This is a genomic window from Curtobacterium pusillum, from assembly GCF_007673235.1.
Lineage (GTDB): Bacteria > Actinomycetota > Actinomycetes > Actinomycetales > Microbacteriaceae > Curtobacterium > Curtobacterium pusillum_C.
On sequence record NZ_VDZH01000001.1, the window covers coordinates 592,649 to 705,882 of the forward strand.

Below are 113,234 nucleotides of genomic sequence, written 5' to 3' on the forward strand. Positions count from 1 at the left end.
CAGCACGAACGCGAGGCCAGCGGCACGGGTGTCGAGCACGAGACCCGTGCGCGCGGAGGAGAGTTCGACCACGGCGGCGTCGGTCTCGCTGACCACGAAGCCCGGTCCGACGGCGTCGACGAGCGGGTGCGCGAGGGTGACGTCGTCCACGCCGGAACCCTACCGGGCGCGGTCCCGTCCGACTCGGAACGACGGCTCCGATGTCGTACGACGTCGGAGTCGTCGTCCCGAGTCCGCCGCGCCCGCCCGCACGCCTGCACCCACGAACGACGACGGGCCCCGCGCCTGCTGTGTGCGCGGGGCCCGTCGGACGGGTGGTGTCAGGTGCTACCGGACGGAGACCGGGGTCTCGTCGCGGTCTTCGTAGAGGACGTAGCCCTCTTCACCGTGGACCGCGGTGTCGATGCCGGCGACCTCGTCCTCGGTCTTGACGCGGAAGCCCATCGTCTTCTCGATGATCCATCCGATGAGGAAGGCGAGGATGAACGAGTACGCACCGACCGCACCGGCCGCAGCTGCCTGCTTGCCGAGCTGGGCGAACGAGCCCGAGTAGATCAGGCCGGTGTCGTTGGCGAAGAAGCCCAGGTAGAGCGTGCCGACGATGCCGCCGACCAGGTGCACACCGACGACGTCGAGCGAGTCGTCGAAGCCGAGGCGGTACTTCCAGTCGATCGCGAAGCAGCAGATGATGCCGGCGACGAAGCCAAGCAAGATGCCCCAGCCCGGGGTGAGCGCGGCGCAGGCCGGCGTGATGGCGACGAGGCCCGTGACGGCACCGGACGCGGCACCGATCGAGGTGGCCTTGCCGTCCTTGAGCTTCTCGACGAGCAGCCAACCGAGGATGGCGGCGGCCGGGGCGGCGAGCGTGTTCACCCAGGCGATCGAGGCGATGCCGTCAGCAGCGCCCTCGGACCCGGCGTTGAAGCCGAACCAGCCGAACCACAGGATCGCAGCACCGAGGAGGACGAAGGGCGGGTTGTGCGGCTTGTGCGCACCCTTGGCGAAGCCGACGCGCTTGCCGAGGACGATCGCCAGGGCGAGACCCGCAGCACCGGCGTTGATGTGCACCGCGGTGCCACCGGCGAAGTCGATGACGCCCCAGGTCGCTGCCCAGCCCGAGGTGAGGTTGAAGACCCACGAGGCGACCGGGAAGTAGACGACCGTGACCCACACGCCGGCGAAGACCATCCACGCGCCGAACTTGGCACGGTCGGCGATCGCGCCGGAGATCAGGGCGACCGTGATGATGGCGAAGGTGGCCTGGAAGCCGACGAACGCCATCGAGGGGTACGCCGCGTTGATCGTGGAGGCCTTGGCCTCCTCGAACGCCTGGCCGAGTCCGATCTGGTTCCAGTCGATGCTGAAGAAGCCGACGACACCGGAGACCGCCGTGCCGTCACCGTGGTTGGCGAAGGCGATCGCGTAGCCGTAGAGCACCCAGAGGACGCTCACCAGGGCGATCGCCCCGAAGGACATCATCATCATGCTGATGACGGACTTGGCCTTCACCAGACCGCCGTAGAAGAAGGCCAGGCCGGGTGTCATGAACAACACCAGCGCCGCCATGACCAACACGAATGTCGTGTTGCCCTGATCAAGCATCTGTTCACCTCTCGATTGCACCAGCGGCTCTTGGTCCGCGTCGGGTGTCACCGAGTCTGGCGAGGTGAGGTTTCACGAGGACGCACGAAGTGTTTCGCGGGTGTAACGCGACGGCGCGCTGTGTAAACGTCGTGTTTCGTCGCCCGGGCAGTCCCCTAGACGCGGGCCACGAGTCCGTCAAGCAGCCCGGGTCAGCGCGACGACACGGCTCGCGGCACGCAGGTACTTCTTGCGGTACCCGCCGTTCAGCATCGTGTCGGGGTACACCTGGTCGAGCGGGGTCCCCGACGCGACGATCCGGACCTGCGCGTCGTACAGCCGGTCGACGAGCGCCACCCAGCGCAGGGCGTCGGTCTGGTCGGTGAACGCCTGGACGTCGGTGAGTCCCACGGCGTCCAGGTCCTCGACCATGGCGACGTACTTCGACGGGTGCACGGAAGCGAGGTGTCCGACCACGGCCCGGAAGTCGTCGAGCGTGACCGTGCCGGCTGGCAGGGCCCCCTCGACGTCGGCGACGACCCCGGCGGACTCGTCGACGGCGCGGCGGCGGTAGTCGAGGCCGTCGATGCGCATCGTGTCGAACCGGTCGGACATCGCCTGGATCTCGCGCAGGAAGTCCTGCGCGGCGAACCGGCCCTCACCGAGCGCGCCCGGCGGGGTGTTCGACGTCGCCGCGAAGCGGGTGCCGGTCTCGGTGAGCTCCTTGATGAGCCGCGTCATCACCATCGTGTCGCCCGGATCGTCGAGCTCGAACTCGTCGATGCAGACGAGCGACGTCCCGCGCAGCAGGTCGACCGTGCCCTGGAACCCGAGCGCCCCGACGAGCGCCGTGTACTCGATGAAGGTGCCGAACGTCTTGCGCCCCGTGGCGGCGTGGTAGGCGGCGGCGAGCAGGTGGGTCTTGCCGACGCCGAACCCGCCGTCGAGGTAGACGCCGGACTTCGCAGGCGTGTCGGACACAGCCGCGCGACGCCGCCCGAACAGGCCCCGGCGGGGCTGGTCCGCGGGGCCTGCAGCGACGAAGGCCTCCACCGCGTCCCGCACCGACGCCTGCGACGGGTAGTCCGCGTCCGGTCGGTACGAGGCGAAGGAGGCGTCCGCGAACTGGGGCGGCGGGACGAGCGAGGCAGCCATCTGCTGCGGGGTCACCTGCGGGTCACGGTCGACGAGGTGTTCAGGCGCTGTGCTCACGGAGATCGGAAGGCCCTTTCGGGAAGCATGTCGTGGGGCGTCACGTTGCGTCAGGGGCACGGTACGTCCGCGTACCGTTGCCCACAGGCACCGACGACCGATCCTAGTCCGGTGCCGGATGACCACCTGGAGGTAGCCCACCATGACCGCACCGGTCGACACGTCCGAGAAGTTCACTGCCTACGCGCACCCGGAGCGACTCGTCTCCACCGAGTGGCTGCAGGAACAGCTCGACGCCCGCACCCCCGACCTCGTCGTCGTCGAGTCCGACGAGGACGTCCTGCTCTACGAGACGGGCCACATCCCCGGCGCGGTCAAGATCGACTGGCACACGGACCTCAACGACCCGGTGCTCCGCGACTACATCGACGGTGAGGCCTTCGCCGCACTCCTCGGCAGCAAGGGCATCGGCCGCGAGACCACCGTCGTCATCTACGGCGACAAGAACAACTGGTGGGCCGCCTACGCCCTCTGGGTCTTCTCCCTCTTCGGGCACGAGGACGTCCGCCTGCTCGACGGCGGCCGTGCCAAGTGGATCGCCGAGGACCGCGCGCTCACGACGGACGCCACCGTCGTCACCCCCGCCGAGTACCCCGTCGTCGACCGGGTCGACACCGAGATCCGCGCGTACAAGGACGACGTCCTGGCGCACCTCGGCAAGCCCCTCATCGACGTCCGCAGCGCACCCGAGTACTCCGGCGAGCGGACCACCGCGCCGGACTACCCGGAAGAGGGCGCCCTCCGCGCCGGCCACGTCCCGACCGCCGTGAACATCCCGTGGGCCACCGCAGCCGCACCGGACGGCACCTTCAAGGCCCGCGAGGAGCTCGACGCGATCTACCGCGACGGCGCCGGCATCGGCGACGCGGACGAGGTCATCGCCTACTGCCGCATCGGCGAGCGGTCGAGCCACACCTGGTTCGTCCTGCAGCACCTGCTCGGGTACGACAACGTCCGCAACTACGACGGCTCCTGGACCGAGTGGGGCAGCGCCGTCCGCGTCCCGATCGCCGTCGGCAACGAACCGGGTACGATCACCGACCGATGACCGACGCACTCCCCCAGTCCCTCGCCGAGATCCGCGACGACTTCCTCGAGCTCTCCCAGCAGGACCGCCTGCAGCTGCTCCTCGAGTTCTCGAACGAGCTCCCGGCGCTGCCCGAGCGCCTGCAGGGCCACGAGGACGAACTCGAACGCGTCGAGGAGTGCCAGTCGCCCGTCTTCATCACGGTCACCGTGGGCGAGGACGGCGACGCTCCCGGGATCGTCCGGATGCACGCCACGGCACCGCGCGAGGCACCGACCACGCGCGGCTTCGCGTCGATCCTGGCGCAGGGGCTCTCCGGCCTGACGGTCGAGCAGGTACTCGCCGTCCCGGCGGACTACCCGCTGACGATCGGGCTGAGCGAGGCGGTCAGCCCGCTGCGGATCCGCGGGATGGTCGGGATGCTGGGTCGGGTGCAGCGGCAGGTCAAGACGCAGGCCGCGGTCGCGTAGACCCCACCGGCAGGCAGCCGAGGCCGACCCGGAATCGCGCCCCTCGGCGAACATCGCGCCCGTGTGTGATCGGGCGCGATATTCGCATCGGGGCGCGACCTTGCGGGCCGTTCCACCGACCGACGGGAGGCGCGGTGCCAGCTGGCACCGCGCCTCCCGTCCGTCCTGCAGTCGCGTCTACCGCGCGCTGGCCGCTCCGTCCCGCTGGACCACCTCGGTCAGCCACGCGAGGATGCGGGCATCGAACCAGTCGGCGTCGTGGTTCCAGAGCTTGGTGTGCCGGGCGGTCGTCTGGATCTCCAGCCGGACGAGGTCCGGTCGGGCCTCGGCCAGGGCGTGCGACGCGGAGGACGGGACGAAGCCGTCGTCGTCGCTGTGCATGAGCAGGATGGGGACGTGCAGCTCGTCGGCGCGCGCGACCATGTCGAGCTCACGCAGGTCGACGGGCTGGTGCAGACCCGTGAGCCGGTGCAGGACCGGCGTGCGGAGGAGCCGCTGGGCGACCTTGCGGACCGGCCGCGGCAGGCGGAGCAGCTGGCTCTGGGACTTGAGGACGGCGTGCCAGTCGACGACGGGCGACTCGAGCACGATGCCGTCGACGAGTCCGGCGAACCGTGAGCGGACGAGGGTCTGCAGCACGACCGCGCCGCCCATCGACCAGCCCATGAGCACGACACTCGACGCACCCTGGCCGGAGACCCAGCGGAGGACGGCGTCGATGTCCTCCCACTCGGTGCTGCCCAGGCCGTAGCGGCCGTCGACGCTCCGCGGGGCGACGCCGTCGTTCCGCCAGCTCGCCAGCACCACGGAGTACCCCGCTGCCCGGAAGACCGGCACCGCGCGGATCGTCTCGGCGCGGGTCACGCCGCGGCCGTGCACGAGGACGGCCCATGGCGCTTCGGGGTCGTCGGCACGGATCACCCACGCGGGTGCGGGGCCGTTCGGGGTGGAGACGTCGACGTCCTCGACCGGGACGTCGAGCTCACCGGGGGTCAGGTAGAACCAGCCGCCCCAGCGACCCCGCCGCGCCGCCGTGGGGTCCCCGGCGTCGATCGCGATGATGCGCCGAGTGACGGTCGTGTCGGTCGTGCCGAGGACCTCGCCGACGCGCATGTGCCCGGTGCCCCCGCCGAACCACAGGCTGTAGCGGCCCTGCAGCTCGGTGTCGGCGGTGCGCTCGAGCGTCACGGTCTTCCGAACGGGGTCGACGGCGTGGATCGGGACGCGCTCGGTGCGCTTGCGGTCGGGGGTGACCACCGCCCGGGCCACCGCCGCGACGAAGCCGCCGATCACCGCGGTGGTGACGGCTGCCGCTGCGATGCCCGCTCCCAGTGCGACGAACCCGGCCGATCGTGCGGTCTCCTGGACGACGTCCTCGGCGGGTCGCGCGGATCGGGACATGGTCCGGAGCCTAGTCTGCATTCGTGTCCGAAACCCGAGAGCCCGACGCGTTCGCGCGGCTCCGTGCGTTCGTGGAGTCGGGTGGCACCCGCGCCGAGACGACGATCACCGAGATCCCCTCGCCCTCGCGCATCGCGCCCTTCTCGATCGCCCTCGCGGCGGACGTCTCGGGCGCTGCGCACGGCATCGACTCCGACCTCGGCACGGGCCGGTTCATCGCCCTGCACGACCGGGACGAACCCGAGGGCTGGGGCGGCGCGTTCCGCATCGTGACGTTCGCGCAGGCACCGCTGGAACCCGAGATCGGCGTCGACGAGTTCGTCGCCGACGTGACGTGGAGCTGGCTCGTGGACGCCCTGGCGGCGCACGGAGCCACCTACGACCACGCCTCGGGCACGGCGACCAAGATCATCTCGCGCGGCTACGGCGACCTCGCGGCGCAGGGCGACGGGGCGCAGCTCGAGCTGCGTGCCTCGTGGACCCCGCGCGGGGAAGACCTCACCGCACACGTCGAGGCCTGGGAGGAGATCGTGGCGATGCTCGCCGGTCTGCCGCCTGCGTCGGACGGCGTGACCCTGTTGGCTCCGAGGAGGCTCGCCCGTGACTGACCCTGCTACTCCGGCCGATCCGGCTGCGTCGGCGGCGGCGTCGCCGGCGTTCGAGGCATCGCACGAGGCGGTCAACGTCATCGCGACCCGCGAGGAGTACCTGGAGGCCGTCGCCGCGATCGCCGCCGGACACGGACCCGTCGCCCTCGACGCCGAGCGCGCCAGCGGGTACCGCTACTCGCAGCGGGCGTACCTCATCCAGGTGTTCCGCCGCGGCGCCGGTGCGTTCCTGTTCGACCCGATCCCGATCGGCGACTTCTCCGAGCTGCAGGACGCGATCGTCGACGAGGAGTGGCTGTTCCACGCGGCCTCGCAGGACCTCCCGTGCCTCCAGGAAGTCGGTCTCGTCCCCACCCGCATCTTCGACACCGAGCTCGGCGCACGGATCGCCGGGTTCCCGCGCGTCGGCCTCGGGGCGGTCGTCGAGCAGCTGCTCGGCATCACGCTCGCGAAGGCGCACTCCGCCGCGGACTGGTCGACCCGCCCGCTCCCCCAGTCCTGGCTCGTGTACGCCTCGCTCGACGTCGAGCTGCTCCCCGACCTCCGCGACGCACTCGCGGCGAAGCTCGACGAGGCCGGCAAGTCCCGGATCGCCGAGGAGGAGTTCGCGGCCGTGCTGACCCGGGCACCGAAGCCCCCGAAGGCCGAGCCGTGGCGCCGGCTGTCCGGGATGCACGCGCTGCGCGGGACCCGTGCGCTGGCGATCGCCCGGTCGCTCTGGACCGCGCGCGACGCGTACGCCCGCGAGACCGACATCGCGCCCGGCCGCACCATCCCGGACTCGGCGATCGTCGCGGCCGCCGCGGCCAACCCGGCGTCGAAGGGCGAGCTGAGCGGTGTGAAGGCCTTCACCGGGCGCGCCAGCCGCGCCGAGCTCGACCGCTGGTGGGCCGCCGTCGAGGACGGCCGCACGACCGAGGACCTGCCGAAGCTCCGCGGCACGGGCGAGGCCACGCTGCCGCCGCCCCGCGCTTGGGCGGACCGCAACCCGGCCGCCGACCGCCGGTACAAGGCCGCACGCGCGGCGGTCGTCACGCGCGCCGAAGAGCTCGACCTGCCCGTCGAGAACCTGCTCACCCCGGAGACGCTCCGCGTGGTGTCGTGGGAGCCGCCTCAGCCGATCGCCACCGAGACCGTCGGGGCCGCACTCGCCTCGCACGACGCCCGCCCGTGGCAGGTCGAGGAGACCGCGTCGATCATCGCGCACGCCTTTGTCGCTGCTGCACAGGCGCCTGCTGCCGAGAGCAACACGGAGTCGTAGGAACGCCCCAACCGGCATGCGTCCGCACAGGCTCGGGGCATAGCGTCGACCCTGCATGCCGGGTACGTCCCGGCCGGTCGGGGCGGAACGTGCCCCGACCTGATCGATGAGGATCTGGAGGCCCAGATTGCCAAAGGCAGCAGACGTCGTCTTCGTTGACGGCGTTCGGACACCGTTCGGACGAGCCGGGGAGAAGGGGGTGTTCTGGAAGACCCGCGCGGACGACCTCGCGGTGCACGCGATGCGCGGACTCCTCGACCGGAACGCCTCGCTGGACGGGGCCGCGGTCGACGACGTCGCCGTGGCGGCCACCACGCAGCAGGGCGACCAGGGACTCACCCTCGGCCGGACCGTCGGGATGCTCGCGGGCCTCCCGAAGACGGTCCCCGGATACGCCATCGACCGGATGTGCGCCGGTGCCATGACGAGCGTCACGACGCTCGCCGGAGCGATCGCCTTCGGCGCGGCGGACGTCGCGATCGCCGGTGGGGTCGAGCACATGGGCCGCCACCCGATGGGCTTCAACTCGGACCCGAACCCCCGCTTCATCGCGGAGCGCATGGTCAACGGCGACGCACTCGTGATGGGCAAGACCGCGGAGCGGCTGCACGACCGCTTCCCCGCGATCACCAAGGACCGCACGGACGCCTACGCGGTCCAGTCCCAGCAGCGCTACGCCGCCGCCTGGGCCGCCGGCAAGCTCCAGCCGGACCTCGTGCCGGTCGAGGTCAACACGGGCGAGGGCTGGGACATCGTCTCCAGTGACGAGCCGCCCCGGCCCGGCACCACCCTGGAGGCACTGGCCGCCCTGAAGACGCCGTTCCGGTCCCACGGACGGATCACCGCCGGCAACGCGGCCGGCCTGAACGACGGCGCCACGATGAGCCTGCTCGCGTCGGCCGACGCGGCGAAGCAGCACGGCCTGCCGACGAAGATGCGCATGGTCTCGTTCGCGTTCGCGGGCGTCGACCCCGAGGTGATGGGCATCGGCCCGGTCCCCGCGACCGACAAGGCCCTCGCCAAGGCCGGCCTGACGATCGACGACATCGGGCTGTTCGAGATCAACGAGGCGTTCGCCGTGCAGGTGCTCGCCTTCCTCGACAACTACGGCATCGACCAGGACTCCACGAACGTGAACGCCTGGGGTGGCGCGATCGCCGTCGGGCACCCGCTCGCCTCGAGCGGTGTCCGCCTGATGACCCAGCTCGCGGCGCAGTTCGCCGAGCGCCCGGACGTCCGCTACGGCATCACCACGATGTGCATCGGGCTCGGCCAGGGCGGCACCGTCATCTGGGAGAACCCGAACTTCAGCAAGTCCGCGGCACGGAAGGCGGCCTGAGCATGACCATCGTCGACAACGACCGGCTCCTCGCCCTCAGCGAGGACGAGGTCGTCACCCACTCGTACCTCAAGCACGTCGCGCTCCCCTCGGGTGGCACGCTCGCGCTCATCACGCTCGACAACGGCAAGGACTACAAGCGGCCGAACACCCTCGGGCCGCGCACCCTGCACGAGCTCTCCGGGGTGCTCGACACCCTCAAGACCGAGGCGTCCGCGGGCACGGTCCAGGCGGTCGCGATCACCGGCAAGGAGTACTGCTTCGCCGCCGGGGCCGACCTGTCCCAGGCGGCCGCCGTGCCGTCGCGGGAAGCCGCGCACGACCTCGCCGCCCTCGGGCACGCCACGCTGCGGAAGCTCTCCGACCTGGGCGTCCCGTCGTTCGCGTTCATCAACGGCATCGCCCTCGGCGGCGGCCTGGAGATCGGACTGCACTGCACGTACCGCGTGTTCTCGTCGGCGGCGCAGGGCATCGGTCTGCCCGAGGTCTTCCTCGGCATCATCCCCGGCTGGGGCGGCGCCACGCTGCTCCCCCGCCTGATCGGTCCGGAGAAGGCGCTCCGTGTCATCGTCGAGAACCCGCTCAAGAACAACCGCCTGATGGACGGGCCCGCCGCAGTCGAGCTCGGCATCGGCGACGCGCTCATCCCGTCGGTCACGTTCCTGCCCTCCGCGGTGGCGTGGGTCGACGGCGTGGTCTCCGGTCGGACGAAGGTCGTCCGGAAGAACGAGCCCGGCATGATCGAGAAGGCCGCGTGGGGCACAGTCGTCAAGGTCGCCCGCGGCCAGGTGGCGTCGAAGATCGGCACCGTCCCGAAGTCGCCGTTCCGCGCGCTCGACCTCGTCGCGTCGGCGAAGTCCGGGTCGCTGGACGAGCGGTTCGCCGACGAGGACGACGCCCTCGCCGACCTCATCTCCGGCGACCAGTTCGCCGCGTCGATGTACGCGTTCGACCTCGTCCAGAAGCGCGCGAAGCGTCCCGTCGGTGCACCGGAGGGCGTCGAGCCGAAGAAGATCACGAAGGTCGGCGTGCTCGGCGCCGGACTCATGGCGTCGCAGTTCGCGCTGCTCTTCGCCCGCCGCCTCGGCGTCCCGGTCGTCATCACGGACGTCGACCAGAGCCGCGTCGACGCCGGCGTGGACCGGATCCGCGGCGAGGTCGACAAGCTGCTCGACAAGGGCCGGGTCTCCCCCGACGACGCGAACCGCATCAAGGCGCTCGTGTCCGGCTCGGTCTCCTACGACGCGTTCGCGGACGCCGACTGGGTGATCGAGGCCGTGTTCGAGGAGATGGGCGTCAAGCAGGACGTCTTCCGGAAGATCGAGCAGGTCATCGCCCCGGACGCGATCCTCGCGACGAACACGTCGTCGCTGTCGGTCGACGAGATGGCGTCCGTGCTGACCAACCCGGAGCGCCTCGTCGGGTTCCACTTCTTCAACCCGGTCGCGGTCATGCCGCTGCTCGAGGTGGTGCGGGCGTCGAAGACCTCGGACGAGGCCCTCGTCACGGCACTCGCCGTCGCGAAGACCCTCAAGAAGACCGCGATCATCACCGCCGACCAGCCGGGCTTCGTCGTCAACCGGGTGCTCGCGCGGGTCCTCGGCGAGGCGATGCGCGGCGTCGAGGAGGGCACCTCGTTCGACGTCGTCGCGCAGGGAGCGGCACCGCTCGGGCTCCCGATGTCGCCGTTCGAGCTGCTCGAACTCGTCGGGCTGCCGGTCGGTGCGCACGTGCTCGACTCGCACCACGCTGCCTGGCCGGAGCGCTTCTACCCTGGCGACGGCCTGAAGAAGATCGCCGAGTTCGGGCACATCCTCACCCGCGACAAGAAGGGCAATGCGACCGGGTACGACCCGGCTGCCGTGAAGCTCGTCGCACCGGCGAAGAAGGACGCAGCGCCCGTGGACGCGGCGACGATGCAGCAGCGGTTCGAGGACGCCCTCGCGGATGAGGTGCACCGGATGCTCGAGGACCACGTCGTCGAACACGTCGAGGAGATCGACCTCGGTCTGATCCTCGGCGCGGGCTACCCGTTCCAGGCCGGTGGCATCAGCCCGTACCTCGACCGCAGCGGGGCCTCGGAGCGTGTCTTCGGCGGCTCGTTCCACGAACCGCTGATCGTCGGCCCCGCCTCCCGCTGACGGAGCGCGGCGCTCGCGATCGCGCCCGCAGACGAACATCGCGCCCCGTCACGACGGGGCGCGATGTTCGTGACGGGGCGCAATGTCTGCCGAGCCGCCGACGGCCGTGCCCCACCGTCGAGTCGCTCACAGCCTGGGTCAGCCGCCGACGCAGTCGTTGCTGCCGCTGAAGCACGGCGGCACGGAGGAGCGCGGAGCCGGCGGCGCGGGCGGCTCGTTGTCGGACGACGCGAAGTACCCCGCACTGTGCGTCACGACGAGCACGTACGTCGCACCGCTCGCCCGGACGGCTTCGTCGCGTCGTTCCTCGCCGAGACCCGGTGAGGAGTGCACCACCGCATCGTCGGCCGGCCACAGCCCGAGCGAGGCGTCCCAGCCGGCCACCCGGACGACGGCGAAGTGGTCTTGCCCGAGCTCGTTGCCCAGCGCGACCGACTGCCGTCGGCCGGTGTCGACCAGGTACGGCATCGAGCCGTCGGGCTGGATCGTCCGCGCCACGAGGTCCTCGTCCGTCAGCCCCGCCGCACGGAGGGCCGGGCCCGCGACGCGCACGGCATCGGCGGGCGTCGTCGCACCGTCGATCGTGTAGACCGCCCCCGCATCCACCCGGCACGACGTGCCCTCGGCGGGCTGGAAGAAGCCGGCGCTGGTCGCGCTCCCGCACGAGTCGGTCCAGGTGGCGTCCACGCGGCGGAGGGCGTCGGTACCCTCCCAGTCGATCACCCGGTGCATCGTCTGCCGAGCTCCGACCCTCGCCGCGGCACCGAGCCGCGGCTCGACCCGGTCGTCGTTCAGCGCCGAGCAGCCCGACGTCAGTGCCACCACGGCGAACAGGAGTCCCGCCGCTGTCGTTCCGATCCGCCATCGCATGCGGCGATCATGGCAGACGATCCCGAGGGACATGCCCCGAGCGGCATGGACCCGTCAGCCGTCGACGGACGAACGCGACCGCGCCGGCTTCGCCTGGGGCAGTTTCGTCCCGACGACCTGGTCGATCACGTCCCGGGCGATCGCCTGCGCGGTCAGTCCCACGTCGGTCAGGATCTGGGAGCGGGAGGCGTGGTCGATGAACTCGTCCGGGAGCCCCAGCTCGTTCACACCGGTGTCGACGCCCGCTGCGCGGAGGTCCTGCCGCAGCCGGGTCCCGACGCCGCCGACCCGCACGCCGTCCTCGATCGTGATGACGAGGCGGTGCGTCCGGGACAGATCGACGAGCGACTCCGGGATCGGCACCACCCACCGTGGGTCGACGACCGTGACGCCGATGCCCTGCGCCTCGAGCAGTGCTGCGGCTTCGAGGGCGACCGGGACCATCGAGCCGACCGCGACCAGCAGGACGTCCTCTTCGGCTCCGGAGTCGGGCGCGTGCAACACGTCGACGCCGTCGTCCAGGCGCCGGAGCGCGGGGATGTCCGGTCCGACCTGCCCCTTCGACCACCGGAGCACCGTCGGGGCGTCGTCGACGGCGACTGCCTCGCGGAACTCCTCGCGCAGTGTCGGGGCGTCGCGGGGTGCGGCGATCCGGATGCCCGGCACGACCTGCAGCAGCGCGAGGTCCCACATGCCGTGGTGCGACGGCCCGTCCGGACCGGTGATGCCGGCGCGGTCGAGTACGAACGTGACGCCCGCCCGGTGCAGCGCGACGTCCATCAGGACCTGGTCGAACGCGCGGTTGAGGAACGTGGCGTAGAGGGCGACCACGGGGTGCAGTCCCCCGTACGCGAGCCCGGCCGCGGTCGTCACGGCGTGCTGCTCCGCGATGCCCACGTCGATCACTCGCGACGGGTGCTGCTCCTGGAACAGGTGCAGCCCGGTCGGGCGGAGCATGGCTGCGGTGATCGCGACGATCCGCTCGTCCGACCCGCCGACCGCCGCGAGCTCTGACGCGAACACGGACGTCCACGAGGGCCCCGACGACACGTCGAGCGACTCACCCGTCTCCGGGTCGATGTGCCCGACCGCGTGGAACTGGTCCGCCTGGTCGCGGAGCGCCGGTTCGAAGCCGTGCCCCTTCTCGGTGATGGCGTGCACGATCGTCGGCGCGCCGTACTCCTTTGCCTGACGGAGGGCGGCCTCCATCGCACGCTGGTCGTGCCCGTTGACCGGGCCGATGTACTTGATGTCGAGGTTCGAGTACAGCGCCTCGTTGTTCGTGAACCGCGACAGGAACCCGTGCAGGCCGCCGCGCATCCCCCGGTAGAGCGCGCGACCGGGCGCGCCGAAACGAGCAGCCGCCGCCTGGGACTTCTCGAACAACGCTCGGTACTCACGACGGGTCCGGACCGAGCTGAGGAACCGTGCCATGCCACCGATCGTCGGGGCGTACGAGCGACCGTTGTCGTTGACGACGATCACGAGCCGCCGGTCGTTGCCGTCGGAGATGTTGTTGAGCGCCTCCCACGTCATGCCGCCGGTCAGGGCGCCGTCACCGACGACCGCGACCACCGTCCGGTCCGCCTGCCCCGTCTGCACGAAGGCCCGCGAGATCCCGTCGGCCCAGGACAACGACGACGACGCGTGCGAGGACTCGACGATGTCGTGCTCGGACTCGCTCCGCTGCGGGTAGCCCGCCAGACCGCCCCGCTCCCGGAGCCGCGAGAAGTCCTGCCGCCCGGTCACGAGCTTGTGCACGTACGACTGGTGCCCGGTGTCGAAGACGAACGGGTCGTGCGGCGATTCGAAGACCCGGTGCATCGCGAGCGTCAGCTCGACGACGCCGAGGTTCGGACCGAGGTGCCCGCCGGTCTTCGCGACCTCGGCGACGAGGAAGCGGCGGATCTCGGCGGCGAGGTCCGTCATCTGCGCGTCCGACAGACGCTTCAGGTCGCGCGGCGACTTGATGCTGCTCAGCAGGCTCACGGGCGCTCCTTTCGTGGTGCTGACCACTCACTCTATGCGCGTGACCCGACAACGGACGGGAGGCGCGGTGCCAGCTGGCACCGCGCCTCCCGTCCGTCTCGTGGTCGCGTCAGACGAGCGACCGCAGCACGTACTGCAGGATCCCGCCGTTGCGGTAGTAGTCCGCCTCACCGGGGGTGTCGATGCGGACGACCGCGTCGAACTCGATCGTCTGCTTGCCCGCCGGCGAGTGCTCGCTCGGCTCGGCCGTGACGTGCACGGTCTTCGGGGTACGACCCTCGTTGAGCTCGGTCAGGCCGGAGATCGAGACGACCTCGGTGCCGTCGAGCCCGAGGGACTCGATCGACTCCCCGACCGGGAACTGCAGCGGGACGACGCCCATGCCGATGAGGTTCGAGCGGTGGATGCGCTCGAAGCTCTCGGTGATGACCGCCTTCACGCCGAGGAGGTTCGTGCCCTTCGCAGCCCAGTCACGCGACGAACCGGAGCCGTACTCCTTGCCGCCGAAGATGACGAGCGGGATGCCCTGCTCCTGGTAGTGCTGCGACGCGTCGTAGATGAACGACTGCGCACCGTCCGGCGTCGTGAAGTCACGGGTGTAGCCACCCTCCACGCCGTCGAGGAGCTGGTTGCGGAGGCGGATGTTCGCGAACGTGCCGCGGATCATGACCTCGTGGTTGCCGCGACGCGATCCGTAGGAGTTGAAGTCCTTGCGGTCGACGCCGTGCTCCGCGAGGTACTGGCCCGCCGGGCTGTCCGCCTTGATCGAACCGGCCGGCGAGATGTGGTCGGTGGTGACCGAGTCGCCGAGCTTCGCGAGCACCCGGGCGCCGGAGATGTCCGACACCGCGTCGGGCTGCATCGTCATGCCCTCGAAGTACGGGGGCTTCCGGACGTACGTCGACTCGGTGTCCCACTCGAACGTGTCGCCCGTGGGGGTCGGCAGGTTCTTCCAGCGGTCGTCACCCTCGAACACGGAGCCGTACTCGTGGGTGAACATCTCGGTGTCGATGGAGGCGTCGATGACCTGCTGGACCTCGACCGCGTCGGGCCAGATGTCCTGCAGGAAGACGTCGTTGCCGTCCTGGTCCTGCCCGAGCGCGTCCTTGTCGAAGTCGAAGTGCATCGACCCGGCGAGGGCGTACGCGATGACCAGCGGCGGCGACGCCAGGTAGTTCATCTTCACGTCGGGGTTGATGCGGCCCTCGAAGTTGCGGTTGCCGGAGAGCACCGCGGTGACGGCGAGGTCGTTGTCCTGCACGGCCTGCGAGATCTCCTCGGGCAACGGGCCCGAGTTGCCGATGCAGGTGGTGCAGCCGTAGCCGACCGTGTAGAAGCCGAGCTGCTCGAGGTAGGTCGTCAGACCGGCCTTCTCGTAGTAGTCGGTGACGACCTTCGAGCCGGGCGCGAGGGTGGTCTTGACCCACGGCTTGGCGGTGAGGCCCTTCTTCGCGGCGTTCCGGGCGAGGATGCCGGCAGCCATCATGACCGAGGGGTTCGACGTGTTCGTGCACGACGTGATCGCGGCGATCGCGACGGCGCCGTGGTCGATCGTGAACGGGTCGGCCCCGTCCATGGCGACCTTCGTCGGCTGGGAGGCGGTCGACGGGGCGCTGGACACGTACACGTGCTCGTGCAGGTGCGTGTCCTCGTTGGTGGAGCCCGCGGCGATCGGGTCGGATGCCGGGAAGGTCTCCTCCACCGCGTCGTCGAGGTCCGTCTGCTCGCTCGGCGTCGTGTAGTTGTTGAGGTCGACCTCGAACTGGTCCTTGGCCTTCGACAGCTCGATGCGGTCCTGGGGACGCTTCGGGCCGGAGATCGACGGGACGACCGTGGAGAGGTCGAGCTCCATGTACTCGGAGTAGTTCGGCTCGACCGACGGGTCGTGCCAGAGGCCCTGGGTCTTGGCGTACGCCTCGACCAGTGCGATCTGCGCGTCGTCGCGGCCGGTCAGGCGGAGGTAGTCGAGCGTGACGTCGTCGACCGGGAACATCGCCGCGGTGGAGCCGAACTCCGGCGACATGTTGCCGATGGTGGCGCGGTTCGCGAGCGGGACCTCGCCGACGCCCTCGCCGTAGAACTCGACGAACTTGCCGACGACGCCGTGCTTGCGGAGCTCCTGCGTGATGGTGAGCACCACGTCGGTCGCGGTCACGCCGGCCGGGATCGACCCGGACAGCTTGAAGCCGACGACCTTCGGGATGAGCATCGACACCGGCTGACCGAGCATCGCCGCTTCGGCCTCGATGCCGCCGACGCCCCAGCCGAGGACGCCGAGACCGTTCACCATCGTGGTGTGGGAGTCGGTGCCGACGAGGGTGTCCGGGTAGGCGTAGGTCTCGCCGTCGAAGTCGCGCGTGTAGGTGACCTTCGCCAGGTACTCGATGTTGACCTGGTGAACGATGCCGGTGCCCGGCGGGACGACCTTGAAGTCCTCGAACGCGGTCTGGCCCCAGCGGAGGAACTGGTAGCGCTCCCCGTTCCGCTCGTACTCGAGGTCGGTGTTGCGCTGGAGGGCGTCCTCGCGACCGAAGAGGTCCGCGATGACGGAGTGGTCGATGACCATCTCGGCCGGCGACAGCGGGTTGATCTTGTTCGGGTCGCCGCCGATGTCGGCCATCGCCTCGCGCATGGTGGCGAGGTCGACGATGCACGGCACGCCCGTGAAGTCCTGCATGACGACGCGCGCCGGCGAGAACTGGATCTCGGTGTCCGGCTCGGCGTCGGGCTGCCACGACCCGAGGGCGCGGATCTGCCCCTCGGTGACGTTCTTGCCGTCCTCGGTGCGGAGGAGGTTCTCGAGCAGCACCTTCAGGCTGTACGGGAGCTTCTCGTGCCCGGGCACCGTGTCGATCCGGTGGATCGCGTAGTCGACACCCCCAACCGACAGTGTGTCCTTCGAGCCGAAGCTGTTGACTGCAGCCACTGTGCCGCCTCCCTGTTGATCGGTGTGCCCCCATCCAAGCGGGGCGCGGGGCGTCCCACCAGCAAGGCAAACCTAAACCCGTCAGCCCTGGGAGGACCGACGAGAAGTGTCTCGATGTCGAGACAACTCTACACCGTGGCGGTGTCGCCCTCACGCTTGAACACCGTGCGGACGAGCAACCAGGTCACCCAGAGCAGTGCCGCGTAGAGCGGGACGCCGGTGATGAGCTTGATGCCGGCGAGCAGTTCCACCTGGGCGGTCAGGTAGAGCGGGACCTCGATGACGAGCCGGATCGCGAAGAGCCCGACCCACAGCCAGGTCGCCACCGTGAGCACGCGGCGCTTGGCGGGGTCGGCACGCCAGTCCTGGTGACTGCCGTCCTCGTTCGGCGGCAGCAGGAACCCGACGACCAGTCCGATCAGCGGCTGCCGGATCGCGAGCGTCACGAGGAGCCCGACGAGCCAGACCGCGTTGATGATGATCCCGGGGATGAAGTTGCTCTCGGCGCGTCCGGTGATGAGCGCGAGGCCCGCCGAGATCGCCACGCCGAGGATCCCGGCGACGGACATCACGAGCGACTGCCGCTGCAGCAGCCGGAGCACGACGAACACCACGCCGATCGCGACCGGGATCAGGACGCTCGGGACGAGCTCCTTCGTGATCGCGTAGACGACGAGGAACGCGAGCCCCGGCAGCACCGACTCGGCGAGCCCGCGGACGCCGCCGATCGCGGCGACGAGCGCGTGCCCGGAGGGCGCCTCGCCCGGGGCGACCTTGCCGAGCCCCGTGTTCGCGACGGCCGCGCGGAACTGCTCGTTGAAGGAGGGCAGCGCGTCCGACGCGCGTTCGTCGGGACGGGAGGTGTCGTCGTTGTCCGGCACCGTGCCTCCAGGCAGGTCGTGGGTCAGATGGCCGACTGGGTCGACTTCGGCATGTGCAGCGGGATGAGGTCGCGCGGCGGCATCGGCGTGTTCCCGCGGACCACGACGACGCTGCGGAACAGGTCCTCGATCTCGGCGGCGTCGTCCGGGGACTCGGCGGCCTTGCCGGCGATCACGCCGCGCAGGAACCAGCGCGGGCCGTCGACGCCGATGAAGCGTGCCGGGCGGGCGCCGTCGGTCACGCCGGTGCCGTCCGAGACGACGGGGACCTGCGCGCGGAGCTCGGGGCCGAACGGGCCGTCGACCTCGGTCACGACACCGCCCTGACGCTCGATCTGCTCGGCGATCTGCGCACGGATCTCGTGCCAGAGCCCGGTGGAGCGCGGGGCCGCGAACGGCTGCACCTGCAGCGTCGACTCGTCGTAGTCGAGCCCGACCGCGACGACGCGCTGCGAGCCCTCCTCGACCTCGAGCCGGAGGTGCAGGCCCTCGCGGGGCAGGACCTTCACGCCACCGAGGTCGACGTACGGGCGGACCAGGTTCGCCTCGGTCTCGTCGTGCGGCCCGCTGTCGGCGCGGTCGTCAGGAGCGGACTTGTCGGTCGGCGCGACGGCGTCCACCTCGTCGAGGTCCGCGTCGGCGTCGGTCGCGATGTCGACCTCGGGAGTCGTGTCCGCGATCTCGACCTCGTCGGCGACGGCCTCGGCCACCTCGACCTCGTCACGCTTGCGTCGACCGAACTTCATGCGCGCGTTCCTTCCTGAGCGTTGTCGGCGGTGCCGCTGACGGCATCGCTCCGGACACCGTAGCCCGACGACCCGAAGCCACCCTGGCCGCGGACGCTGTCGGGGAGCTCCTCGACGCGGGTGAACGACACGCGCGGGACCGGCATCACGATCATCTGGGCGATGCGGTCGCCGACGTGCACCTCGTGCGCCGCGGACTGGTCGGTGTTGAGCAGTGCGACCTTGATCTCGCCCCGGTACCCGGCGTCCACCGTGCCGGGCGCGTTCACGATCGTGATGCCGTGCTTCGCGGCCAGGCCACTGCGCGGGACGACGAAGGCGGCGTACCCGTCGGGCAGCGCGATGCGGAGTCCGGTGCCCACGAGGCGTCGCTCGCCGGGCTGCAGCACGAAGGCCTCGGTCGAGACGAGGTCGGCACCGGCGTCACCGGGGTGGGCGTATCCGGGAGCGTTCTCCCCGGTCCAGAGCACGTCGACTGGTTCGGTCACGTGTCGAGGGTAGTGCAGACCGTGACCGTTCCGTGACCTGGCCGGAGTCGTGGTCGAATGGTGTCGTGACCCTGTACCGCGAACGACTGTGGGCTCCGCCCGTCCTCTACCTGGCGACGGCGCTCGTCATCCCCGCCAGCCTCCTCGTGTTCCTGCCGATCAGCGTGCTCGCCGGCGTGCTGGTCGCGATCGGCATGGAGCTCGGCGTGCTCGTCCTGCTCTGGGCGCTCGCCCCGACGATCGAGGTCACGGACACCGAGTTCCGCGCCGGCAAGGCCCATCTGCCCCGGTCGCTCGTCGGATCGGCCGAGGCGTTCGAGGGTGCCGAGGCCACCACCCAGCGCGGCCCGAAGCTCGACGCTCGCGCGTGGACGCTCTTCCGCGGGTACGTGCGCGGGGTCGTGCGCGTCGAGGTCGCGGACGCCGCGGACCCGACGCCGTACTGGCTGGTCAGCGTCCGCGACCCGGCAGCGGTGGTCGCCGCGCTGCGTTCCTGAGTCCGGGTCGCGTCGGTCCCGTGGTTGCGGGTCCGGCCTGGAGGCACGGCGCGCCCCCGCCCCACCCGTTCCGTCCCACGCCGCGGCGCCGGCACGGCGAACGGCCCGCCACCTCCGAGGAGGTGACGGGCCGTTCGTGTTCGTACGTTCCCGTCGGTACTGCCCCTAGAGCGCCGCGCACTCCGCGCAGACCGGGCCGAGCTTCGACTCGTGGTCGAGCTGCGAGCGGTGCTTCACCAGGAAGCACTCGACGCAGGTGAACTCGTCGACCTGGGGCGGGAGCACGACGACGTCGAGGTCGACGTCGCTGAGGTCCTGTCCGGCGAGCTCGAAGCTGCCGGGGTTGTCGGAATCATCGTCGACGACCCCCGACATCTTGTCGGGAACGCGCTCCTTGAGGGCCTCGATCGACTCCGAGTCGGAGTTGTCGTCGGTCTTCCGGGGGGCGTCGTAATCGGTGGCCATGCCCATCCATTTCTCGTATCGAGAGGTCGTCGCCGGTGATCGGCGGCGACAGTTTGCACCACGTCTCGCCAGAGCGCAAACCGAAGTCTCCGGCGGGTCGTTCTGGCGCTGCAACCCGTCGTCGTGCACAGCTATTCCCGGCGTCCGGAAACGCGTCGCGGCAGTCCGCGGCACGCCCGTGCGCCTCCGCGTGAACGGGTGTCCACGGCTGCATACTCCTGGGGTACGACGCACGACCGTACGCGACGCTCGGAAGGCGGAACCATGCAAGACGTGAGAGTCATCGGAGTGGAGTCCGGGGCACTCCTGCTCGCGACCGACGGCGGCACCGAGTTCCGGCTGCCCGTGACCTCGTCGCTGCCGGGCCAGGTCCGGCAGGCGAACCCCGAGGCCGGTCCGCAGAAGCGCGTGTCCCCGAAGGACGTCCAGGCCCGCATCCGTGGTGGTGCCGACGCCGCCGAGGTCGCCGCGGCGCTCGACGTCGACGTCGAGTACGTCCGTCGCTTCGAGGGCCCCGTGCTCGCCGAGCGTGCGTTCATCCTCGACGCCGCACACCGCGTCGCCGTGACCCCGGTCGACGACGAGGCCCCCGACACCTTCGGCGAGGCGATCACCGCCAAGCTCGAGGCCGGCGAGGCCACGGCGGTCAGCTGGGCCTCGTGGAAGCACGTCGAGAGCGGCTGGCAGGTGCGCGTGCACTACACCGCGGCCGAGGTCGAGCACGACGCCCAGTGGCGCTTCGACCCGAAGACGTCGACCCTCACGCCGGACAACGGCGATGCGCACCGCCTGTCCCACACCGACGACGAGGGCATCGCACCGCGCCTCCGCGCGGTCGAGACCGACCACCACGACACCGACGGCACGCGCTTCGACTCCGGCGCGTTCCGCGTCGACGAGCCGGACGAGGACGTCACCAACCCCGACGTGCAGGAGCGCCCGCTCCGTGCACCGCTCCCCCGCATCGGTGCAGCCGTCGAGGAGCGCGCCCCGGGCAACGAGACCGCCGACCTGCTCGAGGCGCTGCGCCGTCGACGCGGGGAACGCGAGTCCGCGGCCTTCGGCGACCAGCAGGACGCACCGCGCGGGACCTCGATCAGCGTCGTCGACATCCCGCTCCAGGGCTTCGAGGACGACTCCTCAGCTGCCGAGCCGCAGGATGCCCGGCCCGCTTCCGCCCCGGAACCCGAGAACGGCCGTCCGGAGCGCAAGAAGCGCAACCGCCGGTCGATGCCCAGCTGGGACGAGATCGTCTTCGGCACGCGACCGGACGAAGACCCGGCCTGATCCGTGGGGCCCCGGTGGGCTACTGCGCGAACGCTCCGGCGAGCCGCAGTGGCACCATCGTCTCCCCGTCGGTCATGGCACCGTGCTGGCCGATCATCCGCTTCGGCACCTCCCCGTCGCGCAGGCCACGGTCGTCGTTGAACGCCCAGGACCCACGGGCCACGACGATGACGTCGCCGATCCGCTCGACGACCGCGTCCGACACGGTGCCGAACCACCCCGCCGCGATCGCCTCGTCACGGCTGGCGACGTACGCCTTCTTGCCGTATCGCGCACGGAAGGCGCCGACGAGTGACCGGACGTCGGTGCCCGGTGCCACGGTCAACTGCCGGCAGCGCGGGTCCCCGGCGACCCCGATCACGTCCGTGAGCAGGAGCGGGTCGATCGCGATGTTCGCGTGGTCGGGGACGTCCAGCACGCCGTGGTCCGCCGTCACGACGATCCCGACGTCGCTCGCGGCCGAACGGTCGAGCCGTGCGAGTTCGCCGTCGAGGAGTTCCAGGGCGCCGGTCCAACGATCGGACTGCCACCCGTTCTTGTGCCCGATCGAGTCGAGTTCCGGCACGTAGAGGTACACGAGGGACCGACCCGACGCCGTCTCGGCGAGGGCAGCGTCGACGCGCTGCGGGATCGAGTCCGCCGGGACGTACCGGGCGCCGCCGAGCACGTTCGCCGTCATCCCGGACGAGCGGTAGCGGGCCGGACCGACCACCACGGGGTCGACACCGAGCGTGGGCGCCTCGGAGAACAGGGTCCGGGCGAGGAACCAGTCGGCCGGCACCTCGCTGTCCCAGCCGCTCAGCAGGTTCATCACCTGACCGGTGTCCGGGTTCCAGCCGCTGTACCCGACCACGCCGTGCTCGCCGGGCGGGCGGCCTGTGGTGAGGGTGCTGAGCGCCGCTGCCGTCGTCGTGGGGAAGCCGCTGCGCAGCTTCCTCTTGCTGGCGGCAAGCCAGCGCGCGTGCCCCGCGCGCGCGGCCAGCGCGCCGGCCCCCAGGCCGTCGACCAGCACGACGATCGCGGAACGGGCGGGACGGAGGGTGATCCGCGCCTCCAGTCCGGTGGTGCGCAACCACGCGTCGTCCGCAGCGCCGAGCGCGACGAGGCAACTCGGGAAGACGTCGGCGAGGTTGGCGGTGGCGTCGGGGGCCGTCGGTACGCTTGTTCCCATCTCCCCCAGTCTCGCAGAAGGGTGCCATGGCACGCACGGAAGCAGTCGGCCTGCCCGACGGTGAACGCATCGAGGACGTCGACGTCTCCGAGGAGATGCAGGGCTCCTTCCTCGAGTACGCGTACTCCGTCATCTACTCACGGGCACTCCCCGACGCACGCGACGGCCTGAAGCCCGTCCAGCGGCGCATCCTCTACCAGATGTCCGAGATGGGCCTGCGGCCCGACCGCGGGCACGTGAAGAGCGCCCGCGTCACCGGTGAGGTGATGGGCAAGCTGCACCCGCACGGCGACGGCGCGATCTACGACGCGCTGGTGCGGATGGCGCAGCCGTTCACGATGCGGGTGCCGCTGGTCGACGGGCACGGCAACTTCGGTTCCCTCGACGACGGCCCGGCAGCCGCCCGGTACACCGAGGCCCGACTTGCCGAGCCGTCGATGGCCATGACGGAGGGCCTCGGCGAGGACGTCGTCGACTTCGTCCCGAACTACGACAACCAGATCATGCAGCCCGGCGTGCTGCCCGCGGCGTTCCCGAACCTGCTCGTCAACGGCGCCTCGGGCATCGCAGTGGGCATGGCGACGAACATGGCGCCGCACAACCTCGGCGAGGTCGTCGAGGCCGCCAAGCACCTGCTCATGAACCCGCAGGCGTCGCTCGAGGAACTCATGGAGTTCGTGCCCGGGCCGGACCTGCCCTCCGGCGGCACGATCGTCGGACTCTCCGGCGTACGGGACGCCTACGCCAGCGGTCGCGGCTCGTTCCGCACCCGGGCGAAGGTCTCGGTCGAGAACCTCACCCCGCGCAAGGCCGGTCTCGTCGTCACGGAGCTGCCGTACCTGGTCGGCCCCGAGCGTGTGATCGAGAAGATCAAGGACGGCGTCCAGTCGAAGAAGCTCGTCGGCATCTCCGACGTGAACGACCTCACCGACCGCAACCACGGGCTCCGGCTCGTCATCGGCATCAAGAGCGGCTTCAACCCGGCTGCCGTGCTCGAGCAGCTGTACAAGCACACCCCGCTCGAGGACGGCTTCGGCATCAACAACGTCGCCCTCGTCGGCGGATCGCCCCGCACGCTCGGGCTGCGCGAGCTCCTCGACGTGTACGTGCAGCACCGGCTGTCCGTCGTCACCCGGCGGTCGCAGTACCGCCTCGCGCGCAAGAAGGAGCGGCTGCACCTCGTCGAGGGGCTGCTCATCGCGATCCTCGACATCGACGAGGTCATCGAGGTCATCCGGTCGTCGGACGACTCCGAGGCCGCGCGCTCCCGCCTGCAGACGGTGTTCGACCTGTCCGAGGTGCAGGCCGAGTACATCCTCGAGCTCCGTCTCCGGCGCCTGACGAAGTTCTCACGGCTCGAACTCGAGGGCGAGCGCGACCAGCTGCTCACCGAGATCGCAGCGCTCGAAGAACTCCTGGCGTCCGACGAGCGCCTCCGTGCCCAGGTCGCCCTCGAGCTCACCGAGGTCTCGGACAGGTTCGCGACCCCGCGCCGCACCCTCCTCACCGAGGCGGACGCCCCCGTCAAGGGCGGTCGGAAGGCAGCCGTCGACCCGGAGTCGCTGCAGATCGCCGACGCTCCGTGCCGCGTCCTGCTCTCGACGACCGGTCGGCTGGTCCGTGTCGACATCCCGTCGTCGGACCTGGGCATCGTCCGGGTGCCGAAGCGGTCCAAGCACGACGCCCTGCGCTCCTCGGTCGTGTCGACCGTGCGTGGGCAGGTCGGTGCCCTCACGTCGACCGGTCGCGTGCTGCGGTTCTCCCCCGTCGACGTCCCGGCCGTCCCGCCGGCATCGGTGCGACTCGACGCCGGAGTACGGGTGACCGAGTACCTCGGCACCCCCAAGACCGAGACCGTCGTCGCGCTGGTCGACCTGTCGCCGAACGCTCCCGACTCGCTGGCCATCGGCACCGCGCAGGGTGTCGTCAAGCGCGTCACGACCGGTGCGTGGCCCGACAAGGACGAGATGGTCGCGATCGGGCTCAAGCCGGGCGACGCGGTCGTCGGTGCTGCGCAGGCTCCGGAGTCGGACGACCTCGTGTTCATCACCTCGAACGCGCAGCTGCTCCGGTTCGGTGCCGCCGCCGTCCGTCCCCAGGGACTGCCCGCCGGCGGTGTCGCCGGCGTCGCCCTGGCATCGGGTGCGTCCGTCATCTGGTTCGGGTCCGTCCCCCATTCCGACGACGCCGTGGTCGCCACCGTGTCGACGTCGTCCTCGGCACTGCCCGGCACGGACTCCGGCCGCGCGAAGGTCTCCGCGTTCTCGGAGTTCCCCGCGAAGGGCCGTGCCACCCAGGGTGTCCGGGCGCACGCCTTCCTGAAGGGCGAGGACGGCCTCACCGTGGCGTGGGCGGGCGTCGCTCCCCCGCACGCGGTGGGGACCGACGGTGCTGCCCGGACACTGCCGGACTGGCTGTCGAAGCGGGACGGGTCGGGAGCGCCGCTCGACGCGCTGATCGGCACGATCGGCGGGAGTGCGGCGGCCCTCGACGGCACCGCGGGCGAGGCGTAGGCGGCCAGCCGCGCCGCGCCGCGCCGCGCCGCGCGGGACGACTATTCGCGCTGAGCGACACTTCACGGGGCTCGCTCCGCGAGAACTGTCGCTCAGCGCGAGTCTCGCGCTGGCCAGCCGCACGCGGCGGCGCCGGGGCCCGGGCCCGGGCCGGCCCTCCGCGAAAGCGACAGACTGCCGCCGAACCTCGGCGGGACACTGTCGCTTCGGCGGGTCGGACGGCGACCCCTGGCGTAACGGTGTCGCTTTCGCGGACACGTCGCGGCGTCGGGCGGGCCGAGACTCACGCTGAGCGACACTTCTCGCGCCGATCAGCACGAGATCGGTCGCGCAGCGCGAGTCTCACGCCGGGCCGCGCCTACGCGTCGATGCGGTCGCGGTCGAGGCCCTCGCCGGCGAGGATGAACTCCTTACGCGGAGCCACGTCGTTGCCCATGAGCAGCTCGAAGACCTTCGCAGCTCCCTCGGCGTCCGTGATGTTCACCCGGCGAAGGGTCCGGTGCGTGCGGTCCATCGTGGTCTCCGCCAGCTGGTCGGCGTCCATCTCACCGAGGCCCTTGTACCGCTGGATCGGCTCCTGGTACTTCTTGCCCTGCTTCTCGAGCTTCTTCAGGACCGCCTGCAGCTCCTGCTCGGAGTACGTGTACAGCGTGTCGTTGGCCTTGCCGCGGTTCACCACGACGACCCGGTGCAGCGGCGGCACGGCGGCGAACACCCGCCCCTGTTCGATCATCGGCCGCATGTACCGGAAGAACAGCGTGAGCAGGAGCGTCCGGATGTGGGCGCCGTCGACGTCGGCGTCGGACATGATGATGACCTTGCCGTAGCGCGCCTGGTCGATCTCGAACGTGCGGCCGGAGCCGGCGCCGATCACCTGGATGATCGAGGCGCACTCGGCGTTCGAGAGCATGTCCGAGACGGAGGCCTTCTGCACGTTGAGGATCTTGCCCCGGATCGGCAGGAGCGCCTGGTACTCGCTGTTCCGCGCGAGCTTGGCGGTGCCGAGCGCCGAGTCGCCCTCGACGATGAACAGCTCGGTGCCCTCGGTGTCCTGCGAGCGGCAGTCAGCGAGCTTCGTCGGCAGCGAGGAGTTCTCGAGCGCGTTCTTCCGGCGCTGGGTCTCCTTGTGCGCCCGGGCCGAGATGCGGGTCTTCATCTCGGCGACGACCTTCTCGAGCAGTGTCGCGGCCTGGGCCTTCTCGGTGCGCTGCGTCGAGGTGAGGATCTCGGTCAGCCGCTTCGACACCACCTGGTCGACGATCTTGCGGACGGCCGGCGTACCGAGGACCTCCTTCGTCTGGCCCTCGAACTGCGGCTCGGGCAGACGGACGGTCAGCACGGCGGTCATGCCGGCGAGCACGTCGTCCTTCTCGAGCTTGTCCTGCCCGACCTTGAGCTTGCGGGCGTTCGCCTCGACCTGGGCACGCACGGCCTTGACCACGCCGGACTCGAAGCCCGCCTGGTGCGTCCCGCCCTTCGGCGTCGCGATGATGTTCACGAAGCTGCGGAACACCGTCTCGTACCCGCTGCCCCACCGGAGCGCCAGGTCGACCTCGCACTCGCGGGACACCGAAGTGGACACCATGTGTCCCTTGTCGTCGAGCATCGGCACGGTCTCGGTGAACGTCCCCGTGCCCTGGACGCGCCAGACGTCGGTCACGGCGGAGTCGACGGCGAGGTGCTCGACGAACTCGCCGATCCCGCCCTCGTACCGGAAGCGCTCGACGACGGGGCCGGTCTCGACCGTGGTGCCCGTGGCTTCCGCACGCGCGGCCGCTGCCTCGATCGAGGCGGGCCGGGAGTCGGTGATCGTGATGCCGAGTCCGGGGACGAGGAACGCCGTCTGGCGCGCGCGACTCACGAGGTCGCTCGTGCTGAACTTCGCGTCGGCCGTGAAGATCTGCCGGTCGGCCCAGTAGCGGATTCGCGAACCCGTGACGCCCTTCTTCACCTTGCCGACGACACGGAGCTCGCTCCCGGAGGTGAACGGCGAGAACGGGGCGTCCGGACCCACGCCCTTGGAGTCGTCGAAGGTGCCGGGCTCCCCGCGGTGGAACGACATCGCGTACGTCTTGCCGCCGCGGTCGACCTCGACGTCGAGGCGCTCCGACAGCGCGTTCACGACCGATGCACCGACGCCGTGCAGACCACCGGACGCGGCGTACGACCCGGAGCCGAACTTGCCGCCGGCGTGCAGCTTCGTGAACACGACCTCGACCCCGGTCAGGCCGGTCTTCGGCTCGACGTCGACGGGGATGCCACGGGCGGTGTCGCGGACCTCGACCGAGCCGTCCTCGTGCAGCACGACACCGATCTCGTCACCGTGTCCGGCGAGGGCTTCGTCGACGGAGTTGTCGATGATCTCCCACAGGCAGTGCATGAGACCGCGGGAGTCCGTCGACCCGATGTACATGCCCGGGCGCTTCCGGACCGCCTCGAGCCCTTCGAGGACGGAGAGATGGCGTGCGGAGTAGTCGGAGCTCACCTTCCGATGCTAGCGACGCGCACCGACACTGCCGTGCGGACACTCGGACTGGGGACAGTCGATCCGCGCTGAGCGAAACGGACCATCACAATGCGCCACTCTCAGGCATCACGTGTTGAAATAGGTGGACCAACCCGCACCACCTGCGATCCGTGAGGAGCACAGCAATGACCCAGACCGTGCAGGACCTCTCCATCGACGAAGTCAGCAGCCACCAGCTCACCGCTGCCGACCGTTGCGACAGCTGCGGCGCGCAGGCGTACATCCGAGCGACCATGGCCAGCGGCGAGCTGTTCTTCTGCGCCCACCACGGCGCCGAGTTCAAGGACAAGCTCGCGGCGACCGCCATCGAGTGGCACGACGAGAGCAGCCGACTCTACGAGTCGAAGTAGACGACCGAATCGTCACCCCAGAACAGACGGGAGGCGCGGTGCCAGCTGGCACCGCGCCTCCCGTCTTCTGTCTGGTCGTGTTCTCGGGCGTCGCCTCAGGCGATCCGCTTGAACGCCTTGTCGACGTAGCGGTCGACGGTGGCGCGCGCTTCGCGCGCGTACCGGTCGATCGTCTCCGTGCGTTCCGGGTCCGGCGCGTAGTCGCGGCCGAGCCGCGCGGTCGCGGCGGCGAGGACGCCATCGGTCAGCTGCGGGTTGAGCGGCAGGATCGGGCCCTGCGTGTGCGTTCCGAACGAGTTCCCGACGAGCGCGCCCTCGACGGGAGCGCCCGCCTGGTTGCCGCCGCCGGACACGACGTCGGCGAACGGCTGGACACCGGCGCCGAGTTCGATCGTCGTGGCGTGGTCCTCGAAGCCCGCGAGTCGCGTGGGCGCACCCGGGAGCAGGGGGTACTTCGTGTCGAGCACGAAGTAGTTCACCCGACGCTCGGCACCACGGACGGCCCGGGCGTCGAACACCCCGAAGCCCTGGACGACGGCGCCGTCGGTGGGGACGACCTCGTTCGTGGCGAGGTCGAAACCACCGCCGACCGCGACGACCGGCACACCGTCGCTCGCGAAGGAACGGAGCGGACCACCGATGCGGGCGACGTCGGCACCGAGCGAGCGCATCGCGCTGAGCGGACCGTTGCCGATGACCACGACGTCCGCCGCGGTGGGCAGGGCGTCGCCGGGGGCGTACTCGAGCACCTCGGTGTCGATGTCCGCCGCAGCGGCACGACGCACCAGGGCCGCGACGTTCCCCCGGTCGCCCGAGACGCCCATCTGCCGGGGGTAGACTTGCAGGATGGTCAGCCGTTCGGCCGTCATGCGGTCTTCTCCATGTCCGGGTGGCCGAGGGCCTTGCGGGCGATCATCATGATCTCGTAGTTGACGATGAAGTTCTTCGTCCCGGTCGAGGTCGCTCCGAGCCCCTGCATGAGGGCGATGGCTGCCTCGACGTCGGGCTCGACGCGGCCGATGCGGACACCGGCGTGCTCGAGCGCGATCGCGATCTGCCAGGCCTTGTCACCGGAGACGACGTCCACGTGGTCGAGCTTCGAGAAGTCGATGTCGTAGATCCAGGAGATGTCCGGCGTGCCCTCGTCGATCGCCATGAGCACCTGTTCGGGGTGGTCCGGCAACGCGTCGAGGTTGAGCTGGAGGCTCGCGGCGTTCTTGAACATCGTGAACTCGGCGGACTCCCCCGCGATGGGCAGCCGCTCACCGCGGCCGTACGCCGGCTTCATCGTGCCGAAGGCCTTCGTCACGGCGTCGGCACGGAACTGCGCACCGAGCGCGGCACTCGCGGTCGCGGTGGCCGCCGCCGCGTCGACCGCGTAGTGCAGGCCGCGGGCGGGCAGCCGGACCGGGATGTCGGCGCCGTCGAAGCGGATGGTCGCACCGTCACCGGTGTTCACGACGACCTCGGCGTCGGCGACGTTCGGCACGGCGTCCTGCCGGTCGAAGTCGTCGGCGTTCTGCAGGCCGTTCGGCGCTGCGGCCACGACCTCGGCGCTCGCACCGAAGCGCAGCACCCGCTGGCCGTCCGTGCCGACGTACGCGTCCAGGAACTGGTCGTCACGGTTGGTGATGACGTTCGCCGTGGACAGCGCCGCGGTGTCGAGCATCATCGTCGCGACGCGCTCGGTCTCGAAGAACCGGTAGAGCTGGTCGACCTGCACGTTGAGCATCGTCACCGTGGACGGCGACAGGATGCCGGCGAGCTCGACCGCGAAGGCCTCGTCGACCTCGAGGATGCCGATGTCGGCCTTGAGGCGACCGGTCAGCGACACCTCGGACAGGAGCGCCGACGCGATGCCCTGCGGCAGGTTCGCGCCGGACGGGTTCGTGAAGACACGGAGCCCGTGCGCCCGGACGATGTCCGAGATCATGTGCGTCGTCGTCGACTTGCCGTTCGAGCCGAGCACGAAGACGACGCCGTTCGGGAACTGTTGCGTCACGTGCTGGAGGAAGTCCGGCACCAGCTTGAGCACGATGTACCCGGGGTAGGCGGACCCCCCGCCCCGCGCTCTGGCGAGGGCACGGAGGATCCGCCCGATGAGGATCGGGATGAAGAACCGCATCGGCCTACTCGAGGTAGTCGCGCAGCGACTGCGACCGCGACGGGTGGCGGAGCTTCGCCATCGTCTTGGACTCGATCTGACGGATGCGCTCACGCGTCACGCCGAACGTGTCACCGATCTGGTCGAGGGTCTTCGGCTGGCCGTCACCGAGGCCGAAGCGCATGCGGATCACGCCCGCCTCGCGCTCGGACAGGGAGTCGAGCAGGCTCTCGAGCTGCTTCTGCAGCATCGTGAACCCGACGGCGTCGGCCGGGACGACCGCTTCGGTGTCCTCGATCAGGTCGCCGAACTCCGAGTCGCCGTCCTCACCCAGCGGGGTGTGGAGCGAGATGGGCTCGCGACCGTACTTCTGGACCTCGACGACCTTCTCCGGGGTCATGTCGAGCTCGCGGGCGAGCTCTTCCGGAGTGGGTTCGCGACCGAGGTCCTGCAGCATCTGGCGCTGGACACGGGCCAGCTTGTTGATGACCTCGACCATGTGGACCGGGATGCGGATCGTGCGGGCCTGGTCGGCCATGGCACGGGTGATCGCCTGACGGATCCACCAGGTGGCGTACGTCGAGAACTTGAAGCCCTTGGTGTAGTCGAACTTCTCGACCGCACGGATCAGGCCCAGGTTGCCCTCCTGGATGAGGTCCAGGAACTGCATGCCCCGGCCGGTGTAGCGCTTCGCGAGCGACACGACCAGGCGGAGGTTCGCGCCGAGCAGGTGCGACTTGGCACGCTGACCGTCACGGGCGACCCAGCGGAGCTCGCGCTCCTCGGGCTTCGACAGGCCGGTCGAGTGCTGCAGCTTGTCCTCGGCGAACAGGCCGGCCTCGATGCGCATCGCGAGCTCGACCTCCTGCTCGGCGTTGAGCAGCGCTACCTTGCCGATCTGCTTCAGGTAGTCCTTGACGGGGTCGGCCGTGGCACCCGTGATGGTCGTCGAGTAGACCGGGGCCTCGTCGTCGTCGGACTGGGAGATGACCAGCGCGCCGGCGGCGACCGCTGCGGCGGCGTCCGGCTTGGTGTCCTTCTCGTCGGTCTCGGTGTCGTCGGAGGCGTCGACGTCGGCCTCGGCGGCCGGGGTCTCCTCGTCGAGGTCCTCGTCGTCGGCCTTCTTCTTCGCCTTCGGGGCCGCCTTCTTCGGGGCGGCCTTCTTGGCGGTGGTCTTGGTGGCGCGCTTCTTCGGCGCAGCCGTCCCCTCGGCCTCCGCAGCGCTCTCCGCTGCGGTGTCCTCGGGCTCGGTGTCCTTCGTGGGATCGATCGTCGTGCTCCGGGCAGCCATGCGATCACCTCTCTCGTCGTGCCACGTTCGTGGGGTCGTGGCCTCCCTCGCCGCCCAGGGCCTGCGCCGTGGTCTCACACGTCGTCAGGTCCTACCGTTCCGGGCAGCACTAGGACCCATGTCAAGTCCCCCGGTTTCTGCGGCGCACTGGAGTGCTCCGAGACACAGGAGGCCCGAACGGGTCCGCGTTCATTATTGCACGCTCCGCTTCCGCAGGCGCGCAACGAGTGCAACCCAGAGCGGCCCCACCCGTATTCCGTCCTGCGCGTGGAGTTCCCGGCGTGTCCGCCGTCGGGCGTGCAGGAGCATCACGACACCGATCCCGACCACCACGTACTGCACGGTGAGGGCCAGCCGGAAGTTCGTCCAGGCGAACACGGTCTCCCCCGACGCCCGCGAGGCGACGTCCAGGATCGTGCCGATGAGGAACATCATCACGAACGCCGCCAGGAACCCGCCGACGTTCACCACGCCGTTCGCCGACCCGAGCGACCCGACGGGGTTGAACGAGCGGGCGAAGTCGAACCCGATGAGCGAGCCGGGGCCGCCGATGCCCATCACGACGACGAGCACGACGAGCAGCCAGGTCGGTGGGTGGCCGGGCCACAGCAGGATCGCGGTCCACACCACGGCGAGGGCGACGACGATGCCGAGCACCAGGTTCGAGCGGCGCAGCGGGAACCGGGCGCACAGCACGCCCAGGACAGGCCCGACGACGAAGCCGGTGACGACGATCACCGTGAGGAAGCCGGCGGCCTCGGACGGGGAGTACCCGAGCCCGCGCAGCATCGGCACGCCCCACAGCAGCGAGAACACCGTGCCGGACGACTGCGTCACGTAGTGCGACCAGAAGCCGAGCTGCGTGCCCGGACGGCGGAGCGCGTGGCCGAACGTGTGGAACGCACCGCGCCAGGAGTGCGGGAGCGGCAACGGGATCGTGTCCGTCCGCACGTGCACCGGGCCGTTCTTCACGAAGACGAACGCGAGCACCAGGCCGACGGCGCTGGCCGCCGCGGCGACACCGAACGCCGGTGACCACCCCGCGGTGTGCAGCAGCACGGCGAACGGGAAGGCGGACAGGATCTGCCCGACCTGCCCGAGGTTGCCCGTCCACTGCGAGATCTGCGGCAGGATCGGCCCACTGAACCACATCGGCACGAGACGGATCACCGAGATGAACGTCATCGCGTCGCCGGCACCGACGAGGACGCGCCCCGCGATCGCCGGACCGATGGTCGGTGACACGGCGACGACGGCCTGCCCGACCACCAGCAGCGCGGCGCCGAGCAGCACCAACCGCCGCGGCCCGACCCGGTCGAGCGCGATGCCGACCGGGATCTGCAACCCCGCGTAGACGGCGATCTGCACCACCGCGAGCGTCGAGAGCACCGCGGCCGAGACTGCGAAGCGGTCCTGCGCGTCGACCCCGGAGACGCCGAGCGAGGACCGCTGCACGACGGCCAGCACGTACGCGAGCACCGCGACGCCCCAGACGAGGAAGGCGCGGCGGGAGTTCACCGAACCAGGCTACCGGGGCGGCCCCGCCGCCAGGACGGGCTGTGGAGAACGTGACGGGCGGGCACGACGTGAGTCGCGCCTCCAGGCTCAGTCGGCTGCCGGGTCGCCGTCCGGGCGGCGACCGGCCAGGAAGCGTTCGAGTTCGGCCGCGATCGCGTCCGCCGTCGGGACCTGACCGTCGACGCCGGTGAGCGGCGAGGCGATCGGGTTGCCCTCCATGTACGTGTCGTGACGTTCCTCGAGCACGCTCACGAGTCGTTGGAGCTCCTCGTTGCCGGAGACCTGCTCGTCGACGCGGGTCCGGAACTCACGGCCTTCCTCGCGCAGTTCGTCGGAGGGGAAGATCAGGCCCGTGGCGGCGGAGATTCCGGACAGGGCGGCGACCGCGGCGTCCGGGAACTCGGTGTCGGAGAGGTAGTGCGGGACGAGGAGCACGAGCCCGGTGACCTGGGCACCGGTCTCGGAGAGTCGGTGCTCGACGAGGTGCAGCACGTTCGCCGGCGCCTGGGTCTCCGGCTTCCACACGCTCATCTGCTCGACGAGGTCCGCCCGGGTCCCCGAGACGGTCAGGCTGATCGGGCGCGTGTGCGGCACGGGCATCGGGATCGCCTGCACCCAGGTGGTGTCGACGACCTGCAGCTCGGCGGCGAGGTCGGTCACGGCCCGGACGAAGCGGTTCCACTGGAAGTCCGGCTCGTACCCGGAGAGGAACAGGAACGGCTGGCCGATCTCGTCACGCACGAGGTGCAGCCGCAGCCTCGGGGGCTCGACGGCCGCGATGTGGTCGTGTTCGAAGGTGATCACCGGGCGCCGGGCGCGCCAGTCGAGCAGCACGTCCGGGTCGAACTCCGCGACGAGCTCGGTCTCGAGGCCCTCGAGCACGGCGGTCGTCACCTGGGCCACGGCGGAACCGGCATCGGCGAATCCGGTGAGGCCGGCGACCAGGTGCAGCCCCGCGGGCACGGCCGGCGCGTCCTCAGCGAAGGTGTAGAGCTCCTCGGGGTGGTTCACCGTCCCCATGCTAGGCGGGGCTCCGTGCTCCCCCGTGCGCAGCGGCCACGCCGACAGCGAACACCTGCTGGATAGGGTGGTCGCATGGTCCGACCGACGCTCTCCACCACGACTTCCAGCCCCGCCACCGTCACCGCCGACGTCCTCGTCGTCGGTGTCCGACCCGGAACGGACGGCGGCCCCGCGACCCTGGCTCCGAGCGCCGCCGGCCCCGTGGACGCGCTGACGGACCTCGACCTCGCCTCGATCGGTGCGACCGGCGCCAAGGACCAGCTCGTGCGTCTACCGGGTACCGGTGTGACCGCGACCGGCATCGCCCTCGTCGGGCTCGGCAGTGCCACCGGCCCTGCGGCGATCCGCGCCGCTGCGGGCAGCGCCGTGCGCCAGCTGCCCACCGTCGCGTCGATCACGCTCGCACTGCCGACCGACTCCGCAGAACTCGTCGACGCCGCGCTCGAGGGCGCCGCCCTGGGTGCGTACTCGTTCACCCGCCACAAGGGAGCCGGCACCACCGGCCCGACGCGCGGTGACCAGGAGATCACGGTCGTCGCCGCCTCGGACGCCGACGACGCCACCGTCCGCCCCGCGATCGTCGCCGACGCTGCGACGCTCGTGCGCGACCTCGTGAACACCGCGGCCGGCGACCTCGGGCCCGCGGACGTGGCCGACGTCGCACTCGCCCAGGCCGAGGGACTGCCGCTCACCGTCGAGGTCCTCGACGAGACCGCGCTCGAGGAGCAGGGCTTCGGCGGCATCCTCGGCGTGGGACGCGGCTCGGAGCGCCCGCCGCGGCTCGTGGTCGTCCGGTACGCGCCGGAGTCCGCCACGAAGCACCTCGCCCTGGTCGGCAAGGGCATCACGTTCGACTCGGGCGGCCTCTCGCTCAAGCCGGCGGGCTCGATGCTCGGCATGAAGACCGACATGACCGGCGCCGCCACCGTGCTCGCCGCGACCGTGGCCGCCGCCCGCCTCGGACTCGACGTCCGCGTGACCGCGTGGCTGTGCCTCGCGGAGAACATGCCCTCCGGTTCGGCGACCCGCCCCGGCGACGTCCTCACCCTGAAGAACGGCAAGACCGTCGAGGTCACGAACACCGACGCCGAGGGCCGCCTGGTGCTCGGCGACGGCATGGCCGCCGCGTCGCTCGAGCAGCCCGACGCCATCGTCGACGTCGCCACGCTGACCGGTGCGCAGGTCGTCGCGCTCGGCGACCGCACGACCGGCCTGATGGGCAGCGACGACCTCGTCGCGCAGGTCCGGGCCGTCGCCGCGTCGGTAGCCGAGCCGATCTGGCCGATGCCGCTGCCCGAGGAGCTCGACGCCCGGCTCGCCAGCGAGATCGCCGACATGGTGAACGCCACGGTGGGCAACCCGGCCGGGGGCATGCTCCTCGCGGGCAAGTTCCTCGAGCGCTTCGTGGGCGAGGGGATCCCGTGGGCGCACCTCGACATCGCCGGGCCGTCCGAGAACAAGGGCGGCGGGTACGGCTGGCTCGGCAAGGGTGCGACGGGCGTCATGGTCCGCACGCTCATCTCGCTCGCAGAAGAGCTCCAGGCCAAGTAGTAGGTTTGACTCCGGCGGGGCAGCGCGCTCGACGTGCCCCCGCCGGAACCAACGGGACGGGACCGGAACCATGCGGTCCGACCGTCGGACGCCGCCGCCGCGGTGTCCAGTGGGGTCCGATCGGCCCCGACACGCACGAGGGAGTTGCACCAGGTGACGGAACAGACTTACGACGTCGTGGTCCTCGGTGGCGGCAGTGGTGGCTACGCCGCTGCGCTCCGGGCCGCCGAGCTCGGGATGAGCGTCGCGCTCATCGAGGGAGACAAGCTCGGGGGGACGTGTCTGCACCGCGGCTGCATCCCGACGAAGGCGCTGCTGCACGCGGCCGAGGTCGCCGACGCGACCCGTGACGCCGAGAAGTACGGCGTCGTCGCCGAGTTCGCCGGCGTCGAGGTCCCGAAGGTCATCGAGTACCAGCAGGGCGTCATCAACTCGAAGTACAAGGGCCTCCAGGGCCTCATCAAGGCGCGCGGGATCACCGTCGTCGAGGGCTGGGGCAAGCTCACCTCGCAGAACACCGTGCAGGTCGGCGACCAGACCGTGACCGGCAAGAACATCGTCCTCGCGACGGGTTCCTACTCGAAGTCGCTGCCGGGGCTCGAGATCGGTGGTCGCGTGATCACCTCCGAGACCGCCCTGCGCATGGACTACGTGCCGAACAAGGTCGTCATCCTCGGTGGCGGCGTCATCGGCGTCGAGTTCGCCAGCGTCTGGAAGTCCTTCGGTGCCGAGGTGACGATCGTCGAGGCGCTCCCCCACCTCGTCCCCGCCGAGGACGAGTCCATGTCGAAGCAGCTCGAGCGTGCGTTCCGCAAGCGCGGCATCGAGTTCTCGCTCGGTGTGCGCTTCCAGGGCGTCGAACAGCACGAGAACGGCGTCGTCGTGACGCTGGAGGACGGCAAGACCTTCGACGGTGACGTGCTGCTCGTCGCCGTCGGCCGTGGCCCCGTCACGCAGAACGTCGGCTACGACGAGGTCGGCGTGACGATGGACCGCGGGTTCGTCACCACGAACGAGCGCCTCGCCACGAACATCCCGAACGTGTACGCCGTCGGCGACATCGTCCCGGGCCTGCAGCTTGCGCACCGCGGCTTCCAGCAGGGCATCTTCGTCGCCGAGGAGATCGCCGGGCTCAACCCGGTCATCATCGAGGACAAGAACATCCCGAAGATCACGTACTCCGACCCCGAGGTCGCCTCCGTCGGACTCTCGCAGTCCAAGGCCGAGGAGCAGTACGGCGCCGACAAGGTCGACTCGTACGAGTACAACCTCGCCGGCAACGGCAAGAGCCACATCATCGGCACCTCCGGTTCGGTCAAGGTCGTCCGCGTCGTCGACGGCCCCGTCGTCGGCGTCAGCATGATCGGCGCCCGGGTCGGCGAGCTCATCGGCGAAGCCCAGCTCGCCGTGAACTGGGAGGCGTACCCGGAGGACGTCGCTCCGCTCATCCACGCGCACCCGACGCAGAACGAGGCCCTCGGCGAGGCGTTCCTGCACCTCGCGGGCAAGCCGCTGCACGCCCTGTGAACACCATGACCACCACCACGAACCACCCCTGCGAAGAGGAGTCCACCCGATGAGCGAATCCGTCAACCTCCCGGCGCTCGGCGAGAGCGTCACCGAGGGCACGGTGACCCGATGGCTGAAGAACGTCGGTGACCGGGTCGAGGTCGACGAGCCGCTGCTCGAGGTCTCGACCGACAAGGTCGACACCGAGATCCCGTCGCCGATCGCCGGCGTCGTGGAGGAGATCCTCGTGCAGGAGGACGAGACCGTCGAGGTCGGCACCGCCCTCGTCAAGATCGGCGACGGCTCCGGCTCGTCCGACGGCGGGTCCTCGGCCTCCGAGTCGAACGAGGCAGCGGCCGAGGCCGAGGAGCCCGAGGCCGCTCCGAGCACCGAGCAGGAGTCCGAGACCCCCGCTCCGCAGCCGACCGAGCCCGAGCCGGCCCCCGCCGGCGAGACGCAGCCCGCTGCGCCGCAGGCCCCGGCAGCCCCGCCGGCCGCCGCCCCGGTCCCCCAGGCCGCTCCGGTCCCGCCGCCCCCCGCCGCTCCGCCGGCAGCCGTCCCGGCCCCGGCTGCTGCTCCCGCGGCCTCCGCCCCGACCACGACCGCCGCCGTGCCGAACCCGACGCAGGACGCCTCGGCCTCCGGCTACGTCACGCCGCTCGTGCGCAAGCTCGCGAACGAGCAGGGCGTCGACCTGTCGACCGTCACCGGTTCCGGTGTCGGCGGACGCATCCGCAAGGAGGACGTCCTCGCGGCCGCCGCGAAGGCACCCGCCGCAGGTGGTTCGGCTCCGGCCGCAGCACCGTCGGGTCCGTTCGTCGCCGAGGTCTCCCCGCTCCGTGGCACCCGCGAGAAGATGACCCGCCTCCGCAAGGTCGTCGCCGAGCGCGCCGTGCAGTCGATGACCTCGACCGCGCAGCTCACCAGCGTCGTCGAGGTGGACGTCACGAAGGTCGCCCAGTTCCGCGACGCGAACAAGGCCGAGTTCCTCGAGAAGACCGGTTCGAAGCTCTCCTTCATGCCGTTCTTCGCCCTGGCGGCGTCCGAGGCGCTCAAGGCCCACCCGAAGATCAACTCGACCGTGGAGGGCGAGGAGATCGTCTACCCGGAGACCGAGAACGTCTCCATCGCGGTGGACACCGAGCGCGGCCTGCTCACCCCGGTGATCAAGGACGCGGCGTCGCTCAACCTGGCGCAGTTCTCGCAGTCGATCGCGGACCTCGCCGAGCGCACCCGCAACAACCAGCTGAAGCCGGACGAGCTCGCGGGCGGCACCTTCACGCTGACCAACACTGGTTCGCGTGGCGCGCTGTTCGACACCCCCGTGGTGTTCCTGCCGCAGTCGGCGATCCTCGGCACGGGCATCGTCACGAAGCGCCCGGCGGTCGTCAAGGTCGACGGACAGGAGGCGATCGCGATCCGTTCGTTCGTCTACCTCGCGCTGTCGTACGACCACCGGATCATCGACGGCGCCGACGCGTCGCGCTACCTCGTCGCGGTGAAGAACCGTCTGGAGGACGGGAACTTCGGCCCGAACCTCGGGTACTGATCCCAGCACCACCGCACGACCAGCACGACGGAGCGGCCCCGATCCCCAGCGGATCGGGGCCGCTCCCGTTCACGATCACCATCATCCGAGCGTGAACACTGCCGCGGTGGTGACGCCTGCTGCCACGACTGCGCCGACCAGCGCGCGTCGGAACGGGAGTCGTCGGTCGCTGCCGAACGGCACACCGTGTTCGACGAACCGGCGCGCCACGGCGACGAAGCCGTCGGCCGGCTCGGTGGCGTCCGGCGGAACGCCCACGATCAGCTCGTGCGCCGCCGGTTCCCACCGGACCGGACGTGGCGCCGCGGCCGCGCGCACGTGCGACAGCGCCGCCCGGACCGCCTCGGCACCGCCGTCGAGCGCCTCGGCGATCGCGTCGTCGACGAGTGGGCGGACCGGATCGCGGGGGTCTGCACGCTCCCACACCACCCTGGCCGCCAGGAGCAGGACACGGGCGCCGTCCTCGTCCGCGCCACGGACGCCGTCCGTCCCGGGCGGTCGGTCGCACAGCACGACTGCACCGGCGTCGTCCACCAGCACGTCGTCGAGTCCGGCCGTCCCGATGCGCACCGAGCCCGAGCGCTCGGCCGCCGCGAGTTCGAGGAGCGGCACCGTCAACGTCACCGCGACGCCGGTCGTCGGCGTGCCGAGTGTGTCGAGTGCGGTCGCGAGCGGTGTCCCGATCGGACGCTGGACGTCCACGGCGAGGCGCCCGCCGGGCAACCTCCCGATCGCGGTGACGGGGGCGAGGTGACGGCCGACCGCCGTCGCGCGGTCCGCGGCCCAGGCGAGCAGCGGCTGGTCGTCGGCGTCGGACGCGACCCAGCGGACGTGATCGGTGACAATCTGCATGCCGGACAGCCTCACGGGCGGGTGGGTCGTGCCTCCAGGCCGGGCCGCGGTCTGTGGAGAACCCTGTTCGCCCACAGCCGGAGCATCGACGGTCCGGAGATGTCGACAGAAGCCGTATCCTGGGTGCATGGCACGCAGCAGTTCTCAAGGTACGACGGCGAAGGAGCCGGGTCGTCTCAAGCAGATGTACCAGGTCTTCACCATGACCCGTCGGGCGGACCCGAGCTCCGTCTGGTGGTTCGCCCTGGCCTTCGTGGTCCCGGTGGTGTTGGGCGTGCTACTCGCGCTGCTGCTCCCCGGCCAGAACTGGCTCGCGGTCATCCTCTGGATCGTCGCCGGTGTGCTGCTCGGCGTCCTGCTCTTCCTGATCGTCCTCGGGCGACTGGCCGAGCGAGCCGCGTACTCCCAGATCGAGGGCCAGCCCGGTGCCGTCGGTGCCGTGCTGTCGAACTCGCTCCGCCGGCAGTGGCGTTCGAGCGAGATGCCCGTGGCGGTGCACGGACGCTCGCAGGCCGCGGTCTACCGGGCCGTCGGTCGGCCGGGTGTCGTGCTCATCACCGAGGGCCAGCGCGGCAACCTCAACCGTCAGGTCGACGAAGAACGTCGCAAGGTCCAGCGCATCGTGCCGAACGTCTCCGTGCACGTGGTCCACGTCGCCTCGGGCAAGGACGGCGACGGTGACGACGCGGTCACGCTGCACAAGCTCCCCCGCGCCATGAACAAGTTCAAGAAGTCGCTCAACCGCAACGAGGTGCTGGCGGTCGCGAACCGCCTCGACTCGCTGACGCAGAGCCCCGCAGCCGCGATCCCGAAGGGCATGGACCCGATGCGTGCCCGCGCCGGCCGTCCGCGCTGACGCACTCCCGCCGCGACGACGAACGCCCCCGACCGTGCCAGGTCGGGGGCGTTCTCGCGTGCGAGGGGGTGTTGGGTGTGCGAGGTTGGCGGGGCGGCCGTGTGCGAGGTTCCGACGAGTGTGGGAGCCGCGTGGGCTCGCACCATGCCGGGAACCTCGCACACTGCGCCTCGCGTGGCGCAGCGTGGCAGCCCGCGGCGCCCAGCGCCAGCGCGCCCCAGCGCCAGCGCGCCGCAGCGCCAGCCCGCCCGGCGCCCCGCGCTCAGCGGCGGACGAGCACCGTCCCGGCGATCCGGTCGTGCGCCCCGCGGCTGTCGCGGTCGATGATCAGCGCCGGCACGATCAGGCACAGCAGGACCGTCCGGACCACCGGGCGCCAGACGCCGACGTAGCCGCCGCGCATCGGCACGACCCGGAGCCCGACGCAGATGTGGCCGAACGACCCGGACAGCAGGCAGATGAACAGGACCTGGAGCGCCGCGAAGATCGCGATCTGGATCCACGAGTGCGCGATGTCACCGGAGCCGTTCACCGGCGACCACACCCCTGTGACGTAGGCGACCAGGTCGGCCAGGGCCCCGTCGATGAGCAGCGCGACGATCCGCCGGCCGATGCGACCGACGCTGCGCGGGCCCTCCTCGGGGAGTCCGAGGTCCTTGCCCGGCCAGCCGTCCGGGTGTGCAGAGGACGCGGGGGGCGGAGTGGTGCTGCGGGCCATGCCCCAAGCGTAGGCGACCGCGACGGGGCCGACACCGACCGCAGCCCCGACGGCACCGTCCCCAGCCCCGCCGGCGCCACCAGCAGATACCGACTCGCCCACCACCCCCGACGTAACACGGACGAAACAATCCAGTCATGTCCGGGAAACTCGGTGTCAATAGCCTCTTCGGAGGGTGCACCCGCGGCACCTCCACATCACCCAAACCCCCAGGAGATCGACACACATGTTCAGCGATTCCTCCGAGGTCCTGGCCTTCATCAAGGACACGGACGTCAAGTTCCTCGACATCCGCTTCACCGACCTGCCCGGCGTGCAGCAGCACTTCAACATCCCGGCATCCACGGTCGACGAGGACTTCTTCTCGGTCGGTCAGCTCTTCGACGGCTCCTCGATCCGCGGTTTCGCGTCGATCCACGAGTCCGACATGCAGCTCATCCCTGACGTGACCACCGCGTACATCGACCAGTTCCGCGCCGAGCGCACGCTGATCATGATCTTCGACATCTACAACCCGCGGAACGGCGAGATCTACGGCCGTGACCCGCGCCAGGTCGCCAAGAAGGCGGAGAAGTACCTCGCGTCGACGGGCATCGCGGACACCGCGTTCTTCGCCCCCGAGGCCGAGTTCTACATCTTCGACGACGTCCGCTACTCGGTCACCCAGAACCAGTCGTTCTACTCGGTCGACTCCGAAGAGGGCGCCTGGAACACCGGCCGTGAAGAAGAGGGCGGCAACCTCGCCAACAAGACCCCGTACAAGGGCGGCTACTTCCCCGTGTCGCCGGTCGACAAGACGGCCGACCTCCGCGACGACATCACCCTCAAGCTGATCGAGGCAGGCTTCGAGCTCGAGCGCTCGCACCACGAGGTGGGCACCGGCGGCCAGCAGGAGATCAATTACAAGTTCGACACGATGGTCCACGCCGCGGACGACATCCTGAAGTTCAAGTACATCGTCAAGAACACGGCGGACCAGTGGGGCAAGGTCGCCACGTTCATGCCGAAGCCCCTCTTCGGTGACAACGGCTCGGGCATGCACACCCACCAGTCGCTCTGGTCGGACGGCAAGCCGCTGTTCTACGACGAGAACGGCTACGGCGGCCTCTCGGACCTCGCACGCTGGTACATCGGTGGCATCCTGAAGCACGCCTCGGCACTGCTCGCCTTCACGAACCCGTCGATCAACTCGTACCACCGCCTGGTGAAGGGCTTCGAGGCGCCGGTCAACCTGGTCTACTCGGCCGGTAACCGCTCGGCCGCGATCCGCATCCCGATCACCGGCACGAACCCGAAGGCCAAGCGCATCGAGTTCCGCGCGCCGGACGCCTCGGGCAACCCGTACCTCGCCTTCGCGGCGCAGCTCATGGCGGGCCTCGACGGCATCCAGAACCGCATCGAGCCGCACGAGCCGGTCGACAAGGACCTCTACGAGCTCCCCCCGGAGGAGGCCAAGGGCATCCCCCAGGTCCCCGGCTCGCTCGACGAGGCCCTCGACGCGCTCGAGGCGGACCACGAGTTCCTCACGAAGGGCAACGTCTTCACCGAGGACCTCATCCAGACCTGGATCGACTACAAGCGCGAGAACGAGATCCTCCCGCTGGCCCAGCGCCCGCACCCGTTCGAGTACGAGCTCTACTTCGGCGTCTGATCCTCGCTGAGCGCACGAAGGCCCCGCACCGGTTCCCGGTGCGGGGCCTTCCGCGTTCCGCGCGTGTCGGCCGGCGGTCGTGCAGTGGAGGTGACCGCCTGGAGGCGCGGTGCCGGTCCGTCGGGCCGGCACCGCGCCTCCAGGCGGTCACCTCGTGACGTTCCTGCCCATCGCACGCGCCGTGGGAAGCCGAATCGCGCGTGGGAGGCAAGAAGGAACTGCCTCCTACGCGCGGTTCCGCTCACCATGCGCGAAACGACCCCCTCCGCGCGGAACGACCCCAGGAGGACACGAGCAAGAGGCGTCCGCGCGCGCGAAAGCGGGGCCCGTGCCGCCCCGGCACGGACCCCGCTCGTTGGCGGAGACGTCTAGCGCGCTGTCGCCAGCACGTCGTTCGTCCCCGCGGCGACGCTCACGGGTGCACCCGTGGCCGGAGTGGGCCGTCCCAGGGAACGGACGGTCCAACCCGCCTTGACCCAGTCGGTGACCGGGAGGCAGTTGCGGGCGTCGATCACGAACCGACGACCGACGATGGCGGCGAGTTCGACGGGCGAGGCCTCGACGATGTCGTCCCACTCGGTGAGGACGAGCACGACGTCGGCGTCCTCGATCGCGTCGACCATCGACGAGGCGTACGAGAGCGTCGGGAACGAGCGTCGGGCGGTCTCCATCGCCTCCGGGTCCCACAGGGTGACCTGGGCGCCGCGCAGGTGCAGCGCGGCGGCGACGTTGAGCGCCGGCGAGTCGCGGACGTCGTCGGTGAGGGGCTTGAACGCCGCCCCGATCACCGCGACGCGACGGTTGAGCACGGAACCGTCGAGCGCGTCGATCGTCATGTCGATCACGCGTTCGCGCTGCCCCATGTTGATCTCGTCGACCTGCTGCATGAGTCCGACCACGCGGCCGGCTCCGAGCTCGTTCGCACGGTGCATGAGCGCTCGGATGTCCTTCGGCAGGCAGCCACCGCCGAAGCCGAGGCCCGCGTTGAGGAACTTCCGGCCGATGCGGGCGTCGTGTCCGAGGGCGTCCGCCAGGGTCGACACGTCGGCGCCGGTGATCGCGCACATCTCCGAGATCGCGTTGATGAACGAGATCTTCGTGGCGAGGAACGCGTTGGCGCTGACCTTGACGAGCTCCGCCGTGGCGAGGTCGGTCGTGATGACCGGGGTGCCCTCGGCGATGGGTGCGGCGTAGACCTCGCGGATCACGGCGTCGGCGGCCGGGGACGCACCGCCCCAGACCAGGCGGTCCGGGTGCAGCGTGTCGTCGACGGCCTTGCCCTCGCGGAGGAACTCCGGGTTCCAGATCAGCTCCGCGTCGATGCCGGCCGGCGCGAACTCGCGGACGATGCCACGCAGACGCGCAGCGGTGCCGACCGGGACCGTCGACTTGCCGACGATGACGCCGGGGTGCGTGAGGTTCTCGGCGACGCCTCGTGTGGCGTTCTCGACGTAGGACAGGTTCGCGGCGTGCGAGCCGGCCCGCTGCGGGGTGCCGACGCAGACGAAGTGGACGTCGGCGGCGGCCACGGCCTCGGCGATCGAGGCGGTGAAGCGGAGCTTGCCGCTCGCGACGTGCTTCGTGATGAGCTCCGGCAGACCGGGCTCGTAGAACGGGACCTCGCCGGCGGCGAGGGCGGCGAGCTTCGACGGGTCGACGTCCACGCCGATCGTCTCGAAACCCATCTCGGCCATCGCGGCCGCGTGGGTGGCACCGAGGTAGCCGGTGCCGATGACGCTGATGACGGGTGCGGGACGGGTGTCGGCCGCTGCGGTCGACTTCTTGGACGCGGTCATGGCGTGACCTCCTGCAGGTCGTAGTCGATGTCGTTGCGCTTGATGCCCTTCGCGAAGGTCGCGAGGCTGTCGGCGCGGGAGTTGAGTCGCCAGTCGTTCGTGGTGCGGGCACCGTCGACGATCGTGGTGGCCACTTCGCTGAAGTACGCGAAGCCGATGATGTCCTTGTTCGCGGGGTCGGCGAGGGCGTCGAACAGCGAGGTGATCCACTGGGACTTCTGGCCGTTCGAGGCGGTGCCGCCGGTCTCGGTGGCGCCGATCTCGTTGAGGACGATGTGCTTGCCGGGTGCGATCTGACGGATCTGTGCGAGCGTCGCGCCGAACGTGTTCTGGAACGTCGGCTGCTCGACGGCCTTGCGGTAGTAGCCGCTCATGCCGACCCAGTCGACGTACTGGGCACCCGGGTAGTAGTTCTCCATGTAGGCGAGGGTCTGGTACTTCGGGTTGCCGAGGTTGTCGATGCGCGTCGGCGACCAGTTCCAGATCGCGTACTGGTTGGCACCGTTGTCCTGGAAGACCTTCCAGACGTGCTGCCAGACCTTCTTGTACGAACCGGGATCGTTCTTCTGCGCACTCGACTCGGACCAGCTGTACCACTGGCCGTTCATCTCGTGGTCGAAGCGGATCACGAGCGGCATCCCGTTCGCCTTCACCGCCTGCGCGTACTTGGTGAGGTAGGCGTCGAACTTGCCGGAGAGGATGTCCTGGTTGGTGTACCCGGGCACGTACGGCTCGTCGTTGCCGGTGGCCGCGGGCACGGACTCCCACGTCATCATCGGCAGGCGACCGTTCGCCCAGGAGCGCTGCACGGCGCTGGCGTTGAAGTCCTGGTCGAAGCCCTGGAAGTACCCGACCATGTTCGTCGCGGTGCCGACCGCCTGCTGCACCTGGTCGTACTCGGACCAGCTGAAGGGCGACTGCGCCGTGTAGAGGCCGTACCAGCGGGACTGCTGGCCGAGGATCTGCGCCTTGGTCGGGGTGCTGATCGGCGTGGTGGTGGGGTCCTTCGACGGGCCGGTGTTCGGCTTCGTGACGGAACCCCCGGACCCACCGGAACCGCCGGAGCTGCTGGAGCCACCGGATCCACCCGAGCCGCCGGAGCCGGCCGCGTTGACGGAGGTACCGGACCCGCCGGAGGAGGACGCGCCTCCAGTCCCGCTCTTCGCTGCGCCGAGCTCGGACTGCAGCGACGCGAGCTGCGCCTTGAGCTGCGTGATCTGGTCGGCACGCGACCCGGCCTGCGCGCTGCTGGAGTCGAGCTTGCCCTCGAGCGCCCAGATCTTCTCCTGCGCGGCGTCGAGCTTCGTCTGGAGCTCGGCGGCGGAGACCTTCTTCTTCGGCGGGGTGACCCCGAGCGCCTGGTGGACCGCGGTCGACACGGAGCCGGCCGGGGACACCCAGACGTTCCAGGTGATCAGCCCGAGGACGATGACGATGGCGGTGGTGCCGATGGCGGTGAGCCGAGCGTGCTTGCTGGACTGGGCCCACCACGTACTTGAGGATCGGATGAGGTCAGACAATGAGGAAGGCCTCCAGGGCGAAGACCGCGATGCCGATGCAGTACGGGATCGCGGCGTACGGGTTGTACCGGCGGACGCGTGCGGGAGCCTGCTTCGCGGGTGCCGGAGCGACGGAGGCCTGCGCGGCGGACCGGCGCGTGGCGAGCACCGTCGCGGTGGAGTTGGTGGTGGCGTCGGGGCCGAACAGTTCGTCGAACGCGCGGTCCGCGGCGCGCTGGTCCGCGGCGGCCGTGGGGTCAGCAGCGAAGGCGGCGACGGCCGGGTCCGTGGGGACGGCGTCGATCGGGCTGACCGGAGCCCGCGTCCCGACGGCCGTCGGCTGCACGGCGTCGGCGGGGTCCTCTTCCATCGGCCCGCCGGCGTAGGCACCGGCGCGGGTCCCCCAGCCGGACGCGTGCGCCAGGCGGAAGAAGCCGATGAGGCGGATCGGCATGAGGAAGAACGTCGACACGATGATGAACATCGGCAGGCGGAAGAAGTCGCTCGGCTTCTCGGCGAGGTGCCGGATCTGTCGGATCGCCATGCTGAGGACGGACGAGACCACCATGAGTCCGGCGACGTAGATGAACCCGGTGGAGAACCCGTACTGGTGCAGGATCCCCTCGTACAGGTTCGAACCCTGGCCGGTGAGGCCGCGGTAGATCCAGCCGGCGATCACGCCGAAGAGCATGAACGGCAGGATGATGTCGGTCAGGAAGAACAGCGCGAGGATCGGCGCGTGGCCGAGCATCCACGGGAGCATCCGCAGCGTGTTGTACTGCGAGCCACGGGCCCAGCGGAGCTGCTGCTTGAACAGCTTCTTCACCTGGAGCGGGGCGTCCGTGTAGACCAGCGACGTGTACTGGTAAACGGTGCGGTACCCCTCCTTGAGCGTGAGGTTCGTCAGCGTCCGGTCGTCGGACACCTCGAGGAACACGCCCATGAACTTCTCGTGCATGAAGCGGTCCATGACACGCACGAGGATGTCGCGGCGGAAGGCGATCGTGCGTCCGGGCAGGCAGCCGATCTGGCCGAGGACGCTCTGCGCGGGCATCGAGTACAGCGCGCGGGAGTTCTCCAGCCAGTCCGCCCAGCGGGTGATCCAGCTGCGCTCGGGCTCCAGGATGCGCTGACGGGTGGTCACGCCACCGACCGAGGCGTCGGCGAACGGCTTGAGCAGTTCGTCGAGCGTGCCGGGGGTCCAGACCGTGTCCGAGTCGACGAGCACGGTGATGTCGCCGGTGGACATCTCGGTGCCGACCTTGACGGCGTTGCGCTTGCCCGGGATGGGCGTGTGGGTCCAGCGGACGAGTGGGGCGAACTCGTCGCAGACCGCTTCGAGGGCCTCGTTCCGGGCGCCGTTGATGACGACGATGATCTCGCCGGGACGCTGCTCGACCATGCGGCCGATGACGTCGCGGAAGAGGTCGAGCGGTTCGTCCACGACGGGGACGACGACGCTCGTGGTGCCGGTGTAGGTACCGGTGTAGGGGCGGTAGCGGGCGGAGAGGACGACCTTGAGCAACCAGAGCAACCAGATCACCGCGGAGTACACGGCGAAGAGGTAGAACTCGGGGTGCCCGTCGACCATCTGCCTGATCTGCAGAATGAAGGTGAACATCGATCCCTGCTTCAACGTTCGAGGTGGGTGATTCCGCGCCATCGGGAAATCGGGGTCGGTTCGGGTGACCCCATTGATGCAGAAAGCGGACCGGCCTCGCAACGCGGCCCCCGTCCGGGGGCGTTACGGGGACGTTACGGGGTACGTCGCGGTCCCCCTCGCGTCGTGGCGATCGTGTCCGCACTGCTGCTGACAGCACTCCGGCGGACGCGTTTCACCCTGCCACTCACCCTGCGCGGGTCGAGCAGCGGCCTGGAGGCGCGGATCACCTCTGCAGGAAAGCCCTGTTCCGGGCCTGGTCGCCGGGCGCGGCGCACCTGCGCGGCGGGGCAGCTGCGCCGACGGCGCGATCCGTCGATCACGGCGCGGTAACGGCGCGCGGCGTCGCCGGCATCGGGGTACACGCCATCACGAACGGGGGACGGCTCGTGTTACGTCGAATTCACTTCCGAGGACCTGTCGACAAGCCACGAAACACGTCGGTCCGGGCGTGTCGCGCACGCGACAGGTGTCGGGTGCGGCCGGGAGAACGCGTCGTGGAGCCCACCCGTCAGGCGCCGTAGAACTCGCGCTCGAACACCTGCCGCGCACGCCGCGTGACGCCGAGGTAGTCGTCCTCGAGCTGCGACGCCGACCCGGGCGGGTACTCCATCAGGCGCGCCACGCCCTCGAGCTGGATGCGGTCCACGGGCAGCACGTCGGTGGTCTTCCCCGACCAGAGCACGAGCGCGCTCCGGGTCCGGGAGGCGAACCGCCACGCGGCACCCAGGCGTTCGGCGTCCTCGGCCCCGATGAACCCGGCCTCGGTCGCGGCGTCCAGGGCCTCGAGCGTCGACGTGGTCCGGAGCCCCGGCACGCTCAGCGCGTGCTGCAGCTGCAGGAGCTGGACGAACCACTCGACGTCGCTCAGCGAGCCCCGGCCGAGCTTGAGGTGCCGCGCGGGATCGGCACCACGCGGGAGTCGTTCGGACTCGACGCGGGCCTTGATGCGCCGGACCTCACGGACCTCCTGGTCGTCGATGTGGTCCGGGTACCGGGTGCGGTCGGCGAGGTGCTCGAAGTCGCGCAGGAGCTGCTGGTCCCCCACGGCGCCGCGGGCCCGGAGGAGCGCCTGCGCCTCCCAGGTCAGCGACCAGCGGGCGTAGTACGCGCCGTACGAGTCGAGGGTGCGGACCACGGGGCCGTTCTTGCCCTCGGGGCGCAGGTCGATGTCGAGGTCGAACGGGTGGATCGCGTCGTCGGTCAGCCGGGCGAGTTCGCGGACGATGGTCTGGGCCGCGCGCGACGCCTGCTCGGAGGGGATTTCCGCCGGGGCCCGGTACACGTAGAGGACGTCGGCGTCGGATCCGAAGCCGAGTTCCCGGCCGCCGTACCGTCCCATCGCGATGACGCCGAACTCCAGGCCGGCCGGGGCGTCCCGGCGGGCCAGGGTCAGCGCACCGGCGAGGGTCGACTCGGTCACGTCGCTCAGCGCGGGGCCGAGGGCGTCCACGTCGAGCTGCCCGAGCACGGCGGCCATGCCGAGGCGCAGGGTCTCCCGTCGTCGGGCGGACCGGACGAGTGCCGCGGCACCGTCGACGTCGTCACCGTGCCGTGCGGTGGTGGCCGTGACCTCGGCGAGGAGCGACTCGATCGGTCGTGGGCGCAGCAGGGTGTCCGGTTCGTCGAGCCACGCCACGGCCTCGGGGAACCGCTCGAGCAGCCCGGACAGGAACGCCGACTCGGACAGCACGGTCGTGAGCGAGTGCGCGGCACCCGAGGAGTCCCGGAGCATGCGGAGGAACCAGCTCGACTCCCCCAGGGTGTCGCTGAGCCGGCGGAAGGCCAGGAGTGCGCGGTCGGGGGCCGGTCCCTCCGCCATCCACCGCAGCAGTACGGGGAGCAGGTTCCGCTGGATCGCCGCGCGACGGCTCGTGCCCTGGGTCAGGGCGCGGATGTGGCTCAGCGCGCCGGCCGGGTCCGCGAAGCCGATCGCACCGAGGCGGTCGACGGCCTGGTCGCTCGTCAGCACGATGTCGCCGTCGCTCGCGGCCACGGCGGACAGGAGCGGACGGTAGAAGAGCCGCTCGTGCAGGCCCCGGACCTCGAGCTTCACGCCGCGCCAGCGTGTCTCGAGGGCGGACGCCGACTTCGCGAGGCCGCTCGACCTCGCCAGGACCCGCAGTTCCTCTTCGTCGGAGGGCATCAGGTGCGTGCGCTGGAGCCGGCGGAGCTGGATGCGGTGTTCGAGCACGCGGAGCAGGGCGTAGTCGGGGCCGAAGCGTGCGGCCTCTGGCCTGCCGACGTAGCCGGCGTCGGTGAGGGCGTCCATCGCCTCGAGCGTGGAGCGGACCCGGACCGACTCGTCGTCGCGACCGTGCACGAGCTGGAGGAGCTGCACCGTGAACTCGACGTCGCGCAGGCCGCCGGGACCGAGCTTGAGCTGCCGATCGACCTCGGCGTCCGGGATGTGCTCCGTGACCCGCTCCCGCATGCGCTGCACGGACTCGACGAACCCGGGGCGCTTCGCGGAGTTCCACACGAACGGGCCGACGGCGGCGGCGTAGCGCTCCCCCAGGTCGGCGGACCCGGCGATCGGCCGCGCCTTGAGCAGCGCCTGGAACTCCCACTCCTTCGCCCAGCGCTCGTAGTACGCCACGTGCGAGTCGAGCGTCCGGACGAGTGCGCCGTCCTTGCCCTCCGGTCGGAGGTTCGCGTCGACCTCCCACAGCGCGGGCTCGGCGGCGAGGTCGGTGATGGCGTGCGTGGCCGCGATCGCCAGGCGGGTGGAGATGAGGACGGCGCGGTCGGTGCCGATGGTGTCGGTGGGCTCCGTGACGAAGATGACGTCGACGTCGCTGACGTAGTTGAGCTCCCGCGCACCCGCCTTGCCCATCGCGATGACGGCGAGCGGGGTCGCGGCGACGTCGGCCGCCGGGAACGGTACCTCACGCCGGGCGACGTCCACCGCGGCCTCGAGCGCGGCGCCGGCGAGGTCGGCCAGCCCCGCGGCCACGGCCGGGAACGCCTCGGTCGGCGACACGTTCAGGACGTCGAAGAGGGCGATCTGCGCCAGGTGCCGGCGGTAGCGCACCCGGAGCCGGAGCCGGGCGCCCTCACCCGTGGCACCGTCGATCGCGGCGAGCAGCGACTCCGTGTACCGCTCCTGCGACCACGGCTCGGTCACCGGGTCGAGCAGCAGCGCGATCTCGGCCGGTCGGCGGTGCAGGAACTCACCGAGCCCGACCGACGCGCCGAGCAACCGGACGAGGCGTTCGGTGGCCGCCTCGTCGGCGAGCACCGGACGGAGCTCGTCGGGCGCGCGCTCGAGCAGCCGCTCGAGCGCGCGGAGCGCGCCGTCCGGATCGGCGGTCGACTCCCACAGGGCCGCGGCGTCGCTCACCGGGACCTGCAGGTCGGAGCCGAACCGTGCCTCCAGGTCGGCGATCCGCTGCAGGCTCTCCGAGAGCTCCGCGAAGCCCAGGCGGGCCAACTCGGAACGTGACGTCGTCGTCCGGCCGGTCATCTGGCGCGTGTCCCGCGGACCGTCAGAGCGCGCCGAGGTTGGTGTCGAGCTCGAACGGCGTGACCTGGTCGCGGTAGCGCTTCCACTCCTGCCGCTTGTTGAGCAGCACGAAGTTGAACACCTGCTCGCCGAGCGTCTCCGCCACGAGCTCCGAGTCCTCCATGAGGCTCAGGGCGTGGTCGAGGCTCGCCGGCAGCTGGCTGTACCCGAGGGCGCGGCGCTCGGAGTCCGTCAGGCTCCAGACGTTGTCCTCGGCCTCTGGCGGGAGCTCGTAGCCCTCGTCGATGCCCTTGAGGCCCGCGGCGAGCAGCAGCGAGTACGCCAGGTACGGGTTCGCTGCCGAGTCGATGCCGCGGTACTCGACGCGGGCGGACTGGCCCTTGTTCGGCTTGTACAGCGGGACGCGGACGAGCGCCGAGCGGTTGTTGTGGCCCCAGGTCACGAAGGACGGGGCCTCGTCGCCGCCCCAGAGGCGCTTGTACGAGTTCACGAACTGGTTCGTGACCGCCGTGATCTCCGGCGCGTGCTTGAGGACACCGGCGATGAAGTGCTTCGCGGTCTCGGACAGCTGGTACTGCCCTCCGGCCTCGTAGAAGGCGTTCTGGTCGCCCTCGAACAGCGAGACGTGCGTGTGCATCCCGGAGCCGGGCTGGCCCGAGATCGGCTTCGGCATGAACGTCGCGTAGACGCCCTGCTCGATCGCGACCTCCTTCACGACGGTGCGGAACGTCATGATGTTGTCCGCCATCGTGAGCGCGTCGGCGTAGCGCAGGTCGATCTCGTTCTGGCCCGGGCCGGCCTCGTGGTGGCTGAACTCCACCGAGATGCCGAGGTCCTCGAGCATGCGGACCGAGCGGCGACGGAAGTCGTGGGCACTGCCGCCGGGGACGTTGTCGAAGTAGCCGGCGCGGTCGACGGGCTGCGGGCCGCCGTCCTGCCAGTCGCGGCTCTTCAGCAGGTAGAACTCGATCTCCGGGTGCGTGTAGAACGTGAAGCCGCGCTCGCTCGCCTTCGCCAGCGTGCGCTTCAGCACGTTGCGGGGGTCGGCGACGGCGGGCTGACCGTCCGGCGTCGTGATGTCGCAGAACATCCGCGCGGTGGGGTCGATCTCGCCGCGCCACGGGAGGATCTGGAACGTCGAGGGGTCCGGGTGGGCCAGGACGTCGGCCTCGTAGCTCCGCGTCAGGCCCTCGATCGCGGAGCCGTCGAACCCGATGCCCTCGGCGAACGCACCCTCGACCTCGGCCGGGGCGATCGCCACCGACTTCAGCGTCCCGATGACGTCCGTGAACCAGAGTCGGATGAACTTGATGCCCCGCTCCTCGATGGTGCGGAGCACGAAGTCCGTCTGCTTGTCCATTGACGCCCTTTCCGTGGTGCAGCTGGGATGCTCAGCCTATTGGTCTTCGTCGTCCCAACGCTCGTTGTTCGCCTTGATCCGGTCCAGGGCGTGTTGCGCTTCCTCACGCGTGTCGAACGGGCCGATGCGGTCGCGCTGCGGGGACTGTGGGCCCTGCTCGACGGCGTGCGTCTTCTCGTTGAACCACCACTGGGACTCGATGCGTTCGTCGCTCATGCCGCCACCGTACCCATCCGGCGTGTGCGCGGGGCCGCGCTGCTCACCGATGCCGGATCTGTCGCTTCCGTCGAAGCGACAGATCGCCGCCGAACGTCGGTGGGTATCTGTCGCCTCGGCGGACCGGACGCCGCGCGGAGCGCGGATCTGTCGCTCTGGCGGACCGGACGCGGAGGTGGACCGGACGTGGCAGAGGCGCACCTTCGGGGCGCGCCCCGCGCGCATGGTGCCCGCCTGGAGGCGCGGTGCCGGCCCGGCGGACCGGCACCGGGCCTCCAGGCGGGCACGTCGCACCCCGCACCCGCGTCGCGGGGACCGCGCACCTGGCTAGAGTGGTCCGCATGCCCCGGGACGAACACGGACACCTGACCGCTGGCCGCCTCTCCCCGCAGCGGCCCGTCCCGAAGGACATCGAGCGCCCCGAGTACGTCGGCCGGGCGGAGCCGCACGAGCACGGGCTCGGTGACACCTACTCGCCGGACGAGGTCGAGCGCATCCGGGTCGCCGGCCGCATCGCCTCCCAGGCCATCGACGCCGTGGGCGAGGCGATCCGCCCTGGGGTCACCACCGACGAGCTCGACCGAATCGGCCACGAGTTCGTCGTGTCGCACGGCGCCTACCCCTCGACGCTCGGCTACCGCGGGTACCCCAAGTCGCTCTGCTCCAGCCTCAACGAGGTCATCTGCCACGGGATCCCCGACGACACCGTCCTGCAGGACGGCGACCTCGTCAACATCGACATCACCGCCTACAAGGACGGGATGCACGGCGACACGAACCGGACCTTCATCGTCGGCGAGGGCACGCAAGAGGTCCGCGACCTCGTCTCACGGACCGAGGAGGCGCTCCGTCGGGGCATCCGCGCCGTCGCCCCGGGCCGCCAGGTCAACGTCATCGGCCGCGCGATCGAGGCGTACGCGAAGCGCTTCGGCTACGGCGTCGTCCGGGACTACACGGGCCACGGGGTCGGGCGTGCGTTCCACTCCGGGCTGATCATCCCGCACTACGACGCACCACGCTTCGACGACGTCATCGAGCCCGGCATGGTCTTCACGATCGAACCGATGCTCACGCTCGGCGGCATCGAGGCGGACATCTGGGCCGACGAATGGACCGTCTCCACGCGGGACAAGTCGTGGACCGCACAGTTCGAGCACACCCTCGTCGTCACCGAGCGCGGCGCGGAACTCCTCACCGTCTCCTGACACCCCTACCGAAAGGCTCCTCATGACCTCCCTCGCAGTCGGCGTCGACATCGGCGGTACGGGCATCAAGGGCGCGATCGTCGACGTCACCACCGGCGAACTCACCACCGACCGGATCAAGAAGGCCACGCCCGAGGGCGGGAAACCGCACGACATCGTGGCGGTGGCGAAGTCCATCGTCGAGGAGCTCGCCCCCGCGGCGGACGTGCCGGTCGGGGTCTGCTTCCCGGCGATCGTCCGCGACGGCAAGACGATGTCGGCCGCGAACGTGTCGAAGAAGTGGATCGGCTTCGAGGCCGAGGCGCTCTTCGAGAAGGAGCTCGGCCGCTCCATCCACTTCGTGAACGACGCCGACGCCGCCGGGTTCGCCGAGCAGCAGTTCGGCGCGGCGAAGGGCAAGGACGGGCTGGTCGTCGTCACGACCCTGGGCACGGGCATCGGCAGCGCGCTCATCAACGACGGCGTCCTCATCGTCAACTCGGAGCTCGGGCACCTGGAGATCGACGGGCACGACGCCGAGTCGCGGGCGTCCTTCGCTGCCAAGGAGCGGGACGACCTGTCCTGGAAGCACTGGGCGAAGCGCCTGCAGAAGTACTACTCGACGCTTGAGGCCCTGCTCTCCCCCGAGCTCTTCGTCGTCGGTGGTGGCGTGTCGAAGCAGTACGAGGAGTTCCTCCCGCTGCTCGACCTGCAGGCGGACATCATCCCGGCGACCCTCCGCAACAACGCGGGCATCATCGGTGCCGCGACCCTGGCCGCCCGGTCGCAGTCGTAGCGCGCACGTCCGACCCGCCAGCTCGGACGTCGAGGTCGCACAACACGCCGTGCCCTGTGCGCCGAGGTCGCAGAATCGGCCGCCCGAGCCCGCTCCGAGCGACACTTCGCGCGACCTCGGCACCCCGGCCGCTACACTGAGTCCCGCGAATGGGTCGGTGAGACGGTCGCGTCACTCCCCCGGGAGTGCCGAGGAACGTCCGGGCTCCACAGAGCAGGGCGGTGGGTAACACCCACCCGGAGCAATCCGCGAGACAGTGCCACAGAAAGCAGACCGCCGGCGGCGACGTCGGTAAGGGTGAAACGGTGGTGTAAGAGACCACCAGGGGTCCGGGTGACCGGATCCGCTCGGTAAACCTCGCCCGGAGCAAGGTCAGACAGAGGACGCTGAGGCTGCTCGCCGAGTCCTCGGGTAGACCGCTGGAGGCCGACGGCAACGTCGGTCCGAGAGAGATGGCCGTCACCGCCACGCAAGTGACGGGACAGAACCCGGCGTACGGCCGGCCCATTCGCACCACACACGGTCTGGCGGCCGAGACTCGCGCCGGTGCGGCGCACGCGACGCGCGCGCGGACGGCCTGGAGGCGCGGTACCAGCTGGCACCGCGCCTCCAGTCCGTCCGTGGGTCGCGTCTAGAGCCCGGACTCCGCCGTCCGCACCAGGATCGCGTCGCTGTCGGGGCAGAGCACGACGTCGTCGGGCGCGGCCCGGCGGATCGTCTGCAGGTCCGAGTTGGTGAGGGTCACGCCCGAGGCGGTCGACACCCCACCCTGGAGCAGCGACGCCCCGAAGCCGTAGCGCGCCCGCTGCCGGTCGTAGAGCGCCAGGAGCTCGGCGGGCACCTTCGCGGCGACGTCCGCACGGCTCTGCACGGCCGAGGCACGGTCGGACTCGAGCCGTGCGATCTCGGCGTCGCGCTCGGCGGCGAGTCCGGCACGCGAGGCCTCGACGTCGGCGAGCTGCGCCTCGATGTCACCGACGCGGGCGCGGAAGCCGTCGAGGGTCTCCATGACCTCGAGCTCGGCCGTCTCGAGGTCGCCGATCCGCCGCTGGAGCGAGTCGAGCTCGCTCTGGAGCCCGGCGGCGTCCTTCGCGCTCGACACGTTCTGGAGCATGGTGGTGTCGCGCTCGACCCGGGCCTGCGCCGTCGCCGTGTCGGACTCGAGGCGGGCGAGCTCCCGCTCGGCGTCCTCGACCTCGCCGGTCGCCGCGGCGAGGGAGGCACGCAGCCCAGCCGCGGTGGTGCTCAGCTCGGTCAGTCGGTCGCCCTTCTGGAGCGACGTGATCCGGTGGGCGATCCGGGTGACGTCGTTGTCGAGTCGCTGGACGTCGAGGAGGATGACCTGGTCCTCGGGTGCTGCCTTCATGGTCAGGCTCCTTCAGTGTGGGTGGTGGGTTCGGCGGCCGGCAGGACGGCGAAGTCCCACGGGTCGGTACGGAGGTCGCTCACGGTGACGCGGACCCCGGCGGCGGCGCGCAGCTGCTCGGCGGCGATGTCGAGCCAGAGCCACTCGGTGGCCCAGTGCGACGTGTCGATGAGGGCCGGGCCCCCACCGAGCAACGCCTGCTCGCGGAACTCGGACGCCGGGTGGTGCCGGAGGTCGCTCGTGACGTAGACGTCGGCGTCGAGCACGGCGGGGTTCCGCAGGTAGGCGTCGCCGGCGCCGGCGCAGAGTGCCACCGTGCGGATCGGCTGGTCGAAGTCCCCCGAGACCCGGACGCCCGTGGCGGTGCCGGGCAGCAGGTCGACGAGCGCGCGGGCCAGGGTACCGAGGGTGGTGGGCTCGGCGAGGGTCCCGACCCGGCCGATGCCCGTCGACGGGTCGGCGCCCGGCTCGAGCGGACGCTGGTCGATCAGGCCGAGCCGGTCCGCGAGCACGGCCGAGGTGCCCGTGGTGACGACGTCGGCGTTCGTGTGCGCCGCGACGAGTGCGGTGCCGCCCCGGACGAGCGTCGCGAGCACGCGGCCCTTGTAGGTCGACTCGGCGATCGTCGTCACGCCGCGGAGCAGGAGCGGGTGGTGCGTCAGGAGCAGGTCGGCACCGGCCTCGACGGCTTCGTGCGCGGTCGCGGGGACGGCGTCGACGGCGAGGTGCACGTGTTCGATCGTCTGGTCGGGGTCACCGGCGACGAGACCGACGGCGTCCCACGACTCGGCTCCTGCGGCGGGCCACAGGTCTTCGATCACGGCCTGGAGTTCGCGGAGCGTCGGCATCCCGTCAGTCTACCGAGCGGACCGTGCGACCGAGGCCGCCTGTGGATCAGCGACGACCGAACGCGTGCAGGACGCGGGCGACGAGTCGTGCCCACCAGCCGGGCTGGCTCGCCTCGTCGACCTCGCCGGTGCGGTGCACGGCGTCCGCCGCCTCGGCCGTCACCGTGTCGGTGGCCGTCGTCGGCTGCACGGCCTCCGGCAGGACCACCGGGGTGCTCGCGGTCGTGCCGACGTGCGCGGTGAGCGCGGCGGCGAACGCGGCACGGTCGATGACCGTGGGGCCGGTCGCGGGCTGGATGAGCGGGGTCGGTCGCGTGTTCGCCGAGACCGGGGAGACGACCGGGAGGGACAACACCGGACGAGCGACCTCGTCACGTGCCGAGGTGGTCGGCTCCGGGGCGTCGATCGCGTCGACGACGTCGGTCGCCTCGACGAGGGCGGGCACTGCCGTCGCGGGAGCAGCCGGTACGACGCGCTGCACCGGGACCGTGCCGGTGGCGGCACGGCGGGTGGCGGCACGGTCGCGACGGTCGGACTCGAGCGCCGCGTCGGCGAGCAGGTCGGCGAAGACGGTGTGGGCGAAGGCCCGGGCGGCCTCCACCTCGGGGTCCGTCTGCTCGGCGACGGTGGCCTCCCACGCGGCGAGGCGCGCGAGGTCCTCGTCGCGGCGACGGACCTCGTCCTCGAGGATCACGATGCGCTCGATCGTGGTGCGACCGCTCGACGCGGACACCTCGACGGCGAGGTCTTCGATGCGGAGGGCGAGGCGCTCCGGGGGTTCGGGGAACGACGGGGCGCAGGCAGCAGCGTGCCGGGCACGGTCGCGGGGCCGGCGGAAGGCGGAGTCGTCCGTCGCGGCCGACGGCACCGGCTGGGTGGCGTCCACCTCCGGCGCGGGGACGGTGCTGGCGGGCTCGACTGCGGCGTCCGACGCTGCGTCCGGTCGCTGCACGGGGCCGGTGACCGGCGGGACCACGAGGTCCGCCAGGTACGGGGCGCGCGTCGCCGGGGCGTCACGGAGCCACTCCTCGAGCTCGCGACCGAAGGGGTCGACGAGGGGGGTGCGTGCACCGGACTGCGTTTCCATGGTCGGAGCATAAATATCGCGACGCACGAATCCGTGGACATCCGCGGTGTGTCGCCGAAGACCCTGCCATATCGCGTCGAACGTGAACGGCGTGTCGGCCGGGCCGCCCGGCGGTGTCAGAGCGAGTGCTCGAAGTCGTCCAGCAGGGACCGTCCGTCGGCCCAGGCACCGACCCCGCTCGCGACGTTCACGTGCCCGCGCGGGCCGATCCTGATCGCCCGCGCACCGAGGGTGTCGGCGAACCCGAGAGCACGCTCGACCGAACAGTACGGGTCGTCGTCGCTGACGACCAGCGCGGTCGGGACCGAGGACCGTGCGAGCGGCTCCGCGAAGCCCGAGGCCTCGGGCGGGAAGCCCGGCGCGGCGGGGTCCGGCGGCGCCACGAGGAACGCGCCGGCGACCGACGGGCGGTCCGGCTCCCCCGACCAGTCGGCGACGGCCAGGACACCCAGGCTGTGGGCGACGAGCACGGGCGGTTCGTCGAACGACCGGACGGCACGGGTAATCGCGGCGGACCAGTCGGCCGGGTCCGGCTCACCCCAGGACGCCGGCTCGAGACGCACGACGCCGGCGGGGTCGACCGCGGCTCGTTCGGCCTGCCACCGCGACTGCCAGTGGTCCGGGTCGGAGTTCCAGATCCCGGGGACGATCACCCACGGTCGAGGTCTGCGCACGGTCCAGATCGTAGCGAGGAGTGCCGCCGAACGACGACGTACCGGGGCTCAGCCGTGCAGCGTGTCGCGCGGGTACTCCCCGAAGCGGCTCGCGTAGGCGCCCGAGAACCGCCCGAGGTGCGCGAAGCCCCAGCGCACCGCCACCGCGGCGACCGTGACCTCGCCGGGCGAGGCCCGCCGGAGTTCGTCGCGGACCCGGTCGAGCCGGATGCCCCGCAGCATCGTGTTCGGCGCCGTCCCGACCTGCCGCTGGAAGGCCTGCTGCAGCCCGCGGACGCTCAGCCCGACGTGCTCCGCGACGTCCGTGGTGGAGATCGGGGTGTGCGCGAAGGCGTGCATGTACTCCACCGCTTCGCGGACCCGGCCCGTCGCGCCCTGGGGCAGGGTGACGTCCGGTGCCAGCACGGTGTGCGGGAAGGTGCGGAGCAGGGCGAGCGCGGTGTCCCGCGCGGTCTCGGCGAGGACGATCGGCGACACCGGCGCGTTGCCGAGCACCGTCGACGCAGCACGCTGCACCTGGGCGTTCCAGTCGCGCAGGTCCTCCTTCCGCGGGGTCTGCGTGTGGTCGAACACCAGGGGCGCGGGTCGGGTGCCGTGCTCCTCGGCCGCGATGCCCTCGAGGTAGGTCCGCTCGAACTGCACGAGGCTCTGCCGGACGTCCTGCAGGTCGAACGCGAACGGCCGCCCGGTCGGGAACATCATCGGCGTCCCCGGCCCGAAGGCGACCTCCTGCCGGCCGATGTCGACGAGTCCACCCCCGTCGGCGAGCCACATCACGACGTACTCGTCACGCGCCTCGAGCTCCCCCTCCATCCGGGCGTCGAACCGGGTCGACCGGAAGGACATCGTGTCGTCGCCGACCACACGGAACCGGTAGCTGAAGGGGCGCTCGGTCTGCGCAGCACGGAACCCGGCGCCGTCGTAGGCGTCTTCGTACATCTGGATCGCTGCCGCGAGGTCGTGACCGGACGTCTCGAAGCTGATCCTGGGGTCGGGTTCGACTGTCATCGTCCTGGATCGTGACACGGCGGCGCGGAAGACCGGCACCGGGACGGGCTGTCTTGCGGGTTACGGCTCAGGCGCTGCGCGATCCGGATGAACGGGATCAGCCCCGGGTCAGGCTGCGGCGTACGGTCCAGCGGTTGCGGTCGGCGACCCGTTCGTACCGCAGGTCGTCGACGACCATCTGGACGAGGGCCAGTCCCCGACCGCTCTCGGCGAGGGCGTCGGGCAGTCGGGCGTCGGACGGGTCGATCGGCACCGGGACCCCGTCGTCGGTGAGGTCCGCCTCGACGGCGTCCGCTCCGACGTCGAGGCGGAGGGAGCAGGAGACGCCGTTCCCGCCCGCGCCGTGCTCGATGACGTTGGAGGTGAGTTCGACCAGCGCCAGCTCGAGCGCCATCCGGTCCTCCGACGCCACCGTCGGCTCGGCGTCCCACACCGACGCCAGGAACGTGTGCACGGCCGTCACGTCGTCCGGCGGACACGCCAGGTCGAGGCTGTGCCCGCCCACCGTGGCGCTCATCCCCAGTCGCTGACCGCGGCGTCCCCGTCCGGGTACGTGCGGAGGATCTTGTCCATGTTGGACAGCTTGAGCACCATCTCGACCTGGTCGGACGGTGCGGCGATGCGGAGGTCCCCGCCGGCCTGCCGCGCGGTCTTCAGGCAGCCGACGAGCGCCCCGAGCCCGGAGGAGTCCATGAACTCGACGGTGGAGAGTTCGACGACGACCTTGGGCCGGCCACCGGTGACGACCTGCGCCACCGTCTCGCGGAAGGTCGGGGCCGACACCATGTTCAGCCGGCCGCTGCACTCCAGCACCGCGACGTCCGTGTCTGCCTCGTGTACGACGATGTCCATGTCGGTGCCTCCTCAGGTCGGTGCGGCGTGCACCATGCAACCTACCGGGTCACGATCACGAGACGGTCCGCCCCCGCCGGGTGGCGACGAGCTGCACGACGACGGCGGCCGCCATGAGCGTCGCCATCACGGAGCCCATCGCGAGCGCGGTGCCGCCCAGGGCGCCGGCGAGCGGTGTCCCGAGGCCGCCGAGCCCGAAGGTCAGCCCGCCCTGCAGCGCGGCGGCCGTCCCCGGGTGCGCTGCGCCGACGTGCTGGGTCCGCGTCATCGCCGCCGGCAGGACGAACCCCCACGCCGCCGTGACGACGGCGAGCGAGCACCACACCGGGACGGCGCCGAGCCCGAGGAGTGCGCTCACCAGGACTCCAGCAGCTCCGACCGTCCCGACCGCGAGCCCGAACGACAGCAACGCGTCCTCGGAGAACCGACCGACGACACGGCGGAAGACCAGCGTCGTGACGATCATCATCGAGGCGTTCGTCGCGAAGACGAGCGTGTACATCCCCTCCGAGAACCCGAACTCGGTCTGGAACACGAACGAGCTCGTCGCGATGTACGCGAAGAACCCGATCGTCGAGAGCACCCCGGTGAGCACGTACGCCCGGAACCGCGGGATCCCCATGAGCTCGCGGATGCGCCGCCAGTTCGCGCCGAAGCCGACACCACCACGGGACTCGTGCGGCAGCGTCTCGTGGAACCGGACGACGACGGCGACGAAGAACACCGCGCCGAGCACCGCGAGCACGACGAACATCAGCCGCCACGTCCCGATCGTGAGCACCGCTCCCCCGGCCAGCGGTGCGACGACCGGACCGATGGCGTTGATCGCCGCGAGCGTGCCGAACACCTTCGCCATCCGCGGCCCACCGGTGACGTCGGAGACCATCGCGCGGCCGGCCACGGCACCCGCGGCGCCCGCCAGGCCCTGGAACACCCGTGCCACGACGAGCGTCACGACGTCCGGTGCCAGCGCGCACCCGACCGACGCGAGGGCGAACACCGCCGTCCCGACGAGCATCAGGGGCCGCCGTCCGATGCCGTCGCTGACCGGCCCGGCGAGGAGTTGCCCGACCGCGAAGGCGACGAGGAAGGCGGTCAGCGAGAGCTGGACCGCACCCGGCGTGGTCCCGAGGTCGCGTGCGATCGCCGGCAGCGCCGGGATGTACATGTCGGTCGCGAACGGCGAGACGCCCACGATGAGCGCGAGCGGGACGATCGGCGGCAGCACGCCCGACGTCACTCGGGTCCGCATGCGCTCCGTCGTCACGCGGCCACGCTACGCGCACCCGAATCGATTCGACAAGGGCGGGTGCGGTAGGGGCGGTGGTCGGGTCACAGACCGACTGGAGGCGCGGTGCGGGCCCGCACCGCGCCTCCGGTCCGTCTCAACCCGTGTTCTGCAGACCGGCGGCGATCCCGTTCACGGTCAGCAGGAGCAGACGGTGGTCGCCGTCCTCCGGGTCGGTGCTGCCCGTGGAGCGGATCGCGCGGAGCGCGCGCAGCTGCAGGTGCGACAGGGCGTCGACGTACGGGCTGCGGAGGCGGACGGCGCGGGCGAGGACCGGGCGGTCCTCGAGGACGTCGCTGCCGCCGGAGACCCGGAGCACCCAGTCGCGGGTGCGCAGCATCTCGTCGAGGACCTTGGCGGCGAGGTCGTCGCGGTCGGCCAGTTCGAGGTAGCGACGGGCGATGTGCTCGTCGGTCTTCGCGAGCGACATCTCGACGTTCTTGATCATCGCGCCGAACAGCGGCCACTCGGCGTACGCGGTGCGGAGGAGTCCGACGTCGCCGACGGCCTCGAGCGCGGCACCGAGGCCGTACCACCCGGCGAGGTTGATGCGGGCCTGTGTCCAGGAGAACACCCACGGGATCGCCCGGAGGTCCTCGAGGGACTCGACGCTCAGCCCGCGGCGGGCCGGACGGGACCCGAGCGGCAGGAGACCGATCTCCTCCATCGGGGTCACGCGCGCGAACCACGGCGCGAACCCGTCTGCCTTCACGAGGTCGTAGAAGGCCTGACGCGACACGTCGTCGAGCTGCTGTGCGAGCTCGGCGAACCGGGTGGCGGCGACGGCGGTGCGGTCCTCGTTCGAGGGCGACGAGGCGAACAGGGTGGCCGAGGCCATCTGCTCGAGGTGCCGCGCCGCGATGTCCTTGTCGCCGTACTGGGCGAAGATGACCTCACCCTGCTCGGTGAGCTTGAGCCGCCCGTCGATCGAGCCACGAGGCTGCGCGAGCACCGCCTCGTTCGCGGGTCCGCCACCGCGGCCGAGCGAACCGCCGCGGCCGTGGAAGAGCGTCAGCTCGACGTCGTTGGTCTTCGCCCAGTCGGCGATGCGGGCCTGGGCGTCGTAGAGCGCGAGGTTCGCCGACACCGGGCCGACGTCCTTCGACGAGTCCGAGTAGCCGAGCATGACCTCGAGCTTGCGGCCCGTCGCGGCGAGGCGGCGTTGGAACGTCTCGGTGCGCACTGCCTCGTCGAGGATGTCGACGCTGGCGTGCAGGTCGGCGAAGGTCTCGAACAGCGGGATGACGTCGAGTACCGGAGCGGCCTCGGGCGACCCGAGCGCCGCGACGGCGAGCTCGTGCACGTTCGCGAGGTCCGCCGCGGACTGGGTGAACGAGACGATGTACCGGCTGGCGGCGCGCACCCCGTAGCGGGACTGCAGCGACGCGATGGTGCGGAAGACCTCGAGGACCTCCTGCGTCATCTCGCTCAGTTCGCCGCCGGCACGGATCTCGGCGAGGGCGTTCCGGTGCACCTGCGAGTGCTGCCGGACCTCGAGCTCGGCGAGGTGGAACCCGAAGGTCTCCACCTGCCAGACCAGGTTCTGCAGCTCCCCGTTCGCCGGACGGGTCGCGCCGGCCGCGACGAGCGACGTCTGGATCGTGCGGAGGTCCGCCAGCAGGGCCTCGGGCCCGGGGTAGGCCAGGTGCTCCTGACCGGTCCGGGTCGCGTCGATCCGGGCGGCGACGAACATCAGTGCGCGGCGGTGGGTCTCGTTCGGGGCACGGACACCGATGCGCTCGGCGATGCCGGCGTCGAGGGACTCCTGCGCTGCGACGAGCGCGGTCAGACCGGCGTCGGCGGGGGTCTCGCTCGCGTCCAGCGTCAGCGTGCTGCCGATGCGGGTCGCGGCGCGGGACAGCCCGAGGAGGATGTGCTCCGCGGCGATCTCGGCGGCCTGGCGGGTGACGTCGGCGGTCACGTGCGGGTTGCCGTCGCGGTCTCCGCCGATCCACGTGCCGAAGCGGACGAACGCCGGAGCGGTCACCGGGGCGCGGCCGGCGTCGTCACCGAGCAGTCGGTCGTCGAGCAGGCGGTACACCTGCGGCACGATCTCGAACAGCGTCTGGTCGAACACGCTCATCGCCGTGCGGACCTCGTCGAGCGGGGTCGGCCGGGTCGTGCGGAGGGGCGAGGTGCGGAGGAGCGTCGTGATCTCCTCGAGCAGCCGGCGCTCGTTCTCGGCCAGCGCGGTGGCGTTCGTCGTCCGGTCGCGCTCGTCGATGAGGTCGGTGATGCGCCGCACGGCCGTGGTGACCGCGCGGCGGCGGGCCTCGGTCGGGTGCGCGGTCAGGACGGGGTGGAAGCGGAGGTCGCGGAGGCGTGCGGCGGCCTCGTCGTCACCGACCTGCTCGACGAGCGAGGCGTAGGTCGCGGGGAACGAGTCCCCCGCCAGGCCGCCGTCGTCGCCGCGGTGCCGGAGCACGCGGACGCGGTGGTGCTCCTCCGCCAGGTTCGTCAGGTGGAAGTAGGTCGTGAACGCCTGCGCGACGGCCTCGGCCCGGTCGGCCGACATGCCCGCGACGATCGCCTCGGCACGTGCTGCGCCCTCGGCCTCGCCGCCCTCGAACGCGTCGATGACCGCGGCACGCAGGCTCTCCACATCGTGCAGGAGGTCCTCGCCGCCGGTCTCCCGCAGCACCCGCCCGAGCAGGTTGCCGAGGTACCGCACGTCCGAGCGCAGGTCGCTGTCGACCGCTCCGCTGACGTCGTCCCGAGCGCGCCCGTGGCGCGTCGATCCATCGATCGCCGTCATGTGGTCCTTTCCGGGTCTGCCGGGAGTGCCCTCCCGGTATCCCAGCAGCGTATCGGCCCGCCGCGGCGCCTGACGACAACCGTCCGGACGGACCGGTGCGCCGGAGTCGTCGAGTGCTTCGTCGGGTGGTTCGTCGGGTGGTTCGTCGGGTGCTTCGTCGAGTGCTTCGTCGAGTGAGCGGGAATCGTCGCCTGCCGATCACGGACCCGACGATTCCTGCTCACTCGACGGCCGCGGACCCGCCCCGGTTCGCATCGCATCCGGACGGAATTCGGGGTGCGTTCGTAGAATCCGGCCAGGGATGCTCCGCCGCCGTGGGCGGAGGGACCGGGTGGAGGGGCCGCATGAGCGAGACAGTCGAACCAGCTGGATCAGCCGACCGAGACCCGGACACGGGGCGGGCGCAGAACGACGTCGGGACGCGCCCCGTCCCGGTGAAGCCGCCCGTGGAGCGCTGGGTGTTCTGGCCGGCGGCCGGGATCGTCCTGGCGTTCGTCGCCGTCGCGCTGATCGCACCACGCGCGACGGAGGACGCGTTCGCCGCCGTGCAGGGCTGGATCGTGCGGGACTTCGGCTGGTACTACGTGATCGCCGCCGCCGCATTCGTCGTCTTCGCGATCTGGATCGGGTTCAGCCGGTTCGGCGACATCGTGCTCGGCCAGGACGACGAGAAGCCCGAGTTCTCGACCCTCTCGTGGCTCTCGCTGCTGTTCGCCGCCGGCATGGGCATCGGGCTCGTGTTCTACGGCGTCGCCGAACCGCTCAGCCACTTCGCTTCACCGCGGCCAGGGGTGACCGGCGACGACGACGCTCTCGCGCAGCAGGCGCTCACGCAGACGTTCCTGCACTGGGGACTGCACGCATGGGCGATCTACGTGGTGGTCGGGCTGGCGCTGGCGTACGCGATCCACCGGCGGTCGCGCCCGGTGTCGATCCGCTGGGCGCTCGAACCGCTGCTCGGCAAGCGCGTCGTGGGCGGGTGGGGCAACCTCATCGACGTGCTCGCCCTCATCGGGACCCTGTTCGGCGTCGCGACGTCGCTCGGCCTCGGGGTCCTGCAGATCGGCTCCGGCCTCGAGTACACGGGGGTCGCGGACAACACCCGCGGGCTGCAGATCGGGCTGATCGTCGTCGTCACGCTCATCGCCATCGGGTCGCTGCTGAGCGGGGTCGGCAAGGGCATGAAGATCCTGTCGAACATCAACCTCGGGCTCGCCGCCGTCCTGCTCGTCTTCGTCCTGTTCGTCGGGCCGACGCAGTTCTTGCTCGGCGAGTTCGTGCAGTCGATCGGGCAGTACGTCCAGGGCTTCGTCGGGCTCGCGTTCGACACCAGCGCCTTCGCGGGCAAGGCCGGGCAGGACTGGCAGGGCGCGTGGACGACGTTCTACTGGGGCTGGTGGATGTCCTGGGCGCCGTTCGTCGGCATCTTCATCGCGCGGATCTCCCGCGGTCGGACCGTCCGGCAGTTCGTGCTCGGCGTGCTCTTCGTCCCGACGCTGCTGACCTTCCTCTGGTTCGCGATCATGGGCGGCACGGCGCTCTACGACCAGCTGCACGGCACCGGCGACCTCATCGGGGCGGACGGCAGCGTGTCCGTCGAGCAGGTCCTGTTCCAGCTGCTCGGCGCGATGCCGGCCGGATCGGTGCTCGTCATCGGGGCGATCATCCTCATCGGGGTGTTCTTCGTGACCTCTGCTGACTCCGGCGCCCTCGTGATGGGCATGATCGCGACCGGCGGCCAGATCGAGCCGAAGAACTGGATCCGGGTGTTCTTCGCGGGGGTCACGGCGCTCGTCGCGGTGGCGCTCCTGCTCGCCGGGGGTCTGAACGCCCTGAAGACCGCGGCCATCACGACCGCGCTCCCCTTCAGCATCGTGATGGTCCTGATGTGCTGGTCGACGGTGGTCGCCTTCACCCGGGAGCGTCGGGCGTACGTCCGGGCCGAGCGGCGGGCACTGATGACGGACCTGGCGGAGTTCTACCAGCAGGAGGTCGTCGACCCCGCGGAGCGCGCCCCGAAGACCGGCCCGATCCAGAAGTTGGCGCGCCGCATGCGGCACTGAGCACGGCGCGCGACGGCGCGGGGTGCGGGCTGCGGACCACGCCGCGACCCAAGGAGCCGGGCGGACGGCATACGACCGCTTCTGCGCACGAAGCGCCGTGGTCGGGACCACCCCCGGCCTGGAGGCGCGTGGCGGCGCCGACCCGCGCCTCCAGGCCGGTGGGGCCACGCGGGGTACGCAGTGTGCGAGATTCCGGGCACTGTGCGAGGCGCCTGCGGTGCCACGGTGCGCGGAACCTCGCACACTGCGAAGCGCGACGCGGCGCGCGCAGCGTGCGGGAACGCCGGGATCGCGACGCGTGGCGGGAGCACCCCTGCTGTTGCGACGCGCTCCGCGATCCCGGCGGGTCTGGGGTCAGCTCGGCTCGGTCAGCCGGGCCTGGGCAGCAGAGTGCACCTCGACGATCTGCACGCGGGCCGACCGTCGATCGGTAAGCGGGGTGCGCCACGGCACGATGACCTGCTCCTCGGCGCCGTCGTCGAGCTGTGCGATCCACACCCCGGCGATCGCGTCGATCTCGGTCATGGTCGCCGCGACCGCCGTGGCCGCGCCGTTCGCCCGCACGATGACGAGGTTGTCCGTCCCGTGGTCGCCGTTCATGTGCCGCAGGATCGCTCGGCGGGCACCGTCGTCGAGGGGGTCGGTCACGCGATCACCGTCACGTTCCCGGTGGCCGAGTCGCCCGGCCGACGGGTGGCGTCGAGCCCCTCGAGCAGGCCGTTGTTCAGCGAGTACGCGAGTTCGACCTCGGCGATCACGCGCTCCTGTTCCTCGGGCGACCACGGCGCGGCGTCGAGCTGCGCCCGGTAGGTGTCCTTGAACGCGCTCGGGTCGGCGACCTGGTCGAAGATGTAGAACAGGATCCCGTTCGTCTCGAAGCCGAACTGCTCGGCGAGCATCCGGCCGATCATCTGCCCACCGGACAGGTCGCCGAGGTACCGCGTGTAGTGGTGCGCGACGAAGCCGCCGGGCCACTCGGCCGCGACCTCGTTGAGGCGTCGGACGTACGCCGTCGTCGCCGGGAGCGGGCACACGAGCTCCGACCAGTCCGGGCCGACGAGGTACTCGAGGTCGGCGCGGATCGCCGGCATCCGGGTGAGCTGCGAGGTCACGAACGGGGCGGCGACGGGGTGGTCGGCCATCCGGTCGGCAGCGCGCTCCAGGGCGTCGTACACGAACGAGTACTGTCCGAGCAGCGCTGCGTAGTCGGCGACGTCGCACCTGCCACCGAGCAGGTCGTGCATGAAGCCGTTCCCGGCCGAGGATCCGTGCGAGCGACGCGTGCGCTTGCGCAGCAGCTCGGAGAACGGGATGACGGTCGTGTCCATGAGGTAAGGCTAACCTTAGTTACAAGAACGTCAAGCACGAACGCCTCGCAAGAACCCAACGCCAAGCCGGAAAGAGGAACCTGGACCCGTGAGTTCCAAGCCCAAGCGCCCCCAGCACGTCTTCGTCGTCGACCACACCGAACGACTCTCACCGCACATGGTCCGGGTGCACCTCGGCGGCCCGGCCTTCGACGACTTCGTCGCCGCCGCTGACCCCGAGCGCCTCGACGCCACGGACAAGTACGTCAAGCTGCTGCTCGCCAAGCCGTCGCTCGGCCTGACGCCGCCGTACGACCTCGAGGAACTCCGCGAGACCCTGCCGAAGCAGGACCGCCCCGCCCGCCGCACCTACACGGTCAGAGCGGTCGACCACGACGCGAAGACCATCGCCGTCGACTTCGTGGTGCACGGCGACGACGGACTCGCCGGTCCGTGGGCCGCTGCCGCGCAGCCCGGCGACCTGCTCGCCCTCTCCGGCCCCGGTGGCGGCTACGCGCCGTCCAGCGACCCGGCGGTCACCCACGTCCTGCTCGGCGACGACAGCGCCCTGCCCGCGATCTCCGCCGCACTCGAGTCCATGCCCGAGTCCGCGACGGGCGTCGCCCTGGTCGAGGTGGCGGGTCCCGCCGACGAGCAGACCATCGCGCACCCGGCCGGTGTCGACCTGCGGTGGCTGCACCGCGACGCCACCGGCGCCGAGCCGGGCACGCTCCTGCTGGACGCCGCCCGCTCGCTGGAGCGCGCCTCCCGGCCGGTGCAGGTCTTCGCGCACGGCGAGCGGACCGCGATGAAGGCGATCCGCCGGCTGCTGCAGGACGACTGGGGGCTCGAGAAGTCCGAGATGTCGCTGTCCGCCTACTGGGCGCTCGGCCGCGCCGAGGATCGGTTCCAGGAGGAGAAGCGCGAACCGATCGGGGTCATCTTCACCGAGTAGGCGGGCGTCCGTCGGTTCGGCCTGGAGGCGCGGCGCGCGTCGGTGGGTCGGGCTAGCGTTCCCGGCATGGTCGCCCTCTCGTGCTGTGCGCCCGGTTGCGACGCCGGTGCGGTCCTCGGGTTCGCGGTGCCCGCGGTGCCGCTGTGCGCGGGGCACATCGCGCTCGTCGTCGACGCCGCCACCGAGCACCCCGGCGTCGAGGACGCCCTGCCCGGACCGTGCCCGGTGTGCGGCTCACGGATCGGGGTGCGCTTCCCGTCCGGCACCGTGTGCGCGACGTGCGAGTGGCGGTGGGGCGACGTGCCCGACGGGGACCTCGCTCCCCCGCGCGTCGACGTCGTCTACTACCTGCGGATGCGCGACGACTTCGGCGACCGGATCAAGATCGGGACGACGACGAACCCGCGGCAGCGGCTCGCGGCGATCCCGCACCAGGACCTCCTCGGGTTCGAGCGCGGCGACCGGAGCCTCGAGCGTCGGCGGCACGCGCAGTTCGCCGCGACGCGGTACCCGGGCACGGAGTGGTTCCGGGTGACGCCGGAGCTGCTCGCGCACGTCGGGACCGTGGCCGCGGGGGTCAGCGACCCGTGGGAGCTCCACGCCCGGTGGACGAGTGAGGCGCTCGCGCTCCGCGGCTGACCGGCACGCCGGCGCGGCAGCTCGCGACGCTCCGCGGCGGCGAGTCTCGCGCTGGGCGACAGATTTCGCGCCCCGGACCGCGAGGACTGTCGCTGAGCCCGAGACTCGGACCGGCGGACGCGAGACTCGGCCAGGTCACCGGGCGTAGGCGTCGACGAACAGCGCGCCGCGGATCTCCCGCAGCGTGTCCGCCAGGCGGGCGACGGTCCGGCCGGAGATGCCGGAGACCTCGAGGTCGTACGGGCCGAGTGCCTGCAACCGACCGGTGCGGATGCGCACGACCTCCCACCCGACGCCCCGCACCGCACGGTCCTTCCGGCGATCCGTCTCCTGCCGGGGGCCGACGTGCTCGAGGCCGTGGCGCCCGGTCGAGTCGTACTCGATCGCCACCCGGAGCTCCGGCAGGATGATGTCCGGCCAGACCTCGACGTGGTCGAAGAACGGCCGGTCGAGCCGGATCGCCGAGTGGTCGAACGTGAAGGCGAACCGTTCCGCGAGCGCGGCACGGAGTTCGGCCTCGACCGCGGAGGCCGTCGCCGGGGCGCACACGCTCGTGAACGACTCCCCGGAGGGCAGCCGCGGGGTCTTCGGGCAGATCGACCGCGGGACCGCTGCGGGTCGGGGTCGACGGGGCGCACCGGGCTCGGGGCGGTGCGGACGGGACCGTGCGGAGGCGACCGCACCCGCCGGGGTCCCCCGTGCCGGTGCGGCGGGCAGGGTCTGTCGACCGGTCACCCGCACGACCCGCTGCGGCACGGGCACCGCGGTCGGCCAGTCCGACGGCAGGACCGGCCACCGCTGCGGCTGGGCCTGGACGGCGCACTCGGGGCACCAGACCGACCGCCGCCGTTCACGACCCGGGCGGGAGCGCTGCTCGGCCGGCGTCGCGACGAACACGTGCCCGACGTCGCACTCCCACGTCAGCAGGACCTCGGCCGCGGGCGGCACCTGGCTCAGGACGAGGCCGTGGTTCCATTCCGGGTGGTACTGCCGGACGAGCACCGGGTACGAGGCCCACTCGGCGCGGAACTCCCCCACGGCGTACGGCACCGGGACGCCGCGCGACCACTGTCGGCGGCGCCACCACGCGTCGACGGGTTCGGCCACGTCGTCACGCTAGGCACGACCACCGACAAGCGCGTCAGGACCCGGGTGGTTCCGCGAAGGTGAACCGTTCGGGACCGGCATCCGACCCGTCGTCGAGCACGCGGATGCCCGCTTCGCGGCAGGCGGTCACACCGTCGCGGTGCACACGCTCGGGTCGTGGCCGCTTCGGGACGCCGGCCGTGCCGAACACCGCCCACGCGTTCGCCGGCGCCGCACTGGTGAACCGGGTGCTGTACCGGACCCCGGCGAACCCGGCGGCGTCGAGCGCCCTCGCCCAGGCCTGTGGCACGCGGTAGTCGCCCATCGTCTGCAGCTCGGCACCGACGCCGAACCGGACGGCACCGGGGTGGGTCACGTCGGCGAACGCCCGGCCGCGCGACGCTCGGGCGGCCACCACGACCATCTCCCGCGCACGGGCGGTGAAGACGGTGTTCGTGTCCAGGACGTGGTGCGCCAGACGCTCCCGCACGGCGACCTCGACGGAGTCCGCCCAGTAGCAGGTGCCCCGCGGCGGGGCGAGGTCGAACCGGCCGCCGTCGACCCCGTCGGCGTCGGGCTCGGTGCTCGCGAACCACCACGCACCGCGGTCGTGCCGTTTCGCCCGGTAGAAGGTCGTGCCCCGGGACTCCTCGCTCGGGAACGCGGCGAGGTCGAGGTCGTCGCGCGGCGGGCGCTGGGCGACCTCGTTCCGGCGGGGCGTCACGCGTCCGCAGCCCAGGCGTGCGCAGCTCGGCGGGCCGCGGCGAGCACCTGCTCGTCACGACCGTCGCGGAGCGCCTCGGCAGCAGTGGTGCCGCCGAACGCGTCGGCCGGGGTGTTCAGCCAGAGTGCGCTGCCCCACGGGTCGATCCGGTCCGGGTCGATGAGCGCGAGCACCTGCCGCAGGTTCGGCAGCGGCGTCCCGGTCACGCCGAACTGGAACGAGGGGAACACCAGACTGCCGTCGCCGATCTTCAGGCCGATGAGGTCCCGCTTCGCCGTCGCCTTGCTGAGCGCCTGCCGCGTCACCCCGCGCCAGGCGGCCAGGGTCGGGGTGTCGTAGAACGGGCCGAGCAGTGCATCGGCCTCGTGCTTGCCGGACGGCAGCGCCGCCACCATCCGGTCGGCGAGCACCTCGATGTCGGCGCCGGAGTCGAGCGCCCCGTCGACCCGGTCGAGCACCAGTCGGCTCCGGAGCGCCGTCAGGAGCGCTTCGACCCGGTCGGTCGGCCGCCCGGCTGCAGCGTGTGCTCGTGCTGTCGTCGCCATCCTGAGCCTCCTGCTGATCGGGTGCACAGCGTCAACCGTGTCAACCAATCCTGTCGCACGAACGACAACCATGTCAACCATCTCGGCGACAGCTCAGCCCGCGAGCGCGTTCCGCACGTAGGCGACCACCGCGTTCGCGTGCCCGTGGCCCAGACCGTGCTCGTCCTTGAGCCAGGCGACGACCTCCATGTGCTTGTGGTCGTCCAGGCGGTCCGCGACGATGTCGAGCCAGTCCTGGACCGGGCGGCCGTACGTCTTCTCGATGCTCGGGAAGTACGACGCCGGCCCCTTCGGCACGGCGCCGTCGGCCGGGGGCTCGGGTGCGGTCACACGGTGTGCGGTCATGCCGGTCACGATAGCCGTCGCGGCACGTCACAGAGCGTCATCCAGAACCGGTGTGTGACGCCGCGTTCCGTCCCGTGCCGATGTGTTGCACCCCGCGTTGTCGCATCCCTCCGCACCTCCTACGGTCGCGACATGACCCAGACCACCGACACGGAGCGGGACGCCGTGACCCGCCCCGACGGCGCGAGGAGCGTGACGGACGCGCACCGCGCCTCCAGTCCGAACGGAAGTCAGGCCGGAGGCCTGGCCGACGCGACCATCGACGCCGCCGGACGCGCCGCGCTCGACCGGCCGGTCGTCCCGCTGCGGCACCCGATGCGCTGGATCGCGGCCGCGATCGTCCTCGTGGTGCTCCTGAACTTCGTCGAGACGCTCTTCACGAACGAGCAGTGGGGCTGGCCGGCGGTCGGCAAGTGGGTGTTCAGCCCGGCGATCCTGACCGGCCTGCAGCTCACCCTCGTCGCGACGGCGCTGAGCGCCGTGATCAGCTTCGCCGGCGGCATCGTCGTGGCGATCGCCCGGCTCTCGCGCAACCCGGTGCTGTCCGGGCTCGCCTGGGGCTACGTGTGGCTGTTCCGCTCGGTGCCGCTCATCCTGGTGCTCGTCTTCCTGTACAACCTCGGGTCGCTGTACCCGACGATCGGCATCGGCGTCCCGTTCGGACCCCAGCTCGAGGTCCCGACCGCGAACGTCCTGGGTGACCTGGCGATCGGTGTCATCGGGCTGAGCCTCAGCGAGATCGCCTACGCCTCGGAGATCGTCCGCGCCGGCGTGCTCGCCGTCGACCACGGGCAGCACGAAGCCGCGCAGGCCCTGGGGCTCCCCCGTCGCCGCCAGTTCGTGCGGGTGATCCTGCCGCAGGCGCTCCGCTCGATCGTGCCGGCGTTCGTGAACCAGATCGTCGGACTGCTCAAGGCGTCGTCGCTGCTGTTCTACGTGTCGCTGCTCGACCTGTTCGGTGTCGTCCAGAACCTGTCGAGCACCTACCCGACGGACATCATCCCGCTACTCGTCGTCGCGACGCTCTGGTACCTGGCGCTCACGAGCGCGGTGTCGGTCGTGCAGTACTACGTCGAGCGCTGGACGGCCCGCGGCTCGGTCCGCGCGCTGCCGCCGACACCGTTCCAGCGACTGCGGGCTGCGGTCCGGCACGGCGCGGGTCGCCGGCCTGGAGGCGCGGATCGCCGTGCCGAGGCCGCCGCCGCCGAGCGGGCGGTCGCCGCCGGCACCTCCACCACGAACGACAGGGCCATCTGATGAGCGCGACCATCGGCATCCACGGCGCCGTGAAGGCCTTCGGCGAGAACGTCGTGATCGACGGCGTCGACCTGTCGCTGCCGTCCGGGAGCGTCACCGTCATCCTCGGCCCGTCCGGGTCCGGCAAGTCCACGCTGCTGCGGGCCATCAACCACCTCGAACCCCTCGACCGCGGTGTCGTGACCGTCGGCGGCGAGACCATCGGCGTCCGGGTGCGGACCGGCCGCGACGGGGTCCCCCGCTACAAGGAGCTGCCCGAGCGGCTGATCCTGCGGCAGCGTTCCCGGATCGGCTTCGTGTTCCAGCACTTCAACCTGTTCCCGCACCTCACCGCGCTCGAGAACGTGGCCGAGGGACCGATCGCCTCCGGCGTTCCCGCCGCCACGGCGAAGGCCCGGGCGCAGACGCTGCTCGAACGCGTGGGCCTCGGCGACCGCGGAGCCACCCGGCCGCGCCAGCTCTCCGGCGGGCAGCAGCAGCGCGTGGCCATCGCCCGGGCCCTGGCACTCGAGCCCTCGGTGGTGCTGCTCGACGAACCGACCTCGGCGCTCGACCCCGAGCTGGTCGGAGAGGTCCTCGGCGTCATCAAGGACCTCGCCGAGTCCGGCACGACGCTCGTCATCGTGACGCACGAGGTCGCCTTCGCCCGCGAGGTCGCCGACCACGTCGTCTTCCTCGACCACGGCCGCATCGTCGAGCAGGGGCCGCCCGCGCAGCTCATCGACGACCCGCAGCACCCCCGCACGCGCGACTTCCTGTCCCGCGTCCGCTGAACTCCCCACCCGTTCCGACGTACAACGCACCCTGGAGAACCATGTCCCCGATCACCCCCTCACGCTGGCGGAACCGCGCCGGCGCCCTCGTCCTCGCCGCCGGAGTCGTCGTCGCCCTGGCCGGTTGCGCCGCGAACGCGAGCGCCGGCACCGGCTCGGGCGACGGCACCGTCACGATCGGAGCAGCGTCGAACGGCGCCGCCACCGAGACGAAGGTGTCCGTGCAGGAGGACTCGAAGCTCCACGACGAGCTCCCGGCCGACGTCAAGAAGTCCGGCAAGCTCGTCATCGGCATCGGTGCCCTGCCGTCCGGGTACCCGCCCCTCGCGTTCACCGGGGACGACCAGAAGACCCTCACCGGTTCGGAGCCCGACATCGGTCGCCTCGTCGCCGCGAAGCTCGGCCTCGAACCGCAGGTCAAGAACGCCACCTGGGACAACCTGTTCGTCGGCATCGACGGCGGCTCGATCGACGTCGGCCTGTCCAACGTCACCGTGACCGAGCAGCGCAAGGAGAAGTACGACTTCGCCTCGTACCGCCAGGACAACCTCGCACTGCAGGTGAAGAAGGGCAGCAGCCTGACGTTCGACGGCGACCCGTCCGTGCTCGCCGGCAAGACGATCGCCACCGACTCCGGGACGAACCAGGAGAAGATCCTGCTCGGGTGGAAGGCCGACCTCGAGAAGCAGGGCAAGACCATCACCGTGAAGTACTACCCCGACGCGAACTCGAAGCTCCTGGCCGTGCAGTCCGGCAAGGTCGACGGGTACCTCGGCCCGAACCCGACGATCGCGTACCAGAACAAGCAGAACGCGGGGACGGCCAAGGCGACGACGACCGCCGGCACGTACTCGGGCGCGGGCGCCGACCTGCAGGGGCTCATCGCGGCGACGACCAAGAAGGGCAACGGGCTGGCCGCGCCGGTGCAGCAGGCCATCAACGAACTCATCGACGACGGCACATACGCCAAGTGGCTCAAGGCGTACAACCTGTCGAACGAGGCAGTGCAGCAGTCCGAGCTCAACCCGGAGGGCCTGCCGCTCGACGCGAGCTGACGCCGCACGCGCTGTCCGACACCCCCGTAGCCGTCCTGGCCGCGGGGGTGTCGTCGCGCGTGGGGTCGGCGGACCGACTCGGTGCGACAACGCCGACGTCGTACGACATCGGATCCGTCACCCGTTGCACGCGCGGGCATTCGCGACCGCGGGACAGCGACAACGCCGACGTCGTACGACATCGGACCTGTCGCATCGAGTCGGCAGCCCGACAGGCACGCGCCGGACGCGCGCACCCAGCGGACGGGAGGCGCGGTGCCGGCTGGCACCGCGCCTCCCGTCCGCTACAGCGTCGCGTCTCAGGCCGCGACGGCCTCCGCAGGCACGGTCGAGCCGTGCGCGTCGGCAGCCGTCCAGAGGGTCGTCGGGTACGCCGCGCGCACCACCGGCACGACGTCGGCGGCGAACCGCTCCAGCGTCGCGAACTGGTCCGCCAGCGGCAGCGTCGTCGGCAACGACACCGACTGCAGGTCCGTCCCGAGTCGCTCGTGGAAGCGCCCGATCTTGTCGACGACCTGCTGCGGGCTGCCGACGAGCGCCGGCCCCTCGGCCACGGCGTGGTCGATGTCGCGGAACGGCGTGTTGTTGCCGGGCACGTCCCGGCGCGCGACGAGGCCCTCGTAGACCGGGCCGTAGAGCGCCTTGGCCTCCTGCGAGGTCGACGCGACGAAGATCCCGCCGGCACCGGCCCCCGCTCCGACGTACGGCGTCCGGTCGGTGTGCCCGGCCTCGGCGAACGCCTGCCGGTACCGGTCGACGAGCACGCCGTAGGCCTCGAGGGGCTGGATCGCGTTGGCGCTGAACAGCGGGTCGCCCCACCGTGCGGCGAGTTCGACCGACACCGTGGACGATGCCGAGCCGTGCCAGACGCGCGGGCCTCCCGGGCGGAAGGGGCGCGGCAGCGTGGTGATGCCCTGCTGCGGGTGGGTGGAGGGTCCGCCCGCCCAGTCAGCGGGCGCCGGGCCCCAGAACGCCCGGAGCGCCGCGTACTTCTCGGCCAGCAGGTCCCACTGGTCGGCGAGGTCGAGCCCGAAGATCGGGTACTGCAGCACCTCGTTGCCCTTGCCGACCGTCAGCTCCAACCGGCCGCCCGAGAGCTGGTCGACGGTCGCGTAGTCCTCGGCGACCCGGACGGGGTCGAGGATCGACAGCACGGTGACGCCGGTCTGCAGGCGGATGCGCGAGGTCGAGGCCGCGATCGCCCCGAGCAGCACGGTCGGTGCGGCGGACAGGAACGGTCCGGCGTGCCGCTCCCCCACGGCGAAGGAGTCGAACCCGAGCCCCTCGACGAACCGGGCGGTCTCGACGACGGACGCCAGGCGCTCGGACGGCGGGACGATGTGCCCGGTGACCGGGTCCTCCTGGTACGGGACGATGTCGAGCAGCTGGAACCGCATCAGCGCACCGCCCCGGCCGGCACGGACTCGGTCGCGGACGCTGACCGAGAACGGTCCGGCGCACCGGCGTCGGCACGCCGTGCCCACTCCGCCGCGAGCATCTCGTAGGAGCGCACCCGTGCCTCGTGGTCGTGCGTGATCGTGGTGACGAGGAGTTCGTCCGCCCCGGTCGCGCGGCGCAGCGTCTCGAGCTGGTCCGCGACCGTACCGGCATCGCCGACGAACCGCGTGGCGATGCGGTCCGCGACCGATGCCGCCGCGGCGTCGTCCAACGGGTGCTCCCGCGCCCAGTCGGGTGTCGGGTACTCGATCGCCCCGACGCCGGAGCGGATCGAGTGCACCCACTGGCCGTAGCCGAGCGCGAGTTCGGACGCCTCGGCGGTGTCCCGGCCGACGACGACGTCCGCCGACACGATGACGTGCGGCGCGTCGAGCACACCCGGCTGGAACGCATCGCGGTAGGCCTGCACCGACGCCAGGACGGTGCCCGGCGACGTGTGGTAGTTCGCGCCGTAGGGCAGGCCGAGACTCCCGGCGGCCCGTGCACTCGCTCCCCCGGTGGAGCCGTGGATCCAGAGTTCGACCGGGGCGTCGGCGGCGGGCGGCGCCTCGACGACCGCGCCGTCGTGCGACCACGTGCCGGCGAACAGCGCCCGGATCAGGTCGAGTTCGCCCTCGAACCGGTCGACGTCGCCCGGCACCCGACCGAGCAGCTCGCCCTGCAGCGCGAACCGGCTGCGCGGGGCGATCCGGAAGTCGAACGGTGCCGGGATGAGCAGCCCGTCGACCACCTCGTCCTCGCGCGGCGAGAGCGACGGCGGCTCGGGGACACCAGGCGCCGCGGCACCAGGCGCTGGGGCGCCGGGCGCGGGTGCACCGGAGCGCCCCAGTCCGAGGTCGATCCGCGGCCCGTACAGCGCGGCGAGCGTGCCGAAGGTCTCGGCGATCTGCAGCCCGCGGACGTTGCCGACCAGGGTCGCCGCGCTGCCGACCCGGATCGTCGAGGTCGCGGCCGCCACGGCGCCGATCACGATGTTCGGCGCACTGCCCGCGACGCCGGGGTTGAGGTGGTGCTCGGCGAGCCAGTACCGGGCGTACCCGGCACGCTCGGCGTGCTGCGCGAGGTCGACCGTCCGGTGCAGCGCCTGCGCGGCGGTGGACCCGACACTGACCGGGACCAGGTCGAGGATCGACAGGGGAACGGCGGTCATGCTGCGTCCTTCCAGGCACCGGTGAGCTGGTCGAGGCGGGTGTCCGCACCGAACGCGATGCCGTGCACGTCCTTCGCGGTGGCGATGATGCTCGTGAGCTCGTGCACCGGGACGAAGTCCACCTGCGAGGCGATCCGCTGCTGGATCGCCGCGAACGTGGCGGTGCGGTCGGTGCCGGACGACTGCGAGAGCTCCTTCGTGAACAGGGCGTCGAGCGTGCCGTCGCCGGCACCGATCGACTGGGCACCGTCGCTCGAGAACTTCGAGCGGAGGACGTCGCCGTCGGCGCGTGAGTTGTTGTCCCACGCGATGTCCCAGTCACCGCTGGTCGTGTTGGCGAGGTACTGCGGGACGGTGCCGCTCTCCAGGGTGAGGCCGACGCCGACCTTCTTCAGCTCCTGCTGGATGAGTTCGAGCGAGGTCTGGTTCGGCCCGAAGTTCGTGATCCAGATGAGCTTGAGCTGCAGCTTCTGGCCGTCCTTCGCGCGGATGCCGTCCGATCCCTTCTCCCACCCGGCTGATTCCAGCGCCTTCTTCGCCGCGGAGGGGTCGTACGAGATCGCCGACGAGGTGTCGGTGTAGCCGGGGGTGGTCGAGCCGAGCACCGAGGTCGCGACCTTGAACAGGTCGTTCAGGGACGTGTCCCGCACGGTCTTCGGGTCGACGGCCTGCGCGATCGCCTTGCGGACGACGAGGTCGGACACGAGCGGGCGCTTCTGGTTGAACGTGAGACCGAACACCTGCCCGGGGTTCGCGCGGGTGACGAGTTCGTACTGTGACTGCAGCGTGTCGACGTCGCTCGGCTGCACGCTGCTGATGGCGTCGAGCTGACCGGACTGGAGGCTGCCGGTGCGGACGCTCGCCTCCGGGACGACCTGGAACGTCACCTTGGACAGGTGCGCCGCGCCGGCGTTCGACCGCGCGGCGGGGCCCCAGTCGTAGTCCTTGCGCTTCGTGAGGACGGTGGAGGTGTTCTTCGTGTACGACGACAGGGTGAACGGCCCGGTCCCGATGACGGCCTTGCCGTCGGCCCGGTCGTCGAACGGCGTCTCGGTGGTCTTCGGCGCGACGATGCCGAGCGCGACCGACGCGGTGGCGTTCGGGAACGCGGCGTTCGGCGTCGTGAAGTCGACCTCGACGGTGTCGTCGTCGATGACCTTCGTCTCCCGGTAGCCGGAGAAGTACGCGGCGGCGGTGCTCGACGCACCGGCCTTCGCGATGTCGTCGAACGTGTCCTTGACCGCGGTCGCGTCGAACGCCGACCCGTCGGAGAAGGTCACACCGGAGCGCAGGTCGAACGTGAACGCGGTGGCGTCGGCGTTCGCCGAGTACTTCGTCGCGAGCCAGGGCTTGAGCGAGCCGTCGGACGGGTCCTGCCAGAGCAGCGAGTCGACGAGCTGCCGGGTGATGGCGAGCGTGTCGTTGCCGGCGCCGGTGCCCGTCGGGTTGAGCGTGATCGGGTCGTTCGCGATCGCGTAGGTGAGCGACCCGCCGTCGACCGGCTTCGACGACGAGGACGACGACGCGGTGCTGCCCGACGAGCAGCCGGCCATCACCAGGGCCGCCGCGGTGCCGGCCGCGATCGCGGCCACCAGACGGATCGGGGTGCGGTGGATGGTCATGAGACTCCTTCGGGTGCGGCAGCGCCGTCGACGACGACGCCTGCGGGGTCGGGTGCGACCCGCCGGGATCGTCCGGGGATCGCGTCGAGCAGGGCACGGGTGTACTCGTGCTGCGGGTGGTGGAGGACGTCGGCGACACCGCCGTGCTCGACCACGCGCCCGCCCCGGAGGACGGAGACCTCGTGGGCGATGCGGCGGACGACGGCGAGGTCGTGGGAGATGAACAGGTACGAGACGCCGAGTGTCTCCTGCAGTGACGCGAGCAGGTCGAGGATCTGCGCCTGCACGGACACGTCGAGCGCCGAGACCGGTTCGTCGAGGACGACGAACGACGGGTCGAGCGCGAGGGCCCGGGCGATCGCGACGCGCTGCCGCTGACCGCCCGACAGCTCCGACGGTCGACGTGCCGCCGCCGAGGCGGGCAGCGCCACGAGGTCGAGCAGCTCCGCGGCGCGGGCCGCACGGGACCGCCTGGTGCCGATGCCGAACGCCGCGAGCGGGTCGGCGATGACCGCCCCGACCGACAGCCGCGGGTGCAGGGCCGCGTACGGGTTCTGCTGCACGATCTGCGCGCGGCGCCGGTACGCCCGCAGCGCCGCACCGCGGGCCGCGGTCACGTCGTCGCCGTCGAACCGGACGGTGCCCGCGTCGGCACGCTCGAGACCGAGCACCAGCCGTGCCGTCGTCGACTTCCCGGACCCGGACTCCCCCACCAGCGCGAGGGTGCGGCCGCGCGGGACGGTCACGTCGACGCCGTCGACGGCGGCCACGCGGGCGAAGGACTTCCGCAGGCCGGTCGCGACGACGAGCGGGTCGGCAGGGTCGGCCTGGAGGCGCGGGGCGGCTCCCACGGACACGGTCACGTCGTCGAGACTGGGCGCCGCTGCGATGAGCGCGCGGGTGTAGGCCTCGCGGGGTGCGCCGAGCACCTCGGCGGGGGTGCCCTGCTCGACGATCCGGCCCTCGGACATCACGACGATCCGGTCGGCCCGGTCCGCGGCGACCCCGAGGTCGTGGGTGATGAAGAGGACGCTCGTCCCCCGCTCGGCGACGAGCCGGTCGAGGTGGTCGAGGATCGTCCGCTGCACGGTGACGTCGAGGGCGCTCGTGGGCTCGTCGGCGACGAGGAGTTCCGGGTCGCCGATCAGCGCGATGGCGATGAGCACGCGCTGCCGCATGCCGCCGGAGAGCTCGTGCGGGTACTGCTTCGCGCGCAGCTCCGGGCGGTCGATCCCGGCGCGGCGGAGCTCCTCCACGGCGCGCTCGTGTGCTTCTGCCCCCGTTGCGATGCCGTGGATCTCGAGCACCTCGGCGACCTGCCGGCCGATCCGCGTGACGGGGTTGAGGGAGACGGTGGGGTCCTGCGGGACGAAGCCGATCCGGACGCCGCGGACACGACGCACCTCGGCGTCGGACGCGGTGACCAAGTCGAGGTCCGCGGAACCGGCGGCGGTCCCGGAGAGCCGCACCGTGCCTCCAGTCAGGTCGGCCGCTGCGGGCAGGAGCCGGAGGACCGCGTGCGCCGTCGTCGACTTGCCCGAACCGGACTCGCCGACGATCGCGACGCGTTCGCCGCGGCCGACGTCGAGGGAGACGCCGTGCAGTGCGGTGCGCGCGTGCCGGCCGTGGCCGTACGCGACCGTGAGGTCGCGGATGCTGAGGAGGCTCATCGGACGGCCCGCCGTTCGGTGTCGAGGGCCCGGGCGACGCGGTTGCCGGCGAGCACCGTGACCGCGATGACGAGACCCGGGATGGTCGTCAGCCACCACGAGGTGGCGATGTAGTCGCGGCCGGTCGAGACGAGCGAGCCCCACTCCGGTGCCGGCGGCTGGGCACCGTAGCCGAGGAAGCTCAGGCTCGAGACGGCGAGGATCGCGGTGCCGAACTCGAGCGCGGCGAGGACGAGCACGGGGCCGGCCGCGTTCGGCAGCACGTGCACCAGCAGCACCCGCCACCAGCGGTTCCCGTTCGCGGTGGCCGCCTCGACGTACTGGGCGGTGCGGACGCGGACGACCTCGGAGCGCATGATCCGGGCGATGGTGGCGATGCTCGCGACGCCGACCGCCACCGCGACGTTCACGGTGCCGAACCCCAGGACGGTGACGATCGTCAACGACAGCAGCAGGCTCGGGATGGCGAGCAGGACGTCCGCGACGCGCATGAGCACCGTGTCGACCACCCCGCCGACGAACCCGGCGAGGAGCCCGAACACCGAGCCGCCGACGAGCCCGATGAGGATCGCGAGGATCGCCGCCTGCAGGGTGAGCGCGGTGCCGTGCACGACCCTGGCGTAGAGGTCGCGGCCGAGCTGGTCGGTGCCGAACCAGTGCGCGGCGTCCGGCGCGGTGAGCTTCACGGCCGGGTCCGCGGCGAGCGGGTCGTGGTGGGTCAGGGCTCCGGGGAGCAGCGCGGCGAGGACGACGAGCGCGAGCCAGAGGACCGCCACGGTGAGCGTCGGCCGGGCGACGAGGCCCCGGAGTGCGGTCGCGCCGCCGGGGACGCGGTCGGTGACGAGCGACGCTGGACGGCCGATCGCGAGCTGCGTGGTCTCGGTCATGCGGGGACCGCCTTCGGTTCGGTGGCGTCGGACGGGGTGGCACCCGGCGTCGCGCCGTCCTGCTCCCGCAGCTTCCGGCGGCTCCCCGCCAGGACGACCCGCGGGTCGAGGAGCGGGTACACGAGGTCGACGACGAGGTTCGCGACGACGAAGATCGCCGCGGCGACGAGCACGATGCCCTGCACGACGGGGATGTCCTGCCCCTGCACGGCGGTCGCGGTGACCCGGCCGAGGCCCGGGCGGGAGAACACCGTCTCGGTGACGACGGTGCCGGAGAACAGCTGTCCGACGATGAGGCCGGTCACGGTGAGTGCCGGCAGCGCGGCGTTCTTCAGCGCGTGCCGGAGCTGCACCCGCCACCGTCCGGCGCCCTTGGCGTACGCGGTGTCGACGTACGGCTCACGCAGCGTCGCGACCAGGGACTTCGACAGCAGCTGGGCGATCGTCGCACCGGTGGGCAGCGCCAGGGTGATCGCCGGCAGGACGACCGACGACGGTCCCTCGCCGCCGAACGCCGGGAACAGGTGCAGGCCGAACGAGAACCACTGCACGAGCAGCAGGGCGAACCAGAAGCCGGGCACGGCGACGCCGATCGGGGGCAGCTGGAGCAGGAACTGGCCGAGGGCACGGTTCCGGGTCCACGTCGCCAGCACGGCGACGCCACCGCCGAACACGATCGCGAGCAGCAGGCCGACGACGGCGATCTGCGCGGTCGGCCCGACGGCCTCGCCGATGACCTCGGTGACGGGTCGTCCGACGCCGATCGAGCGACCGAGGTCGCCGGTCAGCAGTGAACCGAGGTGTTGGAAGTACTGCACGAGCACGGGCTGGTCCAGTCCGTACTGGTGTCGGAGGGCGTCGAGCTGCGCCTGCGTCACGTCGGTGGCGTCCGGACCGAGCATGATCCGGGCGGGGTCGCTCGGCAGGACGTACAGGACGAAGAACGAGATCGTCCACGCCGCCCAGAGCACGAGCACCGCCTGCCCGATGCGCGAGAGCACGTACCGGGTCACGCCGCCACCACCGTCCGTGCGGGCGTCCAGCCGAGCGCCGTCACGCGAGGACCCCCCGGCTGTCCCGGATGTTCCCCGGCAGGCCGAGCGTCTCGCGGAGCGTCGCGCCCTCGGTGTAGGACTCCCGGTACACGCCGCGCTCCTGCAACAGCGGGACGACCGTGTCGACGAACTCGTCGAGGCCGTACGGGTTGGTGTGCGGGACGACGACGAAGCCGTCGGTCGCGCGCTCCTGGACGTACCGGTCGATCTCGGCGGCGATGTGCGACGGCGTCCCGACGAACCCGCCGCGCGTCGACACGCGGATGACCAGGTCACGGATCGACAGCTTCTCCGCAGCAGCGAGGTCACGCCAGGACTGCACGAGCGCGGGGACGTCGCGGGTGTGCCGGGCGCGGCCGCGGGTGATCGCGACGCCGTCGAGGTCCGGCTCGACGTCGGGCAGCGGGCCGTCCACGTCGTACCCGGACAGGTCGCGGTTCCACACCTGTTCGAGGAACGCGATCGCCGTGGCCGGGCTGACCTGGGCGCGCTGGATCGCCCGGGCCCGCTCGGCGGCGTCCGCGGGCGTGTCACCGAGGACGAAGGTCGACGCCGGCAGGATGTGCAGCTCGTCCTTCGAGCGGCCGACGCGCTCGAGTCGCGCCGTGATGTCGTCGTAGTAGGACTTCGCGTCGTCGAACTCGGTGTGCAGCGAGAAGATCACCTCGGCGTGCGCCGCGGCGAGGTCACGCCCCTCGTCGGAGTCGCCGGCCTGCACGACCACCGGGTGCCCCTGCGGGCTCCGCGGCACCGGGAACGTCCCGGTGACGTCGAACTGGGGGCCGTGGTGGTCGACGTCGCGGATGCGGGAGCGGTCGGCGAAGGGGCCACGCGCGAGCCCGGCGGCGGCCGGGTCCGCCACCACGGCGTCGGACTCCCACGAGTCCCAGAGCTCACGGGACAGCTCGATGAACTCCGCCGCCCGCGTGTACCGGTCGGCGTGGTCGAGGAATCCGCCGCGACGGAAGTTCGCGCCGTGGAACGCGTCCGAGCTGGTCACGACGTTCCAGCCGGCGCGTCCGTCGGTGAGGTGGTCGAGCGTCGCGAGCTGCTTCGCGAGTTCGAGCGGCTCGTTGAACGTGGTCTGCAGCGTGCCGACGAGCCCGATGTGGTCGGTGACCCCGGCGAGGGCGGCGAGGATCGCGAGCGTGTTCGGGCGCCCGACGACGTCGAGGTCGTGGATGCGGCCCTTCTGCTCGCGGAGCCGCAGGCCCTCGGCGAGGAACAGGTAGTCGAACAGCCCGCGCTCAGCGTTCCGGGCGAAGTGCTCGAACGACGAGAACGCGATCTGGCTCTCGGCCCGGTCGTCGCTCCAGATCGTGGTGTTGTTGACTCCAGGGAAGTGGGCGGCGAGGTGGACCTGACGCTTGGCGCTCATGCTGAGACCTCCACGGGTGCGGAACCGGAGACGGACGCGTACCGGCTGACCGCCGGGGCGATGCCGAGCCGCGTGCGCAGGTCGGCGGTGGGACGCGAGGCCACGTCGGCGCGGAGGCCGGCCGTGACGAGCGCGGGGACGAGCTCGCGGGCGATCGCCGTGGAGTCGAGCGGGATGCGCAGCGGGCGGAGCCTGACGCCGGCGAACCCGAGGTCCCGCAGGTCACCGATCAGCGTCACGAGCTCGGGCACGGTCATGGCCAGCACGGACGTGTCGGACCCGGACCCGACCGCGTACGGCACACCCGCGGCGGCGTCGAGCGCTGCGAGCTGATCGGCGGCCTCGGCCGCCGACGACCCGATGAGCACCGCGAGGTCGGCGAGGACCGGACGACGGACGTCAGAACCGGCCGCCTGCTCAGCGTCACGGACGAGTGCCAGCGCGTCCCGTGCCTCCAGGCCGCCGTACCCGGGCGTGACCAGCACGACGTCCGCAGCGTCGACGGCGAACGCGGCCGCGTCGGCGCGGTGCGCCAGCGAGAGGACCGGCGGTCGACCCTGCGGCGACCGCGGCACGATCGACGCGCCGTGGACCGAGACGAAGGAGCCCTCGAACTCCGCGTTGTGGATGCGGTCGCGGTCGATGAACCGGCCGGTGGTCACGTCGCGGATGATCGCGTCGTCGTCCCAGCTGTCCCAGAGTCGCGAGACGACCTCGGCGACCTCGCGCGCCTCGTCGAACAGGTCGGCGGCGGTGTCGCCGCCGGGGCGGCGCCCGAAGAGCGCGGCTTCGCGGGGCGTCGGGCTGACCTGGATCCGCCACCCGGCTCGCCCCTGCGAGACGTGGTCGAGGGTCTGGAGGCCCGTGGCGACGTGGAAGGGCTCGGTGTGCGTCACCGAGACGGTCGGCACCAGACCGATCGCGCGGGTCGCGGGCGCGACCGCGTTCGCGAGGAGGAGCGCGTCGAGGCGACCGACGACCGTGCCCGTGTCGAGGTCACCCGCCGCGTCCACCGGACCGGCGGTGAAGGAGTCCTCGATCGTGACGGCGTCGACGCCGAGTCGGTCCTGCTCCACGACGACGTCGCGCCAGTGCCGGAGGCTGGTGAGGCGCTGCGCCGCGGGGCCGGCGGTGCGCCAGGCGGCGGGGTGCCAGCCGGCGCCCTGCAGGGCGGTGACGAGGGTGATGCGGTCGGGCATGGGGTGCGCTTCCGTCGGGTGTGGTCGGTGGTCAGTGCTCGTGCGGGGCGGGAGTCGTGGCGTCGGCGCCGAACTTGAAGCCGAGGCGGCCGTGGGCGAACCCACCGCCGGCGCGGATGGCCGTGGCGACCCAGGCGGCCTCGGCGAGTTCGGCCTCGTTCGCGCCGGCCTTCACCGCGCGCTGGCTGTGGCCGTCGATGCAGTAGACGCACTGCGTGGTGATGCCGACCGCCAGCGCGATGAGCTCCCGGTACTTCAGCGGGATCTCGCGGCCCTCGGGCTGGAACACCGACTCGTCGAACTGCACGAACGCCTTGAGGATGTCCGGGGTCTGCTGCTTGTAGACCTTCGTGAAGGTCTTGTCGTGCTCGCGGTCGAGGTAGTCGGTCATGGTGGCGACGCTATGACCGACCGGGCCCGGGGACGACGGGTGTTGCGGAGCGTGACCGGGCGTTGCTCCGTGTGACGCGGCACCGTCGCCGCGGCGTCACACGGCGTCACGGGCGCGCGGGGCGCGCGCGGACCCCCGCACGCTGCGGACCGGGCCGAGCACCGTGCGAGGTTGCCTACAACCCGCGCGCCCGCGCGCCGAGCCGCCCGCGCAACGTGACGTCCTCGTACGCGCGGTGGAACACCCCGCGACGCTGCAGGATCGGCACGAGTTCGTCGACCACGGTCTCGAGGCCGCGCGGGAACTCGTCGATCATCAGGTTGAACCCGTCGGCGGCCCCGGTCCGGTACCACTCCTCGATGGTGTCGGCGGCCTGCTCCGGCGTGCCGACGACGATCCGGGCGCCGTACCCGCCGAAGCCGCGCAGGACCTCTCGCAGGGAGGTGTTGTGGGAGCGGACCCAGCGGACGACGGTCTCGTGGTACCCGAGCGAGGGGCCGTACGTCACGGGGTCGACCTCGCGGTCCAGGATCGCCGCGGGGATCGGCGCCTCGGGGTCGAGGTCGGTGAGGTCGGCGTCGAGGTGCGTCCCGAGCGCCCGGAGCGAGTACCCGTCCGGGGCGAGGGCCTCGAGCTCGTCGAACCGCCGCTGCGCCTCGGCCTCGGTGCTCCCGAGCACGAGCGACAGACCGGGGACGATCGCAACATCCGCCGCGCGCCGACCGTAGGTCTCGGCCGCCTGCTTCACGGCACGGTAGTGCTCCCGCGCGGGCTCGGGCGTCAGCTCGACGGCGAACACGCCCTCGGCGACCCGGGCAGCGAGGTCCCGCCCGTGCGGCGAGCCCCCGGCCTGGAACACCACCGGGTGCCCCTGCGCCGACGGCGGGACGCTGATCGCCCCCGCGAACTCCGTGAACTCGCCGTGGTGGTCGACGGGGACCCCGGTGGCGGCGGACCGCCAGAGCGCCTGGACGAGGTCGACGACCTCCCCGGCGCGGGCGTACCGCTCCGGTCGCTCCGGGTTCGTCGCGACGCCGAAGTTCGCGGACACCGACCGGTCGTACGTCGTCACCGCGTTCCAGGCCACGCGGCCGCCGGAGACCGTGTCGAGCGACAGCAGCCGCTCGGCGAGGTCCACCGGGTCGTTGTAGGTGGTCGAAGCCGTCCCGACGAGCCCGAGGTGGGTCGTCGCGTCGGCGATCGCCCCGAGCGCCACGAACGGTTCGAGCAGCCCGTACGCGCGCACGTTCGGGTCGCCGAGCGCGGGGTGGTCGGCGAAGAACACCATGTCGAGCAGCCCGCGTTCCGCGATCCTGCCCAGGTCGCCCCAGAACTCGGCGGTGAGCAGGTCGGTCGGCTCGACGTCCTGGGTCCGCCAGGCCGCCGGCCGCTGGCCGAAGCCCTGCAGGTTGACCCCGAGGACGAGCCCGGCGTCGGCGCTCATGCGCCGACCGTCGCGGGGACGGGCAGGCCGAGCAGGTCGCGGAGCGTCCGTCGGTCGGTCGCCGTGTCGGTCGTCGGACTGGAGGCGCGGCTCGACTCCGACACGTCGGCCGCGGCCGGCAACGGAACGAGCGGGTGCGCGACGCCGGTGCCGTCGCGGTGGGCACCGAGCACCAGGTCGGCGCCCTCGTACGCGACGTCGTGCCAGACCGCGAGGACGGGTTCGCCCTGCCGGCTCGACGGCGTCGTCAGCGGCCCGCGGACCCGGTAGCCGCCCGGTCCGCCGTCGTGGTCGAGCGGGCGGATCCGGGTGGTGTCGGCGAACCGGCCCGCCTCGCGGTCGCCGACGATGCTGTCGAGGGGCCACGTGCGCCAGAGGCCGCGCACGACCTCGGCGAACTCGGCCGCGTCGTGCTGCTCCCCCGTCGCCGGAAGCCCGTGGTCCCGCGCGCCGACGACGAGTCCGACTCGGGCGTCGAGCACGTGGTCGAGGGACAGCACCCGGCGGGCGACGTTGTAGGGGTGCTCCCGGGTGGGTGCCGCCGCGACGAGCAGCCCGTGCGTGGGCAGCGCACGGCCGAGGGCGAGCGCCGCCGTCGTCGGGTCGAGTCGGTGACCACGACCGCGTTCGAGGTCGAAGCGGTCGGTGCCGATCGCGACGGCCACGGCACCGGAGGCCCGGATCCGGTCGGCGAGCCGGGCGATCCCGCCGGGTCGGGCGACAGCCGCTGCAAGGTCGGCGTCCGGCACGGTGACGATCGTCGGTGCGGGTGTCTCGGTCACGGTGGTCCCTCCGTACGCGTGCAGAGCGGCCCGCCACCCCGCCTCCCCTGCGTCCGTGGCGGGCCGTTGCCGACGACCGTACGGGGCGGAGCGGGCCCGCCGGGTGCAGGTGTCGTCGGGTTGCGCCTCGTGACGGCGGGTTACGCCCGGTCGAGCGGACTGGCGCCGTTCACGAGCAGGTCGCCGACGATGCGCCGCTTGTGCACGCGCGGGTTGTGGGACGCCAGGGTCCGGGCGTTCCGCCAGTGCCGGTCGAGGCCCAGGGAGCGGAAGGTGCCGCTCGACCCGAGGGCGTCGAACACGAGCGTGGTCGCGTCGAGCACGGCGTCGGTGACGACCGTCTGCGCCTGGGCGACCGCGATCCAGCTCCGCTCGAGGGCGGCGCGCAGGACGGGGTCCGTCGACGGGTCCGCCCCGGTCGCCCGGAGTTCCGTGTGCCGGTCGACGGCGGCGTCCACCGGCCCGAGGCTCGCGGTGAACGCGGAGTCGGCGGCGTACACCCGGGCAGCGACGGTGCCGATCGTGCCCAGCAGCTCGGGGTCCTGCGTCGGGACCTCGGCGGTGCCGTTGTGGTGCCCGCGGGCACGGGAGCGCAGCGCCGCGATCCCCTCACGGAGCGACGCCCGCCCGATGCCGACGAGGATCGCGTGCATCACCGTCTGGTAGTACTGCTCCTGGTACGGGTAGCGCGTCGCGTACGGCAGCACCCGCTCGTCGGGGACACGCACGTCGGTGTACGCCACGCTCCCGCTGCCGGTGATCCGTTGCCCGAAGCCGTCCCAGTCGTCGCCGATCTGCACGCCCGGGTCCCGGGCGTCCACCAGGGCGACGAACCGCGCTCCGGTGTCGTCGAGCGCCAGCACCGTGATCCACCTCGCGTAGACGCTGCCGGTCGAGTAGAACTTCCGGCCGGTCACGCGCCAGCCGCCGTCCGGGTCGCGGGTGATCCGGGTGGTGATGTCGACGCCTGCGGTGTTCGGGGTCTCGCTCCACCCGCCGCCGACGAACTCGCCGCCCCCGAGTCGCGCGACGATCTCCCGGTCGAACGGGCTCCCCTCGGCGTGCACCCGGTCCTCGATGAACGAGAAGTGGTTCCGCCACACGTGCGCGAGGTTCGGGTCGACCTCGGCGATCTCGGCGATCGCGCGGAAGACGTCCGACAGGCGGGCACCGACCCCGCCCCACTCGAGCGGGGTGCGCCAGCGGGCGAACCCGGCCTCGACGAGCCACCTGAGCTGGTCGGTGGCGAGCCGTTCCTCGCGTTCCCGCTGCCGGGCGTCGACGGCGATCCGGTCGATCACCGGTCGGAGCGGCGCGATCAGTTCCTCGTAGCGGGCGTCGGCCGGGATCTCACTCGGGCACATGGCGGCACGCTACCGGCGGGCAGACGTCCGGCTCGTGCCCACCGCAACCCGGCGTCACACCCGCGCGCGGACGGACCGCCATCACCAGACGATGCGTGCGAACTCGTCGCGCAACCGCCGTGCGCGTCCGGGGTGGACCTGCTCGACCCACCCGATCCGTCCGAGCAGGTGCGCCCGGAAGTCGGGGTGGCCCGCACGGTTCTGCGAGGCCGGGCCGTGCACGGCGGCGTTGTGCAGGATCGCGTGCAGCCGGTCGACCTCGCGCCGACCGGGCGAGGTCCGGTCGTTGACGACGACCCCGGTGACCGACTGTCGCGAGCCCCGCCGCCGCACCCGGCTCTTCGACGGGTTCAGCCGGAGTCCCTGTTCCGTCACGATCCGGTCGACCCCGCGGAGGAACGCGTCCGGTCGTGCCGCGAGCCGCTCGTCGCCGCTGAACGTCAGGTCGTCGGCGTACCGGGTGTAGACCGCGCCGACCGAGGCCGCCCACCCCGCGAGCCGCGCGTCGAGGTGCCGGAGCGCCGTGTTCGCCAGCGCCGGTGAGGTCGGTGCGCCCTGCGGCAGGTGTGCTTCCCGGAGCATCCCGCGCAGGGTCTGCCGTTCCTCCGGGCTGCCGCCGTCCGGCATCGCGCTGAGGACGTGCACCGGCACCCGGTGGGTGCAGACGCCGGTGAGGACGTGCGCGAGCGGCTCCGCGAAGCCCGCCGAACGGAAGACCCCGTACACGGTGGGCGCCGTGATGCTCGCGAAGAACGACGTCAGGTCGGCCGTGACGACGACCTGCTGCCCGGTGTGCACTGCGGCTCCGGTCACGACGCTCCGACCACCGACGAAGCCGTGCGCCGCGTCGTGCACCGGCAGCGCGGTGAGGAGCTCGTCGAGGATGGTCCGCTGTGTCCGGCGGAGCAGGTCCATCGGCTTCTCGAGCAACCGCGGCGTCCGCCCGGGCCGACGGATCCACTCCGCGCGGTAGTGGTGGAGCGGGCTCGACGGACCCGGTCGTCGGTTCCACGCTTGGGTGTCCGCGAGCCAGAGCAGCCGCCCGACGGTCAGGTCGAGTTCGCGCGCGAGCTCCGGCAGCGTGTCGACGAGCAGTCGGGACGCGGTCTCCGGTCGTGCCCGGACCGCGGTCGCCCGGCGCGCGGTGATCCGGACCGGTCGGCGGGCCTCGCGGGCGCGGTGCAGTTCGGCCAGCCGCGGTGCTGCTGCGAGCACCGCTGCGAGCTGTCGCGGTGCGTCCACGGGTGGCCGTGGGTACGCGGCGAGGGCCGCCGCGACCGCGAGTCCGACGTAAGCGCGCTCGACGCCCACCACCGCCCAGCCGGCGGCGGTCAGGTCGTCCGGTCCCCAGTGCTCCGCGGTCAGGAACGCGTCCGCGAGGGCGCCGGCGACGACGGACAGGGGCGTGGGGTTCCCAGGGGACCCGTCGGTGCCTCCGTGCGGCGTCGCGCGCGGAGCGCGCCGGCCCGCTCGGGGCGTGTCGTCCTGCTGGTCCTGCGTGCCCCGGGGTGACCCCGGAGAGGTCGACGCGTCACGCGCGCCGGCCGCCTCCCCCGGGAACTCCACCCGCTCACCCTACGGCGACCCCCTGACGGACGGGAGGCACGGGGCGGGCCCGCACCGCGCCTCCAGTCCGTCGGTCGGTCGCCGCGACGGCCGTGCGCCGCTCTCCGGGACCCGCCCGCGTCAGGCGGCCGCGCGTCGCGTCAGCGGACCGCGCAGGCCGAGGTGCTCGCGCAGCGTGTCGCCGCGGTACTCCGTCCGGTAGACGCCACGGTCCTGCAGGAGTGGCACGAGGCGGTCGACGATGTCGTCGAGGCCGGACGGGACGAGCCACGGCGAGACGTTGAACCCGTGCACGGCCCCGGCGTCGGCGTAATCGGCGAGCCGGTCCGCGACGCTCGAGTAGCCGCCGACGATGCCGCCGCGACGGACGCCGACGCGGGTGACGAGCTGGCGGATCGAGAGCCCCTCGGCCTCGGACAGTGCCCGCCACTGCGTCGCGAGCTCCTGCGACTTCTGGAACTGGAAGCCGGAGCCGCGCGTCGAACCGGTGACCTCGACGACGGGGTCGATGTCCGGCAGCGGGCCGTCCGGGTCGTAGGTCTGCAGCGACGTGCCCCAGATGTTCTCGAGGTAGGCGATCGCCGTGGCCGGTGTTATCTGGTGCTCGGCGACCCAGCGCGCTTTCTCCTCGGCCTCGGCGTCGGTGTCCGCGAGGACGAACTGCTGACCGGGGAAGATCTTCACGTCGTCCTCGGGGCGGCCTGCCGCGAGGGTGCGACGGCGGATGTCCGCGGCGAAGGCCTTGGCGTCCTCGAACTCGGGATGCGCGCTGAAGATGACGTCGGCGGCCCTGGTGGCGAAGTCGCGGCCCTCGTCGGAGTCGCCCGCTTGGAAGAGCACCGGGTGTCCCTGGGCGCTGCGCGGGAGCCGTCCCTCGGCGCGGACGGCGTAGTGCCCGAGGTCGCGCTCGACGACGTGGACGCCCGACCGGTGCGACCAGCTCGCGGCGTCAGGGCCGGAGGCGACGACGTCGTCGTCCCACGAGTCCCAGACGGCGCGGACGGTCTCGACGACCCGCTCGGCGTGGGTGTAGCGGTCGGCGTGGTCGAGGTAGCCGCCGCGGCGGAAGTTCGCGCCGGTCCAGGCGTTGTCCGTCGTGACCACGTTCCAGGCCGCCCGCCCGCCGGACAGCAGGTCGAGGCTCTGCAGCCGGTGCGCGAGGTCGACCGGGTCGTTGTAGGTGGTGTTCTGGGTGGCGACGAGACCGATCCTCTCGGTGATCGCGGCGAGGGCGGCGAGCTGCGTCTGGGCGTCAGGACGGCCGACGACGTCGAGGTCGTGCACCTGCCCGAGGTGTTCGCGGAGGCGCAGCCCCTCGCCGAGGAAGAACGCCGAGAAGAGTCCACGCTCGGCGGTCTGCGCGATGCGGCGGAAGGACTCGAACGCCGTCTGCGAGCCGGACTCCGGCTCGGTCCAGATCGTCGTCGAGTTGACGCCCTGGAAGAAGACGCCGAACTGGATCTGATTGCGCGGGGTCGTGGTGCTCATGCGGTGACCTCCTCGAGGGCGGCGGTGCGGGCAGCGGTGTGGCGGTTGACCGCGGCCGGGAGCCCGAGGACGTCCCGCAGCCGGTCACCGGGACGGGGCGACCGGAAGAGCCCGGCCTCGCGGAGGGCGGGCAGCACGGCGCGACCGATCTCGTCGAGGTCGTCGTCCAGGACCGCGGGGTGGAGCCGCACGCCGTCGACCTGGCCGGCGAGGTCGGTGAGCAGGTCGACGAGGCCGGCGGCGTCGCCGACGTACCGCCCGACGGTTCCTGGTGCCCACGGCTCGTGCGCGTCGAGGTCGGCGACCCGGCGGGCGGCGGGGACACCGGCGCGGTCGAGGGCGACCTCGAGTTCGAGCCACACCTGCGCGGCGCCGGCCTCGGTCGCGAGCCGACGGGTGGCCTGCGCGCTCGAGGTGACGAGGGCGACGTCGGTGCCGGCGGGCAGTCCGCCGGCCAACGGGGCGAACACGGGCAGCTGCCCCTGCGGCGGCCGCGGGATGATGCTCGGTCCGGCGACGGAGAACCGGGGCGACTCGGCGGTCACCCGGTGCAGGCGGTCCCGGTCGACGTACCGCCAGGTCGTGGCGTCCCGGATGACGGCGTCGTCCTCCCAGCTGTCCCAGAGCTGACGGACGACCTCGATCGCGTCGGTGGCGGTCGCGACGGCCTCGGCGGCGTCGACCGGTGCGCGTCCGTACACCGCTGCGGAGCGCGGGTCGGGGTCGGTGTCCGCGATCCACCCGACACGGCCGTCGGAGGCCAGGTCGGCGGTGGCGAGCTGCGTCGAGACGTGGAAGGGCTCGGTGTACACCGCGGGGGCGACCGGGACGAGACCGATCGCCGACGTCAGCGGGGCCGCGAAGGCCGCACGCTGGACCGCGTCGATCCGGCCGACGACTCCACTGCCGGCGGACGTGCCCGGCGGGACCGCGGCGTCCTCGAACGTCACGGCGGTGAACCCCGCCCGCTCGGCCGCCCGCACGGTGGCGGCGATGCGCCTCCCGCTGAGCAGGTCGGCCGGCGCGTGGTCGGCCGCCCGCCACGCTGCGGGGTGTGCGCCGTCGCCGTCGAGTTCGATCGCGATCGCGAACGGGGCTGTGGTCATCGTTCCTCCCGGAGTCCGTCTGGTGCGACCCTAGGCAGCACGCTGCCGTCCCCGATCGTCTGTTGCGAAGGACGACGACGTGTTACCCCGCGTGGCGGTGGGAGTACCGTCGGTCGGCGTGACGATCGAACACCTCACCGAACCGCTCGCCGGACAGGGGTGGGTGCAGATCGGCGAGGTCCTGCTCGCGTTCGCCCTCGCGTCGCTCATCGGCCTCGAGCGCCAGCTCCGGTCGAAGAGCGCTGGCATCCGCACGCAGGCGATCGTCGGGACCGCGTCCGCCCTCATGCTGCTCGTGAGCAAGTACGGGTTCAGCGACGTCCTCGTGCCGGACCACGTCGTGCTCGACCCGTCCCGTGTCGCCGCGCAGATCGTCTCCGGAGTCGGGTTCCTCGGCGCCGGGCTCATCCTCACCCGACGCGGAGCGGTCCGCGGGCTGACCACGGCGGCCGCGGTGTGGGAGACGGCGGCGATCGGCATGGCCGCGGGCGCCGGACTCTGGCTGCTCGCACTGGTCGTCACCGCCCTGCACTTCGTCGTGGTGTTCGGCTACACCGCGATCGTCCGGGCGCTGTCCCGCTCCGCCGAGCAGTCGATGACGCTCGACGTGGTCTACGACGCCGGTCGCGGGGTGCTCCCGGCCGTGCTCGCCCTCGTCACGGCCGGTGGGTGGCGGGTCGCCCGACTCGTGCAGCAGGACACCGACCGGGCCGACGCCACCGCGGTCCGGATCGACGTCGCCGGCCGGGCCGAGGGGTCCCTGCTCATCGCCCGGATCGGCGAGGTCGACGGCGTGCGCATCGTCGACCCGTCGGCAGCCGACGACCTGGAGTGACGCCGTGCCCTCGTTCTTCCTGACCCACGCCGAGGTCGTCGTGGACCCCGCGCGGCCGATCGAGTCGTGGGGGCTCTCCACCGACGGTCGTGCCCGCGCCGCGGGGGCCGCTGCCGTCGCCTGGTGCCCCGGGGTCCGGCGCATCGTGTCGAGCACCGAGCGGAAGGCGATCGACACCGCTGCGATCGTCGCGGAGGCGGTCGGGCTCGTCCCCTCGACGGACGCCGCACTCGGTGAGATCGACCGCAGTGCGACGGGCTACCTGCCGCTGGACGAGTTCGAGGGGGTCGTCGACGCGTTCTTCGCCACGCCGGGCGACTCGGTGCGCGGGTGGGAGCGGGCGGTCGACGCCCAGGCGCGCATCATCGCTGCGGTCCGGGCGCTGACCGCCGACGGCGACGTCACGATCGTCTCGCACGGTGCCGTCGGGGCGCTGCTGCTCGCCGACCTGCGGGGCGTACCGATCTCCCGCGCACTCGACCAGCCGGGCATGGGCAGCGTGTTCACGTTCGACCCGCAGGCGTGGCGGGCGACGAGCGGCTGGTCCCGCGTCCGGGTGCCCTGAGCGGTCGGGCGGGCGGGCTGCCGGGCGGGCGGGCGCCGCTGCCGAACGACGACTCCGACGTCGTACGACATCGGACTCGTCGCAACCGAGCGCGCGCAACAGCCCGCGCACGCAAGCAACGACACCGCCGACGTCGTACGACATCGACAGTGTCGTTCCGAGTCCGCACCGCCCGGGCCCGTCACCCGCACCCGGCGCCCGCCCGCCCGCGTCACACCGGCAGCCGCTCCCCCGCCTCCACGGCCACGTCGAGCCGGTTCTCCGCCGGCGGCAGCGGGCACGTCGCGTGCTCGGTGTACGCGCACGGCAGGTTCGTCGCCCGGTTGAAGTCGATCGTCGTCGCACCGGTGGCGTCCGGCGCCGCGATGTCCAGGCTCCGGTTGGCCGCGTAGGTCGTCACCCCGCTCGTCCGGTCGGTGAACAGCACGTGCAACCCGTCCCCGTGTCCGTTGAACGCCAGGAGCGACCGCGGCCCGTCGAGGTCGAACGTCAGCACGCCCGGCGCCTCGTACACGTGCTGCAGCCCGTCGACGACGGACCCCACCGTCACCGAGCGCGGCGTCCCGAACGGCTCGAAGTGCGCGTCGACGACGAAGGCCGGGTCGGGCTCGTACGACGGCGTTCCCGGGTACGACACCCGCGTCGCGTTCGAGGGTCGGCGCGGCCGGATGACGTCACTGCCACCGCGGCGGGCGACCTCGACGACCACGGTCTCGTCCCCGTCCTGCCACACGACGGACGTGCTCGACCGTTCCGCCAGCGGGCCGAAGCGATGTGTCCCGGTGACCCGGACGCCGTCGACCTCGATCGACTCCCCCTCCGCGAGCACCACCACGGGCCCGTCGTCCGAAGTGGACCACGTCCCGGGAGCGTCGTCGAACCGCTCCGGCGTGCCGGTCAGCCACCGGATGCTCGTGATCGCCAGGAACCCGTGCTCGCTCGCACGGGAACGCTCGTGAGCCTCGTGCCAGGCGCTCCACGCGGCCTGGAAGTCGGGTGCGGTCGGCGTCGTCGTGGTCATGGGACGACGCTACGTCCTCCGCGGGTCGCGTCGCGACGGCCGCCGTCTCGGGACGTCACGCGGTCCGCGAACGTGGACGGGGCGGTGACGGCGACCAGGCCGGGAGGTGCGGTGCAGGTCGGACGCGCACCGCGCCTCCCGACCGGTGCCGGACCAGGGCCGCACCCACCGGACCGCGGCGGCTCACCAGGGGTGCGCGATGCTGCGGGCCCGCGGCCCGCGGGCCGTCGCGACACGCGAGGCGGTCTCCTCCGGGGCCCGCGCGTCGAGCGCCGTCGCGAGGACCGCGCACGCCGCACCGCGGGCGACGGCCTGTTCGCCGTGCGTGGTCGGCTCGACGGCGATCCGCGGCGCGTCCGGCAGGCGGTCCGCCAGGCTCGCGCGGACCGCGTCGAGGAACACCTCGCCGCCCGCGATCGCTGCGCTCCCGCCGATCACGACGTCGGTGACGTCGAGGAGTTCGACGACGTGAGCCAGCGCTGAGCCGAGGGCCGCTCCGCCGGCCGCGACCAGGGGTGCACCATCGGGATCGGCGCAGAGGGACTCGTAGGCGGCGCGGACCGCTGCGGGGCAGTCGGTGCCGGTGTCGGCGGGCAGGAGTCCGGCGTCGATCGCGCGCCGGACCTGCTGGAGCGGCTGGCAGGCCTCCCAGACGGCGGTCCACCGGCCGTGGGCGTGCACGGGCATCCCGCCGAACTCGCCGGCGTTGCCGGTGGCCCCGCGGACGACCTCGCCCCCGGCGACGACGGCCGCGCTGATCCCGTGCCCGAGCGTGACCGTGACGAGGCCCGCGGTGCTCGTGGTGGTCCAGGCCTCGCCGAGCCCGCCCGCGACGCCGTCCTTCTCGAGCAGGACGGGCAGGCCGGTGCGACGGCCGAGCTCCTCGGCGACGGGCACGCCGGCCCAACCGGGGAGCTGGACCGGTGCGGCGAGCGCCGCCCGTGCCGGGTCGAGCGGCCCGGGTGCCGCGACGCCGATGCCGACGAGGCGTTCCCGGGTGGTGCGCTGCTGCCGGGTCCGTCCGGCGAGCAGGCGTTCCGTCATCGCGGCCATGGCGTCGAGGGTCGCCGTGGGGTCGTCCACGCGGCCGGTGTCACGGTGTTCGGTGGCGAGGACGGTGCCGGCGAGGTCGACCAGGACCGCGGTGACGCGAGCGGGGTCGAGGTGGAGGCCGATGGCGTACCGGGCGTCGGGGGCGATGCCGAGTGCGCGGGGCCCCTCGGGTGCGGTGGGGGCTTCCTGGCGGAGGAGTCCTTCGCGGAGGAGCCGGGCGGCGATGTTCGACACGGTCTGCGCGGTGAGTCCGGTGGTCGCGGCGATCGCGGTCCGGGTTGCCGGGCCCTGCCTGCGGACGACGTCGAGGACGAGGGCGCGGTTGAGGGTGCCGACTCGCGCGCTGTTCGTTCCGCGGTGCAACACGGGGTGCGCTGGTGGTTGACGCGGATCGTCCATGGTCCCTAGCATCGCATCACCTCGGTTTCATCAATCAATTTGATTGAATCGTACGGCCACACCGGTGTGACCACGACGAAGGGACGCTCGTGACGACGACGACACGATCCGGTACCGCAGCTCCACCTCCCCTCCGGGAACGCGACGCCGCGGTCCCGAGACCCCGGCGACGCCCCCGGGAGAAACACCCGTGGACCGTCGCCGAGAAGCGCAGGGTCCGGGTCGGTCTCGCCTTCATCTCCCCCTGGATCATCGGCGTCCTCGTGTTCATCGGCTACCCGCTGGTGTACTCGTTCGCGATCAGCCTGACGCGGTACTCGGGCATGAACGGTGCGACGTGGGTCGGGTTCGGCAACTACATCGCGGCGTTCATCGACCCCCTGGTCCACACCGCGGTCGGCAACACCCTGTTCTTCGCGGTGATCGCGGTCCCGGTCGGGATCGTCGTCGCCATCGTGATCGCGATGGCGATGAACCAGGACGTCCGCGAGATCGGCTGGTACCGCACGGCGCTGTACATCCCGTCGCTCATCCCGACGTTCGCGCTGGCGTTCATCTTCGTGGTGCTCGTCAACCCGCAGACCGGCATCGTGAACCAGGTCATGAAGCTCGTCGGCATCCCGGCGACGAACCTGCTCGGCGACCCGACGACCGCGAAGCTCGTCATCGTCGCGCTGGCGCAGATGGGCGCAGGCAACGCGGCGCTGATCTTCCTCGCCGGACTCCGCGGGATCCCGAAGACCCTGTACGAGGCTGCCCGCGTCGACGGTGCCGGCCCGGTGCGGCAGTTCTTCGCCCTGACTCTTCCGCTGCTGTCCCCGGTCATCCTGTTCAACCTGATCACGGGCATCAGCAACGGCCTGCAGGTCTTCACCGAGGCGTACGTGATCTCGTCCGGCACGGGCGGCCTCGGCAGTCCGGACAACGGGACGTTGTTCTACATGCTCTACCTCTACAAGAACGCGTTCAGCTACGCGCAGCTCGGGTTCGCGAGTGCGATGGCCGTCCTGCTGTTCCTGGCCGGCATGCTCCTCTCGGGGCTCGTGTACTGGCTGTCGAAGCGGTTCGTGAACTACGACGTGACCGGAGAGTGACCCGATGAGCCTGCACACCAAGTCCTCGCCCACCGTCACCGCGAGCGTCGAGACGGTCAACCCGAAGGGCCGCCGCGGCGAGCGCTCCCGCAACGCCGACGGCTCGATCCGTTCGCCGTGGTCGTCGGTCCTCGCCCGCGTGGTGCTCATCGCGATGAGCCTGCTGTTCCTGGTGCCCATCTACTGGATGGTCATCTCCGCGCTGAAGGGCAACTCCGAGCTCGGCGCCTTCCCGCCCACCTGGTTCCCGCAGTGGCTGGACTGGTCGAACTTCGCCGACGCCGTGAACGCGATGCCGTTCTTCACGTTCTTCCGGAACACGCTGATCATCACCGTCTGCGTGACGGTGTTCTCGATGGTGTCGAACCTCGTGATCGCGTACGGGTTCGCGTGCCTGGAGTGGCGTGGACGGGACCGCCTGTTCTACGTCGTCCTGGCGACGCTGTTCATCCCGTTCCCGGTGACCCTGATCCCGATGTTCGACCTGTACGCACGGCTCGGGTGGATCAACACGTTCCTGCCGCTGATCGTGCCGAGTCTGTTCGGGTCGGCGTTCTACGTCTTCCTGCTGCGGCAGTTCCTGCTGCAGATCCCGAAGGACCTGCTCAACGCGGCGCGGATGGACGGTGCGTCGGAGTGGGGCATCCTGTGGCGGATCGTGTTCCCGCAGGCGCGGGCGGCGCTCGTCACGGTCGGGATCTTCGCGGCGGTGGGGGCCTGGAACGACTTCCTCGGCCCGCTCATCTACCTGCAGGACCAGAACGTGCAGACCCTGTCGATCGGTCTGCAGGTGTTCCGCCTCAACAACTCGCAGGACTTCCAGTTCAACCAGCTGATGGCGGCGTCGGTGCTCATCATCCTGCCGCTCGTGGTCCTGTTCTTCGTGTTCCAGCGGACGTTCATCAAGGGCGTCCAGATCGGGAGCTTCAAATGAGCAGCGCATTCGACCGACGGACGTTCCTGCGCGGTGCCGCCGCGACCGGTGGCGCGGGTGCGCTCGCACTCCTCGCGGCCTCGTGCGCCACGGGGTCCAGCGCCCGGAGCAACCCGAACCAGGTCACGATCTGGGGCGTCACGGGTACGTTCGTACCGTTCCAGACGAAGGTCATCAACCAGTTCAAGGCGCTCCACCCGGACATCGACGTCAAGGTGAACGTGGTGCCGTCGCAGGGCACCGGTGACGCGACGAGCATCATCACGGCGGTGCGTGGCGGGACGGCCCCTGACCTGTGGCTGCTCGACCGGTTCAGTGCCGCGCAGTACGCGGCGATCGGGTTGATCGAGCCGATCGACGACCTCATCGAGGAGTTCGAGGAGCAGCCGAAGGACGAGTTCCTGGCGCAGTGGCTCGGGTTCGCCGTCGGCGAGGTGACGTACGAGGGCAAGACGTACGGGCTCCCGCACGACACCGACTGCCGCGGGATGTTCGTGAACCGGAAGATGCTCAAGGGTGCCGGGGTCGACCCGGACGAGTTCGACTGGGAGCACAACGGCCCGGCGACGTTCGACCGGGTGTGGGAGGTCAGCGAGCGCATCACGAAGAAGTCCGGTGGGAACTACACCCACATGGGGCTCCTCCCCTGGTACGGCGAGGGGTGGCCGTTCACCTGGGGGCTGGGTCTCGGGGCGTCGTACTTCGACCAGCAGGACTCCCGGATGACGATGGACTCGAAGAGCGTCCGCGGGATCTTCGACTTCTACGAGGACTGGGCGAAGCGGTACGGCTACAAGGACGCGGACACCTTCATCGCCACGTACGAGCCGACCGGGCACCCGCCGGGGCAGACCGCGTTCATGGCCGACCGGATGGCGTTCATGGTGAGCGTGCCGTCGACGATCCAGACGTTCGACAACTACGGCCCGAAGGACCTCGACTGGGGCACCGCCTACCTGCCGACCCAGCAGGCGGGTGACGACAAGTACACGTGGTCCGGCGGGTTCGCACTGTGCCTGCCGAAGGGGTCGAAGAAGAACAAGGCCGTGTGGGAGCTCATGAAGTACTTCACGAGCAAGCGTGGCCAGGAGACCTACATGGTGCCGGCGACGAGCGTGCCCACGAACCTCTCCGCGCTCGAGGACCCGAAGGGCTCCGCGAAGTCGATCCGGTTCTTCGTCGAGTCGATCGGCGCGTCCACCTGCCGTCCCCCGCTGCCCGTCGGCGGCGCGTGGTGGGACTCCCTCGCCGACGCCCGGTCGAGCGTGCTGCTCGGCACGGCGAGCCCGCAGGAGGCCGTCGAACGGGCGCAGAACCGTGTCGACCCGATGATGCAGACCTACTCCCCGTTCAAGCTCCCCAAGGACTACGACAAGGTCCGGATCTGATCCGGGCCACGACGAAAGGACCAACACCGTGCCCACCACCCCCCTCCGCGTTGCCGTCCTCGGCTTCTGGCACGTCCACGCCGGTGACTACGCCCGCCAGGCCGTGGAGCACCCCGGCACCGAGCTCGTCGCCGTCTGGGACGACGACGTCGACCGCGGCCGCGAGGGCGCCGAGCGCTTCGGCGTCGAGTTCACCGACGACCTCGACGCGCTCCTCGCCCGCGACGACGTCGACGCGGTCACGATCACCACGTCCACCGACGTGCACCGCGACGTCATCACCCGTGCAGCGCGCGCCGGCAAGCACGTCTTCACCGAGAAGCTCCTCGCCCCGACCGTCGAGGAGTGCGAGGAGATCATCGCCGCGTGCGACGCCGCCGGCGTCAAGCTCATCGTCTCGCTCCCCCGGCTGTACCACGGCTACACGGCCGCGATCCGCCGCGAGATCGACGAGGGCCGCCTCGGCGACGTCGACTACGCCCGCGTCCGGTTGTCCCACGACGGCGCGATCGCACCGTGGCTGCCCGAGCGCTTCTTCGACCCCGAGACCGCGATCGGCGGGGCCCTCACCGACCTCGGCTGCCACCCCGTGTACCTGACGCAGCTGTTCCTCGGCGCCCGCCCGGACACCGTGGACGCCGTCTACCGCTCGGTCACCGGCCGCGCCGTGGAGGATCACGCCGTCGTCACCGTCGGCTACCCCTCGCAGGCCATCGGCGTGATCGAGGCCGGCTTCGTCGCCGGCACCCCGTTCACCATCGACGTCGCCGGGACCGCCGGCTGGCTCGCCTACTCCGACCAGCCGGGGGTCCTCACCGCCGGCGGCGCGGCCTACGGCGACCGGCCGGTCAGCCTCCCGGTCCCGGAGGACGCCCAGGACGCGTTCGGCCAGTGGGTGGACCACATCACCACCGGGACGCGCGCGGACGACAACCTCGCCCGCGCCGTCGAACTCACCCGCCTCGTCGTGGCCGCCAACCAGGCCGCCCGCCAGGCCGCCCGGGTGCCGGTCCCCGCCTGACCGGCGGGACCACGGACACCAGCAGCACCACGAACACCAGCACGACCAGAGCCAGGAGTACCAACCATGCCCACTGCCCCCATCCGCGTCGGCCTCATCGGCGGCGGCGGCATCGCCTCCGCCCACATCGCCGGCTACGCCCAGCACCCGGACCTCATCCGCATCGCCGCGGTGGCCGACGCCGTCCCCGCGACCGCCGAGGGTCGCGGCGCCGAGCTCGGTGTGCCGTTCTTCACGAACTACGTCGAGATGCTCGAACGCGCCGACGTCGACGCCGTCGACATCTGCCTGCCGCACCACCTGCACCGCGACGCGATCGTGGCCGCGGCACGCGCCGGCAAGCACGTCCTCTGCGAGAAGCCGCTCTGCCTGAGCCCGGACGAGGCCCGTGACGTGCAGGCCGCCGTGTCCGAGGCCGGCGTCACCCTCATGTGCGCCCACAACCAGCTGTTCATGCCGGCGGTCGCGAAGGCCAAGCAGCTCCTCGACGAGGGCGCGCTCGGCACCGTGTACGAGGTCCGCACCACGGACTCGTTCCGCAACGAGTTCGACCCGTCGAACATGGGTTGGCGCGCCCACGCGTCGCAGAGCGGTGGCGGCGAGCTCATCGACACCGGCTACCACCCGAGCTACCTGCTCATGCACCTCGCCGGCGGTGTGCCGACGCAGGCCACGGCGTTGCTCTCCACCCACCGCTTGAAGTTCATGGAGGGCGAGGACTCCGCGCAGGCGCTGTTCCGCTTCGACAACGGCGCCGTCGGGCAGCTCGTCACCAGCTGGGCCTACGAGCCGGCCGCCGGCACCGAGCGCTTCAGTGCGGTGGGAGAGCTCGGCGCCCTCACGAGCGACGGCACGACCCTGCGGTGGGACCTGCGCGACGGCACGAGCGAGACGGTCACCTTCGACGAGGTCGACACCTTCGCCGCCGAGATCGAGGCCTTCGGCGTCTGCCTCCGGGACGGCACGCGGCCCATCCACACCGAGCGCGAGGGCATCGCGGTGCTCGGCATGATCCTGGCGGCCTACGAGGGTGCACGCACCGGCACGATCGCGCCGGTACTGACGGCCGAGCAGGCCGTCTCGGCCTGACCACCGCGACCAACGGACGGGAGGCACGGTGCGCGTCCGACGCGCACCGTGCCTCCCGTCCGTCGTCGCGTTCAGACCACCCGCGTCGCCCCCGTCACGGGGCCGGGCTCGGCGTCCTGGTCGTCGGCGGCCTGCAGGACGTCCTCGGCCTGTCGGAGCAGGTGGTGCGCCGCCAAGCCGATCGACCGCGCCCCGACGACCGCGACGAGCGCGCACAGCAGCGCGAGCACCGCGACGACCGGGATCCACGCCCACGACGGGTCGAGCACCCGCAGCCACTCGACCGCGGCCGTCGCGACCGCCGCGGCCGGGAACACGAACGACCAGAACCCGAGCGAGAACGACAGGCGCACGTACCGCGGCAGCAGCGCGAGCTGCACGAGGAACAGCAGGGCACCGAGCCCCGCGATCGCCTGCACCGGCAGCGTCACCACGTCGTCCGTCAACGCGAACACCGACACCGTGGCCACGGCCGGCGGTGCGACGAGGATCGCCATCGTCGGCACGAGCGGGCCGGGCAGCTCCGGGCGGAAGCACAGCCGGAGCAGCAGCAGGCCGGTCATCACGCCCCAGAAGAACACGCCGACGCCGAAGCAGGCCCAGGACAGCCAGGTCGCACCGACCTCGTGCGTCGCGACCGAGCCGACCAGCGCCGCGGCCACCGTCGGCAGCAGGTAGCCGCCGTGCACCGACTCGAGCGCGAGCCGTCCCTCGAACCACGTGCTCAGCAGCCACGCGGCGAACCCGGCCGCCACCGCCACGGCGACGAGGACGAGCACCTGCCCACCGACGGGCCAGACGTGCGCGAGGTCGACACCGAGCAGCATCGCCGTCGCCGGGACGAGTGCCGCGAGCGGGCCCTGCGCCGGGTGCCGGAGCTGGTCGACGAGCCGCTCGTGCGCGCGCACCCGGACGCCGCGGACGACGTGTGCGCCGAGCATCCACACCCAGGCGACGGCGGCGATCACCCAGAAGACCTGCGGCAGGAACGCCGGCAGGTGCAGCACGGGGGCCGCGTACGACCAGGTCTCGGCGAACCCGGCGAGACCGAACGGCACGGCGAGGGTGTTGAGCGGGATGCGTGTGGTGGGTCGTGGCATGGCGAACCCATTCTCGCGGAGTGCGGAACCCCGCACACTGCGGACTGGAGGCACGGTGTCCGGCCGCCACGCGCCTCCAGTCCGTCAGCGGCGTCGACCCAGGGCGACGCCCGCCACCGCGGCGACCGCCCCGATGACCAGGAGCGGGCGCGTGACGCGCCGTCGCTTCGCGACCCAACCGCCGTCGGTGGCGTTGCCGGCGTCGGCGGGACTGTAGAGGTTGCCGTCGGTCGGAGCGCCGGTGCCGCGGAGCGCGAACGTCTCCACCATCGGCTTCGTGAGCTTGTGGAACAGCCCGGGGAACACGTACTGCAACGGCACGAGGGACGCCTGGACACGGCCGACGTAGCGGTAGCGCTTCGGGTGCAGCGCCGCTCGGACCACGGCACGCCCGGCCCGTCCGACCGACACCGTCGGCGGCAGCGGGTGGGACTTCTTCCCGGTGTAGTTGGCGCCGTTCTGGTAGATCGGGGTGTCGATCGTCGACGGCAGCAGCGTCGTGAACCGGATCCCGGTGTGGGCGAACTCGTCGCCGAGCACGTCGACCAGGCCGAGCGCCGCGTGCTTGCTCGTCACGTACGCCGACTGGTACGGCGCCGAGAGCAGGGACTGGATCGACCCGACGAGCACGTAGGTGCCCCTCCCGCGCTGCTTCCAGTGCGGGAGCAGGTGCGTGACGGCGTTGAGGTGCCCGTAGAGGTTCGTGTCGACGACGCGCTTGAACGCCTCCGTCGGCGTCTGCTCGAAGAGGCCGTAGACGAAGAGCGCTGCGTTGCCGACGAACACGTCGATGCGGCCGAAGCGGCTCGTCACCGTCCCGATCAGGTCCGCGACCTGGCGCTCGTCGGCGACGTCGGTGGGGATCGCGATCGCCTCGGCGCCGAGCTTCCGGCACTCCGCCGCGGCGGCCTCGAGACTGTCGTGGCTGCGCGCGGCGAGCACCAGGGTCGCGCCCTGACGTGCGAACTCGTGCGCAGCGGCCCTCCCGATGCCGCTCGATGCTCCGGTGACGACGACGATCTTCCCGCGGAACCGATGTGCCATGTCCTCGTTGCTACGCGGTCGGTGCTCGTGGCCGGCACAGGCGGGCGTACCCCGGGGTCCGGGTCCCGCGCCGCGGGGTGCGCCGACGCCCGCCGGGTGTCACGATGGGGGCATGCGCAAGGACGACCTCACCGTCGACGAGGCGACCGTGATCGCCCAGCACGCCCGCGACGGCGTGCTGGAACTCGAGGATCCCGAGGTCCGGAAGGTCGTCGAGCAGGCGAACCGCGTGCTCGTCCGCGCTCAGATGTGGGGAGAGGAGCGGAGTCCGAAGCTCCGCCGACGCCGACGCTTCATCGCGGTCGGCGCGCTGCTCCTGGTGCTCGTGTGGGTGGCAGGGCTGCTCGTCCCGATCGCCGTGCGGTTCGGCTGACGCGGAGCGTCCGGGGCGGCCTGGTCGTCAGGGGCGGCCGCGGGCGTTCCGGGCGACGAGCCACAGGTACGTGCTGTGCCCGACGAGCGCGAGCCCGAAGAAGACCGCCGCGACGGCGTAGACCCGGTCGAGCTTGCCTTGGCCGATCACGAGCATCACGATGCAGAACACGACGGCCACGGCGAGCACCCCGACCTGCACCGTCGACCAGATCCGTCGGAAGCGCGGCATGCCCGTCTCGTTCACGGACACCATTCTGCCCGATGCGGTCAGTGGTCCCGGAGCGCTTCGATGAGCTCGGACTTCCGCTTCGACGAGTAGCCGGTCAGACCGAGCTCCTTCGCGCGCTTCCGGAGGTCCGCGACGGTCCAGTCGTCGTACGACCCGGACTCGCCGCCCTTCCGGCCCACGGCCTCCTTGCCACGGGCCGCGACGGCGTTGCTGATGCGGGCGGCCTTCTCCTTCGAGTTGCCCTCCTTGCGGAGTTCGTCGTACATGTCCGGCTTCTTGAGTTGGTTCGGCATGGCCCGCAGGGTACGCGCGGCGCCGTCAGCGCTTCTCGGGGTCGTCGCCCCAGTTCATGAGGGACCACCGCCACGGGGTGTCGTGCACGTCGCCGTCCGGCCGCTGCTTCGCGTGCCGGGCGACGTACCCCACGACCTTGCGCATGTGGGCGTAGTCGTCGTCGGTGTAGTCGGCCTGCTTCTTGTCGAGGATCCGGATGATGTGGCGTCCGCTCTCGTGCCCGGTCGACTCGCCGCCGCCCGACGGCTTCTGTCCCACCTGCTTCGACTCGTCCGTGTCGAGCCAGGCGCGGAGCTCCGAGGCGGTCATGTTCACCGCGTCGTCGAAGTCCTCGCGGGTCTGCTGTTCGTCGTCGCTCATGCCACTGACCGAACTCCGCACTCCTGCAGGTGATCCCAGACCGCACCCTGTTCGGTGGGAGGGACCACGAACGCACCACAGGAGCACCCGATGAGCGCACCCCGCGACCAGTACGAAGCCACCAACCCGCGCACCCGCTACCCCGACGTCCGACCGGAGCCGCAGACGCAGGCCGAGCCGGGCCTCCAGTCCGAGATGCGACCGATCCCCGACCTCGGCGAGGAGACCTACCGCGGAACCGGTCGGCTCGCCGGCCGGAAGGCCCTGATCACCGGCGCGGACTCCGGCATCGGCGCCGCCGTCGCGATCGCCTTCGCACGCGAGGGCGCGGACGTCGCGCTCGCCTACCTGCCCGAGGAGCAGTCCGACGCCGACCACGTGATCGAGCAGATCCGGGCCGCAGGTCGCACCGCGGTGCCGATCCCGGGCGACCTCCGCGACCGTGGGTACGCACAGGCACTCGTCGACCAGGCCGTCGACGGGCTCGGCGGCCTCGACACCCTCGTCAGCGTCGCCGGGAAGCAGCGCTGGCAGCCGAACGTCGAGGACCTCACCGACGAGCAGTTCGAGGCGACCTTCGACGTCAACGTCTTCGGGCTCTTCCGGCTCGTGCGCGCCGCGCTCCCCCACCTGCACCCCGGGTCGACGATCACGACGACCGCGTCGATGGAGGCGTACCAGCCCGCACCCGACCGGCTCGACTACGCCGCGTCCAAGGGTGCGATCAACAACCTGTCGAAGGGGCTCTCGCAGGCTCTCGTCGAACGCGGCATCCGGGTGAACGTGGTGGCACCGGGGCCGACCTGGACCGTCCTGCAGCCGAGCGGCGGCGTCGACCCCGAGTCCCTGCCGGACTTCGGGTCGAGCGAGTCGCCGATGGGACGCGCGGCGCAGCCGGCCGAGCTCGCCCCCGCCTACGTATTCCTCGCGTCGCAGGAGTCGAGCTACGTCGTCGGCGAGACGCTCAACGTCAACGGCGGCATGGTCACGCCCTGACCACTGGGAATGCCCGGCGGCCCGCCGGTGTCGAACTCATCACGAACGCGAAGGAGCACACCATGGCCCACGACCTCCACAAGAGCACCGGCCTCGACGACGAGCGCACCTGCCTGCCGACGAGCACCGTCTCGGTCCTGCACGACGAGCGCAAGCCGTCCTTCGGACGCTGGCTCGGCCAGATCAACCGTCAGGACTGAGCACGCCGGCCCACGTGCTCGAGACGTGACAGCGGATCGACTGGAGGCGCGGTGCCAGCTGGCACCGCGCCTCCAGTCCGTCTCGCGCTGCTAGCGTGCTCCCATGTCCTGGGGCCGGTGGTACTTCGCGGCCCAGGCCGCGGGCGGGGCCGCGTGGTGGATCGCGGTGTTCACGCTGCCGGCCGTCCGGACCGCGACCCTCGGGTCCCTGCAACCGTTCCTCGTCGCGCTGGCGGACGTCCCGCTGTTCGTCGTCGCGTCGGCGCTCGCCGCCGCGAGGGTCCGCGCGGCCGCGGTCGTCGCCACCCTCTGGACCGTCGCGGTGACGGCGGCGATCGTCGTCTGGGCGACCGTCACCACCGAGGCGGGACTCGGTGTCCTGATCATGGTCGGTGCGTCAGTCGGCTCGGTCCTCGCACTGTCGCTCGTCCTGCTCGGCCGGATCCCCACGGAACTCGTGACCTCCGGACCGCTGCGCTTCCGGACCGCCGACCCCGACGGCGGACGTCGTCGGCACGTCCTCGGCACCGCCGCGCAGATCGTCGTCTTCTGGGGCCTGTTCCTCGGGGTGTTCCCGCTGGTCATCGCGTTCGCCGAGCTCCGGTGGCGCCTGCACCCGCCGCTGCCGGACCCCCTCGTGACCGCCTCGGTCGTCACCGGGGTAGTCGTCCTCGTGCTCGCGAGCGCGCTCGGCATCGCGTCCGCGGCGACCATGTCCACCCAGGGTGCCGGCACGCCGCTGCCGTCCGCGATGCCGAACCGACTGGTCGTCGCCGGCCCCTACCGCTCGGTGCGGAACCCGATGGCACTCGCCGGCATCACGCAGGGCGTCGGCGTCGGACTGCTCCTGAGCTCGTGGATGGTCGTCGTGTACGCGCTCGCCGGGTCGATCGTGTGGAACTGCATCGTCCGTCCGCTCGAAGAGGCCGACCTCGAGCACCGCTTCGGCGACGACTTCCGCCGCTACGCCGCACGGGTCCGCTGCTGGGTGCCGCGGTGGCCGATCCCGGCGAGCGCTCCCGCGGACGCGATCAGTCCGCCGCGCCGCTGACGTTGACGAGCCACGTGACGCCGTAGCGGTCGGTGAGCATGCCGAACGTGTCGCCCCACGGCGCCTTCGTGAGCGGTTCGATGATCGTCGTCGCCCCCTCGGCGAGGCCGTTCCAGTAGCGGGTGAGCGCTTCCTCGTCGTCCCCGCTGAGCGACACCGAGATGTTGCTGACCTCTGGCCCCTCCATGCCGGTGGGGGCGTCAGAGGCCATCAGCAGCAGGCCGTTCTCGCCCTCGAGCTGGCCGTGCATGACCTTGTCGGCGTCGGCGGGGTCCTGCGTCATCCCGGCCTCGCCGAACGTGCTCAGGGTGAGCTCACCGCGGAACACCGAGTGGTAGAACTCGAGGCCCTCCCTCGCCCGGTCGCGGAGGTTGATGTACGGGTTGAGGCGGACGGCCATGGTGGACTCCTCGGGATGTGCGCGGGCGTCGTCGCCCGTGTCGCGCCCATCGTCCCATCGCTGTGGGCGGACCGGAAGACCCGCGGGCGGTCGGGCAGGATGGGCCGATGGACGCCGACCGGTACGACCAGCTCCTGGACGCAGCGATGCCGTGGACCGAAGTGGTGTCCGCGTTGCGGGCGCACGGGTGGACGCCGTGCGGCACGGGCGACTGGGCGACGGCCCTCCGGTCACCGTCGGGGGACCTCGCCGCCCGGATCAGCCCATTCGACCCGGCAGGACCGTACTCCGCGATGCTCTACCGGGAGGCCGCACACACCCGCCAGGTGCCTGCCCTCGTCGAGCACCGGGTGCTGTCGGGCGGTGCGGACCTCACGGTAATGGAGTACCTCTCTCCGGTGACCGAGGCCGAGGGCACCGCGTTCCAGCAGTCGATCGCCCGACGGGACCCTTCCGTCGCAGCCCTCGCCGACCACATCGCGGCGGTGCACACCCGGGGTGCCCGCGAACAGCCGTGGTGGGGTCCGCTCGACGACAACCCCGCGAACGTCATGCGGGGCTCCGACGGCCGGCTCGTCGTCGCCGACCTGTTCTACGCGGACGGGCCGTCGCTCTACGCCACGGTCCGGAGCGATCCCGACCGCATCGTCCGCGACTACCCGGAGCACCTCCGACGGCACATGACCGAGTTGCCGCTCGCGAGTTCCGGCGGATGGGCGGAGGGCGACGCGGAGCGGATGCGGGTGGCGCTCGCGGCGGCGGACGACCGCCTCCGGCACGCTCGCTGACCCGTACCACAATCATTCGCATTGGCGTATGGTTGTGGTACGAACAGATCGGGGCAAGCGTGAACGAGATCACCACGGCTGAGTACGCCGCGAGACACGGTGTCTCCCGACGGCGGGTACAGGCAGCGGCGGCCGCCGGCACGCTGCCCGCGCGCCGCGTCGGTGCGCAGTGGCTGGTCGACGACGCCACACCGCACCGGGGTCGCCCCGGTCGCCCCCTGTCGCGCAGGTCGGTGCGCGCCGTCGAGTGCCGCCTCTCCGGCAGCCCCGATTGGGCGGACGGGCTCTCACGCAGTGAGCGCAGTCGGATCCAGGACCGCATCGCCGAGCTGCGCGCGGATCCGGTGCCGTGGCGACGCATCACGAACTGGACACGCACCGAGTACCGGAAGCCGAGCGGGTACCAGGTCGCTGCGGCTGATCTCGAGGACCTACGTGCCGACGGTCGACTCGTCCGCGCGGGCGTCAGCGACCCACGGTCGGGCATCAGCGACGCCGGGTTCTTCGAAGCACACGTCGCCGAGGACGACCTCGCCGCCGTCGAGCGGGAGTACCTCCTCGTCGCGACGGACGCTCGACCGAACGTCCTCCTCCACGTCAGCGCCGAGCGCCCCTCGGACCCGGTGCCGCTCGGCACGCTGATCATCGAGCTGGCCCACCACGACGGAGCCCGCGAACGCGCCGCTGCCCGATCGCTGCTCGAGCGCGCCCTCTGATGTTCGCGGCTCCTCCGCTGCGCCCTGCCCAGGCGGGCGCCTGGCATGCGCTCTTCGACCTCCACGAGCGACTGTCCGACGGCTGGGCGCTCGTCGGCGGGCAGATGGTCCAGTCGCTCTGCTGGGAGCGCGGTGCAGCACCGAGTCGCCCGACGACGGACGCCGACACCGCACTCGACGTCCGCGCCAGACCCCTGATGCTCATGACGTTCACCGCGGCGCTCCGCGATCTCGGTTTCCGTCCCGACGGCACGAGTTTCGAGGGGCACCAGCACCGATGGGTCCGGGGTGACGCGCAGATCGACGTCCTGATCCCGCGGTTCCTCGGGGAGCGGGCGGAACGGCGCCGAGGGGTCGCGGGCGGGACGACGATCGCGGCGCCGGGCGCACAAGGGGCCCTGTGGCGTGCCGCCCCGGTGACGCTGGAGGTCAACGGTCGGATCGGGACGGTGCTCCGGCCGACGTTGCAGGGTGCTCTTCTGTCCAAGGCGGCGGCGGTCGAGATCGTCGGCGACGACCCCGCGCGGCACCTCTCGGACATCGCGACGCTCGCAGCACTCATCACCAGACGCGACCGGGTCGCCGACGACATCACGCCGACCGAACGGCGGCGGATCGCGGCGGCTGCCGCGCTGATCGATCGGGATCCGACGATCATCCGTGTGGCGGGCGTGGACCGGACCGCGATCGATCGCCTCCGGATCGCGTTCGACGGAGGATGAGGCCTCGTAACGACCGGGCACCCAGCCGCCCGCGCCTAGCATCGTGAGGATGCCCGTTCCTCGTCACGACGACTTCATCCGTGTCCGCGGCGCCCGCGAGCACAACCTGCGCGACGTGGACGTCGACATCCCCCGCGACCGGATCGTCGCCTTCACCGGCGTCTCCGGCTCGGGGAAGTCCTCGCTAGCGTTCGGAACCGTCTTCGCCGAGGCGCAGCGCCGCTTCCTGGAGTCCGTCGCCCCCTACGCTCGGCGGCTCATCGCACAGGGGTCGACGCCGCACGTCGACTCGATCACGGGGCTCCCGCCGGCCGTCGCACTGCAGCAGCGCCGTGGTGCACCGAGCGCCCGGTCGACCGTCGGCACGCTGACGACCCTGTCCAACTCGATGCGCATGCTGTTCTCCCGTGCGGGCACCTACCCGGCGGGAGCGGAGCGTCTGGAGTCGGACTCGTTCTCGCCGAACACCGCGGCCGGTGCCTGCCCGCGCTGCCACGGGCTCGGCACGGCGCACGAGGTCACCGAGGCCTCGGCGGTGCACGACGACTCCCTAAGCATCCGGGACGGGGCGATCACCGCGTGGCCGGGAGCCTGGCAGGGCAAGAACCTCCGCGACGTCACCGCGGTCCTCGGCTACGACATCGAACGGCCGTGGCGGGAACTCCCCCGGGCCGATCGCGACTGGCTGCTGTTCACCGAGGAGCAGCCCGTCGTCGAGGTCCACCCGAAGCGCGACCGGGTGGCGAAGCCGTACCGCGGCCGCTTCTGGAGCGCCCGACAGTTCGTCCTCCACACCCTCGCCGACTCACAGAGCGAGACCCAGCGGAACCGCGCACTGCAGTACGTCGAGTCCGGCCCGTGCGGTCTGTGCGGCGGAACCGGCCTGACCCGCGACGCGCTCGCGGTCACGATCGGCGGCCAGAGCATCGCCGAGCTGAACGCCCTGCCGCTGGCGACGCTCGCCGACGTGCTGCGCCCGATCGCGTCGATCACGGACGCCGGTGCGGCGACGTCGAAGGCGACGTCGGGCGAGCGCACCGAGGTCGCCGTCGCGATCGCCGGCGACCTCGTCACGCGTGTCGACGTGCTCGTCGGGCTCGGACTCGGGTACCTCGCGCTCGACCGGGCGACGCCGACGCTGTCCCCGGGCGAGACGCAACGACTCCGGATCGCGACGCAGCTCCGATCCGGGTTGTTCGGCGTGGTCTACGTCCTCGACGAGCCGAGTGCGGGTCTGCACCCCGCCGACGCCGAGTCGCTCGTCCAGGTCCTCGACGACCTGCGCGCGAGCGGCAACAGCGTCTTCGTGGTCGAGCACGACATGAGCATCGTCCGGCGTGCGGACTGGATCGTCGACGTCGGTCCCGGCGCCGGCGAGAGCGGCGGCACCGTGCTGTACAGCGGACCGGTCGACGGGCTGGGGGACGTGGAGGCGAGCGTCACCCGCCGGTTCCTGTTCCCGGGCGACCACACGCCGGACCGGGTGGAGCGCGCGCCGGTGGGCACCCTCGAGCTCCGCGACGTGACCCTGCACAACCTCCGGCACCTCGACGTCGACGTCCCGCTCGGGGTGCTCACCGCCGTGACGGGAGTCAGCGGTTCCGGCAAGTCGTCGCTCGTCGGTGGTGTGCTGCCCGAGGCCGCCTCGGCCCACCCGCTCGTCACCCGCACTGTCCAGGTCGACCAGAAGCCGATCGGACGCACGCCGCGGTCGAACCTCGCGACCTACACGGGTCTGTTCGACGCGGTCCGGACCGCCTTCGCCGCGACCGACGCCGCACGCGAGCGCGGCTGGACCGCCGGCCGGTTCTCGTTCAACGTCGCCGGCGGCCGGTGCGAGGTCTGCCAGGGCGAGGGCTTCGTGTCCGTCGAGCTCCTGTTCCTGCCCGGCAGCTGGGCCCCGTGCCCGGAGTGTCACGGCAGCCGCTACAACGACGAGACCCTCGAGGTCCGGTGGAACGGCGCCACGATCGCCGACGTGCTCGGGATGACCGTCGACGAGGCCGCTCCGTTCCTCACCGACC

The 113,234-nt window shown here is 71.5% G+C and carries 102 protein-coding genes and 1 other RNA gene (2 of these 103 running past the window's edge); 39 read left to right on the forward strand and 64 right to left on the reverse strand.

Annotation, left to right across the window (positions count from 1 at the left end; all coding sequences use genetic code 11):
- The 3 genes from FS532_RS02765 to zapE all read right to left on the reverse strand — a co-directional run.
- Positions 1 to 150 carry the start of a DUF6177 family protein gene (locus tag FS532_RS02765; RefSeq protein WP_144750082.1) on the reverse strand. It extends 894 nt beyond the left edge of the window, so only the first 150 of its 1,044 coding nucleotides appear in the window; it begins with the start codon at positions 148 to 150; its stop codon lies off the left edge, out of view.
- A gap of 177 nt (positions 151 to 327) precedes the next feature.
- A complete protein-coding gene (locus FS532_RS02770) occupies positions 328 to 1,602 on the reverse strand; it encodes an ammonium transporter (protein WP_144750084.1) in 1,275 nt (424 codons plus the stop codon).
- Positions 1,603 to 1,779: 177 nt separating this feature from the next.
- On the reverse strand, positions 1,780 to 2,736 hold the full coding sequence (gene zapE, locus FS532_RS02775) for a cell division protein ZapE (RefSeq protein WP_260852560.1): 957 nt from the start codon (positions 2,734 to 2,736) through the stop codon (positions 1,780 to 1,782).
- 199 nt (positions 2,737 to 2,935) lie between these two features.
- On the opposite strand from zapE, the gene FS532_RS02780 reads away from it, so the two are divergent.
- Together FS532_RS02780 and FS532_RS02785 are read left to right on the forward strand one after the other, a co-directional pair.
- On the forward strand, positions 2,936 to 3,841 hold the full coding sequence (locus tag FS532_RS02780; RefSeq protein WP_144750086.1) for a sulfurtransferase: 906 nt from the start codon (positions 2,936 to 2,938) through the stop codon (positions 3,839 to 3,841).
- The gene (locus FS532_RS02785; RefSeq protein ID WP_097179282.1) at positions 3,838 to 4,290 is read left to right on the forward strand and encodes a SufE family protein; all 453 of its coding nucleotides are present in this window, start codon (positions 3,838 to 3,840) and stop codon (positions 4,288 to 4,290) included. The genes FS532_RS02780 and FS532_RS02785 overlap by 4 nt, the downstream gene beginning before the upstream one ends.
- Before the next feature lie 177 nt (positions 4,291 to 4,467).
- On the opposite strand, the gene FS532_RS02790 is transcribed toward FS532_RS02785, so the two are convergent.
- Positions 4,468 to 5,691: an alpha/beta fold hydrolase gene (locus FS532_RS02790; protein ID WP_186321884.1), complete on the reverse strand. Its 1,224-nt coding sequence runs from the start codon at positions 5,689 to 5,691 to the stop codon at positions 4,468 to 4,470.
- Between the two features lie 23 nt (positions 5,692 to 5,714).
- Between FS532_RS02790 and FS532_RS02795 the strand changes: the two genes are divergently transcribed.
- From FS532_RS02795 to FS532_RS02810, 4 genes are all read left to right on the forward strand, one after another.
- A complete protein-coding gene (locus FS532_RS02795; protein WP_144750090.1) occupies positions 5,715 to 6,299 on the forward strand; it encodes a DUF3000 domain-containing protein in 585 nt (194 codons plus the stop codon).
- The gene (locus FS532_RS02800; RefSeq protein WP_144750092.1) at positions 6,292 to 7,560 is read left to right on the forward strand and encodes an HRDC domain-containing protein; all 1,269 of its coding nucleotides are present in this window, start codon (positions 6,292 to 6,294) and stop codon (positions 7,558 to 7,560) included. Before FS532_RS02795 ends, FS532_RS02800 begins: the two co-directional genes overlap by 8 nt.
- 106 nt (positions 7,561 to 7,666) lie before the next feature.
- Positions 7,667 to 8,899 carry a thiolase family protein gene (locus tag FS532_RS02805; protein WP_222121923.1) on the forward strand — a complete coding sequence of 411 codons (1,233 nt, stop codon included), beginning with the start codon at positions 7,667 to 7,669 and terminating at the stop codon, positions 8,897 to 8,899.
- Between the two features lie 2 nt (positions 8,900 to 8,901).
- Positions 8,902 to 11,040: a 3-hydroxyacyl-CoA dehydrogenase NAD-binding domain-containing protein gene (locus FS532_RS02810; RefSeq protein ID WP_144750096.1), complete on the forward strand. Its 2,139-nt coding sequence runs from the start codon at positions 8,902 to 8,904 to the stop codon at positions 11,038 to 11,040.
- A gap of 138 nt (positions 11,041 to 11,178) precedes the next feature.
- Here the strand turns inward: FS532_RS02810 and FS532_RS02815 are convergent, their stop codons facing one another.
- From FS532_RS02815 to dut, 6 genes are all read right to left on the reverse strand, one after another.
- Entirely contained in the window at positions 11,179 to 11,910 is a 732-nt protein-coding gene (locus FS532_RS02815; RefSeq protein ID WP_144750098.1) for a hypothetical protein, read from the reverse strand.
- Between the two features lie 54 nt (positions 11,911 to 11,964).
- Complete coding sequence (dxs, locus tag FS532_RS02820; RefSeq protein WP_144750100.1) at positions 11,965 to 13,899, reverse strand: 1-deoxy-D-xylulose-5-phosphate synthase; 1,935 nt, start codon at positions 13,897 to 13,899, stop codon at positions 11,965 to 11,967.
- 109 nt (positions 13,900 to 14,008) lie between these two features.
- On the reverse strand, positions 14,009 to 16,825 hold the full coding sequence (acnA, locus tag FS532_RS02825) for an aconitate hydratase AcnA (protein WP_144750102.1): 2,817 nt from the start codon (positions 16,823 to 16,825) through the stop codon (positions 14,009 to 14,011).
- 128 nt (positions 16,826 to 16,953) lie between these two features.
- On the reverse strand, positions 16,954 to 17,706 hold the full coding sequence (locus tag FS532_RS02830; protein WP_260852529.1) for a DUF3159 domain-containing protein: 753 nt from the start codon (positions 17,704 to 17,706) through the stop codon (positions 16,954 to 16,956).
- Between the two features lie 23 nt (positions 17,707 to 17,729).
- Entirely contained in the window at positions 17,730 to 18,452 is a 723-nt protein-coding gene (locus tag FS532_RS02835) for a DUF3710 domain-containing protein (protein ID WP_260852530.1), read from the reverse strand.
- The gene (gene dut / locus FS532_RS02840; protein ID WP_144750106.1) at positions 18,449 to 18,940 is read right to left on the reverse strand and encodes a dUTP diphosphatase; all 492 of its coding nucleotides are present in this window, start codon (positions 18,938 to 18,940) and stop codon (positions 18,449 to 18,451) included. Before dut ends, FS532_RS02835 begins: the two co-directional genes overlap by 4 nt.
- Positions 18,941 to 19,005: 65 nt before the next feature.
- Here dut and FS532_RS02845 point away from each other — a divergent pair, with 65 nt between their 5' ends.
- Complete coding sequence (locus FS532_RS02845; protein WP_144750109.1) at positions 19,006 to 19,437, forward strand: DUF3093 domain-containing protein; 432 nt, start codon at positions 19,006 to 19,008, stop codon at positions 19,435 to 19,437.
- A 165-nt stretch (positions 19,438 to 19,602) separates the two neighbouring features.
- Here the strand turns inward: FS532_RS02845 and FS532_RS02850 are convergent, their stop codons facing one another.
- On the reverse strand, positions 19,603 to 19,902 hold the full coding sequence (locus FS532_RS02850) for a DUF4193 domain-containing protein (RefSeq protein WP_031263038.1): 300 nt from the start codon (positions 19,900 to 19,902) through the stop codon (positions 19,603 to 19,605).
- A gap of 264 nt (positions 19,903 to 20,166) precedes the next feature.
- On the opposite strand from FS532_RS02850, the gene sepH reads away from it, so the two are divergent.
- Complete coding sequence (sepH, locus tag FS532_RS02855; RefSeq protein ID WP_144750111.1) at positions 20,167 to 21,189, forward strand: septation protein SepH; 1,023 nt, start codon at positions 20,167 to 20,169, stop codon at positions 21,187 to 21,189.
- Between the two features lie 19 nt (positions 21,190 to 21,208).
- On the opposite strand, the gene FS532_RS02860 is transcribed toward sepH, so the two are convergent.
- A complete protein-coding gene (locus FS532_RS02860) occupies positions 21,209 to 22,360 on the reverse strand; it encodes an alkaline phosphatase family protein (RefSeq protein ID WP_144750113.1) in 1,152 nt (383 codons plus the stop codon).
- 26 nt (positions 22,361 to 22,386) lie between these two features.
- On the opposite strand from FS532_RS02860, the gene FS532_RS02865 reads away from it, so the two are divergent.
- Positions 22,387 to 24,873: a DNA gyrase/topoisomerase IV subunit A gene (locus FS532_RS02865; protein ID WP_144750115.1), complete on the forward strand. Its 2,487-nt coding sequence runs from the start codon at positions 22,387 to 22,389 to the stop codon at positions 24,871 to 24,873.
- Positions 24,874 to 25,231: 358 nt separating this feature from the next.
- On the opposite strand, the gene FS532_RS02870 is transcribed toward FS532_RS02865, so the two are convergent.
- Entirely contained in the window at positions 25,232 to 27,358 is a 2,127-nt protein-coding gene (locus tag FS532_RS02870) for a DNA gyrase/topoisomerase IV subunit B (RefSeq protein WP_144750117.1), read from the reverse strand.
- Positions 27,359 to 27,525: 167 nt separating this feature from the next.
- On the opposite strand from FS532_RS02870, the gene FS532_RS02875 reads away from it, so the two are divergent.
- Positions 27,526 to 27,750 (forward strand): DUF7455 domain-containing protein, encoded by a 225-nt coding sequence (locus FS532_RS02875; protein ID WP_079235873.1) that lies wholly within the window; start codon positions 27,526 to 27,528, stop codon positions 27,748 to 27,750.
- A gap of 95 nt (positions 27,751 to 27,845) precedes the next feature.
- Here the strand turns inward: FS532_RS02875 and FS532_RS02880 are convergent, their stop codons facing one another.
- The 5 genes from FS532_RS02880 to FS532_RS02900 all read right to left on the reverse strand — a co-directional run bounded on the left by FS532_RS02880 (position 27,846) and on the right by FS532_RS02900 (position 33,683).
- Entirely contained in the window at positions 27,846 to 28,619 is a 774-nt protein-coding gene (locus FS532_RS02880; RefSeq protein WP_144750119.1) for a type 1 glutamine amidotransferase, read from the reverse strand.
- A complete protein-coding gene (locus FS532_RS02885; protein WP_144750121.1) occupies positions 28,616 to 29,875 on the reverse strand; it encodes a MurT ligase domain-containing protein in 1,260 nt (419 codons plus the stop codon). The genes FS532_RS02880 and FS532_RS02885 overlap by 4 nt, the downstream gene beginning before the upstream one ends.
- A 4-nt stretch (positions 29,876 to 29,879) precedes the next feature.
- A complete protein-coding gene (locus FS532_RS02890) occupies positions 29,880 to 31,145 on the reverse strand; it encodes an RNA polymerase sigma factor (RefSeq protein WP_144750123.1) in 1,266 nt (421 codons plus the stop codon).
- 192 nt (positions 31,146 to 31,337) lie between these two features.
- The gene (locus tag FS532_RS02895) at positions 31,338 to 32,663 is read right to left on the reverse strand and encodes an MFS transporter (protein WP_144750125.1); all 1,326 of its coding nucleotides are present in this window, start codon (positions 32,661 to 32,663) and stop codon (positions 31,338 to 31,340) included.
- An 87-nt stretch (positions 32,664 to 32,750) separates the two neighbouring features.
- A complete protein-coding gene (locus FS532_RS02900; protein ID WP_144750127.1) occupies positions 32,751 to 33,683 on the reverse strand; it encodes a proteasome assembly chaperone family protein in 933 nt (310 codons plus the stop codon).
- A gap of 75 nt (positions 33,684 to 33,758) precedes the next feature.
- Here FS532_RS02900 and FS532_RS02905 point away from each other — a divergent pair, with 75 nt between their 5' ends.
- The 3 genes from FS532_RS02905 (at position 33,759) to sucB (ending at position 38,295) form a co-directional block, all read left to right on the forward strand.
- Positions 33,759 to 35,237, forward strand: coding sequence for a leucyl aminopeptidase (locus FS532_RS02905; RefSeq protein WP_144750129.1), 1,479 nt, complete (start codon positions 33,759 to 33,761; stop codon positions 35,235 to 35,237).
- Positions 35,238 to 35,390: 153 nt separating this feature from the next.
- Positions 35,391 to 36,764 (forward strand): dihydrolipoyl dehydrogenase, encoded by a 1,374-nt coding sequence (lpdA, locus tag FS532_RS02910; protein ID WP_144750131.1) that lies wholly within the window; start codon positions 35,391 to 35,393, stop codon positions 36,762 to 36,764.
- Positions 36,765 to 36,813: 49 nt separating this feature from the next.
- Complete coding sequence (gene sucB, locus FS532_RS02915) at positions 36,814 to 38,295, forward strand: 2-oxoglutarate dehydrogenase, E2 component, dihydrolipoamide succinyltransferase (protein ID WP_144750133.1); 1,482 nt, start codon at positions 36,814 to 36,816, stop codon at positions 38,293 to 38,295.
- An 81-nt stretch (positions 38,296 to 38,376) separates the two neighbouring features.
- Here sucB and FS532_RS02920 read toward each other — a convergent pair whose 3' ends face one another.
- The gene (locus FS532_RS02920; RefSeq protein WP_144750135.1) at positions 38,377 to 39,147 is read right to left on the reverse strand and encodes a hypothetical protein; all 771 of its coding nucleotides are present in this window, start codon (positions 39,145 to 39,147) and stop codon (positions 38,377 to 38,379) included.
- A gap of 127 nt (positions 39,148 to 39,274) precedes the next feature.
- Between FS532_RS02920 and FS532_RS02925 the strand changes: the two genes are divergently transcribed.
- Positions 39,275 to 40,003 carry a DUF4191 family protein gene (locus tag FS532_RS02925; protein WP_144750137.1) on the forward strand — a complete coding sequence of 243 codons (729 nt, stop codon included), beginning with the start codon at positions 39,275 to 39,277 and terminating at the stop codon, positions 40,001 to 40,003.
- A gap of 262 nt (positions 40,004 to 40,265) precedes the next feature.
- On the opposite strand, the gene FS532_RS02930 is transcribed toward FS532_RS02925, so the two are convergent.
- Positions 40,266 to 40,721 (reverse strand): RDD family protein, encoded by a 456-nt coding sequence (locus FS532_RS02930; RefSeq protein ID WP_144750139.1) that lies wholly within the window; start codon positions 40,719 to 40,721, stop codon positions 40,266 to 40,268.
- A 226-nt stretch (positions 40,722 to 40,947) separates the two neighbouring features.
- Between FS532_RS02930 and glnA (FS532_RS02935) the strand changes: the two genes are divergently transcribed.
- Positions 40,948 to 42,372, forward strand: a complete 1,425-nt coding sequence (gene glnA / locus FS532_RS02935) for a type I glutamate--ammonia ligase (protein WP_071291904.1) — start codon at positions 40,948 to 40,950, stop codon at positions 42,370 to 42,372.
- Between the two features lie 368 nt (positions 42,373 to 42,740).
- Here glnA (FS532_RS02935) and FS532_RS02940 read toward each other — a convergent pair whose 3' ends face one another.
- The 6 genes from FS532_RS02940 to FS532_RS02965 form a co-directional block, all read right to left on the reverse strand.
- Positions 42,741 to 44,168: a UDP-glucose dehydrogenase family protein gene (locus FS532_RS02940; protein ID WP_144750141.1), complete on the reverse strand. Its 1,428-nt coding sequence runs from the start codon at positions 44,166 to 44,168 to the stop codon at positions 42,741 to 42,743.
- Positions 44,165 to 45,688 (reverse strand): glycoside hydrolase family 26 protein, encoded by a 1,524-nt coding sequence (locus FS532_RS19125; RefSeq protein ID WP_144750143.1) that lies wholly within the window; start codon positions 45,686 to 45,688, stop codon positions 44,165 to 44,167. The genes FS532_RS02940 and FS532_RS19125 overlap by 4 nt, the downstream gene beginning before the upstream one ends.
- Positions 45,681 to 47,288, reverse strand: coding sequence for a glycosyltransferase family 2 protein (locus FS532_RS02950; protein ID WP_144750145.1), 1,608 nt, complete (start codon positions 47,286 to 47,288; stop codon positions 45,681 to 45,683). The genes FS532_RS19125 and FS532_RS02950 overlap by 8 nt, the downstream gene beginning before the upstream one ends.
- A gap of 550 nt (positions 47,289 to 47,838) precedes the next feature.
- Entirely contained in the window at positions 47,839 to 50,793 is a 2,955-nt protein-coding gene (locus FS532_RS02955) for a bifunctional [glutamine synthetase] adenylyltransferase/[glutamine synthetase]-adenylyl-L-tyrosine phosphorylase (protein WP_144750147.1), read from the reverse strand.
- Between the two features lie 22 nt (positions 50,794 to 50,815).
- Positions 50,816 to 52,153, reverse strand: a complete 1,338-nt coding sequence (gene glnA, locus FS532_RS02960; protein WP_079235857.1) for a type I glutamate--ammonia ligase — start codon at positions 52,151 to 52,153, stop codon at positions 50,816 to 50,818.
- 36 nt (positions 52,154 to 52,189) lie between these two features.
- Positions 52,190 to 52,369: an SPOR domain-containing protein gene (locus FS532_RS02965; RefSeq protein ID WP_022906735.1), complete on the reverse strand. Its 180-nt coding sequence runs from the start codon at positions 52,367 to 52,369 to the stop codon at positions 52,190 to 52,192.
- A 341-nt stretch (positions 52,370 to 52,710) separates the two neighbouring features.
- Here FS532_RS02965 and map point away from each other — a divergent pair, with 341 nt between their 5' ends.
- The 3 genes from map (at position 52,711) to rnpB (ending at position 54,860) form a co-directional block, all read left to right on the forward strand.
- Positions 52,711 to 53,574: a type I methionyl aminopeptidase gene (gene map, locus FS532_RS02970; RefSeq protein ID WP_144750149.1), complete on the forward strand. Its 864-nt coding sequence runs from the start codon at positions 52,711 to 52,713 to the stop codon at positions 53,572 to 53,574.
- A gap of 22 nt (positions 53,575 to 53,596) precedes the next feature.
- Positions 53,597 to 54,349 carry a polyphosphate--glucose phosphotransferase gene (gene ppgK / locus FS532_RS02975; protein WP_144750151.1) on the forward strand — a complete coding sequence of 251 codons (753 nt, stop codon included), beginning with the start codon at positions 53,597 to 53,599 and terminating at the stop codon, positions 54,347 to 54,349.
- A gap of 150 nt (positions 54,350 to 54,499) precedes the next feature.
- Positions 54,500 to 54,860, forward strand: an RNA gene (gene rnpB, locus FS532_RS02980) — RNase P RNA component class A.
- Between the two features lie 120 nt (positions 54,861 to 54,980).
- Here rnpB and FS532_RS02985 read toward each other — a convergent pair.
- The 9 genes from FS532_RS02985 to FS532_RS03025 form a co-directional block, all read right to left on the reverse strand.
- Positions 54,981 to 55,715: a zinc ribbon domain-containing protein gene (locus tag FS532_RS02985; RefSeq protein ID WP_144750153.1), complete on the reverse strand. Its 735-nt coding sequence runs from the start codon at positions 55,713 to 55,715 to the stop codon at positions 54,981 to 54,983.
- Positions 55,716 to 55,717: 2 nt separating this feature from the next.
- Positions 55,718 to 56,563, reverse strand: coding sequence for a Nif3-like dinuclear metal center hexameric protein (locus FS532_RS02990; RefSeq protein WP_144750155.1), 846 nt, complete (start codon positions 56,561 to 56,563; stop codon positions 55,718 to 55,720).
- A 46-nt stretch (positions 56,564 to 56,609) separates the two neighbouring features.
- Positions 56,610 to 57,650 carry a hypothetical protein gene (locus tag FS532_RS02995; protein WP_144750157.1) on the reverse strand — a complete coding sequence of 347 codons (1,041 nt, stop codon included), beginning with the start codon at positions 57,648 to 57,650 and terminating at the stop codon, positions 56,610 to 56,612.
- Between the two features lie 116 nt (positions 57,651 to 57,766).
- Positions 57,767 to 58,324 carry an RBBP9/YdeN family alpha/beta hydrolase gene (locus tag FS532_RS03000; protein WP_186321885.1) on the reverse strand — a complete coding sequence of 186 codons (558 nt, stop codon included), beginning with the start codon at positions 58,322 to 58,324 and terminating at the stop codon, positions 57,767 to 57,769.
- Between the two features lie 48 nt (positions 58,325 to 58,372).
- Positions 58,373 to 59,332, reverse strand: a complete 960-nt coding sequence (locus FS532_RS03005) for a helix-turn-helix transcriptional regulator (protein ID WP_144750161.1) — start codon at positions 59,330 to 59,332, stop codon at positions 58,373 to 58,375.
- A 97-nt stretch (positions 59,333 to 59,429) separates the two neighbouring features.
- The gene (locus tag FS532_RS03010; RefSeq protein ID WP_144750163.1) at positions 59,430 to 59,849 is read right to left on the reverse strand and encodes an ATP-binding protein; all 420 of its coding nucleotides are present in this window, start codon (positions 59,847 to 59,849) and stop codon (positions 59,430 to 59,432) included.
- Positions 59,846 to 60,184, reverse strand: a complete 339-nt coding sequence (locus FS532_RS03015) for an STAS domain-containing protein (RefSeq protein WP_097179319.1) — start codon at positions 60,182 to 60,184, stop codon at positions 59,846 to 59,848. Before FS532_RS03015 ends, FS532_RS03010 begins: the two co-directional genes overlap by 4 nt.
- Positions 60,185 to 60,239: 55 nt before the next feature.
- Positions 60,240 to 61,451, reverse strand: coding sequence for a multidrug effflux MFS transporter (locus tag FS532_RS03020; protein WP_260852531.1), 1,212 nt, complete (start codon positions 61,449 to 61,451; stop codon positions 60,240 to 60,242).
- A gap of 118 nt (positions 61,452 to 61,569) precedes the next feature.
- A complete protein-coding gene (locus FS532_RS03025; protein ID WP_144750165.1) occupies positions 61,570 to 64,227 on the reverse strand; it encodes a phosphoenolpyruvate carboxylase in 2,658 nt (885 codons plus the stop codon).
- Positions 64,228 to 64,571: 344 nt separating this feature from the next.
- Here FS532_RS03025 and FS532_RS03030 point away from each other — a divergent pair, with 344 nt between their 5' ends.
- Positions 64,572 to 66,290 (forward strand): BCCT family transporter, encoded by a 1,719-nt coding sequence (locus FS532_RS03030; protein ID WP_144750167.1) that lies wholly within the window; start codon positions 64,572 to 64,574, stop codon positions 66,288 to 66,290.
- A gap of 354 nt (positions 66,291 to 66,644) precedes the next feature.
- On the opposite strand, the gene FS532_RS03035 is transcribed toward FS532_RS03030, so the two are convergent.
- Both FS532_RS03035 and FS532_RS03040 read right to left on the reverse strand, forming a co-directional pair.
- Positions 66,645 to 66,938 carry a DUF2470 domain-containing protein gene (locus tag FS532_RS03035; RefSeq protein WP_260852532.1) on the reverse strand — a complete coding sequence of 98 codons (294 nt, stop codon included), beginning with the start codon at positions 66,936 to 66,938 and terminating at the stop codon, positions 66,645 to 66,647.
- Entirely contained in the window at positions 66,935 to 67,618 is a 684-nt protein-coding gene (locus FS532_RS03040) for a heme oxygenase (biliverdin-producing) (RefSeq protein ID WP_144750169.1), read from the reverse strand. Before FS532_RS03040 ends, FS532_RS03035 begins: the two co-directional genes overlap by 4 nt.
- Positions 67,619 to 67,706: 88 nt before the next feature.
- Here FS532_RS03040 and FS532_RS03045 point away from each other — a divergent pair, with 88 nt between their 5' ends.
- Positions 67,707 to 68,552 (forward strand): siderophore-interacting protein, encoded by an 846-nt coding sequence (locus FS532_RS03045; protein ID WP_144750171.1) that lies wholly within the window; start codon positions 67,707 to 67,709, stop codon positions 68,550 to 68,552.
- Positions 68,553 to 68,618: 66 nt separating this feature from the next.
- Complete coding sequence (locus tag FS532_RS03050) at positions 68,619 to 69,191, forward strand: GIY-YIG nuclease family protein (protein ID WP_144750173.1); 573 nt, start codon at positions 68,619 to 68,621, stop codon at positions 69,189 to 69,191.
- Between the two features lie 135 nt (positions 69,192 to 69,326).
- On the opposite strand, the gene FS532_RS03055 is transcribed toward FS532_RS03050, so the two are convergent.
- From FS532_RS03055 to FS532_RS03070, 4 genes are all read right to left on the reverse strand, one after another.
- Positions 69,327 to 70,298, reverse strand: coding sequence for a hypothetical protein (locus FS532_RS03055; RefSeq protein ID WP_144750175.1), 972 nt, complete (start codon positions 70,296 to 70,298; stop codon positions 69,327 to 69,329).
- A gap of 34 nt (positions 70,299 to 70,332) precedes the next feature.
- Positions 70,333 to 71,001 (reverse strand): RES family NAD+ phosphorylase, encoded by a 669-nt coding sequence (locus FS532_RS03060; protein ID WP_186321886.1) that lies wholly within the window; start codon positions 70,999 to 71,001, stop codon positions 70,333 to 70,335.
- Positions 70,998 to 71,546 (reverse strand): hypothetical protein, encoded by a 549-nt coding sequence (locus FS532_RS03065; RefSeq protein WP_144750179.1) that lies wholly within the window; start codon positions 71,544 to 71,546, stop codon positions 70,998 to 71,000. Before FS532_RS03065 ends, FS532_RS03060 begins: the two co-directional genes overlap by 4 nt.
- 93 nt (positions 71,547 to 71,639) lie before the next feature.
- Positions 71,640 to 71,891: a DUF4287 domain-containing protein gene (locus FS532_RS03070; protein WP_144750181.1), complete on the reverse strand. Its 252-nt coding sequence runs from the start codon at positions 71,889 to 71,891 to the stop codon at positions 71,640 to 71,642.
- A 132-nt stretch (positions 71,892 to 72,023) separates the two neighbouring features.
- Here FS532_RS03070 and FS532_RS03075 point away from each other — a divergent pair, with 132 nt between their 5' ends.
- The 3 genes from FS532_RS03075 to FS532_RS03085 are packed head-to-tail and all read left to right on the forward strand — an operon-like array spanning position 72,024 to position 74,976.
- Positions 72,024 to 73,148: an amino acid ABC transporter permease gene (locus FS532_RS03075; RefSeq protein WP_260852533.1), complete on the forward strand. Its 1,125-nt coding sequence runs from the start codon at positions 72,024 to 72,026 to the stop codon at positions 73,146 to 73,148.
- Positions 73,148 to 73,921: an amino acid ABC transporter ATP-binding protein gene (locus FS532_RS03080; RefSeq protein WP_144750183.1), complete on the forward strand. Its 774-nt coding sequence runs from the start codon at positions 73,148 to 73,150 to the stop codon at positions 73,919 to 73,921. The genes FS532_RS03075 and FS532_RS03080 overlap by 1 nt, the downstream gene beginning before the upstream one ends.
- Before the next feature lie 41 nt (positions 73,922 to 73,962).
- Positions 73,963 to 74,976, forward strand: a complete 1,014-nt coding sequence (locus tag FS532_RS03085; protein ID WP_144750185.1) for a transporter substrate-binding domain-containing protein — start codon at positions 73,963 to 73,965, stop codon at positions 74,974 to 74,976.
- A 299-nt stretch (positions 74,977 to 75,275) separates the two neighbouring features.
- Here FS532_RS03085 and FS532_RS03090 read toward each other — a convergent pair whose 3' ends face one another.
- From FS532_RS03090 to FS532_RS03160, 15 genes are all read right to left on the reverse strand, one after another.
- Complete coding sequence (locus tag FS532_RS03090; protein ID WP_144750187.1) at positions 75,276 to 76,373, reverse strand: LLM class flavin-dependent oxidoreductase; 1,098 nt, start codon at positions 76,371 to 76,373, stop codon at positions 75,276 to 75,278.
- Positions 76,373 to 77,584 (reverse strand): LLM class flavin-dependent oxidoreductase, encoded by a 1,212-nt coding sequence (locus tag FS532_RS03095; protein WP_144750189.1) that lies wholly within the window; start codon positions 77,582 to 77,584, stop codon positions 76,373 to 76,375. Before FS532_RS03095 ends, FS532_RS03090 begins: the two co-directional genes overlap by 1 nt.
- Complete coding sequence (locus FS532_RS03100; RefSeq protein WP_144750191.1) at positions 77,581 to 79,206, reverse strand: ABC transporter substrate-binding protein; 1,626 nt, start codon at positions 79,204 to 79,206, stop codon at positions 77,581 to 77,583. The genes FS532_RS03095 and FS532_RS03100 overlap by 4 nt, the downstream gene beginning before the upstream one ends.
- Positions 79,203 to 80,876 carry a dipeptide ABC transporter ATP-binding protein gene (locus tag FS532_RS03105; protein ID WP_144750193.1) on the reverse strand — a complete coding sequence of 558 codons (1,674 nt, stop codon included), beginning with the start codon at positions 80,874 to 80,876 and terminating at the stop codon, positions 79,203 to 79,205. The genes FS532_RS03100 and FS532_RS03105 overlap by 4 nt, the downstream gene beginning before the upstream one ends.
- Positions 80,873 to 81,763, reverse strand: coding sequence for an ABC transporter permease (locus FS532_RS03110; protein WP_144750195.1), 891 nt, complete (start codon positions 81,761 to 81,763; stop codon positions 80,873 to 80,875). Before FS532_RS03110 ends, FS532_RS03105 begins: the two co-directional genes overlap by 4 nt.
- The gene (locus FS532_RS03115) at positions 81,760 to 82,776 is read right to left on the reverse strand and encodes an ABC transporter permease (protein ID WP_144750197.1); all 1,017 of its coding nucleotides are present in this window, start codon (positions 82,774 to 82,776) and stop codon (positions 81,760 to 81,762) included. Before FS532_RS03115 ends, FS532_RS03110 begins: the two co-directional genes overlap by 4 nt.
- Positions 82,777 to 82,816: 40 nt before the next feature.
- The gene (locus tag FS532_RS03120; RefSeq protein WP_144750199.1) at positions 82,817 to 84,196 is read right to left on the reverse strand and encodes an NtaA/DmoA family FMN-dependent monooxygenase; all 1,380 of its coding nucleotides are present in this window, start codon (positions 84,194 to 84,196) and stop codon (positions 82,817 to 82,819) included.
- A complete protein-coding gene (locus tag FS532_RS03125) occupies positions 84,193 to 85,395 on the reverse strand; it encodes an LLM class flavin-dependent oxidoreductase (protein ID WP_144750201.1) in 1,203 nt (400 codons plus the stop codon). Before FS532_RS03125 ends, FS532_RS03120 begins: the two co-directional genes overlap by 4 nt.
- Before the next feature lie 31 nt (positions 85,396 to 85,426).
- Positions 85,427 to 85,786 carry a carboxymuconolactone decarboxylase family protein gene (locus FS532_RS03130; protein WP_144750203.1) on the reverse strand — a complete coding sequence of 120 codons (360 nt, stop codon included), beginning with the start codon at positions 85,784 to 85,786 and terminating at the stop codon, positions 85,427 to 85,429.
- Between the two features lie 175 nt (positions 85,787 to 85,961).
- On the reverse strand, positions 85,962 to 87,230 hold the full coding sequence (locus FS532_RS03135) for an LLM class flavin-dependent oxidoreductase (protein WP_144750205.1): 1,269 nt from the start codon (positions 87,228 to 87,230) through the stop codon (positions 85,962 to 85,964).
- Positions 87,227 to 88,012, reverse strand: a complete 786-nt coding sequence (locus tag FS532_RS03140; protein ID WP_144750207.1) for an LLM class flavin-dependent oxidoreductase — start codon at positions 88,010 to 88,012, stop codon at positions 87,227 to 87,229. The genes FS532_RS03135 and FS532_RS03140 overlap by 4 nt, the downstream gene beginning before the upstream one ends.
- Before the next feature lie 140 nt (positions 88,013 to 88,152).
- Positions 88,153 to 89,376 (reverse strand): acyl-CoA dehydrogenase family protein, encoded by a 1,224-nt coding sequence (locus tag FS532_RS03145; RefSeq protein ID WP_144750209.1) that lies wholly within the window; start codon positions 89,374 to 89,376, stop codon positions 88,153 to 88,155.
- An 81-nt stretch (positions 89,377 to 89,457) separates the two neighbouring features.
- Positions 89,458 to 90,942, reverse strand: coding sequence for a reverse transcriptase family protein (locus FS532_RS03150; protein WP_144750211.1), 1,485 nt, complete (start codon positions 90,940 to 90,942; stop codon positions 89,458 to 89,460).
- A 120-nt stretch (positions 90,943 to 91,062) separates the two neighbouring features.
- Positions 91,063 to 92,430: an NtaA/DmoA family FMN-dependent monooxygenase gene (locus tag FS532_RS03155; RefSeq protein ID WP_144750213.1), complete on the reverse strand. Its 1,368-nt coding sequence runs from the start codon at positions 92,428 to 92,430 to the stop codon at positions 91,063 to 91,065.
- A complete protein-coding gene (locus FS532_RS03160) occupies positions 92,427 to 93,536 on the reverse strand; it encodes an LLM class flavin-dependent oxidoreductase (protein ID WP_144750215.1) in 1,110 nt (369 codons plus the stop codon). Before FS532_RS03160 ends, FS532_RS03155 begins: the two co-directional genes overlap by 4 nt.
- A 118-nt stretch (positions 93,537 to 93,654) precedes the next feature.
- Here FS532_RS03160 and FS532_RS03165 point away from each other — a divergent pair, with 118 nt between their 5' ends.
- Both FS532_RS03165 and FS532_RS03170 read left to right on the forward strand, forming a co-directional pair.
- On the forward strand, positions 93,655 to 94,371 hold the full coding sequence (locus FS532_RS03165) for an MgtC/SapB family protein (protein WP_260852534.1): 717 nt from the start codon (positions 93,655 to 93,657) through the stop codon (positions 94,369 to 94,371).
- Positions 94,372 to 94,375: 4 nt separating this feature from the next.
- Positions 94,376 to 94,936 (forward strand): histidine phosphatase family protein, encoded by a 561-nt coding sequence (locus FS532_RS03170; protein ID WP_144750217.1) that lies wholly within the window; start codon positions 94,376 to 94,378, stop codon positions 94,934 to 94,936.
- 211 nt (positions 94,937 to 95,147) lie between these two features.
- On the opposite strand, the gene FS532_RS03175 is transcribed toward FS532_RS03170, so the two are convergent.
- On the reverse strand, positions 95,148 to 95,957 hold the full coding sequence (locus tag FS532_RS03175) for a DUF1684 domain-containing protein (RefSeq protein WP_144750219.1): 810 nt from the start codon (positions 95,955 to 95,957) through the stop codon (positions 95,148 to 95,150).
- A 183-nt stretch (positions 95,958 to 96,140) separates the two neighbouring features.
- Complete coding sequence (locus FS532_RS03180; protein WP_186321887.1) at positions 96,141 to 97,376, reverse strand: ROK family protein; 1,236 nt, start codon at positions 97,374 to 97,376, stop codon at positions 96,141 to 96,143.
- A 122-nt stretch (positions 97,377 to 97,498) separates the two neighbouring features.
- Between FS532_RS03180 and FS532_RS03185 the strand changes: the two genes are divergently transcribed.
- The 5 genes from FS532_RS03185 (at position 97,499) to FS532_RS03205 (ending at position 102,935) form a co-directional block, all read left to right on the forward strand.
- The gene (locus FS532_RS03185) at positions 97,499 to 98,503 is read left to right on the forward strand and encodes a carbohydrate ABC transporter permease (RefSeq protein WP_144750223.1); all 1,005 of its coding nucleotides are present in this window, start codon (positions 97,499 to 97,501) and stop codon (positions 98,501 to 98,503) included.
- Between the two features lie 4 nt (positions 98,504 to 98,507).
- A complete protein-coding gene (locus FS532_RS03190) occupies positions 98,508 to 99,437 on the forward strand; it encodes a carbohydrate ABC transporter permease (RefSeq protein ID WP_144750225.1) in 930 nt (309 codons plus the stop codon).
- Positions 99,434 to 100,825, forward strand: coding sequence for an ABC transporter substrate-binding protein (locus FS532_RS03195; protein WP_144750227.1), 1,392 nt, complete (start codon positions 99,434 to 99,436; stop codon positions 100,823 to 100,825). Before FS532_RS03190 ends, FS532_RS03195 begins: the two co-directional genes overlap by 4 nt.
- 28 nt (positions 100,826 to 100,853) lie before the next feature.
- On the forward strand, positions 100,854 to 101,846 hold the full coding sequence (locus FS532_RS03200; RefSeq protein ID WP_144750229.1) for a Gfo/Idh/MocA family protein: 993 nt from the start codon (positions 100,854 to 100,856) through the stop codon (positions 101,844 to 101,846).
- A 66-nt stretch (positions 101,847 to 101,912) separates the two neighbouring features.
- Positions 101,913 to 102,935, forward strand: a complete 1,023-nt coding sequence (locus FS532_RS03205; RefSeq protein WP_144750231.1) for a Gfo/Idh/MocA family protein — start codon at positions 101,913 to 101,915, stop codon at positions 102,933 to 102,935.
- 71 nt (positions 102,936 to 103,006) lie between these two features.
- On the opposite strand, the gene FS532_RS03210 is transcribed toward FS532_RS03205, so the two are convergent.
- Entirely contained in the window at positions 103,007 to 104,035 is a 1,029-nt protein-coding gene (locus tag FS532_RS03210) for a transporter (protein ID WP_144750233.1), read from the reverse strand.
- A gap of 84 nt (positions 104,036 to 104,119) precedes the next feature.
- Positions 104,120 to 105,079 (reverse strand): SDR family NAD(P)-dependent oxidoreductase, encoded by a 960-nt coding sequence (locus FS532_RS03215; RefSeq protein WP_144750235.1) that lies wholly within the window; start codon positions 105,077 to 105,079, stop codon positions 104,120 to 104,122.
- Between the two features lie 112 nt (positions 105,080 to 105,191).
- On the opposite strand from FS532_RS03215, the gene FS532_RS03220 reads away from it, so the two are divergent.
- Entirely contained in the window at positions 105,192 to 105,452 is a 261-nt protein-coding gene (locus tag FS532_RS03220) for a hypothetical protein (protein WP_144750237.1), read from the forward strand.
- Between the two features lie 27 nt (positions 105,453 to 105,479).
- Here FS532_RS03220 and FS532_RS03225 read toward each other — a convergent pair whose 3' ends face one another.
- From FS532_RS03225 to FS532_RS03235, 3 genes are read right to left on the reverse strand one after another with little or no spacing between them, the layout of a single operon-like run.
- Entirely contained in the window at positions 105,480 to 105,698 is a 219-nt protein-coding gene (locus FS532_RS03225; RefSeq protein ID WP_144750240.1) for a hypothetical protein, read from the reverse strand.
- Between the two features lie 23 nt (positions 105,699 to 105,721).
- Positions 105,722 to 105,976 (reverse strand): DUF7218 family protein, encoded by a 255-nt coding sequence (locus FS532_RS03230; RefSeq protein ID WP_144750242.1) that lies wholly within the window; start codon positions 105,974 to 105,976, stop codon positions 105,722 to 105,724.
- A gap of 25 nt (positions 105,977 to 106,001) precedes the next feature.
- The gene (locus tag FS532_RS03235) at positions 106,002 to 106,337 is read right to left on the reverse strand and encodes a DUF3140 domain-containing protein (protein WP_144750244.1); all 336 of its coding nucleotides are present in this window, start codon (positions 106,335 to 106,337) and stop codon (positions 106,002 to 106,004) included.
- Between the two features lie 90 nt (positions 106,338 to 106,427).
- On the opposite strand from FS532_RS03235, the gene FS532_RS03240 reads away from it, so the two are divergent.
- The 3 genes from FS532_RS03240 to FS532_RS03245 all read left to right on the forward strand — a co-directional run bounded on the left by FS532_RS03240 (position 106,428) and on the right by FS532_RS03245 (position 108,584).
- On the forward strand, positions 106,428 to 107,333 hold the full coding sequence (locus tag FS532_RS03240; RefSeq protein WP_144750245.1) for an SDR family oxidoreductase: 906 nt from the start codon (positions 106,428 to 106,430) through the stop codon (positions 107,331 to 107,333).
- A gap of 62 nt (positions 107,334 to 107,395) precedes the next feature.
- Positions 107,396 to 107,533 carry a hypothetical protein gene (locus FS532_RS18575; RefSeq protein WP_158521771.1) on the forward strand — a complete coding sequence of 46 codons (138 nt, stop codon included), beginning with the start codon at positions 107,396 to 107,398 and terminating at the stop codon, positions 107,531 to 107,533.
- A 103-nt stretch (positions 107,534 to 107,636) separates the two neighbouring features.
- The gene (locus FS532_RS03245; RefSeq protein ID WP_144750247.1) at positions 107,637 to 108,584 is read left to right on the forward strand and encodes a methyltransferase family protein; all 948 of its coding nucleotides are present in this window, start codon (positions 107,637 to 107,639) and stop codon (positions 108,582 to 108,584) included.
- On the opposite strand, the gene FS532_RS03250 is transcribed toward FS532_RS03245, so the two are convergent.
- Positions 108,565 to 108,984 carry a VOC family protein gene (locus tag FS532_RS03250; RefSeq protein WP_144750249.1) on the reverse strand — a complete coding sequence of 140 codons (420 nt, stop codon included), beginning with the start codon at positions 108,982 to 108,984 and terminating at the stop codon, positions 108,565 to 108,567. The two genes, FS532_RS03245 and FS532_RS03250, sit on opposite strands and share 20 nt — an antisense overlap.
- Positions 108,985 to 109,091: 107 nt before the next feature.
- On the opposite strand from FS532_RS03250, the gene FS532_RS03255 reads away from it, so the two are divergent.
- The 4 genes in view from FS532_RS03255 to FS532_RS03270 are tightly spaced (at most 59 nt apart) and all read left to right on the forward strand, a layout consistent with a single transcriptional unit that may run on beyond the window.
- The gene (locus tag FS532_RS03255; protein WP_144750251.1) at positions 109,092 to 109,772 is read left to right on the forward strand and encodes a hypothetical protein; all 681 of its coding nucleotides are present in this window, start codon (positions 109,092 to 109,094) and stop codon (positions 109,770 to 109,772) included.
- Positions 109,773 to 109,831: 59 nt separating this feature from the next.
- Complete coding sequence (locus tag FS532_RS03260) at positions 109,832 to 110,488, forward strand: hypothetical protein (protein ID WP_144750253.1); 657 nt, start codon at positions 109,832 to 109,834, stop codon at positions 110,486 to 110,488.
- The gene (locus FS532_RS03265) at positions 110,488 to 111,210 is read left to right on the forward strand and encodes a hypothetical protein (protein WP_186321888.1); all 723 of its coding nucleotides are present in this window, start codon (positions 110,488 to 110,490) and stop codon (positions 111,208 to 111,210) included. The genes FS532_RS03260 and FS532_RS03265 overlap by 1 nt, the downstream gene beginning before the upstream one ends.
- A gap of 49 nt (positions 111,211 to 111,259) precedes the next feature.
- Positions 111,260 to 113,234: the 5' portion of an ATP-binding cassette domain-containing protein gene (locus tag FS532_RS03270; RefSeq protein ID WP_144750255.1), read on the forward strand. The gene runs 422 nt beyond the window's last position; the window shows 1,975 of its 2,397 coding nt (coding positions 1–1,975); the start codon lies at positions 111,260 to 111,262; its stop codon lies beyond the right edge, outside the window.

What these genes read in the sequence shown, in the direction of transcription:
- FS532_RS02770 (WP_144750084.1), bottom strand. Translation starts at nt 1,602, where the DNA reads ATGCTTGATCAGGGCAACACGACATTCGTGTTGGTCATGGCGGCGCTG.
- zapE (WP_260852560.1), bottom strand. Translation starts at nt 2,736, where the DNA reads ATGGCTGCCTCGCTCGTCCCGCCGCCCCAGTTCGCGGACGCCTCCTTC.
- FS532_RS02780 (WP_144750086.1), top strand. Translation starts at nt 2,936, where the DNA reads ATGACCGCACCGGTCGACACGTCCGAGAAGTTCACTGCCTACGCGCAC.
- FS532_RS02785 (WP_097179282.1), top strand. Translation starts at nt 3,838, where the DNA reads ATGACCGACGCACTCCCCCAGTCCCTCGCCGAGATCCGCGACGACTTC.
- FS532_RS02790 (WP_186321884.1), bottom strand. Translation starts at nt 5,691, where the DNA reads ATGTCCCGATCCGCGCGACCCGCCGAGGACGTCGTCCAGGAGACCGCA.
- FS532_RS02805 (WP_222121923.1), top strand. Translation starts at nt 7,667, where the DNA reads ATGAGGATCTGGAGGCCCAGATTGCCAAAGGCAGCAGACGTCGTCTTC.
- FS532_RS02810 (WP_144750096.1), top strand. Translation starts at nt 8,902, where the DNA reads ATGACCATCGTCGACAACGACCGGCTCCTCGCCCTCAGCGAGGACGAG.
- FS532_RS02815 (WP_144750098.1), bottom strand. Translation starts at nt 11,910, where the DNA reads ATGCGATGGCGGATCGGAACGACAGCGGCGGGACTCCTGTTCGCCGTG.
- FS532_RS02835 (WP_260852530.1), bottom strand. Translation starts at nt 18,452, where the DNA reads ATGAAGTTCGGTCGACGCAAGCGTGACGAGGTCGAGGTGGCCGAGGCC.
- FS532_RS02850 (WP_031263038.1), bottom strand. Translation starts at nt 19,902, where the DNA reads ATGGCCACCGATTACGACGCCCCCCGGAAGACCGACGACAACTCCGAC.
- sepH (WP_144750111.1), top strand. Translation starts at nt 20,167, where the DNA reads ATGCAAGACGTGAGAGTCATCGGAGTGGAGTCCGGGGCACTCCTGCTC.
- FS532_RS02860 (WP_144750113.1), bottom strand. Translation starts at nt 22,360, where the DNA reads ATGGGAACAAGCGTACCGACGGCCCCCGACGCCACCGCCAACCTCGCC.
- FS532_RS02865 (WP_144750115.1), top strand. Translation starts at nt 22,387, where the DNA reads ATGGCACGCACGGAAGCAGTCGGCCTGCCCGACGGTGAACGCATCGAG.
- FS532_RS02875 (WP_079235873.1), top strand. Translation starts at nt 27,526, where the DNA reads ATGACCCAGACCGTGCAGGACCTCTCCATCGACGAAGTCAGCAGCCAC.
- FS532_RS02880 (WP_144750119.1), bottom strand. Translation starts at nt 28,619, where the DNA reads ATGACGGCCGAACGGCTGACCATCCTGCAAGTCTACCCCCGGCAGATG.
- FS532_RS02885 (WP_144750121.1), bottom strand. Translation starts at nt 29,875, where the DNA reads ATGCGGTTCTTCATCCCGATCCTCATCGGGCGGATCCTCCGTGCCCTC.
- FS532_RS02890 (WP_144750123.1), bottom strand. Translation starts at nt 31,145, where the DNA reads ATGGCTGCCCGGAGCACGACGATCGATCCCACGAAGGACACCGAGCCC.
- FS532_RS02900 (WP_144750127.1), bottom strand. Translation starts at nt 33,683, where the DNA reads ATGGGGACGGTGAACCACCCCGAGGAGCTCTACACCTTCGCTGAGGAC.
- FS532_RS02905 (WP_144750129.1), top strand. Translation starts at nt 33,759, where the DNA reads ATGGTCCGACCGACGCTCTCCACCACGACTTCCAGCCCCGCCACCGTC.
- sucB (WP_144750133.1), top strand. Translation starts at nt 36,814, where the DNA reads ATGAGCGAATCCGTCAACCTCCCGGCGCTCGGCGAGAGCGTCACCGAG.
- FS532_RS02920 (WP_144750135.1), bottom strand. Translation starts at nt 39,147, where the DNA reads ATGCAGATTGTCACCGATCACGTCCGCTGGGTCGCGTCCGACGCCGAC.
- FS532_RS02925 (WP_144750137.1), top strand. Translation starts at nt 39,275, where the DNA reads ATGGCACGCAGCAGTTCTCAAGGTACGACGGCGAAGGAGCCGGGTCGT.
- FS532_RS02930 (WP_144750139.1), bottom strand. Translation starts at nt 40,721, where the DNA reads ATGGCCCGCAGCACCACTCCGCCCCCCGCGTCCTCTGCACACCCGGAC.
- glnA (WP_071291904.1), top strand. Translation starts at nt 40,948, where the DNA reads ATGTTCAGCGATTCCTCCGAGGTCCTGGCCTTCATCAAGGACACGGAC.
- FS532_RS02940 (WP_144750141.1), bottom strand. Translation starts at nt 44,168, where the DNA reads ATGACCGCGTCCAAGAAGTCGACCGCAGCGGCCGACACCCGTCCCGCA.
- FS532_RS02950 (WP_144750145.1), bottom strand. Translation starts at nt 47,288, where the DNA reads ATGTTCACCTTCATTCTGCAGATCAGGCAGATGGTCGACGGGCACCCC.
- FS532_RS02955 (WP_144750147.1), bottom strand. Translation starts at nt 50,793, where the DNA reads ATGACCGGCCGGACGACGACGTCACGTTCCGAGTTGGCCCGCCTGGGC.
- glnA (WP_079235857.1), bottom strand. Translation starts at nt 52,153, where the DNA reads ATGGACAAGCAGACGGACTTCGTGCTCCGCACCATCGAGGAGCGGGGC.
- FS532_RS02965 (WP_022906735.1), bottom strand. Translation starts at nt 52,369, where the DNA reads ATGAGCGACGAACGCATCGAGTCCCAGTGGTGGTTCAACGAGAAGACG.
- map (WP_144750149.1), top strand. Translation starts at nt 52,711, where the DNA reads ATGCCCCGGGACGAACACGGACACCTGACCGCTGGCCGCCTCTCCCCG.
- ppgK (WP_144750151.1), top strand. Translation starts at nt 53,597, where the DNA reads ATGACCTCCCTCGCAGTCGGCGTCGACATCGGCGGTACGGGCATCAAG.
- FS532_RS02985 (WP_144750153.1), bottom strand. Translation starts at nt 55,715, where the DNA reads ATGAAGGCAGCACCCGAGGACCAGGTCATCCTCCTCGACGTCCAGCGA.
- FS532_RS02990 (WP_144750155.1), bottom strand. Translation starts at nt 56,563, where the DNA reads ATGCCGACGCTCCGCGAACTCCAGGCCGTGATCGAAGACCTGTGGCCC.
- FS532_RS02995 (WP_144750157.1), bottom strand. Translation starts at nt 57,650, where the DNA reads ATGGAAACGCAGTCCGGTGCACGCACCCCCCTCGTCGACCCCTTCGGT.
- FS532_RS03005 (WP_144750161.1), bottom strand. Translation starts at nt 59,332, where the DNA reads ATGACAGTCGAACCCGACCCCAGGATCAGCTTCGAGACGTCCGGTCAC.
- FS532_RS03010 (WP_144750163.1), bottom strand. Translation starts at nt 59,849, where the DNA reads ATGAGCGCCACGGTGGGCGGGCACAGCCTCGACCTGGCGTGTCCGCCG.
- FS532_RS03015 (WP_097179319.1), bottom strand. Translation starts at nt 60,184, where the DNA reads ATGGACATCGTCGTACACGAGGCAGACACGGACGTCGCGGTGCTGGAG.
- FS532_RS03025 (WP_144750165.1), bottom strand. Translation starts at nt 64,227, where the DNA reads ATGACGGCGATCGATGGATCGACGCGCCACGGGCGCGCTCGGGACGAC.
- FS532_RS03030 (WP_144750167.1), top strand. Translation starts at nt 64,572, where the DNA reads ATGAGCGAGACAGTCGAACCAGCTGGATCAGCCGACCGAGACCCGGAC.
- FS532_RS03040 (WP_144750169.1), bottom strand. Translation starts at nt 67,618, where the DNA reads ATGGACACGACCGTCATCCCGTTCTCCGAGCTGCTGCGCAAGCGCACG.
- FS532_RS03050 (WP_144750173.1), top strand. Translation starts at nt 68,619, where the DNA reads ATGGTCGCCCTCTCGTGCTGTGCGCCCGGTTGCGACGCCGGTGCGGTC.
- FS532_RS03065 (WP_144750179.1), bottom strand. Translation starts at nt 71,546, where the DNA reads ATGGCGACGACAGCACGAGCACACGCTGCAGCCGGGCGGCCGACCGAC.
- FS532_RS03070 (WP_144750181.1), bottom strand. Translation starts at nt 71,891, where the DNA reads ATGACCGCACACCGTGTGACCGCACCCGAGCCCCCGGCCGACGGCGCC.
- FS532_RS03075 (WP_260852533.1), top strand. Translation starts at nt 72,024, where the DNA reads ATGACCCAGACCACCGACACGGAGCGGGACGCCGTGACCCGCCCCGAC.
- FS532_RS03080 (WP_144750183.1), top strand. Translation starts at nt 73,148, where the DNA reads ATGAGCGCGACCATCGGCATCCACGGCGCCGTGAAGGCCTTCGGCGAG.
- FS532_RS03085 (WP_144750185.1), top strand. Translation starts at nt 73,963, where the DNA reads ATGTCCCCGATCACCCCCTCACGCTGGCGGAACCGCGCCGGCGCCCTC.
- FS532_RS03090 (WP_144750187.1), bottom strand. Translation starts at nt 76,373, where the DNA reads ATGCGGTTCCAGCTGCTCGACATCGTCCCGTACCAGGAGGACCCGGTC.
- FS532_RS03095 (WP_144750189.1), bottom strand. Translation starts at nt 77,584, where the DNA reads ATGACCGCCGTTCCCCTGTCGATCCTCGACCTGGTCCCGGTCAGTGTC.
- FS532_RS03100 (WP_144750191.1), bottom strand. Translation starts at nt 79,206, where the DNA reads ATGACCATCCACCGCACCCCGATCCGTCTGGTGGCCGCGATCGCGGCC.
- FS532_RS03105 (WP_144750193.1), bottom strand. Translation starts at nt 80,876, where the DNA reads ATGAGCCTCCTCAGCATCCGCGACCTCACGGTCGCGTACGGCCACGGC.
- FS532_RS03110 (WP_144750195.1), bottom strand. Translation starts at nt 81,763, where the DNA reads ATGACCGAGACCACGCAGCTCGCGATCGGCCGTCCAGCGTCGCTCGTC.
- FS532_RS03120 (WP_144750199.1), bottom strand. Translation starts at nt 84,196, where the DNA reads ATGAGCGCCAAGCGTCAGGTCCACCTCGCCGCCCACTTCCCTGGAGTC.
- FS532_RS03125 (WP_144750201.1), bottom strand. Translation starts at nt 85,395, where the DNA reads ATGCCCGACCGCATCACCCTCGTCACCGCCCTGCAGGGCGCCGGCTGG.
- FS532_RS03130 (WP_144750203.1), bottom strand. Translation starts at nt 85,786, where the DNA reads ATGACCGACTACCTCGACCGCGAGCACGACAAGACCTTCACGAAGGTC.
- FS532_RS03135 (WP_144750205.1), bottom strand. Translation starts at nt 87,230, where the DNA reads ATGAGCGCCGACGCCGGGCTCGTCCTCGGGGTCAACCTGCAGGGCTTC.
- FS532_RS03145 (WP_144750209.1), bottom strand. Translation starts at nt 89,376, where the DNA reads ATGTGCCCGAGTGAGATCCCGGCCGACGCCCGCTACGAGGAACTGATC.
- FS532_RS03155 (WP_144750213.1), bottom strand. Translation starts at nt 92,430, where the DNA reads ATGAGCACCACGACCCCGCGCAATCAGATCCAGTTCGGCGTCTTCTTC.
- FS532_RS03160 (WP_144750215.1), bottom strand. Translation starts at nt 93,536, where the DNA reads ATGACCACAGCCCCGTTCGCGATCGCGATCGAACTCGACGGCGACGGC.
- FS532_RS03175 (WP_144750219.1), bottom strand. Translation starts at nt 95,957, where the DNA reads ATGACCACGACGACGCCGACCGCACCCGACTTCCAGGCCGCGTGGAGC.
- FS532_RS03190 (WP_144750225.1), top strand. Translation starts at nt 98,508, where the DNA reads ATGAGCCTGCACACCAAGTCCTCGCCCACCGTCACCGCGAGCGTCGAG.
- FS532_RS03195 (WP_144750227.1), top strand. Translation starts at nt 99,434, where the DNA reads ATGAGCAGCGCATTCGACCGACGGACGTTCCTGCGCGGTGCCGCCGCG.
- FS532_RS03205 (WP_144750231.1), top strand. Translation starts at nt 101,913, where the DNA reads ATGCCCACTGCCCCCATCCGCGTCGGCCTCATCGGCGGCGGCGGCATC.
- FS532_RS03210 (WP_144750233.1), bottom strand. Translation starts at nt 104,035, where the DNA reads ATGCCACGACCCACCACACGCATCCCGCTCAACACCCTCGCCGTGCCG.
- FS532_RS03215 (WP_144750235.1), bottom strand. Translation starts at nt 105,079, where the DNA reads ATGGCACATCGGTTCCGCGGGAAGATCGTCGTCGTCACCGGAGCATCG.
- FS532_RS03220 (WP_144750237.1), top strand. Translation starts at nt 105,192, where the DNA reads ATGCGCAAGGACGACCTCACCGTCGACGAGGCGACCGTGATCGCCCAG.
- FS532_RS03230 (WP_144750242.1), bottom strand. Translation starts at nt 105,976, where the DNA reads ATGCCGAACCAACTCAAGAAGCCGGACATGTACGACGAACTCCGCAAG.
- FS532_RS03235 (WP_144750244.1), bottom strand. Translation starts at nt 106,337, where the DNA reads ATGAGCGACGACGAACAGCAGACCCGCGAGGACTTCGACGACGCGGTG.
- FS532_RS03240 (WP_144750245.1), top strand. Translation starts at nt 106,428, where the DNA reads ATGAGCGCACCCCGCGACCAGTACGAAGCCACCAACCCGCGCACCCGC.
- FS532_RS18575 (WP_158521771.1), top strand. Translation starts at nt 107,396, where the DNA reads ATGGCCCACGACCTCCACAAGAGCACCGGCCTCGACGACGAGCGCACC.
- FS532_RS03245 (WP_144750247.1), top strand. Translation starts at nt 107,637, where the DNA reads ATGTCCTGGGGCCGGTGGTACTTCGCGGCCCAGGCCGCGGGCGGGGCC.
- FS532_RS03250 (WP_144750249.1), bottom strand. Translation starts at nt 108,984, where the DNA reads ATGGCCGTCCGCCTCAACCCGTACATCAACCTCCGCGACCGGGCGAGG.
- FS532_RS03255 (WP_144750251.1), top strand. Translation starts at nt 109,092, where the DNA reads ATGGACGCCGACCGGTACGACCAGCTCCTGGACGCAGCGATGCCGTGG.
- FS532_RS03265 (WP_186321888.1), top strand. Translation starts at nt 110,488, where the DNA reads ATGTTCGCGGCTCCTCCGCTGCGCCCTGCCCAGGCGGGCGCCTGGCAT.